Genomic DNA, 103,061 nt, shown 5'->3' on the forward strand with positions numbered 1-103,061 from the left:
ATTCTTTGCGGCTCTAGGGCTGGAGCCTCCTCCGAAGATTCTAGGCATCCATCCTCGCACCTAGATACACACCTGAAGTATGCCCAAATGCCTCTGAGCCCTTTGGTATCAAGGGATTAGAGGCATTTTGTTTGCCTAGTCACTGTCGAACTTGGGAGGAGGCTGACCCAAAAGTCCGCTAAAAAGCGGACTTTTGGAGTCAGCTTTCTTTACTTTTACATATTTTGTTAAATAAAAGGGCGATTCGCCCCCTTTTGTTTCCTTTGTTTATGCCGCTAAGGACCTTTGTTTGTCCTTAGCGGCTTTCTTGAGGAGATTATGGGCAACGCAAATAAGCCCCCATTCTATGGAAATTTTTTGGAGGCCTCGGAGGACAAAGCGACGAAATCCGCGATTTTGCTTGATTTGCCCAAACACACTCTCAATGTCGGTTTGGCGTTGGCGGTATCGTGCTTGTCCTTCTTCACTCTCTAGTCGTTCACGAGCCATCTGTTTCTGTTCGTGATAGACGGGATTCCACTGCATGGTACGTCCATACTTGGAAGTTGTGCAGGCCGAACGGAACGGACACTCTTCGCATTCGTGGCATTGGTAGTGCTGGATGACCGAAGTATACCCAGATTCTGTGGTCTGCTTCGAAGTTCCTATACGGACCAGTTTTTTCCCGTTCGCACAAATCCAAACGTCCTCTTCTTTCTTGTATGTCCAGTTCTGTGGATGGTGCGGGTTCTTCTTGACCTTGCGTGTGTTCTCTTTCTCATACGTGTTGTACTTGATAAACGCGGAAATGTTTTTTTCTTCGAGTTTCACGTAATTTTCCTCGGAACCATAGACAGCGTCAGCGGTCACGCATTTTGGTACCCCCCGTACTTCTCTCGAACCGTCTCTAGGTGTGGCAGAAGACAACGAGTATCGCTGGGTCTCTGGTGAAGCGAATACCCCAGAACGAACTGACCGGAAGAACCCACTTGTACGTTATAAGCCGGCTTCAGTTGGCCGTTGCGCATGTGGTCTTCCTTCAAACGCATGAACGTCGCATCTGCATCCGTCTTGGAGTAGCTGTTGCGGTCCCCGCATACTTGAAGTTAGTGTTCATACTTTTCACTGCGAGGCAAGTAGGCCTCCTTCCTCTTCTTGACAGCCTTCTTCAACGGTTGGTTGTCCGGCTCGGCCTCCAAACGTTTTTCCCACTCCTCGGTTTTCTTTCGGATTTCTTTTGAAGTAAAAGCAGGCGAAGCGTCGATTTCTTCCGCATTTTCTTCTTCGACTATCACATCGATCTGGGCAATGAACTGATCCACGTTGGCTTGTAATTTCTCTTGGTACTTCTCGGCGGATTTCCGCCAAACGAACGTGTATCGGTTGGCATTCGCTTCAATTTTCGTCCCATCGACGAAATAGTCTTCCATGTTGACATAGCCATCCGCGACAAGCAGGGTGATCATTTCTCGGAACAAGTCGTCAATCAGTCCTTTCATCCGTTCCAAACGAAATCGGTTGATGGAACGGAAGTCCGGCTTTTGAAACCCACTCAGCCACATGAGCGGAAGATGTACTTCTAATTGTCGAGCAATTTCTCGGCCATGATACATTTTTTGGGTGTACGCGTAGAGGATAATTTTCGTCATCATTTTTGGATGATAAGAAGAGGTACCGCCGCCTTTATAGTAAGGAAGAAACGTCTCCATCGGGATGCGCTCGACCATCTCGTGAACCACGTGAGCCATATTATCCGGTGGAATGAGATCGCTGTCGCTATTCATATCGCTCTTCCATTCATCGTTGTGATATAATGGATAAAAAACAAGTGGAGTGAAGTGAAATGAAAACTCCAGAGTTTCAGCGGAAAAACTATACGTATAAAGATTATGCAGAGTGGGATGGACAATGGGAGTTGATTGATGGCGTTCCTTACAGCATGGCTCCTTCGCCTTCTTTTACTCATCAGATCATCGTCGGGGAATTGTATGCGGCTTTACGGCCGTTTTTTCAAAATCAAGGCTGCGCGGTCGTTCTCGCTCCGTTTGATGTAAGGCTGCACGAAGGCTTTCATTACGAAAACGCTAAATATGTCGTGCAGCCAGATCTTTTCGTTGTTTGCGACAAACAGAAAATTACCGAAAAATGTTGCGATGGCCCGCCTGATTTAACTGTTGAAGTGCTATCTCCTAACACGGCGTTAAAAGACAGAAATGAAAAATATAACCTGTATCAACAGTTTCAAGTAAAAGAATATTGGGTTGTTGATCCTGTCCACCGAACGGTCGAAGTATATGGCTGGGAAGACGGTTTATACAAAAACAGGGAAGTATTCGGAGAACAAGATATGCTCGTTTCGTTCTTATATCCGGAACTGAAACTAAATCTTTCCGAAGTTTTTAGGCAGTTATGGTAGCGCATGCGTTGATTATCTATTTTTTACTCGACAATACAGAATTGTATGGCAGAAAAGCTAAGAATAGAGCCATTTTAACTAGTTTTTATTGGTTCATCAACACGCTACCATAACTTTTTTTTGTAACAAAACTACCAATCTAAACCTCATATTTCGCAACCTTTGCATAAATATGGGGTGTTTTTGAATATCACTGAATAGAGTCGACTGATAATCCAATAAGCTCCGTATTCATTTTGCGGAACGGTTCTTTCCACTGCTCGAATGCGATAAACTCGGTCGTGCATACAGGTGTGAAATCCCCCGGATGGCTAAATAGAATAAACCAACGACCACTATAATCCGTCGGGAGCGTTTTGGCGCCGAGCGTCGTAGGACCGTCACTTCCGGAAAGCGGTCACCGATTTTAAAAGGATTGCTGTTTTCCATTGTGTTGCACTCCTCGTCAAGAGTATATTCAGAGGCATAGTTTGTTTGCCTATCATAAATTCGCCGGACCGCTTTTTCTTGCGTTCCATCGCGTGTATACTGTAATTGTTAGAGCGTTTTTTTTTTTGATCGATATGATTAGGAGAGAATGATCGATGAATCGAATCAATGAAATCGCCGATGTTTGTTTGTTGGCAGGGAAAATTATGCTGCAAAGCGGAGCGGAAACATATCGTGTGGAAGACACGATGATACGGATCGCCGCTTCGTTCGGCATGCCATATTCTCATAGTTATGTGACGCCGACGGGAATTATTTTTGCGATTGACGGGGCCGGACCAACGAAACTCATTCGCATCGTCGAACGATCGACCGATTTGCAAAAGGTAACGATTGTCAACAGCATTTCCCGGCAAATCAGCAGCGGAGAGCTGTCGCTTGCAGAAGCGCATGAACGGTTGAAACAACTGGAAGGAAAGAATCTCGCTTATCCGTTTTGGATGCAGATTGCCGCATCAGCAATTGCAAGCGGTTGTTTTGTCATTATGTTTCAAGGAAAGTGGAGCGACTTTTTACCTGCATTTGTGTCTGGAGGAATCGGCTTTTACGGATTAGATTACGTCCATCGTTTAGTAAAACTCAAATTTTTCGCTGAATTTTTTGCGTCATTTCTCGCAGGAATTGTAGCGGTGTTGCTCGTTGCTATCGGTGTTGGCAACGATATTGATAAAATTATTATCGGATCGGTGATGCCGTTAGTGCCGGGAATGTTAATCACAAATGCCGTGCGCGATTTGATGGCGGGGCATTTAGTGGCAGGGTTATCAAAAGGAGCGGAAGCGTTTTTAACGGCGTTTGCGATCGGAACGGGTATGGCCGTTATTTTTGCGATGTATTAGGAGAGGAAAATATGCTGATTGAACAGCTTGTAACGAGTTTCATTGCCTCGGCCGCCTTTGGCCTCATTTTTAATGTTCCGAAAAAATTGCTCGCACATTGTGGATTTGTTGGGATGAGCGGCTGGTTCATCTATATTTTGTTTGTCCAATATGATATGGATTCTATCTTCGCTACGTTTGTAGCCGCTTTTTTTGTGGCGGTTGTGAGCCAAGCGTTGGCAAGAATGTACAAAACGCCGATGACGATTTTTAGCGTTTCCGGCATCATTCCGCTCGTTCCGGGGGGACTGGCGTATGAAGCGATGCGCCATGTTGTTGTGAACGACTACAATATGGCGATCCAGCTGGCGGCAAAAGCGTTTATGATCTCTGGAGCGATTGCGATGGGGCTCATTTTTTCAGAAGTCATAAACCAAATGATGAAAACTTGGGCTTCACGGTAGAAGTTTGAGTTTTGGACAGTAACGGTAGACACGTTTCATTAATAAAGCGCTCCGACATTCGTGACTTGAGCCATGAGAAGAGAGAATTTGCTTTCAGCTTGAAACAAAATATGACAGGTGACACAGGCACCTGTCGTTTTTTAAAAGAATAAGAAAGTATAAATTTTGGGCTCCCGCGGTTAGGATGCGAGCTGTCTAGCTCCAAGCGCCATCGGTGTGATGCGCTCCGCCCCACACTGCGGCCGCAGCCTCCTCGGTGGGGCTTGTGCGATCTTCGCCGATAGGAGGGCGCTTTGCGCTTTTCTTATAGGTTTTACCGTTTGTCGTTTTTTTGGTATAGTAGTATCGGAAATTTCACGTGATGAGAGGAGGACGAAAACAGTAATTTTAAAAATATACAAAAGTGTTTAAATGTGATGAAATATAGACATGAAACAATATAAACCAAAAGAGTTTGCAGAGATGCTCAACGTGTCCGTGAAGACACTACAAAGATGGGATAACGAAGGCGTATTGAAAGCTTACCGAAACCCAAAAGGAAGGAGATATTATACAGAAGAACAGTACAGAGAGTATATGGGGATTCCAAAGGAAAATCAAGTAGGTAAGACGGTGATATACGCCAGAGTATCCGACCGAAGTCAAAAAGACGATTTGGAAAATCAAGTGGAGTTTTTAAGAACGTTTGCTAATGCAAGAGGAATAATTATTGACGAAATTCTTACCGATGTTGGTAGTGGATTAAACTACAAAAGAAAACAGTGGAATAGGTTGATGGAACAATGTGTCGAGGGTAACATTTCAACCATTTTGATTGCTCATCAAGACCGATTTGTTCGATTTGGATATGAGTGGTTTGAACAATTTCTTGCAAAACATGGCGTAAAAATCATGGTAATCAATAACGAGAAGCTATCTCCACAGGAAGAATTCGTCCAAGACTTGATTTCCATTATTGAGGAGTTTAGTTGTCGAGTGTATGGTTTGAGAAAATACAGAGACAAAATGAAGGAAGATCGGCTATGAAAAAGGCTTATTTGGTTGAAATCAAACCGACAGCTGAACAAGCGATCAAAATAAACAAAACGATTGGTATATGTCGTTACGTGTATAACTTTTACATTTCAAAAAACAAGGAAATATACGAACAAGAAAAGCGATTCATGAGTGGGTACGAGTTTGATAAATGGCTCAATAACGTACACACGAAACAACAAGACCAATGGATGAAAGACGTATCGACAAAGGCTGTCAAGCAGTCGATGATGAACGCAGAAAAAGCGTTTAAAAACTTCTTTCAAGGAAAGTCTGCATTCCCTCGATACAAGCGAAAAAAAGACGAAGACGTCAAATGTTATTTTCCGAAAAACAACAAAACGGATTGGACGGTCGAACGACACGAATCAAAATTCCGACACTTGGCTGGGTTCGATTAAAAGAATACGGATATATTCCAAAAAACGCCATCGTCCGAAGCGGAACCGTATCGAAAAAAGCAGGACGATATTTTGTATCTGTTCTTTGTGAAGTCGAAGATGTCAAACCGACCGTTCCGCTTCAATCAACAGGGATCGGCATTGATTTAGGAATGAAAGCATTTGCCGTTTTAAGCGATGGCAGAGTGTTTCAAAACATCAACCACACACCAAAAATCAAAAAGCTGAAAAAGAAATTCAAGCGAGAACAACGCTCCTTATCTCGCAAATACGAATATCTAAAAAAGAGAGGTGAAGAACCTGCTGCTAAAAGAGGAGCGAATATAGACAAAAATATTTTTAGAGTGCAAAAGCTCCATGCTCGATTGGCGAATATTCGCTTGGAGTACGTGAAGTTCGTAGCGAATGAAGTGGCGAAAACCAAGCCACGATACGTCGTCATCGAGGACTTGAACGTCAAAGGGATGATGAAAAATCGCCATTTGGCTAGATCCATTGCAGAACAATGTTTTTATACGTTTCAAACATGGCTCATTCATAAATGCAAAAAATATGGCATTGAAGTAAGACAAGTCAGTCGATTTTATCCATCGTCTAAAATGTGTTCACGTTGTGGGCATATGAAAAAAGACCTCCAGTTATCGGATCGGATATATGTTTGCGATGGTTGTGGTCATACGATGGATCGAGACGTGAATGCGGCAATATCCCTTTTGCATGCGAAAGACTATATCGTTCTCACGTAACGAGGACGGTATGATACCGATTGCTAGTCGGGAATTAACGCCTGTGGAGAGCCATGCAAACGACAGTAGCCTTTTGGCGAGGTCGGGCTCGTTGAAACAGGAACACTCTAAAAATATAGGTTTGTCTATATTTTTAGTAGCAGAAATGGACAGTGGCTGGACATTCCAAATGGAAAAATATTCAGCGTCGGAAAAATGCACAAGATGCGAAACGCGGCAAACTGTTTATGAAATTAGCGAAAGAAATTTACGTTGCAGCAAAAATGGGCGGCGGTGATCCGAGCACTAATGCCAGCTTACGTCTCGTCATTGAAAAAGCGAAAGCGGCCAATATGCCGAATGAAAACATCGAACGTGCGATTAAAAAAGCGACGGGGAATCAAGAGCATACAAATTACGAAGAAATTCGTTATGAAGGATACGGTCCGGGCGGTGTGGCGGTAATGGTCGTCTGTTTAACGGATAATAAAAACCGCACCGCATCAAACATTCGGGTGGCGTTTTCGAAAAATGGCGGGAACCTTGGCGAAACAGGTTGCGTCTCTTATTTGTTTGAACGGAAAGGATTGCTTGTCATTGCTCGGGAAGATTTAGATATAGAAGAAGACGACATGCTTCTTCAAGCGATTGAAGCGGGAGCGGAAGAAATGGAAACAACGGATGATTCGTTTGAAATTTACACGACTCCAGAAAATTTTGAAGAGGTTAAAAACCAGCTTGCCGCTAACGGTTTTACGTTTGTAAACGCCGAAATCACCATGATCCCGCAAACGTACACGACATTAACAGGCGACGACTTGACAAAAATGTTAAAGCTCATTGACATGTTAGAAGATGATGATGATGTCCAAGAAGTGTATCACAACTTAGACGAGTCAGGTCTTGAATAAAGATCGGTGATCTATCAATGTTTTCTAAAATCTAACAACTAAAAATGAAATGGTTACGGTATACATTTTTTAAGGTCACTCTAATGTATAGAAAATCATTCTTACAGAGAGTGACTTTTCTTTATTTGTAGAAATGGATAAATTGATTTTTGATGGAAAAAATAGAAATAGACATCTTGTTTTGAAAGAAGGGGAAAGTAATGCGGATTTTCATTGCTTTGATGATGTTTATTTCGCTATTCGGTTCTTCAAGCGTATTTGCACAATCATCTGCCGTTCAAATGACGATTCTTTTAGAACGCATGTATGTAGATGGGGAAGTCAGCGAAGAAATTAGAAAAGAAACGGTGACTTCTATGAAAGACATATGGGAAAAATATAAAGGATGGCAGTTGGTCGATCTAGACGATAGCCAAATCGTCTTTCAAAAAAAGGTAAATGATATTTCGCCGTTATTAAAGGCAAACGGCTATTTCGGCTTAACGAAAGATGGAACGTTGTCGATTTTTGAAGGAAAACCGAACGAATCGTCGCGCGTCATTCAATCGTTTTTTCAAATTGATATCAAAAAACTAGAAAGCCGTCAACAAAAGCGATTGCAAAAAGGCATTCGCGTCGTTTCGAAATCGCGATATCAAGATATTATTGAAACATATCGCCCGTTTGCACTCACTCCTTAAAAGGCTTATCGGCTGGATAAGTCTTTTTGTTTTGAATCTCAAGAAGAATATACATTCGCTTTTTTTAGAGGATATGGTACAATGAAAAACAGTGAGAATAAGGAAAGGGCGAGCAGTTTTGATTGAGTTTGTACGAGGATATGTCGATTACGTTTGTCCGGAATACATTGTTGTTGAAGCGAATGGAGTCGGTTATCAAATTTTTACGCCGAATCCGTTTTCGTTTCAACCAAGTCGTGATACAATCGTGACCGTCTACACATATCAATATGTACGTGAAGATGTCATTGCTTTATACGGGTTTCGAACGCGAGAAGAACGGATGCTGTTTGCGAAGCTTCTTCAAGTTTCTGGAATCGGGCCAAAAGGAGGGCTTGCCATTTTGGCAGCGGGAGAGCCGCAGCAATTAGTGCAAGCGATTGAAGAAGAAAATGAAGCATTTTTATGCAAATTTCCAAGCGTCGGGAAAAAAACGGCAAGGCAAATGATTCTCGATTTAAAAGGAAAATTGCAAAATGTCATCCCGAATACGCTCCCCGATTTATTTATGGAATGGGCCGATTCAGATTGTTCAACTGCGCTTGATGAAGCGATTGAGGCGCTGCAGGCGCTTGGATATGCCGAACGAGAAATTCGCAAAATCGTGCCGATGCTAAAAAAAGAAACGCTGTCTACCGATCAGTATATTAAGCGTGCCCTGCAATTATTATTAAAGTAGGGAGGGGAAAACGATGGAAGAACGCCTTGTTGCAAGCGATGCTTCCAGCGAAGATGTGTCGCTTGAATATAGCCTCCGCCCGAAGTTTTTGCAAGAATATATTGGACAAGATCAAGTTAAAGAAAATTTAAAAGTGTTTATCGAAGCGGCGAGAATGCGCCAAGAAACGCTTGACCACGTGCTTTTGTATGGGCCTCCCGGGCTTGGCAAAACGACGTTAGCGGCGATCATCGCCAATGAAATGGGCGTTCATGTGCGCACGACATCAGGTCCGGCGATCGAGCGTCCCGGCGATTTGGCCGCCATTTTAACATCTCTTGAACCGGGAGATGTATTGTTTATCGACGAAATTCATCGCCTTCATCGTTCTGTGGAAGAAGTATTATATCCAGCTATGGAAGATTTTTGCTTAGATATCGTCATCGGAAAAGGTCAAACGGCGCGTTCGATTCGCATTGATCTGCCGCCGTTTACGCTTGTCGGGGCCACGACGAGAGCGGGAGCGTTGTCGGCACCGCTTCGTGACCGGTTTGGCGTGTTGAGCCGGCTCGAGTATTATCAGCCGGAGCAGCTTTCGCAAATTGTCAAGCGCACAGCTGATATTCTTGAAGTGTCCATCGAGGAAGAGGCAGCGTTTGAAATCGCCCGCCGCTCGCGGGGCACGCCGCGCATTGCCAACCGCCTGTTGCGCCGCGTCCGGGATTTTGCCCAAGTGAAAGGCGACGGAACGATCACAAGTATATTAGCTAGAGAAGCGCTTGAATTACTGCAAGTCGACCGGTTAGGGCTGGACCATATCGACCATAAATTACTAAAAGCGATGATCGAAAAGTTTCGCGGCGGCCCTGTCGGATTGGACACAATCGCCGCAACAATCGGCGAAGAAGCACAAACGATTGAAGACGTATACGAACCGTATTTATTGCAGATCGGTTTTTTACAGCGAACGCCGCGTGGCCGTATCGTCACGCATTACGCATATGAACATTTTGGGATGGAGGTGCCGAAATGATGAGCAGCTTTCCAAAAATCATTATGATGATCGGGGCTATCTTGATTATTGTCGGATTTCTTATGCAGTTTATTAAACTTGGCAGACTCCCTGGAGATATTGTCATTCAAAAAGGAAACACAACCTTTTATTTTCCAGTTGTCACATCGATTATATTAAGTGTAGTGCTTTCGCTCATTTTTTACGTCATCGGCCGATTTCGCTAAAAAACAATATAGGAGATTAGGCGTGTTGATTAACCAATAAAAGCAAGTTGACATCGCTCTATTCCTAGCTTTTCTACCGTTGTCGGCAAACGAACCGTTTGCCGACTGGGCATGCGCACAGCATGCCCTCCTCGAACAATGAACGCTTTGCGGGCAAATGACATTTGCCCGCCGGCGTTCTTGTTCGAGGAAAAAGCAGAAAAGCTTATGTTCAGCCATATGATTCTATGTTTTTTAGTAAAATAATGGATAATCAACACTAGTGATAGGAGATAGGTGAAGATTGATGAAAGTAGACTTGTTTGATTTTCATTTGCCGGAAGAATTAATTGCCCAAACGCCGCTTCCAAACCGGGAAGCATCAAGGCTGATGGTACTGGATAAGCGGACGGGGGCAATTAAGCATGAAACTTTTCGCTCTATTTTATCGTATTTACGTGAAGGTGATTGTCTTGTTTTAAATGATACTCGCGTATTACCGGCACGCCTTTATGGCGAAAAAGAAGATACGGGCGCCAAAATGGAAGTGCTTTTGTTAAAGCAAATCGAAGGAGACGAGTGGGAAACGTTAGTCAAACCAGCGAAGCGTGTAAAAGAAGGAACGACGATTGTATTCGGTGACGGTCGATTGAAAGCAACGTGCAAAGGTGAGTTAGAGCATGGAGGAAGAGTCCTAAAATTCACATACGCAGGGGTTTTTTATGAAGTGTTGGAATCGCTTGGCGAAATGCCGCTTCCTCCTTACATTAAAGAGCAATTGGAAGACCGCGAACGCTATCAAACGGTATATGCCCGGGAACGCGGATCTGCTGCTGCACCGACGGCAGGGCTTCATTTTACCGAACAGCTGCTTGATGATATTCGCGAAAAAGGGGTTCATATTGCCTTTATTACGCTTCATGTCGGTCTCGGCACATTCCGCCCTGTCAATGTGGAAAATGTGGAAGAACACGATATGCACGCCGAGTTTTATCAAATGACAGAAGGAACGGCACACTTTTTAAACGAAGTGAAACAGCGCGGCGGGCGGATCATTGCCGTCGGAACGACATCGACGCGTACGCTTGAGACGATTGCCTCCCGCCATAACGGCACGTTTGTTGCCGAAAGCGGCTGGACGGATATTTTTATTTATCCTGGTTATGAGTTTCAGGCGATTGACGGCATGGTCACGAATTTCCATTTGCCGAAATCGACGTTGATTATGCTTGTCAGCGCATTAGCGGGGAGGGAAAACGTCCTGCGCGCCTACGAAGAAGCAGTCAAAGAACGGTATCGTTTCTTTAGCTTCGGTGATGCGATGTTGATTATTTAGGAAAGGAGCTGTTCATTTGGCTATTCGATATGAACTGATTAAAACGTGCAAACAGACAGGAGCAAGACTTGGAATCATTCACACACCGCACGGCTCGTTCGAAACGCCGATGTTTATGCCGGTCGGGACGCTGGCGACCGTTAAAACGTTGTCGCCGGAAGAATTAAAACAGATGGGTGCAGGGATCATTTTAAGCAACACGTACCATTTATGGCTGCGTCCGGGTCATGAGATCGTGAAAGAAGCGGGCGGCTTGCATTCATTTATGAATTGGGACCGCGGCATTTTGACAGACTCCGGCGGTTTTCAAGTATTTAGCTTAAGCGAATTTCGCAAAATTGAAGAAGAAGGCGTCTCTTTCCGCAACCATTTAAACGGGGACAAGCTGTTTCTTTCGCCAGAAAAAGCGATGGAAATTCAAAACGCGCTCGGGTCCGATATTATGATGGCATTTGACGAATGTCCGCCGTATCCGGCGACGTATGAATATATGAAAAAATCGGTTGAACGGACGAGCCGCTGGGCGGAACGATGTTTAAAAGCACATAAGCGCCCGAATGAACAAGGATTGTTTGGCATCGTACAAGGCGGTGAATTTGAAGACCTTCGCAAACAAAGCGTGCAAGACCTTGTGTCGCTTGATTTTCCGGGTTATGCGGTAGGCGGCTTGTCAGTCGGAGAGCCAAAAGAAGTGATGAACCGCGTGCTTGAATTTACGACCCCGCTTTTGCCGGCGAATAAGCCGCGTTATTTAATGGGGGTCGGCTCACCGGATTCACTCATTGACGGGGCGATTCGCGGCATTGACATGTTTGACTGCGTCTTGCCGACGCGCATCGGCCGAAACGGAACGGTCATGACGAGCGAAGGGCGTGTCGTCATAAAAAATGCGCAATATGCCCGCGATTTTACGCCGCTTGATCCAAACTGCGACTGTTATACGTGCCGCAACTATACGCGCGCTTATATTCGCCACTTAATTAAATGCGATGAAACGTTCGGTATTCGCTTAACTTCTTATCATAACGTCTATTTTCTGATAAAATTAATGGAGCAAGTTCGTCAAGCGATTCGCGAAGATCGCCTTGGCGACTTTCGCGACGAATTTTTCGAACGATATGGATTTAATAAACCGAATGCGAAAAACTTTTAGAAAGGGGGGAAAACAATGGCTACACTTGTCAATCTTTTACCGTTTGTTTTAATGTTTGTTATTTTCTATTTCTTGCTGATTCGCCCGCAGCAAAAACGCCAGCGCGCTGTACAGCAAATGCAGGCGAACTTAAAGAAAGGCGATAAAATCGTGACGATCGGCGGCTTGCACGGCATTATCGACTCGGTGGATGAAGATAAAGTCGTTATCCGCGCAGGAGATGGCACTCGTCTTACATACGATCGCTCAGCTGTTCGCGAAGTCGTAACTGAAAGCAAGTAACGGACGAAAAGGCTACCTTTTTGATATGGAAGGTAGCCTTTTTGAAACGGTTTTCGCAAGTGAACGGAGAATCAATCCGCATGCCTGCGCGCAGACGACATATTGACGCCCATCATTCCGCCGAGCATCGCTACAACGAAAAATCCGAGATGATACATCCATTGTTTCGTAGAAAATGATTGTTCTAATCCTAAAAATTGAAATAAAAAGACGATGAATGTAAATAATGCGCTCGTAGTTCCGCCCATAAGCCAACCTTTTTCTTTTCCTTTTCCGCCTGCGACAAATCCGCCAATAAACACCGATAAAAGAGAGCCGGCAAAAATGACCCATGTCAATGAAGACTCTTGAACGTCCGTCCATTTGAGAAAAAGCGATAATAATAAGCTAATGATAGACGCCAATAGAAAAATGGTCACAACCCCATAGACAATCGCTTTACCGAACCTAACCATTTTTTTCCCTCCGTTTTGACAGCTATTTTTAGGAAGAGTATATTCGCCAAAGGGCATGTTTAGAAGCGGTCTTGTCTAGTTTTTTCTTAGAAAAAGCCGGATGAGCGGAATGCGTGCGAGTTCTTCGTGCTTGATGAGCTTGAAAACAACTAAAAGAATGGTGTACACAACCGTTGTCATAGTCATCGCTGCTATAGTTCGTATATTGATCGGAAGCGAGGTCCACGAATAAAAAAAGGTGATATGTCCAATGATGCCCGATGCCGCCATCGCGATCAACGTATATATATACTCGAACAAATAGATTGAGTAAGAAATGGTTTTAACGATCGTGGCAAAATGAAGGAATGTGACAAGAACGGTACCGATGGCAATAGCTAGCGCAGCCCCCATAATTCCTAATTTTGGCTGCGTCGCTAGTGCAAAAATGCAAACGGTTTTCACGATGGAGCCGATTAGGCTGTTGATCATCGCCGCTTTCGCCAAATCAAGGCCTTGTAAAACAGCCTGCAACGGGCCTTGGCAATAATAAAAAAGGAAAAATGGGGCCATTACTTTAACGAAAACCGCTGCATTGCTTGTACCATACATCAGCTGCATAAGCGGATCGGCGAATACGTAGAGCACAACGACCGATAGTCCTCCCGTGATCAGGGAGAGGCGCATCCCCTGCTGAATACGGTGGTCAATGAGAGAGAACTGTTGCTGGGCGGCTGCCTCACTAATCGCTGGAACGAGAGATGTTGATAACGAATATGTAATAAACGATGGCAACATCAATAACGGAAGCGCGTATCCTGTTAGTTCACCGTATTGTTTCGTAGCTAACGAAGTGGTTACACCGGCAATCGCTAAACTATTGGCGACGACGATTGGCTCAAAAAACCATGCCATGGAACCGATCAGACGACTTCCGGTTGTTGGTAAAGCGATACGCAACAAGCTCATCAATGTGTCTTTTCCGGATTTAACATAACGGAAAAATTGAGAACGGATTTTAATCCGTTTTTTCCGTTTAAACATATATAACAAATAAATAAGCGAAGCTAATTCACCGATGACGGAAGAAAGCATCGCTCCTGCGGCCGCATATTCAATGCCGTACGGCAAAAAAAGGTTCGTGCAAAAGGCGATTAAACTAATGCGGACGATTTGTTCAAGCAGTTGCGAATATGCATACGGCTTCATTTGTTGCTTCCCTTGAAAATAGCCGCGCAAGACAGAAGAAATGGCGACGATCGGAACGACCGGTGAAATGGCCAACAACGGATAATAGGTGCGTGAATCGGTAAATAGCGTCGTTGCTAAAATCGGTGCTAGCAACATCATCATCGGAAAAAAGATGAGACTTAAAACGCCGGTAATCATCAAAGAAACGACGAGAATTTTTTTGACTTTTTGTTGGTCGCCCACCGCTTCCGCTTCTGCCACTAGTTTCGAAATCGCAACGGGCACCCCCATTTGCGTAATTGTAATCGCTAGTACTAACGTCGGAACGGCCATCATATATAAGCCGACCCCTTCTTCTCCGATAACGCGGGCGACAACGATGCGGTTAATAAATCCGAGCACCCTTGTAATGAGGCCGGCGGCGATTAAAATAAGTGTTCCTTGCAAAAATTTGGACATATCCAATTCCCCTCCCTTCTCAAACAAGACGATCTTTTATACAATTAACTATATGCAAGAGATATGAACAAGCATGACAAGTATTGCGAGGCAAAACAAGGAGCGGTGACAATGGAAAAAGAGCGGATGGATGTGTTGCGGGAGCAATTAATGCCAGCACTACAATGCAAATATGAGGAGTTTCGCTTGCTTGGCTATGATCACGTGACGGTTGAACAAATTTGGCAATGTTTGCTTAATAAAAAATGGAAAAATATGAACGAGGAAAAGAAACTATATGAATGGGTGAATGACATATTATCGCTTTCGATTGGAGAGTATATGTCGTTTTTGACGATGGAATCGTACCGTAAGCAGCGTTCTTATGGAGATGACGATTTAGAAGCGATATTAAAAGAGTTGTTATAGTAGAAAATTGACAGCTTGCACAAACTGCTTCATAATAGGAATGTTAAGGAATTTTGGCGGTTGCGGCGAGGTTTGTTGATGGCATAAGGAGGATTTTTATTATGGTAAAAAGAAGTCGCATTATCGCGTTTTTTCTATTGCTGCTTCTTTTAGGCAGCATGATGGGAACGACGATTCAGGGGATTTTACATAACATCAAGCTAGGACTTGATTTGCAAGGCGGATTTGAAGTGCTGTATGAAGTAAAACCGGCGAAGAAAGGCGATAAAATCGACAAAGAGACGCTCGCAAGCACTGTGAGCGCATTAAACAAGCGGATTAACGTGCTCGGGGTGAGCGAGCCGAACATTCAGACGGAAGGAAAAAACCGCATTCGTGTGCAGCTTGCCGGAGTGAAAGACCAAAACCAAGCGCGCGAAATTTTGTCGACGCAAGCGAAATTAACGTTTCGTGATGTGTATGACAACGTCTTAATGGACGGAAGTGACCTTGTCGAAGGTGGGGCGAAGCTTTCGTTCGATGAACAAGGGAAGCCGAGTGTGGCGATTAAGTTAAAAGATGCCAACAAGTTTAAACAAGTGACAGAAAAAGTGTATAAAATGGGCTCACCGAACAATTTATTAGTCATTTGGCTTGATTTTAAAGAAGGTGTCGATTCATACGCCAAAGAGGCGGGAAAAGCGAAACCAAAATATATTTCAGCTGCAGCGGTCAATCAAGTTTTTGACCAAACGGACGTATCGATTGTCGGAAACTTTACTGTAGAGGAAGCAAAGCAGCTCGCCGATTTACTAAATGCTGGTGCGCTTCCAGTGGAGCTGAAAGAAATTTATTCGACGTCCGTCGGGGCACAATTTGGTGAAAATGCCTTGCAAAAAACGATTTTTGCCGGAATCGTAGGCATAGCGGCGATTTTCCTTTTTATGATCGCTTTTTATCGCTTGCCGGGATTTATTGCTGTCATTACGCTATCCGTGTACATTTATTTGATTTTACTTATTTTTGACTGGATGAACGGCGTACTCACATTGCCGGGAATTGCCGCCCTTATTTTAGGGGTCGGGATGGCGGTCGATGCCAATATTATTACATATGAGCGGATCAAAGAGGAAATCAAACTCGGTAAATCGATTATGTCAGCATATCGCACGGGAAATAAAGGATCGTTTACCACGATTTTTGATGCGAACATTACGACCATTATCGCCGGTGTCGTCTTATTTATTTACGGGACAAGCTCGGTTAAAGGGTTTGCGACGATGCTCATCATTAGTATTTTAGTGAGCTTTATCACTGCCGTGTACGGCACGCGCTTATTGCTTGGTCTTCTCGTACATAGCCGCATTTTGCATAACAAGCCAGGGTATTTTGGCGTGAAAAAATCAGAGATTTTAAATATTGCGGAGACCGATGAGCATACAGAAGTGCCGACAAAATTTGCACGCCTTGATTTTGTTAAGCATAGTAAAAAATTCTTTATGCTTTCCGGTGCGCTGACGATAGCAGGGGTCATTGCGCTATTAACGATGAAGCTGAACCTAGGCATCGATTTTGCGAGCGGCACGCGCGTCGAAGTAATGAGCGATTCGAAATTAAATGTGCAGCAATTGGAGGAAGAGTTCAAAAAACTTCATTTGCAGCCAAAAGATATCGTTTTATCAGGAAATAAAGGCGAAATCGGCGTTGCCCGTTTTATCGGTGTATTAAGCAAAAAAGAAATTTCCGAGCTTAAAACTCATTTCAAACAAAAGTACGGATTTGAGCCAAACGTCAGCACTGTATCGCCAACGGTCGGAAAAGAGCTAGCAAGAAATGCGTTAATTGCTGTTCTTATTTCATCGATCGGCATCATTATTTATGTGACGATTCGGTTTGAAATGTATATGGCGCTTGCGGCGATTGTGGCGCTATTGCACGATGCGTTTATCATCATTACGTTTTTCAGCTTAACGCGTCTAGAAGTTGATTTAACGTTTATCGCTGCCGTATTAACGATTATCGGTTATTCGATTAATGATACGATTGTGACGTTTGACCGGATTCGCGATTTAATGAAAAAGCGGAAAGTGAAAACGGTCGACGATTTAAAACAAATTGTCAACCGCGCGTTGCAACAAACGTTTACCCGCTCGATCAACACGGTTTTAACGGTCATTTTCACGGTCGTTGCGCTGCTGATTTTTGGCAGTGAAGCGATTCGCAACTTTAACTTGGCGTTATTAGTCGGGCTTGTGTCGGGTGTTTACTCGTCCTTGTTTATTGCATCTCAATTATGGGTCATTTGGAAAGGAAAACAGTTGAAAAAAGGGAAAATGAAAAAGCAGGCGGAAAAAGATTTAGAGCCGCAAATATAGAAAAATTCACAAGGATGCTCCTAAAAAGGGCATCCTGTTTTTATTGGAAACAGGATGGATACACTAATTTAAACGATGTTCTAAGAAAGGAAGATAATAGTGGAAAAAGAAGAGCGCTTTCGTCAAGCAGAGTTTGCGGCGGTCGTCGGGATTATCGGCAATATTGCGTTGGCGGTCGTAAAAGGAATCGTGGGAGTCGTCGGCCATAGTAAGGCGCTTCTTGCCGATGCCGTTCATTCCGCTTCCGATGTGGCTGGTTCCTTGGCCGTATGGATCGGACTGCGCGCGGCTAAACGTCCGCCTGATGAAGACCATCCGTATGGACACGGCAAAGCGGAATCGATCGCGGCGATTATTGTAGCGGTGTTTTTGCTTGTCGTTGGCGTTGAAATCGGCCGGTCATCGGTACAATCGTTTTTTCAACCACTTCAGCCGCCTGAGATGATCACTGTATATGTCGTCATCGCTTCCATCGTTATTAAAGAAGCGATGTTTCGTTATAAATATCGATTAGGAAAAAAATTAAATAGCGATGCGATTATTGTCAATGCGTACGAACATCGTTCTGATGTCTTTTCATCGATTGCTGCGCTTATCGGAATCGCGGCATCGATGATTGGAAGCGCATTAGACATAAAATGGCTCGTATACGCGGATCCGATCGCCGGATTGTTCGTCTCTCTCCTTGTCGTAAAAATGGCGTCGATGCTAGGCAAAGAATCGATTCATACGACGCTGGACCATGTATTGCATGAGGAAGACACAACGTACCTTCGCGAAGCGGTATTACAATTTCCAGAAGTCAAACAAATTCACGAATTGCATGCGCGAGAACACGGTCATTATGTCATTGTTGATTTAAAAATCGCGGTTGATCCTTTACTCACAGTAGAAGAAGGACATCGCATCGGAAAAAAAGTAAAAGAAAAATTGCTCGCATTGCCGAATGTAGAAAATGTGATGGTACATATTAATCCGCATTATCCGAAAAAAACTGAGTAATGTCATTGCCCGTCTTTTCCTCCTTTTGTATAATAGGGGGAGTTGAGGTGGGGGACATGTTAACAGCGAAAACACGATGGGACGTTAAACGTCCTAATATCGATAAAATCAATGAGTTAGCCCAACAGTTGAACATTGCTCCGCTCGTTGCTTCGTTGCTCATTAATCGCGGAATCGATACGGCTGAAGCTGCAAAGGCATTTTTATACCCAGCGAAGCAGCCGTTTCATGATCCGTTTTTGTTGGATGGAATGGATCGGGCGGTTATGCGAATTCAACAGGCGATACAGACTGGCGAACGCATTCTTGTATTTGGCGACTATGATGCGGATGGAGTCAGCAGCACAACGGTGATGGTCAGTGCATTGGCAGAAATGGGCGCAAATGTCGATTTTTATATTCCAAATCGCTTCACTGAAGGATACGGCCCGAACGAGCGAGCGTTTCGTTTGGCAAAAGAGAACGGCGTTTCACTCATTATTACGGTCGATACAGGAATTGCGGCCGTAAAGGAAGTGGCATTGGCGAATGAACTCGGAATGGATGTGATTATAACGGACCATCACGAACCTGGGCCGGTGCTGCCAGAGGCGCTGGCCATTATTCATCCGAAAAAACCGGGAAGTACGTATCCGTTCCGCGAGTTGGCGGGAGTAGGCGTGGCGTTTAAAGTGGCGCACGCATTGCTTGGAGAGGTGCCGAGCCATTTGCTTGATGTGGTCGCGATTGGCACGATTGCCGATCTTGTGTCACTTACAGGTGAAAACCGTTTGCTCGTTGTAAAAGGACTCGAACAATTGCGAACAACGAGGCGCGTCGGGCTACGCACGTTGTTGAAACAGTGTGGAGTGAACATGCAGCAAATTAATGAAGAAACGGTCGGGTTTGTCATCGCTCCGCGCATTAATGCGGTAGGTCGGTTAAGCGATGCTGATCCAGCCGTGCGGCTACTGATGACAAATGACGAAACAGAAGCGCAAATGTTGACGGCGGAAATGGAAGCGCTCAACCAGGAACGGCAGCAACTTGTTAACGACATAACTGAAGAAGCAATCGCGATGATTCAAGACCGGTTTCCGCCGGATGCGTACCGCGTCCTTGTCGTAGCGAACGAAGGCTGGAACGCTGGCGTTGTGGGCATCGTTGCTTCTAGGCTAGTGGAACAATTTTATCGGCCGACCATCGTATTAAGCATTGACCGGGACAAAGGGATAGCGAAAGGATCGGGTCGAAGCATTCACGGGTTTGATCTATTTTTGCATTTATCGGCGTGTCGCGATATTTTGCCGCATTTCGGCGGCCATCCGATGGCGGCAGGGATGACGCTAGCAATCGAGCATGTTGATGAATTGCGGGAGCGTCTCAATGCGCAGGCTTCCGAAATATTGGCGGAAGAAGATTTCATCCCGATCACATCGATTGATGCAACGTGTTCGGTTCGCGATATTACGATCGAGGCGGTTGAACAAATGGAGCAATTAGCCCCGTTCGGAGTGGATAATCCGAAGCCGCTCATTTTGATTGAGGATGCATCGGTGCAAACGATTCGCCGTATTGGGGCTGATCAGTCACATGTAAAAATGGTGTTTGAACAAGATGGCGCAACGCTTGACAGCGTCGGCTTTGGGTACGGATATTTGCACGACGAAATCGCCCGCGATGCGAAAGTATCCGTTGTCGGATCGTTGTCGATGAACGAATGGAACCATCTTCGGAAACCGCAGCTCATGATTTGCGATGTATTGGTACGAGAATGGCAACTGTTTGATATGCGCGGCATGAAGCATGTGCATTCTATTTTTTCGTCTCTCCCTGCTGAAAAACGGTTATTGATTGCTTTTCGGCAAGATACGGTAGAAGCGTTACGATTGCATGCATATCGCGAAGAAATCTATGTGATCACATCAACGGAAGAAGCGAAACGGCTTTCAGTCGACGGACGTTTCATCGTATTTCTCGATATGCCACCATCGCTTGAAGTCATAAAAGTTTTATTAAGTTATAGTTTACCTGCACGCATTTATGCGTTATTCTATCAAAGGGAGACTCATTTTTTCAGCACGATGCCGACGCGCGATCATTTTAAATGGTTTTACGCGTTTTTGTTGCAGCGCGGTTCGTTTCATTTAGAAAAGTATGGTGATGAGTTAGCACGTTCGCGCGGCTGGACGAAAGAGACGATCCATTTTATGGTACAAGTGTTTTTAGAATTGCAGTTTGTTACGCTGCATAACGGGGTTGTTTCACTTGTCCATCAGCCGGAGAAGCGGGATTTAATGGATTCGCCGACGTATCGGTTGAAACATGCTCAATTTGAGCTAGAAAATATTCTTTTGTATTCATCATATGAACAATTAAAGCGCACCTTTTTTGAAATAACAGGTTCGCAAGTGTATGAGGAGGCAAAGTAATGGATTTAAAACAATATGTAACCATTGTTCCTGATTTCCCTAAACCTGGGATTATGTTTAAAGATATTACGACGATTATGGATAAAGGGGAAGTATATAAGTACGCGACGGATCAAATCGTGCAATATGCGCGCGAAAAGAAAATCGATCTTGTCGTTGGACCAGAAGCGCGCGGATTTATTATCGGCTGCCCGGTTGCGTATGCGCTTGGTGTAGGATTTGCACCGGTGCGCAAAGAAGGAAAACTGCCGCGCGAAGTCGTTCGTGTCGAATACGGCTTAGAATACGGGAAAGACGTCTTGACGATGCATAAAGATGCAATTAAACCAGGACAGCGCGTATTAATTACAGATGATTTGTTAGCGACGGGAGGAACGATTGAAGCGACGATCAAGCTTGTCGAGCAGCTTGGCGGCGTTGTAGCGGGCATTGCGTTTTTAATTGAATTGACATATTTGGAAGGTCGCAAAAAATTAGAAGGGTATGACATTTTAACGTTGATGCAATTTTAAACATCGACATATGTGTGTCATTTCGTTAAAATAGAAAGAAGAGATGTTTTCGCAGAGGGCACTCCGTTGGGTGCTCTTTCTTATTAGTTTCAACACTTTACATGTCGAAAATTTTTCACGATAATAGTATCAAATTCTATCCAAAGGTGATCTCATGGCCAACGAACAGGTGTTAACGGCGGAACAAGTCATCGAATATGCAAGTCGATATTTGCCGGAAAAGGATGTCGAATTCATAAAAAAAGCGTACGAATTTGCAAAAGAAGCTCACCACGAGCAATACCGGAAATCGGGGGAACCGTACATTATTCATCCGATTCAAGTGGCGGGCATTTTAGTCGATTTAAAAATGGATGCGACGACAATTGCTGCAGGATTTTTGCATGATGTCGTCGAAGACACAGCTGCCACGAAAGAAGATTTAGAAAAAGAGTTTGGCGATGAAGTAGCGATGCTTGTTGACGGTGTAACGAAGCTTGGCAAAATTAAATATAAATCGCATGAAGAACAGCAGGCGGAAAATCACCGAAAAATGTTTTTGGCGATGGCTCAAGACATCCGCGTTATTTTAATTAAATTGGCGGACCGCCTTCACAACATGCGGACGCTGAAGCATTTGCCGCTTGAAAAGCAGAGAAGAATCGCGAATGAAACGCTCGAAATTTTTGCGCCGCTGGCACATCGGCTTGGGATTTCGAAAATTAAATGGGAGCTTGAGGATACGGCGCTCCGCTATTTAAATCCACAACAATATTACCGAATTGTCAATTTGATGAAAAAGAAACGTGCTGAGCGTGAGCAATATTTAGAGGAAGTCATTCAAGAAGTGCGTGAACGGTTAAACGAAGTGTCGATTAAAGGCGAAATTTCTGGGAGACCGAAACATATTTACAGCATTTATCGGAAAATGGTGTTGCAAAATAAACAATTTAACGAAATTTATGATTTGTTAGCTGTTCGCATTATCGTCAACAGCATTAAAGACTGCTATGCTGTATTGGGCATCATTCATACATGTTGGAAGCCGATGCCTGGCCGCTTTAAAGATTATATCGCCATGCCGAAGCCGAACATGTACCAATCACTGCATACGACGGTAATCGGTCCGAAAGGTGAGCCGCTCGAAGTGCAAATTCGCACGTTTGAAATGCATCAAATTGCTGAGTTTGGGATTGCGGCCCACTGGGCGTATAAAGAAGGAAAAACGGTCAAGCCGAATTCATTTGAAGAAAAGCTTTCATGGTTCCGCGAAATTTTGGAATGGCAAAACGACGCGAGCAACGCGGAAGAATTTATGGAAACGTTAAAAATGGACTTGTTCTCCGATATGGTGTTCGTGTTTACGCCAAAAGGAGACGTCATCGAACTGCCAGCCGGCTCGGTGCCGATCGATTTTGCTTACCGTATCCATTCGGAAATTGGAAACAAAACGATCGGTGCGAAAGTGAACGGAAAAATGGTGCCGCTTGATTATAAACTAAAAACAGGTGACATTGTCGAAATTTTAACGTCGAAACATTCGTACGGACCGAGCCAAGATTGGTTGAAACTGGCGCAAACATCCCATGCGAAAAATAAAATTCGGCAATTTTTCAAAAAGCAGCGGCGCGAAGAAAATATTGAAAAAGGAAAAGAACTCGTTGAAAAAGAAATTCGCAATCTCGGCTTTGATGTAAAGGATATATTAACAGCGGAGAACGTCAAGCGAGTTGCAGAAAAATTTAACTTTTCCAACGAAGAAGATATGTATGCGGCCGTCGGCTATCACGGTATTACTGCGGCGCAAATCGCTCATCGGTTAACCGATAAATGGCGGAAGCAGAGAGATTTGGAAGAACAACAAAGAAAGTTGGCGGAAGCGGCCCAAGAAATGAAAACGCCGATCGGGAAAAAACGCGATTGCGGCATTCGCGTGCAAGGAATCGATAATTTATTAATCCGGCTGTCGCGCTGCTGCAATCCGGTTCCGGGCGACGAAATTATCGGCTTTATTACAAGAGGGCGCGGAGTCTCCGTTCATCGTGCCGATTGTCCGAACGTTCAGACGGAAGAAGCAGAAGACAGGCTCATTTCGGTGGAATGGGAAAGCGATGCGAAAACAAATCGGGAATATAATGTGGAAATCGAGATTTCCGGCTTTGACCGGCGCGGTTTGCTCAATGAAGTGCTGCAAGCTGTGAACGAAACGAAAACCGATATTTCCGCCGTTTCCGGAAGATCGGATCATCGCAATAAAATTGCAACGATTCATATGACGATTGCGATTCACAATGTGAGCCATTTACAAAAAGTTGTCGAACGAATTAAACAGATTCCCGATATTTATTCTGTGCAGCGAATCATGAATAATTAGAAAGGAATACGATCATGAAAGTAGTCGTTCAACGCGCCAAAAACGCTCAAGTATCAGTAAACGGAGAAGTAATCGGCAGCATTGAATTTGGCCTCGTGCTTCTTGTAGGTGTGACCCATCATGATACGGAAGAAGATGCGGCCTTTGTTGCCGATAAAATTGCGAATTTACGCATTTTTGAGGACGAATCTGGCAAGATGAATGTATCATTGCTTGATGTCGGCGGTGCCGTTTTATCTGTTTCGCAGTTTACGTTGTATGGCGACTGCCGCAAAGGAAGACGCCCGAATTTTATGGAAGCGGCAAAACCTGAGCATGCGCTCAACATCTATGAAGCGTTCAATGACGAATTGAGGAAAAAAGGAATTACGGTCGAAACTGGCCGGTTTGGAGCGATGATGGAAGTGATGCTTACAAATGACGGGCCGGTTACGCTCATTGTCGAAAGCAAAGAAAAAAGCGAGTAACGATCGTTGCTCGCTTTTTGATTGGTTGTCTAACTGTCGGCGACATTGGTCCGAATTGCCTCTCCCCATCTATCGGCGGAGAGAGGCTGTGTCTGTTTGATGTTCGCCGGCTTTGTACTTTTATTGTTAATTGTTAAAATAGCGATTGAGCCCGTTCACAATCGCTGCTGCTGCTTGTTTTTGGTAGGCATCAGAAGCGATGGTGGTTAATTCAGTTGGATTGTTGACGTATCCAAGTTCAAGTAAAATAGACGGCACGTTCGTTTGGCGAATGACGTAAAAATCGCCAAACCGAATGCCGCGATATGGGATGGATAAGCCCTGAGAAAGGAATGGATCAAGCGATAACGCGAGCGGATAGTCGTTTGACTGATCGTAATAATATACCGTTATTCCGCTTGCTAATCCGCTCGGAGAGCTGTCGTAATGGATGCTAATAAAGGCATCCGCTTGATATTGGTGGACGATTTTCACACGCTCGGACAAGGTGAGATACGTATCATCTGTCCGGGTGAGAACGACGTTCGCGCCAGCGGCTTGCAATTGATTTGTCAAGAGCTTTGCCGTTTGCAGCGTCAACGTTTTTTCCATGACGCCGCTTCCGATGGTTCCGCTATCTTTGCCGCCATGACCAGGGTCAATGACAATCGTTTTGTTTTTCATCGTTCCGTTGTTTTCATTATTTCGAACAATGGAGACGACCCAATCCGCGACATATCCGCTTCCTTGCCTTGGAAGTTCGATTTTGTACCAATTCCCTTCTTTGGCGATGACTCGGTATTGTTGCCCGCGTTTGGCTGTCGACTGTACGCTCGATTTGAGTGATGGATTGGTTCGAATGTTCGTCCCGTCATATAACACTTTAATATAAAAAGATGCAGTCATTATGTATGTGCGATATACCCACCCGGTGAGGTTTCCATCAACTGTTATTTGATACCAGTCAGCTGTTTCCCCGATAATCCGCACTTGTTGACCAAACGTCATTTTTTTGAGCACATTCGCTTGTTGGGAAGGTTCGACGCGCACATTGAGCACATCAACCGCGACTGTGCCAATCTGTGCATTTTGCGCTTTGTTTTGCCCATTGCTATTATTGGACGTGAGATAGTCAGCTGACACCCATCCTGTCAGTGCACTCGTTTTGACCTTGATCCATCGGTTATTTTTGTCGATAGCATGAACGGTTTGTCCGCGCTGCAAATAGCCGATCACTTTCGCTTGCATACTTGGAGCGGAGCGAATGCGAAGTTGATTGACCGCTGCTTTCATTTGCATGTTGGCTTCAGCCACGTATTGCCGCGCTACCCATCCACTTTCTTTCCCATTGAGTCGCAGCTGCACCCAACCGTTCGTTTCTTGGACGACGGCATACGTTTCTCCATTGTTAAGCTTCTTTTTCACCTGATAAGCCGTACCTGGCCCTTCCCGCACGTTTAATCGGTCCGTTTTCGTTATTACCATTTTCGCTTCAGCCCAAGCGGAAACATGCAAGAAAAAAAGAAACAGCGTGATTAGAAGCAAATAAGCCGCTTTTCTCACACTGCGGCCTCCTTTCTTATGAAGTGGTGAGATCATAACAATTCTACAAAAAATGAAAAAATCCTTTTATTTTTTTTCAAAACGGGAAAGATAGTAGTAAATGTGGCAAGGAAAGGATGAAAAAAGTGAGAAATAGCGCAAAAGGGGAGTTTGCTCATCGAAGGGGCAGTGAACTATTTCACATTGATTTCCACGAATTTATACGAAAAGAAGCAGATCATACCGCTTATGAACTTGCATCGGAATTTGGCTTAACGTTGCGCGACGTGCAAAAATTAAAAAAACAATTGTTTCGCTCATAAATACTTGCTCTCTTCTTGACAAAACGAGCGTTCATTCGTAAGATAAAAAATAAAAATTGTTACAAAAAAGCCGATGACGGAGAAGAGTAGTTAAGAATACACATGGCCAGAGAGGAAATGCCGCAGGCTGAAAGCATTTCTCCATGATGACTTAACGAACGAACACTCTGTAGGTTTCTCTTTGAACGCAAAAGCCAGTAGAGGAGAACGCATCCCGCGCGTTATCGGGACAAAAGTGGAAGCTTTTTAGCTTCAATTAGGGTGGCACCACGGGAACATCGCTCTCGTCCCTATGTTTCATAGGGAAGGGGGCTTTTTATTTTGGAGAAAAATAGGAGGATGAGGCATGTCGTTTCAAATTCCGAGAGGAACGCAAGATATTTTGCCAAGTGAAGTGGAAAAATGGCAATATATCGAACAAGTGGCACGGGACATCTGTCGCCGTTACAACTATCAAGAAATTCGCACGCCGATTTTTGAACATACCGAATTATTTTTGCGAAGTGTAGGGGATACGACTGACATCGTGCAAAAAGAAATGTATACGTTTGAAGACCGCGGTGGCCGAAGCATCACCCTTCGTCCAGAAGGAACGGCAGCGGTTGTTCGTTCTTTTGTCGAAAACAAAATGTACGGCAGTCCGAACCAGCCAGTCAAATTGTATTATATGGGACCGATGTTTCGCTATGAGCGGCCGCAGTCAGGGAGATTCCGCCAGTTTGTGCAATTTGGCGTCGAAGCGCTCGGAAGCAATGATCCGGCGATTGATGCAGAAGTTATTGCACTCGCGATGGAAGTGTATCAATCACTAGGTTTAAAGAAATTAAAACTAGTCATTAATAGTCTTGGAGATGCAGAGAGCCGAAAAGCGCACCGCCAAGCTCTTATCGATCATTTTAAAGGGCGGATTGATGAGCTTTGTGAAGACTGTCAGTCGCGCCTTGAAAAAAATCCGATGCGTATTTTAGATTGTAAAAAAGACCGCGATCACGAATTGATGGCGACCGCTCCGTCGATTCTTGATTATTTAAACGAGGAATCGCGCGCATATTTTGAGAAAGTGCAAATATATTTATCGAAGCTAGGTGTCGACTTTGAAGTCGATTCCCGCCTTGTCCGCGGCCTTGATTATTACAACCATACCGCTTTTGAAATTATGAGTAATGCGGAAGGATTTGGCGCGATTACGACGCTGTGCGGCGGAGGGCGTTACAACGGGCTTGTACAGGAAATCGGCGGGCCGGAAACGCCGGGAGTCGGCTTTGCGCTAAGCATTGAACGGTTGCTTGCCGCGCTTGAAGCTGAAGGAATTTCGCTGCCTCTAATAGGAGGAATCGATTGCTACGTTGTGGCGCTAGGAGAAAAAGCAAAAGATGAATCGGTTGTCCTTGTGAATGCGCTGCGCAAAGCGGGCATTGTGGCAGAAAAAGATTATCAAGACCGAAAAGTAAAAGCACAATTGAAAGCAGCGGATCGCCTGCAAGCCAAATACGTGGCGATCCTCGGTGACGATGAACTGGAGAAACAAGTCATCAACATTAAAAATATGACAACGGGCGAACAAACGGAAGTGCCGCTCGATTCATTCGTATCATACGTAAAAGAAGCATTGCAATAGGAGGGGCTGACGAATGTTTGGAAGGACGTATTATTGTGGTGAAATCAACGAACAAGCGGTCGGGGAAAAGGTAACGTTAAAAGGATGGGTACAGAAACGACGCGATCTTGGTGGTATCATTTTTATTGAATTGCGAGATCGGACAGGAATCGTACAAATTGTGTTTAGTCCGGATGTATCGGAAGAAGCACTGCGTGTAGCGGAGACGATTCGCAACGAATACGTATTGGACGTGGAAGGAACAGTCATTCGCCGCGAAGAAGGGCAAGTAAATCCAAATTTGGCAACAGGAAAAATTGAAGTACATGTAGAGCGTGTCACCATTTTAAACGAAGCGAAAACACCGCCATTTATCATTGCGGATGAAACAGAAGTGGCCGAAGATATTCGTCTTAAGTACCGCTATTTAGATTTGCGCCGACCGGTCATGTTTCAGACGCTGAAAATGAGACATCAAGTAGCGAAAGCGATTCGCGATTTTTTAGATGAAGAAGGATTTTTAGAAGTCGAAACGCCGATTTTAACAAAGAGCACGCCGGAAGGAGCGCGCGACTATCTAGTACCAAGCCGCGTTCATCCGGGCGAATTTTATGCCTTGCCGCAATCGCCGCAAATTTTTAAACAGTTGTTAATGGTGGGCGGAGTTGAGCGGTATTACCAAATTGCCCGTTGCTTCCGTGATGAGGACTTGCGGGCTGATCGGCAGCCAGAGTTTACGCAAGTCGATATTGAAACATCGTTTATGAGCCAAGAAGACATTATGGCGATGGTCGAGCAAATGATGGCGCGTGTGCTGAAAGTCGCCAAAGGCATTGAGGTCGCTCTTCCGTTTCCGCGCATCTCGTATAATGATGCGATCGCTCGTTACGGTTCGGACAAGCCAGATACTCGTTTTGGCATGGAGCTTGTCGACTTATCCGAGCAAGTGAAAGCATGTAGTTTCAAAGTATTTGCTAGCGCTGTCGAAAATGGTGGCCAAGTGAAAGCGATCAACGTTAAAGGAGCGGCAGACAAATATTCGCGCAAAGACATTGATGGATTGACGGAATTTGTTTCCCGTTATGGTGCGAAAGGGCTGGCATGGCTTAAAGCCGAAGAGGACGGATTAAAAGGACCGATCGCGAAATTCTTCACAGAAGCAGAACAAAAAGGTTTGATGCAAGCGTTAGAGGTAGAAACGGGCGATTTATTGCTATTTGTGGCCGATACAAAAACGGTCGTCGCCGATGCGCTCGGTGCGTTGCGGCTGAAGCTTGGCAAAGAGTTGCAGCTTATCGATGAAACGAAGTTTAACTTTTTATGGGTAACAGACTGGCCGCTGCTTGAGTACGATGAAGAAGAAGGGCGCTATTATGCAGCGCATCATCCATTTACGATGCCGGTGCGCGACGATTTGTCGCGCTTGGAAACAGATCCGGCGAGCGTGCGCGCCCAAGCGTATGACCTTGTATTAAACGGCTATGAGTTAGGGGGCGGGTCGCTGCGCATTTTTGAACGCGATGTGCAAGAAAAAATGTTTAAAGTGCTTGGGTTTACGGAAGAAGAAGCGCGCGAGCAGTTCGGCTTCTTATTAGAAGCATTTGAATACGGAACGCCGCCGCATGGAGGTATTGCCTTAGGGCTTGACCGGCTTGTCATGCTGCTTGCGGGACGCACGAACCTTCGCGATACGATTGCGTTTCCAAAAACGGCAAGCGCAAGCTGCTTGTTAACAGAAGCGCCAAGCGCGGTCAGCGACAAACAGCTAGAAGAACTGCACTTAGCTGTGAAGGTGGAAAACGTAAGTCATTCGTGAACATTTGCAACCGAAATGACATTAAAAAGTACAACTGTCTGTTTGGAAGATGATTGAAAAGGGTTTAGAAATGTGTTATCATACATTCAAAACCGCCAGTCCTGATGTGTTCGTCGTATAACCTTATTGTTTTGACCGAACAATAAGTTATACGGGAGCTCGGAGTTTTCAAGCGGCGTACATGCCTCGAGGAGTTCGAGGACGTGCAAACCTTGAAACAGGGCACCCACCTGCTCGGAGCGGGTTCAAAACGAAGGCATCGACGGCACGATTGGGACTTGAGAAACCGGAATGAATCCCCTTATGTGAAGCACATGCTTTACATAAGGGTTTTTCTTTCTCAAAAAATCCGATTGAAATACTCGTTTTTATTGTGTAGGATAATAGCGGTACAAAAATGATGAAAGGTTATGGAGGGTATACATGCTGCATCAGTTTTCACGCAATGAATTGGCAATTGGAAAAGAAGGATTAGAAAAATTAAAAAAGGCGACAGTTGCCGTATTGGGAATCGGCGGGGTCGGTTCATTTGCGGTAGAAGCGTTAGCGCGCTCGGGAGTCGGGCGGCTTGTTTTAGTCGATAAAGACGATGTTGACATCACGAACATTAACCGTCAAATTCATGCACTTCTTTCGACTGTGGGACGGCCGAAAGTTGATTTAATGAAAGAACGCATTGCCGACATTAATCCGGAGTGTGAAGTCATTGCGTTAAAAATGTTTTATACGGAAGAAACGTACGAACAATTTTTCAGCTACGGATTGGACTTTGTCATTGACGCTTCCGATACGATTACGTACAAAATTCATTTAATGAAGGAGTGTTTAAAGAGAAACATTCCGATCATTTCAAGCATGGGGGCAGCGAACAAAATGGATCCTACCCGCTTCCGTATCGCGGATATTTCGAAAACCCATACGGATCCGATCGCGAAAGTCATTCGCACGAAATTGCGAAAAGAAGGGATTCATAAAGGAATTCCGGTTGTCTTTTCCGATGAAAAGCCGATCATTATTCGCGAAGATGTTCGCAAAGAAGTCGGAAACGATCAAGCGACGATTCGAAAAGCGAAAATGCCGCCTTCATCGAATGCCTTTGTGCCATCGGTAGCGGGGCTCATCATGGCCTCATACGTCGTACGGGAATTGCTAAAAGATGTGAAAATTTATCGCGTCGGAGAAGAATAGCGAAACAGGGGTCACTGAATACGAAGGTGTCCCTGTTTTTATCATTCAGTTGAGTTGGCCGTGACTTGATGTTTCGTCTTTCATCGACCAGATCGTTTTTCGACCGTGTTTAGCTTGGTAATATTATCTATGATAAATTGCCGAACGATTCACCGCTATTTCGACACGTAAAAGTTCTCTGCTGTGTGCGCAGGGAGCTTTCTATTTTCACTTCGCTGAAGGAGAGAAGAACATGCTTTTTTCTCAAGAGCCGTTATCTGTCCGCATGAGACCGCGAACAATTGATGAAATCGTCGGACAAACACATATCATCGGTCCGCATACTGCGCTGTACAAAATGATTCAAAATGGATATGTTCCGTCGATGCTTTTATACGGAGAGCCGGGAGTTGGCAAAACATCGCTTGCTTATGCGATCGCTGGTACAGTGAAGCGCGAATTTTTTGCTTTGAACGCGACGACATCAGGAAAAAAAGAAATGGAAGAAATCGTCGCAACCGCTCAAATGGTTGGAAACGTTATTTTATTTATTGACGAAATTCACCGTTTTAATAAAGCGCAACAAGATTACTTGCTGCCGAACATCGAAAACGGGCTCATTACGCTGATCGGGGCGACGACAGAAAATCCGTTCCATGAAGTCAATCCTGCGATTCGCAGCCGATGTGGACAAATTAAGCAGCTTAAGCGGTTAACGCCGGAGGAAGTTATCGTGTTGCTGAAAAGGGCGCTGCACGATAAGACGCGCGGGTTCGGAGCGATGTCGATCGCCATCGATGACCGTCTGCTGCAGTTGATTGCTGACGGAACGAATGGCGATGCGCGCTCCGCTTTGAACGCCTTAGAATCTGTCGTTTATGCATCGAAAGAAAAAGAAGGGCGCATTGTCATCGACGAACAAACAGTGCTTGATTGTGTAGAAAAGAAAGGATTTACCCATGATAAAAAAGGCGATACATATTATTCGCTTTTATCCGCCTTTCAAAAAAGCATTCGCGGCAGCGATGTCGATGCGGCGCTTCATTATTTGGCGAGGCTGTTAGAAGGCGGTGATTTGGCAGCCATTTGCCGTCGGCTTCTTGTCATCGCCTATGAAGATATCGGCTTAGCCAATCCGCTTATGGGTGTCAAAGTGAATGCTGCCATTCAAGCGGTGGAACGATTGGGGCTTCCAGAAGCGAGAATCCCTCTGTCGGTCGTGACGGTTGAACTATGTCTCTCAGCGAAATCCAATTCGGCGTATAAGGCGCTCGATCAAGCGATCGACGATGTGCGAAGAGGAAAGCTCGGCGAGATCCCTAATCACTTGAAAGATGCTCATTATAAGGGAGCGAGCGCACTAGGTCACGGAAAAGGATATCAATATCCTCATGACTATCCGAATAGTTGGGTGGCACAACAATATTTGCCAAACGAACTAATCGGCACACAATATTACGTTCCGAAAGAAAACGGCGAGGAAAAATATTACGCCAAAGTATATGCCAGATTATGCGACTTAAAACGTCAGGAAATGAAGTAAGAAAAAAAGTATGGTATAATAACAAAGGTTTCCGAGTTTACTGGTTAAATGGGGCGTGTTTATGAACGGTTCATTGTTTCGCTGGGGCATTTATTTTGCCGGATTACTCATTATGTCATTTGGCATTGTGTTAACGATTAAAGCAGAGATGGGAAGCGCTCCGTGGGATGTGCTTCATATCGGATTATATCGACAATTTGGATTAACCATTGGCACATGGTCCATTATTGTAGGCGCCGTTGTTTTAACGGTTTCTTCGCTTCTTACGAAAGAATGGCCCAAAATCGGGGCGTTTCTTAATATGTTGCTCGTAGGAGTTTTTATTGATTTGTATATGCTGATTCCATATCTCCAAACTCCGCGTGCATTTTTCGGAAAACTTTTCATGTTATTGATGGGCATTGTTGTTACTGCATATGGAATGGGCTTTTACATTTCAGCGAATATGGGCGCCGGCCCGCGCGATAGCTTAATGCTCGTGCTTACGGAGAAGACAGGTTGGAAAGTCGCGCATATCCGTATTACAATGGAATTGTTTGTTCTTTTGCTCGGTTGGATGTTAGGTGGACCTGTGTCGCTTGGGACGCTCATTTTTAGCGTGACGATCGGTTCACTAGTTGGCATGGCGCTTCCGCATTGCAGGCAAATGACGGAACGAATGATGATGATTAAAGCGGAAACGAATGCTAAGTCGTTAGGGGGGATAAGATGAAAATTTCAACAAAAGGCCGATATGGATTAACGATTATGATTGAGCTTGCGAAAAAATATGGGGATCGCCCAATTTCATTAAAATCGATCGCCAAAGCGCACGATTTATCGGAACATTATTTAGAGCAATTAATTTCACCGCTTCGCAACGCCGGTCTTGTCAAAAGCATTCGCGGCGCATACGGCGGCTATGTATTAGCCGATCATCCAGCGAAAATTACGGCCGCAGACGTCATTCGTGTTCTTGAAGGACCGATTAGCCCAGTTGAAGGGTTAGACGAAGAAGAACCGGCCAAACGGGAATTATGGATTCGCGTTCGCGACGCAGTACAAGAAGTGCTAGATAGCACAACGCTTGAAGATTTGGCAAAGTATAGCGACGGTGACGAAGAGTCATATATGTTCTATATTTGACGGCTAGAAACTAGAAAGGAGAATGGGCGTTGGAACGCATTTATGTAGATCACGCGGCGACATCGCCGGCGCACCCGGCTGTCGTCGAGCGGATGCTCCCGTTTATGACGGAATGGTTCGGCAATCCGTCGAGCATTCATTTTTTTGGCAGACAAAGCCGCCATGCGATCGACGAAGCGCGCGAAACGGTGGCGAAAAGCATCGGGGCGAAGCCGTCAGAAATTATTTTTACGAGCGGTGGAACGGAAGCGGATAACTTGGCGTTAATCGGAACGGCGATGGCGAACGCGCAGCGAGGCCGGCATATTATTACGACGGCGATTGAGCATCATGCCGTATTGCACACATGTCATTACCTTGAAAAACAAGGATTTGAAGTCACCTATCTTCCGGTCAACGAACAAGGAAAAATTGCGCTTGAAGATTTACAAAACGCGCTTCGCGATGAGACGATTCTTGTTTCGATCATGTTTGGAAACAATGAAGTCGGCGTATTGCAACCTATTCAAGAAATTGGACAGATGTTGAAAGCACATCCGGCCTATTTTCATACCGATGCAGTGCAAGCATACGGGCTTGTTCCGATTGATGTCAATGAGCTAGGCATTGATCTTCTTTCTGTTTCCGCGCATAAAATTAACGGGCCAAAAGGAATCGGCTTTTTATATGCGCGCGAGCACGTGAAGCTTGCGCCGCGGTTATACGGCGGCGAGCAGGAACGGAAGCGCCGGGCCGGAACGGAAAACGTCGCTGGCATTGTCGGCTTGGCGAAAGCGGTGGAAATCGCGCTGGAAACGATGGCCACAAAACAAAGTGAGTACCGGGCGTTAAAAGAGAAGATGGTCGCTATTTTCGAACAAAGCGGCATTCGTTATGCAATCAACGGCGACCAAGACGCATGCCTCCCTCATATTTTAAACGTGGCGTTTCCGGGAACAAATGTGGAGTCAATGCTCGTCAATTTAGACTTAGCAGGGATTGCTGCATCGAGCGGTTCTGCGTGTACAGCGGGGTCGATCGACCCATCGCACGTTCTTGTCGCGATGTTCGGTCAAAACTCGGACCGCATTCGTTCTTCGGTTCGGTTCAGCTTCGGGCTTGGAAATACAGAAGAACAAATCGAAAAAGCGGCTTATGAAACGGTGAACATTGTTAAAAGACTAACAAGCGAATAACGGAGGTTTTAACTGTTAGTTATACATTTACAAATATTTATAAACATCTCATAATTATTTATTAATATTTGTAAAAAGACAAGAAGATAGCGAAGGAGTTGGGAGAAGATGATCAAAACGTACAAAGTCATGCTTCTGCCCAACAATAAGCAAAAGACGAAGCTTTTTCAATGTGCACGTGTTGCCAGGTGGGCGTACAATTTTGCATTAGCACAAGAACAAGAAAACGACAAACAGGGTGGCAAATTTTTAGGCGATGATCACATCCGAAAGCGGCTGACACAACTCAAAAAAACGAAGGAATATGCGTGGCTCAATCAATATTCCAACAACATCACGAAACAAGCGATCAAAGACGCCTCAACCGCCTACGAAAACTTTTTGAAGGGAGAACCGAGTTTCCAAAGTTTAAAACGAAAAAGCGAAGTCGACCGAGTTTTTATCAAGATACGGCAAAAATTAAAATCACTGACACACATGTGAAGTTAGAAAAACTCACCACTTCGAGAAAGAAAAACAAACAAAAGCTGAATTGGATTCGGCTAGCGGAAAGAGGCAGGATTCCGCATGGAAAGCATGTAAAATATACGAATCCACGAATCATTTTTGACGGACTCCACTGGTATCTCACCATTGGAGTAGAAGAAGTAGAAGGGAAGCAAGACGCCTCCACCGAAGGCATCGGTGTTGATTTAGGCGTCAAATCTCTAGCTACCGTAAGCAATGGAATGACATTTCATAACATTAACAAAACGCCCAAAGTGAAAAAGCTTGAAAAAAGTATCAAACGACTACAAAGAAAGCTATCACGAAAATACGAAATGAACAAAGTCCAAATCAAAGGAGGTGAAGTCCGTTACAGAAAAACAAAAAACATCAAGAAGCTTGAATTCCTTGTTCTGAAAAAGCGAAGAAGGCTGAAAAACATCTGTTTCAATCATACCCACCACATCACAGCAACGTTGGTGAAAGCCAAACCGAAGTATGTTGTGATAGAACATTTAAATACAAGTGGAATGTTAAAAAACAAAAAGTTGTCCAAAGCGATACAAGAACAAACATTCCACGAGTTTAAGCGACAAATGACGTACAAATGTGCATGGCATGGAATTCAGTTGATCATTGCGGATCGTTTCTATCCTTCAAGCAAAAGGTGTAGCCGTTGCGGTCATGTGAAAGAGAAGTTTTCTTTATCCGAACGGATGTACCATTGTGAAGCATGTGGGATGGAAATGGATCGAGACTTGAACGCAAGCATCAACTTGAAAAACTATGCCCAATCCATGGGTTAGCACCACACGCGATCATGGATATGTACCCATACGTTAGTGGGGAGTTTAAGCCTTCGGAGCGCCACATCAAACGAGAGTAGCTTTGGCGAAATCGGGTGCGATGAACAAGGAAAGAAACATAGGTCTTTATAAGATTTTTTAACTATCTTATAAAGCCTTATAAGTTTTCTGTAACGGTGAGAGCGGTGAACAAAGCACCAAAAGATACGCGCGTCGTCGTCGGCATGTCCGGCGGGGTTGACTCATCGGTCGCCGCACTTCTTTTAAAGCAACAAGGCTATGATGTGATCGGCATTTTTATGAAAAACTGGGACGATACCGATGAAAACGGTGTATGTACGGCAACGGAAGATTACGAAGATGTAATGCGCGTCTGCAACCAAATCGGTATTCCGTATTATGCGGTAAATTTTGAAAAGCAATATTGGGATAAAGTGTTTACGTATTTCCTCGATGAATATAAAGCAGGCCGCACGCCGAATCCGGATGTTATGTGCAACAAGGAAATCAAGTTTAAAGCGTTTTTAGAGCATGCGATGTCTCTCGGAGCGGATTATTTAGCGATGGGGCATTATGCACGCGTCGAATATCGCGATGGCGAATATAAAATGTTGCGCGGCGTTGACCAAAACAAAGACCAAACGTATTTCTTAAATCAACTAGGACAAAAACAGCTTTCAAAAATCATGTTTCCAATCGGGAATATTGAAAAAGCGAAAGTGCGGGAGATCGCAAAAGAGGCAGGACTTGCTACGGCAACGAAAAAAGACAGCACCGGTATTTGTTTTATCGGCGAGCGCAACTTCAAAGAGTTTTTAAGCAACTATTTGCCGGCTCAACCAGGAACTATGCAGACGTTAGACGGCGAAATGAAAGGAAAACATGACGGATTAATGTATTATACGATCGGACAACGCCACGGCCTTGGCATTGGCGGAAGCGGAGAACCATGGTTTGTTGTCGGCAAAAATCTGAAAGAAAATATTTTATATGTCGCTCAAGGATTTGATAATGAGCTGCTATATTCAGACTCGATTATTGCGACAAACGTTAACTGGGTATCCGGTAAAATTCCAACAGAGCCGATGAAATGTACTGCCAAATTTCGTTACCGTCAACCGGATACAGGGGTAACGGTTCATGTTATTGATGAGAATACGGTAAGAGTCGTTTTTGACCAACCTGTTCGCGCGGTGACGCCCGGCCAAGCGGCTGTCTTTTACAACGGCGAAGAATGTCTAGGCGGCGGAACGATTGACCAAATTTTCCGCAACGGCGAAAAACTTTCGTATGTTGGGTAAAAATGGATCATAAAACCTCAACTCTTGGCGGAGTTGGGGTTTTATGTATGGTATAATGAAAAGGAGATGAACATATGGAAAATAAAAATGCGCTAGGCATTCAATATATGCAGGAAGGAAAGTACGAAGAAGCGGTAAAATGTTTTCATGAGGCGATTGAAGAAAATCCTAACGACCCCGTCGGCTACATTAATTTCGGGAACGTGTTAGCGGCCGCTGGCGAGGAAGAAAAAGCGATTCGCTTTTTTGAAAAGGCGCTTGCGCTTGATGAGCGAGCAGCGACGGCGTATTACGGGCTCGGCTCGATTTATTACAACCGAAAGCAATTTGCTAAAGCGAAAGATATGTTTGAACAGGCGGTGCAAAAAGGGCTGAACGACAGCGACGTCTTTTTTATGCTCGGCATGTCGCTTATGTTTTTAGAACAGCCGCGGCTTGCTTTGCCGTATTTGCAGCGCGCGGTTGAACTGAACGCGCGCGATGTCGAAGCGCTTTTCCAATTAGGTCTCTGTTTGGCACAACTCCAGTTTGTCGACGAAGCGATGCGCTATTTTGAACGGACGATCGCGTTAGATGAACATCATGCGGACGCCTGCTATAACTTAGGGGTGGCGTATGCGTATAAAGACGAGGCGCAAACGGCGCTTGAATGGTTTACAAAAGCGCTTTCGATTCAGCCGGATCATTTGTTAGCTGGACACGGAAAAAAACTGATGGAAAAAGCGCTCGGACAACGATAAAAGGTAGGGATTCCCATTGCAACAACAAGGATCGTTTGCCTTAGACGAAAAATCATTTATAAAAGGAACACATATCGTCACGATTTTTCATAACGAAAGCAATTTGTATTCTGTCGTGCGCATTCGTGTCGAAGAAACGAACGAGGCGTGCAACGACGAAGAAGTCGTTGTTACTGGCTATTTTCCGCGTATGCACGAGCAAGAGACGTATGTGTTTTACGGTTCGTTTAAGGAACATCCACGCTTTGGACGGCAATATGTCGCTGATTATTTCCGCAAAGACGTTCCGCATACGAAAGAAGGCGTCATCCATTATTTGTCGAGCGATTTATTTAAAGGAATTGGCAAAAAAACAGCGGAAGCGATCGTGGAGGCGCTTGGAGAACAGGCGATTTCCGTTATTTTAGCCGACCCTGAAGCGCTTGCGAAAGTGCCGAAACTGTCGAAAGCGAAAGCGCAAGAGCTGTACGAAACGTTAAAAGCGCACCAAGGACTTGAACAAATCATGATTGCGCTGTCGCGGCTCGGCTTCGGTCCGCAGCTATCGATGAAAATTTATCAAGTGTATCAAGACATGACGCTCGAAATCATTCAAAAAAACCCGTACCAGCTTGTCGAAGATGTCGAAGGAATCGGATTTGTTCGCGCAGATGAATTAGGCCACCAGCTTGGCATCTCTGGCCGCCATCCGGATCGCATTCGTGCGGCTTGTTTGTACGTGCTAGAAAGCGATTGTTTGCAGGAAGGGCACGTCTATTTAACAAAGGAGCAGTTATTAACCAAAGTAAAAGAGCTATTAGAGGCGAAGCGCGACGAAGCCGTGCCGGAAGAAAATATCGCCCATGTGTTGTTGATGTTGACAGAAGAAGGAAAGCTGATTAGCGAAGACGATAAATATTATATCCCTTCCCTCTATTTTGCGGAAAAAGGAATTGTAACGAACGTAAAGCGGCTTTTGCAACAGACGGTGACGGCATTTCCAGAGTCGGAATTTTTATTAGCGCTCGGGCAACTCGAGGAACGCCTCTCCGTCCAATATGCTCCGCTCCAAAAAGAAGCAATTCAGCAGGCGCTTTCTTCGCCGCTCTTTATTTTAACGGGAGGGCCAGGGACAGGAAAAACGACGGTCATTAAAGGAATCGTCGAAATTTTTGCCGAACTGCATGGCCTTTCGCTTGACCCTAAACATTACAATAAAGAAAATCCGTTTCCGATTTTATTGGCTGCCCCAACCGGAAGGGCGGCGAAGCGAATGGGAGAAGCGACCGGCTTGCCGGCGGTGACGATTCATCGCTTGCTCGGCTACAATGCGACAGAAGGGTTTACGCACGATGAAGAGGCGCCGATTCAAGGGAAGTTGCTCATCGTCGATGAAATGTCGATGGTCGATACGTGGCTGTTAAACCAACTGTTAAAATCGCTTCCTGATGGCATGCAAGTCATTTTCGTCGGTGATGAAGATCAATTGCCGTCGGTTGGACCGGGACAAGTATTAAAAGATTTGCTGCGAACAAACCTTATCCCGACTGTCCACTTGACTGAAGTGTACCGGCAGGCGGAAGGTTCCTCGATTATTGAACTCGCCCATCACATGAAAAACGGGGAACTTCCGCCTGATTGGGCTGCCCCGAAAGCGGATCGTTCGTTTATTCGTTGCCACGCAGGACAAGTCGTCGATGTTGTAAGGCAAATTGCCGATAACGCGTGGAAAAAAGGGTATGCGGTGAAAGATATTCAAGTATTGGCGCCGATGTACCGCGGACCTGCCGGCATCGACCGGCTAAATGAGGCGCTACAAGAGCTGTTCAATCCAAAAGCAGACAAAAAGCGTGAACTGGCAGTGGGGGATACGGTGTACCGCGTTGGCGATAAAGTGTTGCAGCTCGTCAATCAGCCGGAGCAAAACGTGTTTAACGGCGATATCGGCGAAGTTGTCGCCATCTTTTATGCGAAAGAAAATACGGAGGAGCAAGACTTAGTCGTCGTGTCGTTTGACGGGAACGAAGTGACATACACAAGGCAAGATTTAACGCAAATTACGCATGCGTATTGCTGCTCCGTTCATAAGTCGCAAGGAAGTGAATTTCCAATCGTCATTTTGCCTGTCGTAAAAAGCTACTATCGAATGTTAAGACGCAATTTATTATATACCGCGGTGACGCGCAGCAAAAAATTTCTAGTCTTATGCGGTGAGGAAGAGGCGTTTCAGATGGGAGTTGCCCGCTACGATGACAGTGTGCGGCAAACGACGCTCGCGGAAAAGCTCAAACAAGTATTTCAGCCAGTGCAAGAAGAAGAACTGCCGCTTGATGATGCCAACATCGGGATGGAAAACGTTTCACCGTATGACTTTATGAACGAGGGAACAAGATAAAGATGTAAGCCGCACATCATAGGCCGCTTCCTCTTCCAATGTATAAGCTTTGAAAAAATTGACAAAAATAAAGGTAAAATGGAAAGAGGAGCGTGCCTTTTTGTGTTGAAATGCCCTAACTGCCAAAGTAAAAATTTAGGAAAAATTGGTGTGAACCAATATTATTGCTGGAATTGTTTTATCGAACTTTCTGTTCATAAAGGAATGATTTACACGCATCAAGTCGAAGAAGACGGAACGCTCAGTTCGCTTGATGATTTGTTCAGCGAGCAAGAACGAACGCTTTCGTCATAACATGAGGGGGACTGACGATGAACCGGACGATGACATCGCTTATGGCGATCGGTTTAGGCGTTGCCGCCTACCAAATGGCCCGGCGCAACGGCGGCATGAACATGCGCAACGTACGAAAAATGGGCCGGCAGCTCATGCGCTCATTCACGTAAAAAACAGCACCTAGAGGGGTGCTGTTTTTTGCATAATTATCCGCTAATCCTCCACACTAACGTGTAGGAGGGATGCACGTGCAAAATGAGCAATTGCGCTTTTTTATTCGCGTGACGAAAGCGTTGCTTGTCGTTGTGTTGCTTTATTTCATCATGAGGATGAAAGGGTTTTGGCTGCCGATTTTAAATGTGATCTTGACGGTGCTGACGCCGTTTTTGATCGCTGCTTTTATTGCGTACTTGCTGCATCCGATTGTCGAGTACATTCACAAAAAGGGATGGCCGCGGGCGCTGGCGATTTTACTCATTTATGCCTTTTTTTTCGGTGGGGTCGGATATGGGGCGTACAAAGGCATCCCGATTTTTCTCAAACAGCTGCAAGACATGACAGAAAGCCTGCCAATGCTTGTCCATACATATAAATGGTGGACGAACAAAATCCACGACGGAACCGCCACTTGGCCGAAACAGATTCATCAACGCGTCGAGACAACGATTCTCGAAGTCGAGGCATTGCTAGGGCTATGGCTAACGAAAACGGTCACAAACGTAAAACATCTGCTCAACTCAGCGTTCGTTTTTTTACTCGTACCGTTTATCGCCTTTTATATGTTAAAAGATATCGAACTTATCAAAAAAGCGGTTTGGAAACTGACGCCAAAAAAATGGCGGAAAGAAGGGCTCGCATTTTTAAAAGATATCGATGAATCGCTCGGCAACTATATTCGCGGCCAACTGCTCGTCTGCTTTTTAATCGGAAGCGTTGCGGCGCTCGCCTTTTGGATTGCCGGAATGAATTATCCGCTTTTGTTAGGGTTTATCATCGGGGTGACAAATGTGATCCCGTATTTCGGGCCGATTATCGGGGCAGTTCCAGCCGTTCTTTTAGCGGCCACGGTTTCGCTAAAAATGGTGGTCATTGTCATTAGCATCATTTTTGTCTTGCAGTTTTTAGAAGGCAACATTTTATCGCCTCTCATCGTCGGGAAAAGTTTGCATATGCATCCGCTCGTCATCATGTTTTCGCTCTTTCTTGGCGGTGAAATCGCGGGAGTCATCGGAATGATTATCGCTGTCCCGTTCGTCGCCATTTTAAAAGTGTCACTTTTACATGCAAAGGAGCGTTTTCACACACATTGACAATCAAAGGAAGCTTGTCTATAATCTGTGTGAAAAGGTTTATACATAAACGCGATGACGGATCGAGTATGTTACAGTCCATCTTAACGCGCATTACGCGCACAGAGAGGAATTTCCGCGGCTGAAAGAAATTCCAGATGAAGGGTAACAGAACGCTAATCCGGAGCGCAGGTAAAACCTGACGGCGAAGCCACGTTACGGCTTTTAGAGGTGATGGACGTTTGTCCATAAACAGGGTGGTACCGCGAGCATAACTCTCGTCCCTGAATGGGATGGAGAGTTTTTTTATTGATATAAAAAGATAAAGGAGGCAAGTTGTTATGAAGAAATTAACATCTGCACAAGTTCGCCAAATGTTTTTAGACTTTTTCCAAGAAAAAGGCCATGCTGTAGAACCGAGCGCCTCGCTCATTCCGATTGACGATCCTTCTTTGTTATGGATCAACAGCGGCGTTGCGACGTTAAAAAAATATTTTGACGGGCGTGTCATTCCAGACAATCCGCGCATTTGCAACGCGCAAAAATCGATTCGCACAAACGATATTGAAAACGTCGGAAAAACGGCGCGCCATCATACGTTTTTTGAAATGCTCGGAAACTTCTCGATCGGTGACTATTTCAAACGGGAAGCGATTCATTGGGCATGGGAGTTTTTAACGAGCGAAAAATGGATCGGCTTTGATCCGAACCGCTTATCGGTCACCATTCATCCAGAAGATGACGAAGCGTTTGACATTTGGCATAAAGAAATCGGCCTTCCGGAAGAACGCATTATTCGGTTAGAAGGGAATTTCTGGGATATCGGTGAAGGGCCGAGCGGACCGAATACGGAAATTTTCTATGACCGCGGGGAACAATTCGGCAACGACCTAAATGACCCGGAATTATATCCAGGCGGCGAAAATGAACGCTATTTAGAAGTATGGAACCTCGTATTCTCGCAATTTAACCATAATCCAGACGGTACATATACACCGCTGCCGAAGAAAAACATCGATACCGGCATGGGATTAGAGCGGATGTGCTCGATTTTGCAAGATGTACCAACGAACTTTGATACGGACCTTTTCATGCCGATTATTAAAGCAACGGAACAAATTTCCGGTGAGAAATATCGCGTCGATGAAGAAAAAGATGTGGCCTTTAAAGTGATTGCCGACCACATTCGCACAGTCACGTTTGCAATTGGAGATGGCGCCCTTCCGTCGAATGAAGGACGCGGCTACGTCTTGCGCCGCTTGTTGCGTCGTGCCGTCCGCTATGCGAAAAAGCTCAATATTAACCGTCCATTTATGTACGAATTAGTGCCGGTCGTCGGCGAAATTATGGTCGACTACTATCCGGAAGTGAAAGAAAAAACAGAATTTATCCAAAAAGTCATTAAAAACGAAGAAGAACGGTTCCATGAAACGCTTCATGAAGGCTTGGCGATTTTAGCAAGCGTCATTCAAAAAGAAAAAGCGCGCGGCAGCAACATGATTTCCGGCGAAGACGTCTTCCGGCTGTACGATACGTACGGCTTTCCGGTTGAATTGACGGAAGAATATGCGCAAGAAGAAGGAATGAACGTCGACCACGACGGGTTTGAACGGGAAATGGAACGGCAGAGGGAACGTGCGCGCGCGGCACGCCAAGAAGTCGATTCGATGCAAGTGCAAGGCGGTGTACTCGGCAATATTAAAGTCGAAAGCCAATTTGTCGGCTACGATCAACTTCGTACGCAATCGATTGTGACGGTCATCGTGAAAAACGGGGAGCTGGCCGAAGAAGTCAGCGAAGGCGAAGAAGCACAAATTATGTTAGACGTGACACCGTTTTATGCGGAAAGCGGCGGCCAAATTGCCGATCAAGGCTTTATCGAAAATGAAACGACAACAGTGTATGTGAAAGACGTGCAAAAAGCGCCAAACGGACAACATTTACATCACGTCATCGTCGAAAAAGGAACGCTTAAAAAAGGCGAGACGTATACAGCCTACCTTTTCGAAGACAAGCGCGCCAATATTGTAAAAAACCATACGGCGACGCATTTGTTGCACCAAGCGTTGAAAGATGTGCTTGGCGTCCATGTCAACCAAGCAGGTTCTTTAGTCGCACCAGACCGCTTGCGCTTTGACTTCTCGCATTTTGGTCAAGTGAAACCGGAAGAATTAGAGCGAATCGAAGCGATTGTGAACGAAAAAATTTGGCAAAGCCTCCCTGTGCAAATTGACTACAAACCGCTCGATGAAGCGAAAGCGATGGGCGCGATGGCGCTCTTTGGCGAAAAATACGGCGAAATCGTCCGCGTCGTGCAAGTGGGCGAATACAGCTTAGAGCTTTGCGGCGGCTGCCATGTCACAAACACGGCGGAAATTGGTCTCTTCAAAATTGTATCCGAATCAGGAATTGGCGCAGGCACGCGCCGCATCGAAGCGGTGACAGGCGAAGCGGCCTACCGCTTTATGAACGATCAGCTTGCATTATTGCAAGAAGTTGCGCAAAAATTAAAAACGAATCCGAAAGATATCATCGGGCGGATTGACGCATTAATGAGCGAAATTCGCGAACTGCAGCGCGAAAACGAATCGCTTGCGGCACGCCTAAGCAATATGGAAGCAGCCAATCTTGTCAATAAAGCGACAGAAGTAAACGGCATCAACGTTCTCGCAAGCAAAGTGAACGCACCAGATATGAACAGTTTACGTACGATGATGGACGAATTAAAGCAAAAGCTCGGTTCAGGCATAATCGTGCTTGCTTCCGTTCAAGGCGAAAAAGTGAATTTGATTGCCGGCGTTACGAACGATTTAATCGACAAAGGATTCCATGCTGGTAAATTGATTAAAGAAGTCGCCACCCGTTGTGGCGGCAGCGGCGGCGGCCGTGCAGATATGGCGCAAGCCGGAGGAAAAGACGCGAACAAAGTGGGCGAAGCGCTACAATTTGTCGAAGAATGGGTAAAATCCGTTTTATAATTGTTTCATAATGGTGTACAATGGATGTAAGAGGTGGAGATGCCAGATTTCTCTGAATCGAGAGCGAGGTGCATGACGGTGAGCTCATTTGATCAAACGATGCGATTTAATTTTCCTGAAGAGCCTGCAGAAACGAACGTCCGTGAAGTACTATTAACCGTATATGAGGCTCTTCAAGAAAAAGGGTACAATCCGATCAATCAAATTGTTGGCTATTTATTATCTGGCGACCCCGCTTACATCCCGCGCCATAAAGACGCGCGAACCCTCATTCGCAAAATTGAACGGGATGAATTAATCGAGGAATTGGTGAAATTCTATTTAACGACAGCACGCCGCTAACACAATTAACAACGGACATGCGAACAGATGAGCGTAGTAGCTAAAAAGCGGACGTTGTCACGGAGCTGCATGGAAGGAAACAAATACTGAAAGGATTGACGTATGCGCGCATTAGGGCTTGATTTAGGAACGAAAACGCTCGGGGTAGCGGTAAGCGATGAGCTAGGCTGGACGGCTCAAGGAATTGAAACGATTCCGATCGATGAGGAAAAAAAGCAGTTCGGCTTAAAGCGGTTGCGCGAGATTATTAAAGAGTATAACGTGGGAACGATCGTGCTCGGCTTTCCGAAAAACATGAACGGAACGGTAGGGCCGCGCGGCGAAGCGAGTGAACGTTTTGCCGAGTTGCTAAAAAAAGAATTTTCTTTGCCGGTCGTTTTATGGGACGAGCGTCTTTCGACCATGGCGGCCGAACGCATGCTGATCGCTGCCGATGTCAGCCGCAAAAAGCGGAAAAAAGTAATTGATAAGATGGCAGCAGTGATGATTTTGCAATCTTACCTCGACAGTAAACAATAATGGAGGAAATGAATATGGAACACGGTGAAAAACATATTACCGTCGTAGACGAAAACGGAAATGAGCAATTATGCGAAGTATTATTTACATTTGAATCGGAAGACTTCGGAAAGTCATACGTCTTTTACTATCCGATTGGCGCAGAATATGATGACGAGGAAGAAACAGAAATTCACGTATCCGCCTTTATCCCTGGCGAAGGTGAGCAAGAAGGAGAACTTCAGCCGATCGAAACAGAAGAAGAATGGGACATGATCGAAGAAGTGTGGAACACGTTTTGCGCTGAGCAAGAAGAAGACGAAGAATAAGGATGGCTGAACGAGCCATCTTTTTTTTTGCAGAAAAAGAAAAGTCATAGCGAAAAATGCAAAAATTTGTAGTATAATATGTCGAGAATGGAGGGAGGATTTGATGGAGCAGAACGGACTTGTTCCAAAAGATATGCAAATAGTGCGAAAAGCCGTATTGATCATCAGCGCAGCGATTGTTTTGATCGTGGCGGCGATCGTTGTAGGAAGTTATATATATATTAAGTCCGCATTGCAGCCGGTCAATCCGAACGACAAAAGTGTTGTTCATATATCGATTCCGATCGGTTCTTCTGTGAGCGATATTGCGGCGAAACTGGAGAAAAACGGGGTCATTAAAAGCGCCGCCGTGTTTCGCTATTATGTCAAATTTAAAAATCATGCCGATTTCCAAGCGGGGGATTACAAACTGACTAGGGCGATGACGTTAGAGGAGATTATCGCTGCTTTAAAAACGGGAAAAGTCGTGGAAGAAATGAAATTGAAAATCACGATTCCGGAAGGAAAACAATTGACACAAATCGCTACCATTATTGCCCAAAAAACAGGATATAAACAAGAAGATGTGATGAAAAAGCTGAATGACCGCTCATACATTCAAGAACTGATTCAAAAATATCCAATGGTTTTATCAACGGAAGTACTAAATAAAAATATTCGGTATCCGCTCGAAGGATATTTATTCCCGGCCACGTACTCTTTTCCGGAAGAAAAACCACCGCTTCCAACGATCATTGAAGCGATGATTGCCAAAACGGCGGATGTGCTGGCGAAATACGAAGTTGAAATGGGGGATATGGACTTTACTCCGCATCGGCTGTTGACGATGGCGTCGTTAATTGAAGCGGAAGCAACAGAAAAAGCCGATCGACAAAAAATTGCGAGCGTGTTTTATAACCGCTTGCGCATCGGCATGCCGTTGCAAACAGATCCGACCGTTCTTTATGCGCTCGGAAAGCATAAGGAGCGCGTCTATTATGAAGACTTAAAAGTGAACTCTCCTTACAATACGTACATTCATCAAGGGCTGCCGCCGGGCCCGATTGCCAGTCCAGGAGAAATGTCGATTCAAGCAGCGCTCGAACCAGCGGAAACAACTTACCTTTATTTTTTGGCTACTCCAGCAGGAGATGTCATCTTTACGAACACTTTGGCGGAACATAACCGCGAAAAAGCAAAATATATTAGAAAAGAATAAAAATCTTCGCATTTCGTTTCGTTTTATGATAGTATATATAAAGTTATGGGTATATCTCATTATATATTCCCTTCATAAGAGTCTGTTTCGGACTCTTATTTTTACGAGGAGGAATTGTATTGTTATCAGAGGAACTGGTGCGGTATGTAGAAACGCTCATCCCCAACCGTGAGCCCATCGTTCAGGAGATGGAAGCGTATGCCAAAGAACATCGCGTGCCGATTATGGACATCATCGGGATCGAAGCGATGCTGTATATATTACAGATTATTCAGCCAAAGAGCATTTTTGAAATTGGTACCGCGATTGGTTATTCGGCGATTCGTATGGCGATGAAGCTGCCGGATGCGCGCATCGTGACAGTTGAACGGGATCAAGAGCGATATGAACGGGCGCTTTTTTATATGGAACGAACTAAAACGTGCGATCAAATTGATGTGTTGTTTGGTGATGCGCTTGAATTATACAATGAAGTGGAAAAGCACGCGCCGTTTGATGTCATGTTTATCGACGCGGCAAAAGGGCAATATGAGCGTTTTTTTCGCATGTATGAACCGCTTTTAGCTGACGGCGGCGTTGTGATTACGGATAACGTGCTATTTAAAGGGCTTGTCGCAGCTGATGCACCGATTGAAAATAAACGAATGCGCCAATTAGCGAAAAAAATTCGCGAATATAACGAATGGCTGATGCGCCGCCTAGACTATGACACCGTCATTTTACCAATCGGCGACGGCATTGCTATATCGAAAAAACGAGGTGAAATGAAGTGAAAAAACCGGAATTGTTAGTCACCCCAACGAGCGTTGCTCATATTCATGGCCTTGCGAAAGCAGGGGCGGATGCGGTATTAATTGGCGAGCAGCGCTACGGGTTGCGGCTTGCTGGCGAGTTTACCCGAAAAGACGTTCGAGAAGCGGTAGATGTGGCGCGCGGGTATGGCATTCGCGTATATGTGGCGATGAATGCCCTTTTTCATAACGACAAAGTCGATGAACTCGGCGATTACGTTCGCTTTTTGGCAGATACAGGTGTCGATGCGATCGTATTTGGCGACCCTGCTGTGTTAATGACCGTGAGGGAAACCGCGCCGCATATGAAACTGCATTGGAATACAGAAACGACGGCAACGAACTGGTATGCGTGTAACTATTGGGGGCGAAAAGGAGCGAAGCGTGCTGTGTTGGCCCGCGAGTTGAACATGGACGCAATCATCGAAATTAAACAACATGCCGAAGTCGAAATTGAAGTGCAAGTGCATGGCATGGCGTGCATGTTCCAGTCGAAGCGTTCATTGATTGGCAACTATTTCGAATATCAAGGAAAAGTAATGGAAATCGAGAAAAAGAAATATGAAAAAGGCATGTTTTTATACGATAAAGAACGCGATAACAAATACCCGATTTTCGAAGACGAAAACGGCACGCACATTATGAGCCCGAACGACATTTGCATTATTGACGAGCTCGAAGACATGGTCGATGCGGGCATTGACAGCTTTAAAATTGATGGCGTGCTTCATGAACAGGACTACATTACAAAAGTGACGCAGTTGTATCGCCGCGCGATTGATTTATGCGCCGAACATCGAGAGCGATACGAAGCGGAAAAAGGACAGCTACTTGCGCAAATCGAAGCGATTCAGCCGAAACATCGCCCGTTAGATACAGGATTTTTCTTTAAAGAAACGGTGTACTAAATGAACGAGAAGGGGGGATGAATGATGTTGAAAAATGATAAAATTTCCAAAATCATTGACGGGAAGCGCGTCATCGTGAAAAAGCCCGAACTATTGGCGCCGGCCGGAAACCTCGAAAAGCTCAAAGTGGCCGTTCATTACGGAGCAGACGCCGTCTTTATCGGCGGGCAAGAATACGGGCTTCGTTCGAATGCCGATAATTTTACGCTCGAAGAAATGGCGGAAGGCGTCCGTTTTGCGAGCCAATATGGTGCGAAAATTTATGTGACGACGAACATTTATGCCCATAACGAAAATATGCCGGGATTGGAAGAGTATTTACAAGGCCTTCAAGAAGCCGGCGTGCACGGCATTATCGTCGCTGACCCACTCATTATTGAAGCGGCTCGCCGCGTCGCACCGAAACTCGAAGTGCATTTAAGTACGCAACAGTCGCTTACAAACTGGAAAGCGGTGCAGTTTTGGAAAGAAGAAGGGCTCGAGCGTGTCGTGCTCGCCCGCGAAACGAGCGCCGAAGAAATTCGTGAAATTAAAGAGAAAGTGGATATCGAAATTGAAGCGTTTATCCACGGGGCGATGTGTATTGCCTATTCTGGTCGGTGTGTATTAAGCAACCATATGACTGCCCGCGACTCAAACCGCGGCGGCTGCTGTCAATCGTGCCGCTGGGACTATGACTTGTACAAGCTCGATGGCGATCGCGAAATCGCTTTATTTGATGAAAACGATGATCCGTTTGCGATGAGCCCGAAAGACCTCAATCTCATTCAATCGATTCCGAAAATGATTGAATTAGGCATCGATAGCTTGAAAATTGAAGGACGGATGAAATCCATTCACTATGTTGCGACCGTCGTCAGCGTATACCGCAAAGTCATCGATGCGTATTGTGCCGACCCGGACAACTTTGTCATTCGCCAAGAATGGCTCGATGAGCTCGACAAATGCGCCAATCGCGATACAGCGCCGGCCTTTTTTGAAGGAGTGCCGGGCTATAAAGAGCAAATGTTTGGCATCCACAGCAAAAAAACGACGTACGACTTCGCCGGCTTTGTATTGGATTACGACCGCGAAACGAAAATCGTGACATTGCAACAGCGCAACTTCTTTAAGCCGGGCGATACGGTCGAATTTTTCGGACCAGAAATTGAAAACTTTACGCAAACGGTCGGAACGATTTGGGACGAAGATGGAAACGAGCTCGATGCAGCGCGCCACCCGCTGCAAATCGTGAAATTTAAAGTGGAGAAAGAAGTCTTCCCATACAACATGATGAGAAAGGAGCAATAAGATGGGGAAGAAACCGGTTGTCATCGGAGTCGCGGGTGGCTCCGGTTCGGGGAAAACGAGCGTTGCGAAAGCGATTTATGAACATTTTCAAGGGCATTCGATTTTAATGCTCGAGCAAGACTATTATTACAAGGATCAAAGCCATCTTCCATTTGAAGAGCGGCTGAAAACGAACTACGATCATCCGCTTGCTTTTGATAACGACTTATTAATCGAGCATCTTCATAAACTGCTGAATTACGAACCGATTGAAAAACCGGTGTATGATTATACGCTCCATACTCGAGCGAACGAAGTCATTTATGTCGAACCGAAAGATGTCATTATTTTAGAAGGCATTCTCGTATTGGAAGACGAACGATTGCGCAATTTAATGGATATTAAAGTATATGTTGACACCGATGCCGACATTCGCATCATTCGCCGCTTATTGCGCGACATTAATGAACGCGGGCGGACGTTAGAATCAGTTATTGACCAATACGTTAACGTCGTTCGTCCGATGCACAATCAGTTTATTGAGCCGACAAAGCGGTATGCCGACATTATTATCCCGGAAGGCGGACATAATCATGTGGCCATCGATTTAATGGTTACAAAAATTCGAACAATTCTTGAACAAAAGTCTTTTTTGTAATAACATAACATAGATACCATTATATACTTTATCGTTTTTGGCTAAAGTTGGCGTACCGCAGTTATCGATCTCGTTTGTACGAACGCATTCAGCCGTTCGTACCTTTTCTATACATAAAAATAACAAGGAGGTAAGGATATGGCGAATGAGAAACAATATCCGATGACAAAAGAAGGGAAAGAGAAGCTGGAACAAGAATTGGAATATTTAAAAACGGTGAAGCGAAAAGAAGTCGTTGAGCGCATTAAAATTGCCCGCGGATTTGGCGATCTTTCTGAGAACTCTGAGTACGATGCGGCAAAAGACGAGCAAGCGTTCGTGGAAGCGCGCATTCAAACGCTCGAAAACATGATTCGCAATGCGCAAATTATTGAAGAAGATACAACGAATCCGGATGTCGTATCGCTTGGAAAATCGGTGACGTTCATCGAGCTGCCGGATGGCGAAGAAGAAACGTATACGATCGTCGGCAGCGCCGAAGCCGATCCATTTGAAGGAAAAATTTCCAACGATTCTCCGATTGCGAAATCGCTTATTGGCAAAAAAGTCGGCGATGAAGTGAGCGTGCAAACACCAGGCGGAGAAATGCTCGTGAAAATCGTGGCGGTGAAATAGGTTTTAAACTGGCACACCTCGTCAACAATGAAGACGAGGTGTTTTTTATGCGGAAAAACAGAACGATTGCAATTTTGTTGCTTATTCAGCTCGGCATCTTTCTCTTAATTGGCCGGCTTGTTCAGCTTCAATTAGTGAGCACCGAATCGTTTTCAAAAAAACATGTGAACTTAATCGAAGCTAGCGTCGCCCAGCGGACGCAAGAAATGGTTGTGAGCGACGGGCGCGGAACGTTTGTCGACCGCAATGGTAAACCGCTCGTCGAACAGGAAATCCCTGTCCTTGTTTTATTTCCGTTTTTAAAAACGATGGACTGGCCGGTCGAAACGGTAGCCAACATTCTTCATGTTTCTGATAGCACAATTGTTGCGCAAATTCAACAAGCGAAGGAACCGTTTGTCTTTTCGAGCGGGGCGGAACCGTTTTCGTTGACGGATGCGCAAATGGACAAAATCAATAAACTTCATCTTCCCGGGGTGCTTGCGGTGAAAAAACAATATCCGCTCGTTCGTCTGTACGCAGCCCAACTGATCGGCTTTACGCGCGAAGATCCGCAGCTGTTGCGAGCTCGTTACGGTGATCGTTCTCTCTCGCCGCAAACAAAAATCGGCATTCACGGCTTGCAAAAAGCGTTCGATGAATTTTTGCTTCCGGAAGGTGAAACGCGGCTTTTATACCACGTCGATGCGGAAGGAGGGCCGCTCTTTGGCATCGATGTCAAGTACAGCGACCCCGGAAACCCGTTTTATCCGATTTCCGTGCAAACGACGATTGATCGCGATTTGCAACAAATGGCTGAAGATGTACTAGAGGAACATCAGCTGAAAAAAGGCGGCGTGGTACTGCTGGATGTGGCAACCAATAGCATATTAGCGATGGCAAGCCGTCCGGCGATGAACCCGCGCGATCCGTATAAAAACAATGGCGCAGAAAATCAGATGCTATTGCCGCAAATTCCGGGATCGGTGTTTAAAACCGTTATTGCCGCTGCGGCGATCGAAACAGGAATCGCAACAAAAAGACGAACATTTAACTGCAGCAGAAAAATTGACGGAACGACTCCAGATACTGAGCATGCATACGGGATGCTGTCTTTTGAAAAAAGTTTTGCGGTTAGCTGCAACAACGCCTTCGCTACGTTAGGAAAACAGCTGGTCGAACAAAACAAAGACATCATTGAACAATATGCGCAAAAACTCGGGCTGTATCCGCTCGCCGGCTGGCAAGGCGATGTGTACCACATCGCCGATTTTCGCCAGCTTCCGGAAGAAAAGAGCGGCACGATTTGGTACGACAAAAGCGACAAATACGTTCCGCTTGCCGTCGCACAAACGTCGATCGGCCAAAAAAACGTCCGCGTTTCCCCGCTGGCTGTCGCGAATATGATGGCAACAATCGCTAGAGATGGAGAAGCAAAGCAAGTGCGGACTGTCAGTAAAATGGTGTATAAAAACGGGACAACGTTTTTTACTTTTCCGGAACAGCCGTTTACTTCTGAAGAACCGATTTCGCTTTCGACGGCAATGAAGTTAAAAGAACTGTTACGCAGCGTCGTTACCGACGAGCGCGGCACCGGACGGCGGTTTCAGACGCTTCCTTATGCGGTGGCGGGAAAGTCAGGAACGGCGCAAACCGGAAAAACGACACCACAAGGCGAAGCGCTCATTAATAAATGGTTTGCCGGCTATTTTCCGGCGCAATCGCCGAAATATGCGCTCGTCGTCGTCGATTTGGAAAGCCCAAGTTCACAAGCTGTGACAAATGATGTATTTGATGACCTTGTCAAGAGAATATATGAGTGGGAAGCGAAGCAAAACGCACAGGACGTAAATCCGAAATGACAAGGCGGCCTATTGTATACTAAAATAAATACGACCGCAAGAACAAAGGGAGGGATGGCGCTTGGCTAATATGCATTCCCGTTTCGAACAGCGCGCCAAACGGCGGAAAATCAACCGACTATTAAACGTCGCACTCGCGTTCGTGCTTCTGTTGATCGTCTTTTTCAGCTGGCAGCTGTTTTTTGCAAACGACAGCGAACCGAACCAAGCATCTGAGCGAAAAACGAATGTAGCGGAAGCGAAAAAACCGAAGGACGATCAAGTCGAAGTCGAAATTGGCGGCGCGCTGCAAAACAACAACGAAACAGATCAGCCATCATCGGAACAAACCAAGTCCTCGCAACAAGTAATTGAAACGGCAGGCGATCCGGCTTCAGGAGTCGAAAAAGAAATTGTCGATCCGTCATGGCAGCCGATCGGCACAACGCAGTCCGAGCCGCATGTCACGATGTTTGACGAAAACTCTGTCGATTGGAAAGAAATGCTCGATGCGGTGAGCTATGCGACCGGCCTAGCGCGCGACAATATGATCGTCTGGTTTATCGGCAACAACGGTCCGAATAAAGCCGTAGCTACCGTATCGCCAAAAGATAAAAGCGTGAAATATAAAGTGTATATTGCTTGGGTGGAACATCAAGGCTGGAAGCCGGAAAAAATCGAGCAGTTGAAACAATAGCGGATTCCCCGATGGCGGGACATCCGCTCATTTTTTTGCTTTGAAGTGAACAACGGCACTGTAAAAACGCTGCCCGTTTTCTGTGACATGCATTTGGTGCGACACGTGATGTACTTCTAACATAAGCGCTTTATTTTGTTCAATTTGTTCGTTTATTTTTTTCTCTAACGTCTTTAAATCCGCTGCTTCAAAAAATTCTACCTTATCTTGAATGAGATCAAACGTAAGCATCGTTCTCCTCCTTTCCATCTGTAGTTTAGCATATTTCCATTGAAGAAACGAAAAAAGTGTGGTAGAAAACAGAACGTTATTTAACATAATTTCCTAAGAAGTTTCCTATCTCTAAACGGAGGATAGGTGGGAGAGGTTCATATACAGTCGTTGCCAAAAGCGGAAACGTAGTGCTAGAGTTTGGGGTTGGCACAGGCAACTTAATGAAAAAACTGCTTGTTGAAGCAGGAAAAACGGTATACGGCATTGAGCCGTCGGCGCCAATGCGGGAATTAGCGCTGGAGAAGTTAGCAGGTGCGTCGATACAGGACAGCGACTTTTTACATTTCCCGTTGCTGAATGATCGTTAGTACATACGCCTTTCACCATTTAACTGAAAGCGATTAGTAAGTGTGGCAAGCTGTTGAATAAAGGTGGTAAAATAGTGTTTACGGATACAGCCTTTGTCAATCATCAAACTCACGACCAAATGATTGCCGGCGCAAAAGCGAAAGGCTTTCACGATTTAGCCGAAGATTTAGAGCGTGAAATTATACACATTGCCGGCGCTAGATCATATGTTTGTGAACAACGGTTTTTCGGTTTCATTTGGTTGATCGAGGCTGTGAAACAATAAGTGAAAGAGGTAGAAAGAATGAAAGTAGCAATCATTGGCGCAATGGAAGAAGAAGTTGCGATTTTACGGGAGAAAATCGATAGCCGCGAGGACACGGTCGTCGCGAATTGTGAATTTTACACAGGAACGTTAAACGGCGTCGATGTCATTTTATTAAAATCCGGCATCGGCAAAGTCAATGCGGCAATGTCAACGACGATTTTGTTAGAACGTTTTCAACCGGATGTTGTCATTAACACCGGTTCAGCCGGCGGCTTTTTGTCTTCATTAAATGTGGGCGATATCGTTATTTCAACGGAAGTCGTCCATCATGATGTCGATGTGACCGCTTTTGGCTACGCATACGGTCAAGTGCCGGGCATGCCGGCTCGTTATACGGCGGATACGAAGCTAATTGAAGCGGCGGAAAAAAGCGCGGCGCACATTCGCGACATTCAAGTCGTGAAAGGTTTAATCGCCACAGGAGATTCGTTTATGAACGATCCCGCGCGTGTTGAATTCGTCCGCACGCAATTTTCGAACCTTTATGCGGTGGAAATGGAAGCGGCGGCGATTGCGCAAGTGTGCTTCCAGTTTGGCGTTCCGTTCGTCGTCATTCGCGCGCTTTCGGACATTGCCGGCAAAGAATCAAACGTATCGTTCGAACAGTTTTTGCATAAAGCAGCACTTCATTCATCTGAACTTGTGCAGGCGATGTTGGACGAATTAAAACGTTCATAAGGAGAGTCCCCCTCTCCTTATTTTCATCTTTAAGAGGTGGCACCTGAAAGTAGCGAAAAATATTCACGAGCTTGTCGGCCATACGCCGCTTATGGAAATTACGCACTTTCCGCTTCCGGAAGGAGTACGTATTTTTGCCAAGCTCGAATATTTCAACCCCGGAGGAAGCATTAAAGACCGTTTAGGACAAGAATTGTTGCGCGATGCTCTGGAAATAGGAAAGCTAAAAGAAGGCGGGACGATTATTGAAACGACGGCCGGCAATACCGGAATCGGGCTAGCACTAGCGGCCATCAGCAAAAACGTCAACGTTATTTTTTGCGTTCCGGCGCGTGAAAGAGCTGGCGCAAAAAGAAGGACTGCTTGCCGGAAGATTGTCCGGCACAGTGTTTCATGCGGCGCTTTTGGAAGCCGAACAGGCAAAACCGGGCACGAATATCGTCGTCATTTTTCCAGATAGCAGCGAGCGGTATTTAAGCAAAAATATTTATGAAGGCGGGATGTAACGTGAGAAGAAAAACGAAATTCATTCATGGTGGCATTGTCGGTGACCCGCATACCGGGGCGGTGTCGGTGCCGATTTATCAAGTGAGCACGTATAAGCAAGAAGGAGTCGGCGGACATAAAGGGTACGAATATTCACGAACGGGCAACCCGACGCGCCATGCATTAGAGGAGTTAATAAAAGATGTAGAAGAAGGATACGCTGGCTTTGCGTTTGGCTCAGGGATGGCGGCGATTACAGCAGTGATGATGCTCTTTAACAGCGGCGACCATGTCATTTTAACCGACGATGTGTACGGCGGTACATATCGCGTCATGACGAAAGTATTAAACCGTCTCGGCATTGAATCGGCGTTTGTCGATACGAGCGATTTAGCGAATATTGAACAGCATCTTCAACCAAACACGAAAGCAATTTACATTGAAACACCGACAAACCCGCTATTGAAAATTACTGATCTTGAAGGAGCGGCTAGATTGGCGAAGAAATACGGGCTGCTTACGATCGTCGATAATACGTTTAGCACGCCGTATTGGCAAACGCCCCTTGCGCTCGGTACCGATATTGTCGTGCATAGTGCGACGAAATATTTAGGCGGTCATAGCGACGTTGTGGCTGGACTTGTCGTCGTCAACTCGGAAAAACTTGCAACCGACTTACATTTTATTCAAAACGCAACGGGCGGCATTCTCGGCCCACAAGATTCATGGCTGCTTATGCGCGGCATCAAGACGCTCGGCATTCGGATGGAAGAGCATGAGGCGAATACAAGAAAAATCGTTGACTTTTTAGTGAACCATCCAGCGGTGCAAAAAGTGTACTATCCAGGGCTTGAAACGCATCCGAACTACGAGATCGCGAAAAAACAAATGCGCGGTTTTGGCGGCATGGTATCGTTTGACGTTGGTAGCGCTGAAAAAGCGGAGCAAGTATTAACCCGCGTCCGCTACTTTACATTAGCCGAAAGTTTAGGTGCGGTGGAAAGCTTAATTTCCCTCCCGGCGAAAATGACGCATGCGTCGATTCCGAAAGAGCGCCGCGACGAGCTTGGCATTACTGACGGACTGATCCGCATTTCGGTCGGGTTAGAAGATGCGGACGATTTAATCGAAGACTTGGCGCAAGCATTGGCATAAATTACATCGCCCCCTTTCGCGTTTCCTATGGTACATTGAAGAAAGGAAAGGGGGACGGTTGTTGTGGATGAACAAAAGCGAAATTGGTTAGGAAAAGCGCGTGACTATAAAGCATACAGTCTCGTCTTATTTGCGCTTAGCGCATTTTTATATATCGGCACACTCATCCCGAATGCCATCGACGGAACGAAGCGACTACTCGTACTTGGAGCAGTGTTCGTTCTCATGCTCGCTTCTATTTTTTTCTCGCATCGGTCAAACGTATACGTACGGAAACTAGAAGATGACGAACACGCGCTATAAATTCGAACGGAACAAAAACAACAGAAAAGTACGTGAACGGGTCATCCCAGTAACCATCGGCTTATTATATACAACAGTCTCTGAACAGGGGGGTGTTTTTTATTTTGGAAACTAAAACGCCAGCATCTAGCACGCTGGCGTTTTTCGTATGGCTTAACCTTTCAAGAGTTCATGTACGTCTTTTTCTGTCATATCGAGGATATTCGCAATTTCCGCGACGCTCATACCTTTTTCATTCATTTTTCTAATCGCTTCCTGCATCCCCTCTTGACGTCCTTCTTCTCGGCTGCTACGAATGTTCGATAGCTGATCAAGGAGCCACTTCAGCCGCATTTCGTATGCATAACGGTTTTCGGGGGTAACACTTAAATTTTGCCATTCCTCTAACGCTTCTAAAATTTCTTGTTCTGTCATCGCGATTCCCTCCAATTCGCGAACCATCTCTTCGTCGATTTTTTTCGTTCGGCTGTCCACCGCCGACAACATCGTCAACCAAGGCCATTCAGGCGATTGTTTCACTTCCCGACGGTATTTCTTCCATTTTACCATAAATTGTGACAAATCAAGCACATGAAATTCAAGGTGATGGCTCCAAAGGAACTGTTCTCCATCTTCGCGAATGTGAAAGACGGTATGGAAGCGATCTGTTTCGTGTGGAAAGAGAGGATAGTTGAGGATGGCGATCATAATAAGGGAAATGCAAATGTGGGAAATTGAATTTTGCAGCACATTTTTGACGAAAATAGGCGTAATAAAGAAGGAAATGGAGAATTTTGTAGATGAAAATTGAATTTTCGATAGAATATTTCTCACCAGTCCGCCACATATTTGACATCTATTAAGATGGGGGCGATGCGAAATCAAATCCACCTACTTTTCCCTCCCTTTTCACGCAATTTTCACCATCGGCTAGTAAACTGTAAACAGTACGAGCGATGTTCGCTAAAAGTAGAAAAGGTTAGGAGGAAATGAAGTGAGGAAAAATTATGTAAAGATCGTGCTTGATTTATTGCTCGCGATTACGTTTGTGTTATTATTAATGAACCCGAGGGTGTTCAACGGCTTGCCGTTTCACGAAATTGCTGGGACTGTGATTGGCATCGCGATTCTTGTCCATATCGGATTAAACTATCGTTGGGTAATTAACACGACGAAAAAAATTTTTTCTTCCGAACTTCCGAAGAAAACGAGAATAGGCTTTTTCTTAAATGTGTTGTTGTTGCTGTCGATGGCAACGGTTATTGTATCGGGAATTTTGATTTCGCGCGTCGTGTTTCCAAACCTTGCGCTAGAAGGGAATCACTTCGTTCGCGGAATTCACAACCTTTCCGCCAACACGACGCTTGCACTAGTCGGTCTTCATCTCGGCTTACATTGGCAGTGGATAATGGGCGTTAGTAAAAAAGTGTTCAAAACAAAGGATGGAACGTGGCGAAAAGGAATGATTGCTTCTAGCGTGCTGACGTTTGCCCTTTTGGCGGGCGGAATGTATTGGATTTCCCAAAACGTAAAACCGAGTGAAGGGGACTTCAAACCGAGATTCGCGGAACAAAACGCGTTCACTTTTGCTGGACAAGGAGCGCCAACCCCACCTGATGGAGAATTTCGCGACGGCAAATTCCGCAAAGAACGCGGCAGCAGCAACCCACTGCTTGTCTTACTCAACTACTTTGCCATTTGGGCGGTGATTATCGTCCCTACTTACAAAATTTTAGCGAGAAAGCCCCTGCCTAAAGGCTAGGGATGAATCGCTGATTTTTTTGAATCAATTTATTAGATATGTTCCATTTATCTAATATTTATGGTATATTTCATATAGAGGTGATTGATTTTGGAAAACAAAAAATACACCCATAAAAAAGGAATTGTCTATCTCAATCAATATCATATTGTATTCTGTCCAAAATACCGAAGAAAAGTATTGGTCGGAGATATTGAGCGAGATTTAAAAGAAATTTTTTATCAAGTTGCCAAAGAACACGATGTAGAAATGAAAGCGTTAGAAGTCATGCCAGATCATGTGCACTTGTTTATTTCTTTTGATCCTAGACAACATTTGCATAAAATCATTCAAGCGTTTAAAGGAACAAGTAGCCGAATATTAAGAGAAAAATATCCTTCATTAAAAAGCAGATTACCGTCGTTATGGACGAGAAGTTATTTTTGTTGCACAGTTGGATATATTTCAGAAGATGCCATAAAGCAATATATTGAAAATCAAAAAAACGTGTAAAGGGAGGTGTATCGCATTGGCAAAATCAAAAACAAAAAGTTATGTGTTGACGTTAAAACTAAAAACAGAAAGATGGCAAGAACATGTGCTTGAAAAGCGATTCGAAATCGCAAGAAAGTTATATAATGCTTGCTTGCGTGAATGTCTAAAGCGATATAAAAAATTACAACACGATCGCGAATATAAACAAGTCATTCAACAACCAACATCAAAAGAAAAAAACAAAATACTAAATGAATTGTATCGTTTTTATGGTGTAACTGAATACGCCTTGCACGATTTTATCAAGCCAATGCGATATCCTTTTAAAAAACACATAGATTCTCATACGGCGCAAAAGATCGCTACACGAGCGTGGTTGGCTTTTGAAAAATTGGCATTTGGAAACGCCAATCAAGTGTATTTTAAAAAACAAAACGAAATGGATTCCGTAGAAAGCAAAACAAACGAAACAGGGATTCGTTTTAAAGATGGTCGCCTTTTATGGCATGAGCTATCTATTCCTGTTATTGTTCGTAAAAACGATATATACGCACATATCGCTTTGCAAGACCGAGTAAAATATTGCCGTATTGTTCGCAAACGAATCAGAGGAAAAATAAAATATGATATTCAGCTTATTCTTGAGGGCATCCCCCCTAAAAAAATGAATAAAGAAACAGGAAACATGAAGTATCCGCTTGGTCAAGGTGATGTTGGCATCGACATTGGAACGCAAACAATTGCTGTCTGTTCAACAAACGATGTCAAGTTGTTTATGCTTGCGCCAAGCGTAGAAAACCTCGAAAAGCAGAAACGAGTGCTTCTTCGCAAACTAGACCGCCAAAGACGAGCAAATAACCCCCATAAATACAATGAAGATGGCACCATAAAAAAAGAAGACAACAAAGAAAAATGGATTTGGAGCAAAAACTATATAAAAACAAAAAATCAACTAGCTGAACTACAACGAAAGATGGCAGACAAAAGAAAACAAGACCACCATCGACTAGCGAATTGGATGATTACGCTTGGTGATTGTTTCAAAGTAGAAACAATGAACTTTAAAGCACTTCAAAAAAGAGCCAAAGAAACAAAAGTCGATGCCAACGGAAAATACAAAAAGAAAAAACGATTTGGAAAAAGCATTGCGAATCGTGCGCCAAGTTTGTTTTTGAACATATTGAATCAAAAACTACAATACGAAAATAAACCGCTTCATTTTGTTGATACATTCAGCGTAAAAGCAAGTCAATACGACCATCAAAACAACGAGTACAAAAAGAAAACACTTTCTCAACGATGGCATGAAACAAATGGGTGTAAAATACAACGTGATTTATATAGCGCATTTTTAATCATGAACGTTAAAGATAACCGAAAAGAAATAGACCAACAAAAATGTTTAGACAGATGGGATAGCTTTATCCATCTACACAATAAAGAAATGGAACGACTTCGTCTTCATCCATGTGTTGTAAGTAGCATGGGAGTTTAAATCGTGTTCAGCGTCTTGAATCGGGCGCACAGGGCGCAAAGCACTCGTGAAGTGTTTGCCCATGAAAGTCTTGCGGAACAAGGGTGAGTTCTGCACGCAGGTGTACGAGAAACCCTTTTGTACGCAAGAACCCCGTGACTTTAGTCGTTGGGAGATTCAGTATCTAGAAAAACGGATGTTGAAAAATAAACGGGCAAAGGAAGCAAGTGTGTAAACTTGCTATTGCTAGGCTAGCAAAGGTTATTTGTGGTAAACTAATGAGGGGGAGCACGGGGAGTTGCTCTCCTTGTTTATTATGGGCATATAGAGAAGGAGGAATAAACCGATGAATAAAAAGTTTCCAGAAGGATTTTTATGGGGAGGGGCGACGGCTGCCAATCAAATTGAAGGTGGATGGAATGAAGGAAATAAAGGTTTGAGTATTGCCGATGTTCTTCCCGGTGGGAAAGAACGGGTAAAACTATTGAAAGAACCTGGTTTTACCTTTGAAATCGACAACGAAACATATACTTATCCAAACCATGAAGCGATTGACTTTTATCATCGGTATAAAGAGGATATTGCCCTGTTTGCGGAAATGGGGTTTAAAGCGTTTCGCATGTCGATTGCGTGGACGCGCATCTTCCCGAACGGCACGGAATCGGAACCGAATGAAGAAGGGCTTGCCTTCTATGACCGGGTGTTCGATGAGTTACATAAATACGGGATTGAGCCTGTTGTGACGATTTCCCACTACGAAATGCCGCTAACGCTCGTAAAAGAATATGGCGGTTGGCGAAGCCGGGAACTTGTGACGTTTTTTGAACGTTATGCCAAAGCTATTTTTCACCGGTACAAAGATAAAGTGAAATATTGGATGACGTTTAACGAAATTAACGGTGCCCTCCATTTTCCGATGATGAGCATGGGATTTGTGCCGAAAAAGGAAGAAAAGCACCAAGAGCTGTTTCAAGCGTTTCACCATCAATTTGTGGCCAGCAGTCTTGCCGTCAAAGCGTGCCGTGAGATCATTCCCGATGCAAAAATTGGCTGCATGATTCTCGCTGCACCGGTGTATCCGTATGACTGCCATCCGGAAAACGTCATGTATGCGTTGCAGGAAGAGCGATTGTTCAATTATTTTTGCGCAGATGTCCAAGTGCGCGGGGAATATCCGTCGTTCATTCAGCGCTTTTTTGACGAACATCACGTCACCGTTGATATTCGCGAAGGGGATTTACAATTAATCAAAGAGCATACCGTTGATTACATTGGCCTTAGTTACTACATGTCCATTACGCAGAAAAAAGACAAAACAGAGCAGGAGAAGGTTCCTGGGAACATTCTTGAAGGAGTGAAAAACCCGTTCCTAAAAGCGAGTGACTGGGGCTGGGAAATTGATCCGACCGGTTTGCGCATTATCTTGAATCGGCTTTATGATCGCTACCAAGTACCGCTGTTCGTTGTCGAAAACGGCTTGGGAGCCTATGATAAAATGGAGGAAGACGGCTCGATTAACGACGACTATCGTATAGAATATTTACGGAGCCACATTGAAGCGATGCGTGAAGCGCTAAAAGACGGAGTGGAGCTCATGGGCTACACGACATGGGGATGCATCGACTTAGTCAGTGCCTCTACCGGCGAATTTTCCAAACGATACGGTTTTATTTACGTCGATAAACATGACGACGGCAGCGGAACATTGGAACGCAAGAAGAAAAAGTCGTTTTTCTGGTACAAAAACGTCATCGCCACAAATGGGGAACAGTTATAATTGTAAAGGGCATCTTTGCCAATGGAAGCGGTCAATGAACGAAAAAGGCGAGCAGCGATAGGTGTTGTTTTCTAGAAACATAAAAACAACAAACAGCCTCTAGATGGGGCTGTTTTTTATTATTGTAACCGAGAAGCCCCCACTTCCGCTGCAGGCAAGTGGGAGAGGAGGTCTAAAAATAATAATAGAAATTTTATTTATTGTCGGCATATAATAATAAATGCATGCGCTAAGAAAAAAGAGGAATATTTCGAACAATTGAGAATAAGTATATTAAACGTTTGCAATTAATAATAAATGCCGACCTTTAGGTAAAAAAAGTGGTGATACAATGAGTAGAGAAGTGAACAAGCTCATAAAAGATATTTTTGCGCGGAAAAAAGGAATTGCTAGGACAGAAGACTTAACGAGAGAAGGAGTAAGCAAATATTATATTCGAAAGTACGAGCAAAGTGGAGAAATCATTAGGATAAAACGAGGGATTTATCGTTATGCTGAGTTTGAAAATGATCAACATGCCGAAATGATTGAAGTAGCGAAAGTGATCCCGAATGGTGTTCTTTGTCTTTTGTCGGCATTGTCTTTTTATGAGTTAACCACCTATAATCCGTGGGAATATCAAATCGCTATTGAAAGAAAATCAAGGAAACCGAGATTACCAGATTATCCACCAATTAAAGTTTTTTACTTTTCAAAAAAACAGTTTGAATATGGAATGGAAGAAGTGGAGGTAGGCGGCCATAAAATAAGTATCTATAATCGTGAAAAAACAATTTGCGATATTATTCGATACAGAGAAAAAATAGGGATCGATTTAATGAAAGAAGGCTTGCGAAATTATTTGCAAAGTCCGGAAAAAAATATCAATAAATTGATGGAATGTGCGGAAGTAATGCGCGTCAAGACGGTTTTACTCAAATACTTAGAGGTGCTTTTGTAATGGGAGATGTGAAAAATATACCTGCATCAGTTAGCGAACGATTAAAAAATATTGCTAAACAAAGCGGGAAAACCTTTGATTCCATTTTACTGCTATATTTTCAAGAAAGGTTGCTATATCGGCTTTCTATTTCCCGCTATCGGGAACAATTTGTTTTAAAGGGCGGTCTCTTTTTGTTTTCTCTAACACAATTCAAATCTAGACCAACGAAAGATATCGATTTTTTAGCCAGACAAATTTCGAATGATATTCAATATATCAAGTCTGCGTTTGAGTCTGTTTGTGCGTTACCTGTGGAAGAGGATGGAGTCGAATTTGATGTAAATGGCATTACTGCTGAACGAATCAAAGAGGGTGCTAATTATGAAGGGGTACGTATTAAAATCCTAGCATCACTTGGTAGAATGAAGAAGCAATTACAGCTAGATATTGGGTTTGGTGATGTGGTTATTCCAAAATCACAAGATATACAATATCCTACTTTGCTAAATATGCAACCTCCAGAAATTCGAGTCTATTCAACTTATTCAGTGATAGCTGAAAAATTCGAGGCAATGATTTCATTATCAGTTGTGAATAGCAGAATGAAGGATTTTTATGATATTTTCACGCTTTTATCAACCGAGAATTTTGATGGACGTGTTTTGTGGGAGGCAATCTTTGAAACGTTTCAAAGACGTGGGACGAATTTAGAAAAAGAGCACCCTATATTTTCTCCTTCTTTTGTAGAAGATGAAGGAAGAATAAAGCAGTGGAAGGCATTTTTACGAAGGATAGGTGTGCAAGAAAATTTAGCGTTCTCCTTAGTAATGGGAAGAATTAGGGATTTTCTTTTTCCGATATATGACTCCATTTTACATGAAACGGAGTTTTTTAAAACGTGGAATCGCCAAACTTTTCAATGGGAGTAATTTTACATTTCCATTCGCTTTTCCTTATTCGCTTAAACGATTCGCTTTCACTTTCGCTTCGGAAAGGGCAGGGCTTCCTGTTCTTTTTTGTTTTTTAAAATCATAGATAACGAATTTTGTCGAATTTGTTCACACGAAAGTTATCTAGTAGTAAAATAAAGGAAAGATAGAAGCTGCAGGAGGGTAACATCATGGATTCCATTCAATTTCAAGATAAAGTGTCGTTTATATGGGCGAATGCAGATTTATTGCGCGGAGATTATAAACAATCGGAATACGGAAAAGTCATTCTGCCTTTGACCGTGATTCGGCGTATTGATGCGGTGCTAGAGCCGACAAAAGAAGCGGTTCTTTCGCAATTGGAAGAATTAAAAGCGATGGGAATGACGATTGAAGACGGGGATTTTTTACTTCAACAAGCAGCGGAACAGCCTTTTTACAATACGTCGAATTTTACGCTTAAAAAGTTACTGGAAAACTTTATTCGCTCCAAAACCCCGCAGGCATTAAAAAGCTTCCTAGCAACAAAAAACTCCAACGAACAGCTATTTAAGCGGCTATTTACGGACAAAGACTTTCAAGAAACGGTGCTGCATGCGTTCTTAAATGAGGTGTATGAGGCGGCGCGAAGCATCGAAATAGAGGAATAAATTTGATAAAGTCCTAGCTTTGGAAATGCTAGGGCTATTCATTATGAAACGGAGGAAAGGCATGGACGAGCTACTGCGTTGTATTGAAGAATATCTTACCGGCAAATTATCGGCAGAACAATTTTCTTACGATTTCCCTTCTATATACTTTCAGTTTCTTGAAGAAATCATAGATGAACAGTACATCGACGCATTTGATGATATTTCAGAAGCATGTGGCTGGTACGAACCAGATCCGATTCATAGAATAGATTGCGATGAATACATCGGGGCAGAAGAGTTGAGAAAAACAGTAGAAGAAAAATACAGTTTCATTAAAAATTTTTTAGATGTTGAATAGTTAGACGTCGTTCCTATACACGTCCCTAAGATGTACCTAATTGGTTTACATAGCGAAAAAAGCATAATCAATAATTCATTTACAAAAATAAATTTATCATGTTAATATTATTGTGTAATGTATTTTATTAACGTAATACGTTAATAAAATGTTGTAGGGGTCGGAAATGGATATTTCGTTCAAAAACAAAAAAATGGAAAAAGTGCTTAATTCCAATTCAGCAATGCAAAAAGAATATGGTCAGCTGACAAGAAAAATTCAACAAAGGCTAGCCGAATTAAGAGCAGCTCCTTGCTTAAATGATATTAGTCATTTACCACCTCCTCGCCTTCATCAACTAGAAGGTGAAAGAGATGAGCAATTTGCTGTTGATGTAAAACACCCTTTTCGAATAGTCTTTGTTCCTAATCATGATCCTATTCCTAGAAAACCCGACGGAGGAATAGATCGTTCAATGGTTACGGCGATCAAAATTATTGAAGTTGGAGTGGATTACCATGGTAAATAAATTTAATCCTGATTATATCATTCCTCCTGGAGAAACTTTAGCTGAGCTACTGGACTATTATGGAATGACACAAGCTGAATTAGCCAATAGAATTGGTAAAACAACAAAAACTGTAAATGAAATTATTAAAGGTAAAGCACCTATTACTCCGGAAACAGCTTTGCAGTTGGAAAAAGTTTTCAACGTGAGTGCAGCTTTTTGGAACAATCTTGAAAGCAATTATCGTCAATTATTGGCGAAAAAAGCGGAAAATGAACATCTCCAAAGGCAAATAGACCAGTTAGAAAAATTTCCGATCACATTTATGACTAAAAATAGGTGGATAGAAAAACATACTGATGAAATAAAGCAACTTGAAGAATTGTTTAAGTTTTTTGGTGTGGCCTCGTTTGAAGCTTTCGAAAAAGTATGTCAAATAAGATTGTCTAATCCAGATACGGCATTTAGACAAACGGGTGCTTTTGAGATAAACCGAGAATCTGTTGCTGTTTGGTTAAGAAGGGGGGAGATATTAGCGCGTGAGATCGAGTGTGAACCTTATAATGAAAAAAAATTTAAAGAAGCATTATTGGAAATTAGAAAATTTACGTCGGAAACCCCAGATATTTTTGTCCCTAAGTTGGTTAGATTATGTTCGCAATGTGGTGTAGCTGTTGTTTTTGTTCCCGAAACTCCAAAAAGCCGTGTTAGCGGAGCTACTAAATGGTTAAATCCACAGAAAGCGCTAATCCAACTTAGCTTTCGGTACAGAAGAAATGATTCTCTATGGTTTACATTTTTTCATGAGGCTGGACACATTTTGCTTCACAGTAAAAAAGAAACATTTGTTGATCTCGAAGACAATAACGAGAAGGGGGATTTAGAAGAAGAAGCTAATCAGTTTGCGGCCAACTTTTTAATTTCTCCATCAAAATATAAAAAATTTATTGAAGCGAATGATTTTTCAACACAATCTATCTGTTCATTTGCAGACGAATTACAAATTGCCCCTGGAATTGTGGTAGGTAGACTCCAGCATGATGGTATAATTCCTTTTCGATCTATACTGAATAAATTAAAAATTTCTTATCGATGGGATAATGAATAGAGAAAGCTCTGCCTCAAGAGAGAGGGAGCTTTTATTTTTTAGAGCTTTTTTGATAGATATTCACTTTCTCTCCGCAGCTACCCGCCTTTTAGCTACTTCACGCTCTTTCCAAGGAATAATTTTTCCCTCAACGTATGTAATATCAGACGTTTTCATCCGATAAACATCTGCTTGTTGCAGCGCATCATTCGTAAACGTGCCTGATGTAATAAACCAAGTGGCAACACAGCGATGGTTTTTTTAGCGCTGTCAAGCTCTCTCATTTCTTTCACAGTTATTTGATTTTTAGATTTATAACGATGTTTTACTTGAACAGCAATCTTTACCCCATCAGATTTATTCGTTAAAACCATATCGACACCACCGTCTTTTGCTTCCGGTGTTTTCACTGGTTTGTAACCGATTGCTTTAAAATAAAGAAATACAAGTTGTTCAAATTCAAGATCGGATAACTGATTCAGCGGTTGTATTTGCTAATTGAATTTTGAGCCACTCCGATTACATCCTTGTGAGCCACTTAAAAATTGACAAATGGTAAATCTGGGGCGTCTTGACATGTAGCCTCTAGAGGCATGATTTCACTCGAAAGGCGACACATCAAGGTGTTTCGATAGGCAACAAGCCTATCATGCCTCTCACTCCATATCAAGACGGTGTTTTCGCTGGAAATGGAGTGGCTCACGTTTTTACGAGCGAAGTGGCTCAATTTTATGTTAGCAAAAACAGGTAACTGCAAAATCATATCATCCGAACGAATGTTGTATTTTCGTGCTCGATCACTTGAAGAAGAGGGAGTTGCTTCGGCTGTTCGCTGCCTAGATGAAGGCAGTTTGTCAGTTTTTTTCATACTCTTTTTTTGCGGAAGTCCTGTATACGGATTTTTATTTTTGTTTTCTTTTTTGCGCATGTCAGGCACATAAGATGCGGCTTTTGCTCCTAAAGCTACAGACATAAAAATAACAGCTATTAAGAAATAAAAACTGAGATGAAACTGCCACCATATGCTAAATCCGCATAAAAAGACAAGACCGCTCACCGCTCCAAAAACAGTATCTTTTCTTTGTTTTTTTGTTTGCTTTGGCAATTTCATTTCTCCTTTTCAAAAGATTTATACATAAATTTTACCATGTTGTTTTCTGTCATGTCTCTATCTTTTAATGATGGATTGAAACGAAGAAGATGAATTTTTGTAGAGAGTAACGACAACCCCTGTTTGCTAGAAACATAAAAACAACAAACAGCCTCTGGATGGGGCTGTTTTTTTATGAAAAATGTTTATATTTGACAAAAAACGACAACATTTTCCGTTTCTTTTCGATAAAATGAAGTAGAAGGAGGTGTAGTATGAGAATCATTTGTTCATTTCAAGTGAAAAAAATACCGCTTCATTATCGGATGGCGATTGTTTCAATCCTTAAAGAAAGTATACGAGCATCCAGTGAGGAGTATTACGAGCGGCTATACGCTCAAGCAAATGCAACAAAACCTTTCGTTTTCTCGCCTTTTTTGAAAAACTTTCACTTCAAAGGCAATGAAATTGAGTTAGAGGAACTACGCGTTACTATTAGCTCGCCTGATTATGAGTTTTTACTTCATGTGTATAACGGTTTGCAAAGTAAAAAAAGGTTTGAATATAAAGGATACGAATTTATTCGGAGAAAAACAGTAATGGGAGATGAAAAAAAGATTACATCATCTACTGTTGTCTTTCGAACGCTCTCGCCTTTGTTAGTAGAAGATGAAAACAAATCGCCAATTGCACCAGATGACAAGAATTATGAAAAACATATCAATTATTTAGCCGATACGATTTTATATGAATACCGTGGCAAAGGATTATGCAGACCGTTAACGATACGACCTATTCGATTTAAAAAGACGGTTATCAAAGAATCTAATCATCAATTTGCTGAAAAGTATGGGGAAGAACAACATTTATTTTTTACCACCTATCACGGTTTGTTTAAGGTAAGTGGGGATCCTGCTGATTTACAATTACTTTATCAGCTTGGTTTGTCCAAACGGCGCAATCAAGGATTTGGAATGCTTGAAGTAGAGGAGGTGAGGGAATGAAGGTCGATTTGCACATGGGCGAATGGATGGTCAACATGGGGCTTGTTGGATTATATCGTGTGTTTGAATATGGACGAAAAAACGGAATAATTAGCGATGAATACAAAGATAGCGTGACAGCTAAGCCGTGGGGAATTGAACTTGATACCGATGTACTTCCGCAATTGCCAAAGGCATATTTTTTGTATTTGTTGGAGGAGTATGGTAATAAATATAGTTCGATAAGGAAAGCTAGAGAGAAAATCAATATATATATCGAAGAAATTCAAACACAGTCTGAGTTCAAAAAAAAGGTAAAAGAACTAAAAAAACTTATCGAAGAAAACAGCAAAAATATACTAGAGTATTTCCCTAACGAGGAACTAGAGAATATGCTAAAAAAGTTAAGGGAAATAAATAGGTATGAACATATAGAGCAATTGTATGATTGTGTGCAAATATTTCAAAATATCTCTGTTAACCCAAAGGTTGATCAAAAGCTTACTTTTCAAAACATAAAAGACCAAATGTTAAGAAACTTTTTAGGGCAAACTTCGTTTTTGAATAATAGCAGTAGGAAAAAAGATTTTGAAGAAGTAATTTTAAAAGACTATATTACTCCTGTTTTACAAGATTTACAGTTTGAGTATGTATTAGAGAATGCGCAGTCTTCAGATAAGATTATTTCGTTTCTTTCTAACTATAGAAATCGCAGCGAATTTAAAAAATTAGAAAAAATATGGAGAAAATTAGATTTAGAACAAATACATTCTAGCTCTAAATCATATTTAAATAAGTGTTCCGTTTTTTCAGATCATATTGCTTTCTATAACTTTACTGAAAGTATTTTCTATCCATTGGGTATTTCTGGAGAAAACATTAACTTTAGCTGGAATTTTAAAGACGATAGTCTAGTTCCCGTTTCTTCTTTGGCGAAACTTGTATTGTTATTTGCACCAGCAGGAACTGTTACTTACTCCAAAAAAGAAAGAATCAACGATGAGATTCTATATAAAGACTATAGTGCATTTGTTCAGCTCGATAGTTCATTTCAAGAGATTATACAAAAAAATAATCACTTTAAACAGCTAAAACAAAACCAAGAACCGTTTGACAGCATTGTTAGCAAATTACTACGTCCGCTAAGAAAAGAAGCTGAATACGTAGTTGAACATTTATTTTTTATTGAGTTTTCATCAAAATACAAGGATCGTAAAAAAACACATTTACACTACTATCATTTGCCGATGTACTTAGCCCATTATTTCAAGCAACATGCAGATACGCTCGATTATATCAAACCATATGATTATCGCGAACAGTTCGTACAATATGTGTTGCGTGGTGCGGATCCAATTCATGTCATCTATAACTATTTGCGCGATTGTATTAAAAATGAAAGAAGTACGATTGGCCCGTACATTGCCGTGCGGGAGCGGAATCGAATTTTGCAGTTCAAAAAGGGAGTGAGAGATATGGCCACGACAGATAAAACAGATAAAAGAGTGAGCGCGTTGTTTATGCAAGGACGGGAAATCCGTGATGCGATTATGCGTTCAAGCGGTTCGGAGAAAAAAGTAACAAGCATTGCGTATCGCTTATTAAACGCTGCAAAAGCAGGAAATAGAAAAAGTTTTATGGACACGCTTTTGCGTATTTACATGTCGGCAGATCGCCCTATTTCGCCTATTTTCTTAAATGCTTTACATGAACGGGACTTAGACTTTGCGACAGTTGCGAATGCGTTTATTGCTGGGTTATTAGCAAATCAGTATAAAGAAGAACAGGAGGAAGTTCAAGCATGAAAAAAGCGTTAACGATGACCGTCATTTTTCAAGCAAACTCATTAAACTATGGAGAAGGAATTGCTAATATTTCAGAGTTAAAGAAATTTCATCGTGGCGATGGCGAAGTATATACGTACGCATCACGCCAGAGCATTCGCTACGATATCGTTCGCCTTGGGAATGAGCTGTTTGGATGGAATTTAGATACTGTTACAAAGGCGAGCGATGGAGGAAAAAGTGTCGTTCAATTCAAAAAAGATATTTCAATCAGAGATTCAGTGGAAATGGATCTATTTGGATATTTAAAAACAAAAAAAGGTGAAGAAGGAGAAAAACGTCCAGCCGTTGTTCGTCTGAGCCATGCGATCTCCCTTGAACCGTATAAAAGTGATTTGGAATTTTTAAATAGCATGGGGCTTGCAAGTCGAATTAGACAAAATGCTGATTTGGTAAGTATAGAACAACACCATAGTTTTTATACATACACGCTTACCATTGACTTAAACCGTGTTGGTGTGGATGGAGAGATTGAACTTCCAAACGAAGAAAAAGCGAATCGTGTACTCCAGCTGCTTGAAGTTTTAAAAGTGCTAAACCGTAACATTCGCGGACGACAAGAAAATTTATCTCCTCTTTTTGTCATCGGTGGAATGTATAATGTCGCCAATCCGTTTTTCCTCGGGCGCGTGCAACTAAGTGTAACAGGGAACGGATGGGTCATTCAAACGAAACCAATTAAAGAAACGATGGAACAAACATTTGCTGGGGAAGCGATCGGCAAAGATACACGCATCGGTATATTGAGCGGTGTTTTTGCAAATGAAGGAGAGTTGTACGATTTATTCAACGAGCAAGTGATGCCTGTCGAACCGTTTTTCCAATATGTTTCAAAACAAATTCAAGCGTATTACGGTGTTTAAATATGAAAGCGTTACGATTAAAACTATTTCAAGAAACAGCGTGCTACAAAAAGCCGTTTGCTTCCAAAGTGGCGGAAACATATCCCCTTCCTCCATATTCAACCGTAAAAGGAATGATTCATGCTTTGCTTGATGCCAATCAATTCATTCCGATGCGATTGAGTGTGCAAGGAACGTATGAAGCAAAGTTGCTTGATTATCAGCGATACTACTTTTTCAAAAAGAAAGAACTATCAAGCTTCCCTCTTGTACTAGATGGATTGGCGCGAATGGAATTTTCTTACGATAAAAACGAAATTACGACGATGCCAATGTACACGCATTTATTGCACAACGTTCATTTATTAATCCATATCGAAGCGGAGCAACACATATTAGAGCAAATCATTCATGCTATCGAACATAGTACGACTCATTACAGCCTTGGACGTTGGGAAGATTTAGTTCGGATTGATGAGTATAAACTTGTGGAAGTTCAAGAGCTTGAGGAAGAGAAAACTTTACAGCGAGATGCTTATATTCCAATCCATCTTCTTGACCGAGAAACAAAAAGTATTCCTTATCAGCTTAACTGGAAGTATGAAATTGTCAATGGGATTCGGCAGTGGGAAAAAATCAATGTTGGGTATGTGCAAAAAGGGATTGAGGTGCCAGAAGGAGTATGGAATGATGAAGATGGGGAATTAGTCTTTTATCATCTATAGGAGGGGCAACGATGACTTTTTATGCAAAATCGGAGGGAAAAGAGACGATTCGTGAACATACGGATCGTCTCCTTCATAATTTAAATTTGTTAAAAAACGCTTACGGTTACAAATTCATGTTAATGGACGAACAAATGTGGAAGCTGTTAGAAATCGCCGTACAATATCATGATGTTGGCAAAGCAAATACGGTATTTCAAAACAAAATTCGTCAGGCGATTCGTGAATCCATGTTAGAAACCGATATTGAAACAAATGTACCTCACAATTATTTATCAGTAGGATGTATCCCTCTAAAACAGCTAGATCTCACAAAAGAAGAAGAGCGGCTACTTATTCACGCGGTTGGTTATCATCATGAGCGAGAGCAACTTCCAGAGAAAGAAATGATTCGTAATGTTTTAGAAAACGATATAAAAAAGCAGTTACCGCAACTAAGTGAACACATGCGTTTACCAATGACAGAAAAATTTTCATATCGATTCATTGACCGATTATTAAATCGATATACGTATCATGATGGAGAAGAGTTTTGGAAATATGTCATGATTAAAGGGTTGTTACATCGTTTAGACCATGCGGCGTCTGCTCATATTGATGTTGAAAGAGATGTGGAAAAGTCGATTTACATAAACGTAAATGAATATATGAAAAAACAAGGATTTCATAAAAACGATTTGCAACAATTTGCTGAACGGCATAGCGATAAGCATGTGATCGCGATTGCCCAAACGGGAATGGGGAAAACAGAAGCGGCACTTTTATGGATTCAAGATGATAAAGCATTTTTTACGTTACCACTTCGGGTAAGTATAAATGCGATTTATGATCGAATAAAAGAAAAAATGGGCTATGATGCCGTTGGATTGCTACATTCAACAAGTGTGCATTATTTAGTAGACAAAGAGGAAAATTGGGAAGAATTAAAGCAACAGTCTGAACATTTTGCGAAGAAGCTATTGCTTACAACAATTGATCAAATTTTAAAGTTTCCTTTTTACTATAAAGGGTTTGAAAAAGAACTAGCCGCAATGGCGAATGCGAAAGTGGTTATTGATGAAATACAAGCATATGAGCCACGGATTGCAGCGATGTTGATTAAATCGCTCGAGATGATTCATCATGTAGGCGGAAAATTTATGATTATGACTGCCACACTTCCGACTTTATATTTAGAAGAGCTAAAACAGCGAAATGTGATTAACGACGATGAAATTGCTATCGGGGAGTTCATTGATACAAGCGTCCACCGTCATCGTATTTGCCTTCGCTCCGAGTGTATTGAGGAAACGATGGGGGAAGTGTTGGACTTGGGAGAAACATCGCAAGTGCTTGTCATTGTCAATACAGTTCGTAAGGCAATGAGTCTTTACGATAAATTTTTAGATTGTGATACACAAGCTCCCGTCTACTTACTTCATTCACAATTCACACAAGAGGATCGTCAGCTATTAGAAAAACGTATTAAACAATTTAATGAAAATAATGAACGAGGAATTTGGATTACGACTCAACTTGTCGAGGCGAGTATTGACATTGATTTTGATTATTTGTTTACAGAAATGTCAACGTTAGATAGCTTATTTCAACGTTTTGGACGTTGTTACCGTAAAAGAGCGCTAGACCATGACAGTTGCAACATTCATATTTTCACTGAAAATATCTCCGGTATTCCGAGAATATATAACGAACATCTTGTAAACGAGAGCATTCGGCTGTTAGAGCAATACAATTACCAAATTGTTGACGAACGTACTAAGGTAGAAATGGTAAAGCAACTATATGATCGAGAAAGATTAAAGGGAACATCATTTTTGAAAGAATTTGAAGATGCCTTATACATGTTTGACAATCTTGATCCATACGGAATGGATAAACGAGAAGCGCAACAAAAACTACGTGATATTCAAAACATTCAAGTCATTACTCGGAAGATATATGATCAAATCGAGCATCTATTCGAGCAATATAAGAAAGAGAAAGAATGGAAAAAGCGATTGAAATTACGGATGGAAATTGAAAAGAAAACGGTTAGCGTTCAGCGATATGTAGCAGAAAAATATGTGTCGGAGCGCTTGCCAAAGCCATTTGATCATATATATATTGCCGAAGTTGAATACGACTTTAATCGAGAACAGTTGAAAGGAAAGGGAATTTTGCTGGATAAACCTTCTTCTAATTTTTCCTAAGAGGAGAGGCTTATGTCGATGATTAGCGGTGTGCAAATGCAGTATTACAAAGTGTGCAAGCGAAAGTTATGGTTGTTTTCAAAAGGAATTGCGATGGAAAATGAACATGAGCGAGTGGTAGAAGGAAAGATTCTACACGAACGTGCATATCCACGTTTGGAAGAAAGAGAAATTTTAGTAGACGATTCGTTTAAGTTAGATGCTTTGGATGGAGAGTACATTCGCGAAATTAAACTTTCAAGCAAAATGTCAGATGCTGATCGTTTTCAAATGTTGTATTACTTATATGAGCTAAAGAAGCGAGGTGTTAAGAAGAAGGGGCTAATTAGCTATACGAAAGAGCGGAAAACAGAAGAGGTAGAACTAACGGAAAAAGATGAAAAAGCGATTGAGAGGGCGATAAAGGAAATTTATGCAATCGTGCATTCATCTTCCCCGCCGCGGTTAAAAAAACTTCCTTATTGTACAAAGTGCGCGTATTATGAATTTTGTTTTGCGTTAGAGGGTGATGATTAAATGTTAAGGGACCACTATATTTTTTCTAACGGGAGGCTGAAACGAAAAGACAATACGTTATACTTCTTCGATGAAGAAGAAAATAAAAAAAGCCTTCCCGTCCATCAAACGGACAATTTATATGTATTTGGAGAAGTAGATTTAAACTCGTCGTTATTAAATTTATTGAGCCAGCACGATGTTCATCTTCATGTATTTAATTACTATGGCTTTTATGCGGGAACGTTTTGTCCACGAAATAAAAAAGTTTCAGGATTTACTGTGGTACAACAAAGTGCTCATTATCTAGATCCGGAAAAACGGTTATATATGGCAAAGTCGTTTTTGCAAAGCGCAGTGCATCATATGTTGAGGAATATTCGACGATATAAAGAAAAGACGGAACAATATGTACAAAATATTGAAGAGGAAGCGAAAAAAATGGAGTGTGCTACGACAGTTCAAGAACTAATGGGGATAGAAGGGCGCATTCGTCAACATTATTATCAGTCATTTAATGCGATTTTAAAACAAGATTTTATCTTTGAAAAACGAACGAAGCAACCGCCACAAGACCCGCTAAATGCGCTTATTTCGTTTGGAAATTCGCTTTGTTATACGACTGTTTTGTCAGAAATTTATAAAACGCAATTAGATCCGACGATTAGCTTTCTACATGAGCCATCAACGAAGCGATTCTCTTTATGTCTAGATTTAGCGGAGATTTTCAAGCCATTGATTGTCGACGTAGTGATTATTTCTTGCATTAATAACCGCATTATTACTCAGAAGCATTTTGACTTTTTAGATGGGATGGTCTTGCTAAATGAAGAAGGCAAAAAGCGTTTTATTAAAGAGTGGGATGAGAAACTATCAACAACCGTACAACATCGAAAACTGAAGCGAAAAGTAAGTTATCGATATTTTATTCGTTTAGAATGTTATAAGCTGATTAAGCATTTCATTGGCGATGAACCTTATAGACCATTGAAGGCATGGTGGTAATATGTTTGTAATTATTACGTACGATGTTGGAGAAAAACGTGTAAATAAAGTGTGCAAAAAATTAAGGGAATACTTAACATGGACGCAAAACTCCGTGTTCGAGGGGGAAATCACGAAAAGTTTGTTAATGAAATGTTTAAACGAAATTGATCAAATCATTGATGAAGATGAGGATTCCATTTATATTTACGAAGTGGCTAATCCAAAGAACATTAAGAAACAGGTATTTGGACAAGAAAAAAACTTTGACGAACTGTTTCTTTAACATTTGCAGTGAACCTATAATTTTAAAAAATGGGTCAAAATGCTTGATATATCAACGAAAAATGCGGTATTTTTGAAGAAGAAGAAAAACACAACTGGCACTTTACTGCAAAACGTAGAAAATTGTCATATCAACCATTCTCCAAAATCATTGATATGACAGTACTTTGTGCTTTTGGATTTTAGGGTTTTATTTGAACGTAGTGGGATGTAAAGGTTATAGATCGGTTACTTGCTAAACATCGCTTGAAAGGTTTTATTTGAACGTAGTGGGATGTAAAGATGCGGAAGAAGTCGAGCCAGTTATAGATCGGTTACTTGTTTTATTTGAACGTAGTGGGATGTAAAGTTCTTTTTGTTCTTGTTTTTTCTCCCATTCCTGAAACTGTTTTATTTGAACGTAGTGGGATGTAAAGAGAAATGTATTTATTGTAAGCACTGCAATCAGTATCAATGTTTTATTTGAACGTAGTGGGATGTAAAGGAGTGTGAAAGGTTGCTTTTATTATTTTGACTAAAGTTTTATTTGAACGTAGTGGGATGTAAAGGATGTACATTTTGACATTGTTTTAGGAAATCCACCGGTTTTATTTGAACGTAGTGGGATGTAAAGTTAAAAATATCAAAATTCCTATCATTACTCTTAAGAGTGTTTTATTTGAACGTAGTGGGATGTAAAGATCGATTTTATCACAATTACAACACGACAAAGAAAGTGTTTTATTTGAACGTAGTGGGATGTAAAGCATAAATTAAAAGAATATAACGGATTTCAAGAGCCGTTTTATTTGAACGTAGTGGGATGTAAAGGATGAATACGAAGCATACAAGCAACAATACGGTGACGTTTTATTTGAACGTAGTGGGATGTAAAGCAAGGTAAAAAAGTGTTTATTTATCGTACTGACAGCGTTTTATTTGAACGTAGTGGGATGTAAAGTGCTTTAAAGTCTGAATATGTAACTGAATCGGAACAGTTTTATTTGAACGTAGTGGGATGTAAAGTACATTGATATTGATGATATTGAAACTTATGTCATGTTTTATTTGAACGTAGTGGGATGTAAAGTTTGTTGAAGGTGAAATGTTTGTATGGTTTTGGTGGTTTTATTTGAACGTAGTGGGATGTAAAGAAAATGGAAAACAAATATCTGATATGGAGCGATTAGAGTTTTATTTGAACGTAGTGGGATGTAAAGCGTAAAAGATGGCTTATAGCATTAAGGCAAAATAGTTTTATTTGAACGTAGTGGGATGTAAAGAATAAATACTATATGAAGCCGTTTCCGATGAACAAACGTTTTATTTGAACGTAGTGGGATGTAAAGCAATCAACACGAAAATTATAATCAATTGCCAACAAATCGTTTTATTTGAACGTAGTGGGATGTAAAGTCAGTAATAACACTGGTGTTGTCGCTACAGCGATTCAAGTTTTATTTGAACGTAGTGGGATGTAAAGATGACGGACTGGCGTGATTTCTTTGAAGTTCGGAAGTTTTATTTGAACGTAGTGGGATGTAAAGGTGTCAGTATCCAGCACCTGTTGCTGATCGTCATTTTAGTTTTATTTGAACGTAGTGGGATGTAAAGCTATTTTTGTTTCTTTGAGTATGTTTGGAAAGTTGGTTTTATTTGAACGTAGTGGGATGTAAAGATGTGGAAAGCGAAAAAGATTTTTAAGCTCGGTCTATGTTTTATTTGAACGTAGTGGGATGTAAAGTTAGAACATTATACCGACTGGTACAAGGTAGCTGAGTTTTATTTGAACGTAGTGGGATGTAAAGCAGCACTATAAAGAAAAAGATCCGCGTACATTGTTGTATCGTTTTATTTGAACGTAGTGGGATGTAAAGTACAAGATTAAGACGCTAGCCGAGCGTGTGCCGTTTGGTTTTATTTGAACGTAGTGGGATGTAAAGCGCGAAGTTTATTTTCAACTTAGAAACGTGAAGCGCGGTTTTATTTGAACGTAGTGGGATGTAAAGTAATAAAGTTTTGCAGAGCGTCTTTACTTTCACGATAGTTTTATTTGAACGTAGTGGGATGTAAAGCGCTAATTAAGGTAGTCAGTAATGCGTCGTCATCCGTGTTTTATTTGAACGTAGTGGGATGTAAAGCATGAAACTATCGATAGTAAAGAAGGGAGAAACCTTTTCGTTTTATTTGAACGTAGTGGGATGTAAAGCAGAGCGAAATAAAGCGTCTAGCGAGGTGATAGGATGGTTTTATTTGAACGTAGTGGGATGTAAAGTAGGATGACGTTGACATTAAATTTAAAAAAGTAGCCGTTTTATTTGAACGTAGTGGGATGTAAAGACGTATTGACAATGGCTTCTGTGCTGTCATTTAACAGTGTTTTATTTGAACGTAGTGGGATGTAAAGTTAGAAGAATTAGAAGGACTTGAGTTTGAACAGCTCGTGTTTTATTTGAACGTAGTGGGATGTAAAGCTTCCACCGCGCGGAACGTACACTAAACTGGCAAGTGGTTTTATTTGAACGTAGTGGGATGTAAAGTTCTGTGCCGATTCTTCTGTCGATACTCTCGCGTAGTTTTATTTGAACGTAGTGGGATGTAAAGTCCAGTACGTTCCGTTTGTTTCAAACATCGGCGTATAGTTTTATTTGAACGTAGTGGGATGTAAAGTGTCATTGAGTCTGTTAACCAAACATACGACAAAAGTTTTATTTGAACGTAGTGGGATGTAAAGAAAACTCTTCTGTCAGTTTCAATTTCTGGTGTATTTGGTTTTATTTGAACGTAGTGGGATGTAAAGAAATGACACATGAACATATCTGTATTTGGCCACCCGTTTTATTTGAACGTAGTGGGATGTAAAGTTGCTGGTATTTTGTATCCCGTTTCTTCAAACGTTCCGAGTTTTATTTGAACGTAGTGGGATGTAAAGACATTGACCAACACAGCATCTTTTTCATCACCTTGTGTTTTATTTGAACGTAGTGGGATGTAAAGTAATTTTATCAATCGTTTCTTTCTCAAGCCCTAAACTTGTTTTATTTGAACGTAGTGGGATGTAAAGATCAATTTTAACGTGTCACTTCGAGTATTCATGAATATCGTTTTATTTGAACGTAGTGGGATGTAAAGTACTCCACGCTCCCTTGGCCTTTCTTGGCGCCTTTAAGTTTTATTTGAACGTAGTGGGATGTAAAGGATGCCTCCCAGCTTTCAAAGTCGCTTCCAATAAGGTTTTATTTGAACGTAGTGGGATGTAAAGCACTTTTTGAAATGTCGGCGTGAACACTTCTGACAAGTTTTATTTGAACGTAGTGGGATGTAAAGTCGGTTGATAGAATGTCCTCTACATCACCGACACCGTTTTATTTGAACGTAGTGGGATGTAAAGTATAAATTCCCCCTAATCTTAATATTTTTCTGGGAAAATGTTTTATTTGAACGTAGTGGGATGTAAAGTCGGTTGATAGAATGTCCTCTACATCACCGACACCGTTTTATTTGAACGTAGTGGGATGTAAAGCGATACACTTCAATCCGCAATGCAAAAGCAAGCTTGTGTTTTATTTGAACGTAGTGGGATGTAAAGATACTTGAATACTTCCGGTAACTCGTTTGCTAATTCTCCAGTTTTATTTGAACGTAGTGGGATGTAAAGAATAAAAAAGCACCCCGAAGGATGCTAAATCCCTTTTCGTTTTATTTGAACGTAGTGGGATGTAAAGCGTTGTGTTGCTTTTGATCGTTGAAATGTCCTCTTTGTTTTATTTGAACGTAGTGGGATGTAAAGTTGCAATATTAGTTAGTACCGCACACCAGTCGCCTGCGTTTTATTTGAACGTAGTGGGATGTAAAGTGTAATCATGTAATGGATTGATCGCTGTCTCGAATGGTTTTATTTGAACGTAGTGGGATGTAAAGATAACTCTTCTTCAAACGCAAGCAATATATCTTCATGTTTTATTTGAACGTAGTGGGATGTAAAGACTTGATACGTAAAACGTGATTTTACCTTGTATGAGCGTTTTATTTGAACGTAGTGGGATGTAAAGTGAATTACTATCTTCTCTAAGTTATGGTCATTATCGTTTTATTTGAACGTAGTGGGATGTAAAGTTGGAATTAAAAAAAGCCATCAAAGAACACAAATATGTTTTATTTGAACGTAGTGGGATGTAAAGCAGTGAGTGGCAGATCTGTTGTAAAAGACAACAGCGTTTTATTTGAACGTAGTGGGATGTAAAGGTATTAAAGCAAATTCTACAATTAATTTAATAAAAAGTTTTATTTGAACGTAGTGGGATGTAAAGGTGTGAACGTGACTTTGCTCATCACTCTTCCTCCCGTTTTATTTGAACGTAGTGGGATGTAAAGAATGATAAACGATAAACAAAACGCAAATCATTCATCGTTTTATTTGAACGTAGTGGGATGTAAAGCGAATTGTTCATAAGTTTTTCTAATTCGCTTGTTTGTTTTATTTGAACGTAGTGGGATGTAAAGAAACGAACGGGAGAGTATGCCAAAACGTTCACGATTACGTTTTATTTGAACGTAGTGGGATGTAAAGACGAAAATGTGTAATAGGAGGAGATTTAAAATGTCATAGTTTTATTTGAACGTAGTGGGATGTAAAGAAGGGCCGGAACGGAGTGAAGGACTCGCGCAGCGAGGTTTTATTTGAACGTAGTGGGATGTAAAGACATTTTCTTTAACATGCTCAATAAATTTATCTACTGTTTTATTTGAACGTAGTGGGATGTAAAGGCAACAGATCGCCGTATTTTGTTTTATGGTAAAAAGTTTTATTTGAACGTAGTGGGATGTAAAGTTATTCCCTACCTTTATTATAATGTATACATGTATGTTTTATTTGAACGTAGTGGGATGTAAAGGAACGAATACAAGAATTCCAACCGGTCGCTGACGTTGAGTTTTATTTGAACGTAGTGGGATGTAAAGCGGAAAACTCATATGATCGCATATCAGAACTTTCAGTTTTATTTGAACGTAGTGGGATGTAAAGTTAGAGGATGATTTGACGGCAGGGAATTTAAAACTGTTTTATTTGAACGTAGTGGGATGTAAAGAGCGATTTTCGCAGCCGGAATTGATACGGGCACATGGTTTTATTTGAACGTAGTGGGATGTAAAGCAAGCAAAATTCGACTTGCAATGGCGAAAACAAGGCGTTTTATTTGAACGTAGTGGGATGTAAAGTTTCCTCGTAGTCCGTCACCCACGGTCCCGCGTTCGCGTTTTATTTGAACGTAGTGGGATGTAAAGATGTAGAAGGGCTTCCTTCTACAGCCAAAGGCCCAAGTTTTATTTGAACGTAGTGGGATGTAAAGATTGATATTGTGGAAGAACTGAATTTGTTAGTGTCTGTTTTATTTGAACGTAGTGGGATGTAAAGCGAAATACGGCTTTTGCAATTTTGATACTTTGTGGGTTTTATTTGAACGTAGTGGGATGTAAAGATGCGCAACGTTCGGGGAAACATACGAACCTACCGGGTTTTATTTGAACGTAGTGGGATGTAAAGCCTTGTATTTCAATGACATCATTTGTTCCGGTTTCGTTTTATTTGAACGTAGTGGGATGTAAAGACCGAATATGTCTGAGCGATTCATTGAACAGCAGTTTGTTTTATTTGAACGTAGTGGGATGTAAAGGCGGAAAAGACGCCTCTTTCGGTGATGAAGCTTGTCCGTTTTATCTGAACGTAGTGGGAGAGATTTTTTGGCGAGGTATATAGAAACCTTTAGTTATTCACGTTTTGAAATTCACAAATTGTTCAAAACCTTGCGCCGGAGCTGCCCGTTTTTCCGTGTAAAATAAAAATAAAGAACCGGCGAGAGGGAGGAAATAGGGATGTTCGCAATGGTGATGGGGATTGTCATTACAGTATCAATTGCATTAATTATTAGCGCAGAAGTAAGCGTAGAAGCATAATAAGAGCGGCCTCTAAAAAGGGGCCGCTTTGTCGTTTGTGCACAGTGATTAGATGGCTTCCATGTGTGGAATGGTACAAGGGCGAATGGGCACATTATTTCTGTTAAGTGTTGTCGTTCTCTGCCTGAATAAGAATGCTTGTTGCAGTAGAGTGTTAGTTCATTCCGATGGTCGTCTTGACCGGATATCGATTGACATGGCTATTGCTTGCAGTAGATTTGTTGCTATGGCAATCTTGTTTTTAAAATGGCTAATGGTACTCGAAGTAATAGCAATGGACAAAATAGATAGCAATCCTTGCCAAAACCCTATGGAATAAAACCCTTATATAAAAAAGAAATAACCGTCCCCCTAGGCCAAAGGTGTGACGGTTATTTCAATCGCACTTAAAGGCTGGCCGCTCTTCTTGCGGCATGTAGTTGCGCTGACCGGGTGTTTGTAACACCCGGTCTTTTTTGTTTTATGCTTTTCTTAGCACCATTATACACAAAGCAAGGTGCATATTCAACGGAATTTGTGGACATAACTACCGCTTCTTCTCTTTTTCATTCCGGTAAAACTCATGAAAAATTTTCATCAATGCCCGCTTTTCGATGCGGGAGACGTAGCTTCTCGAGATGCCGAGTTCTTTGGCGATTTCGCGCTGCGTTTTTTCCTTTTGCAAATCAAGCCCAAACCGGCTAATAATCACTTCTTTTTCCCGCTCATCGAGCACTTCGATATACTTTCGCACTTGCTCGATTTCCATATTTAAATGAATTTCATCCGCCACATCTTCACCTTCTGATTTGAGCACGTCAATCAGACTGATTTCGTTTCCGTCGCGGTCTTGCCCGATCGGTTCATGCAAAGACACATCTTTTTTCGTTTTTTTTAGTGAGCGAAGATGCATCAAAATTTCAATTCTAATGTCAATAGTAAGCGGTAATAAATAACAGTTACAAACAAGCAGCCTCTAGTTTTGTACTGAGCACTTTATTTTCGATATAATCCAGCCGCCTTTCACAAATTTCAGCTGGTACGCGGAACGTTTCTTGCATTTCATAAATGATAAAGTCGCGTTTTTTTGAAAAATCGATATATGTAAGCATATGATAAGGGATCGCTGCAAATAACGTAAAGCGTTTTGCTTGTGATTCTTGAAAAGACCGAAATGAGTCAGTCATTTGCGATTGGTCGCCAACGTGTAAAAACAAATGCCCGACTTCATGAAAAAATACTTCACGGCGTTTGAGCGAATCTAAATCACGATGAAGCGCTACAATTTTCAAGTCGTCGCAGTATTCCGCAAACGATCCGAATTTTGACTCGACAAGTAAAATATCGAATTTCCTTGCGATATACTCTTCATCGAGCTGGGAAGGATAGATGATCCTGTTTTGCTTATATGCTTCCGAGATACGCTTTTCTAAGTCGCAAGGCTTATATAAATACATTCCACCTCATCCCCCAAAAGTTTTTTTCTTTTATTATACAAACATATGTTCTTATTTACAAGAAAAAGAAAAATCCCTAAGTTTGACCAAAAGGGATTTTATTTTTTCGCAGCTGCCGTCTGGCGTTTTGCTGCTTCTCGCTCTTTCCATGCTACAATTTTATTTTCAACAAACTCAATTGCAAAACAGTCTATATGATGTGTATCAGCTTCTGCAAGTGCTGCATTCGTATAAGTTGTAGTAGCAATAAACCATCCTTTTATGCACCGATGATTACGCTTTGCGCCAACTAATTCGCGAATTTCTTTAACCGTAATTTGTCTTCCCGAATTTATATAGTGTTTGCATTGCACGGCAATTTTAAATTTTTCTTTCTTGTCTGTAAGAATTAAATCAACTCCCTTGTCTTGTGAGGGAGGGGTGATTTCTGGATTGTAGCCCATTGCTTTGAAATATAAATAACAAAGCCGTTCAAATTCATAACCGTTTAAATCACGCAATGGTAGAGAAATGATTTCATCATCCGATCGGATACCATATTTGTTCTCGTTTAATGAGTTCTTAGCTGTTGATTTCTTTGAAGCATTTTTCTGAGGAGTTTTTTTCTTTGGAGAGCTTTTAGCCGGAAGCATTCTTTCAACTAAGGCGGGGATAACAATTATTCCAAACAACAACGTTCCCCAAAAAGCATATACGTTAGTGAACTTAGAATAGTTCAGCAGGATTACAGCGAGAAACGCGAATCCCACTAAACCAGCAATAAGTTGCCTATCTTTTTTACTCACGTTTAATTTCCCCTTTCCTGTTTTGCTTTCCACTTTATAAATTCAATATGCTTTTTTATTTCCTCGATTTCTTGTTCTGTCAGTCCTTCCATGTCAAAAAAGAAAAGGTTTTTTTCATTGTCTGTTTTATCTTGACCAGTTAGTAAATAATCAATTGAAACCCCAAAAAAGTTAGCAATTTTTAAAAGTGTTTCATAATCAGGCTCTCTCTTTCCTTGTTCATACATTGCATATGTAGTTCTTCCAACTCCTATTTTTTTTGCCACATCTTCTTGTCGCAACTTCATTCCGTTTCTTAGTTCTTGCAAGCGATCACCGAAGCTAATCATAAAGAGATTCCTCCTTTTTAAGATTAATTATAACGTCACATTCAGTGACAAAAAATATTTTACACAAAATGTGTAATTACATATTGACATTACACTATATGTGACATATACTTGAATTATCAATACGCAAAACGTGACATTGTAAGGGGGTGATAAAATGAGAGAGTGGCTCAAAAATAAACGATTGAACACAGGATTAACGCAAAAAGAAATTGCTAAATTAGTTGGAATTTCTCGGAGCACATACGCAATGATTGAAAATGGCGAGAGAAATCCAAGTGTTCCAGTAGCAAAGAGAATTGCCGATGCTCTTAAATTTGATTGGACAATTTTTTTTGATGATGAATGTCACGTTTTGCGTATTAAAAATTGCTCAGCTTAATAACGATAGGAGGTGTTTTTTTTACAAAAAGTTAAACGATTATGGCACAGCCCAACAAGAACTTGCATTTGTTTGTAATCATTGTAAATCAAACTAAATATCGAAAGAAGGTGTCGAAATGCTCAAAAAAACGCTTGTTGAAGAGATTGAGCATAAAAACAAAGCGATTATGTGCATTGACTATATGCTCGACGCGATTTTTCAAAAAGATTATGAAACGGCTGCGCTTGAGGCGAAAGAGTTTTTGTTCATCGTTGAAAAGTTGCAAGGAATCGAGGTCAAAAAAGCACGCCGCGCGGAGCTGGAACAAATAATCAAAGAGATGCAGCAGCGCGGAATTAAAATCGACTTTGCAGCGAAATTGTCGTCTTAACGGGGAGGGGATCGGGGTGAAAATCACCGTTGTAAAAGGTCCATTGTTCAACCAACTTGAAAAAGAAGTGTATGCCTATTTAGCAAAAGTCCTTCCAGATCAATATCAAAAAGTGAAGGAAAGCGACAATGAAAAAGCTTCATAAAAAAAGCAGCAAGTGCGGCAACACTTACTGCAAGGCACAGAAAAAATATTCTTACTGAAAATATAGCACGTTTCGCGGCATTTTTCCATATTCGGCTCTCCAAAAGAGAGCCTCGCAATTCAAAAAAAGGCGGTGTTTTCAATGAAAAAAGCAAAGACAAATGAAAATCCGATGGAAAAATACGTTCCTGCGGTCATGCGTTGGATTGAAAATACGTTTGATATGAGCGCGATTCAAGTCGAAGATTTTTCTGTTTTCCCAGCTGGAAAGCTCGTTCGAGACGAAAACGGGCACACGATGGTCGTTTTCTATGACATTTGGACAGAGCAAGTCAAATACACATTCCCGACAGGAAAGTGAGGAACGAAAATGCAAGCAGCGATTGACCTACAATCAGGACTTGAACGGCTTTTTCCTTCCGCGAAAAAGCCGTTAAAAGTAATTCGTTTAATCGGCTATTCGCGTATGAACACGGAAAACGATCCGAACAAAGCGTATAGCGTCGCAAAACGACCGTGTATGAAAGGCTGGCAAGATCTAAATCGTCCAGGCATGACAGAAGGAGAGATTCGTTCCTGGCTGCGGCAAAAAGGATGGACAGGGCTTGTCATTCCAGACGGTTATGACGTGATTGACATCGACGAACAGACAGAAGGGGAACTGATTTTCAAGGCGCTTTTGCGGGAAGGATATAAATTTCATGCGATTCGAACAATACGAGGCTTTCAATTTTTCTTTCGCTCGACATTAAAAATCAAAGGACAAGACGCGACAGTGCTCATGGCTGGCGGCTTTGTCGGCGACTATCGTCTTTCCGGGCGCGGTCAAGTGGTTCTTCCAAGCGAAAATACAGGCGGACGCGAATGGGTACATATTGCAGACGGGGAACTTTCGCCGATGCCGATTTATTTCGAACGATTAAAAAAAATCGACAAAACGCAGCGCCCGTTTCCGATCCCGATGCACGAGGGAGGACGAAACAACGCGCTGTACGCGCATTGCTGCCGGCTTGTTGAATTTGGCTACACACAAGAGCAAGTGCACGAAATAGCTAGTTTCCTAAATCGCTATTTTTTCCTTCCCCCTTTAGACCAGCGCGAATTTGCAAACACGCTGAATAGTGCGTTAAAACACGAGCCAAGCGGAACGAACTATTCCTCTCCGCCGCCGATGACTTCTCAAGCGCGGAAAGAAGGAGAACCGAAAAAGTTCAACCTAACGGAAATGGGCAACGCCGAACGACTTGTCGCTCGGAACGGTCAAAACTTGCGCTATTGTGTCGAATTTGAAGAATGGCTCATATGGGACGGAAAAACGTGGGTAGAAGACAAGAGGAAGCAAATTGAACGCATTGCGATTCGCACGTTCCGCGAAATGTACGCCGAGGCGGCGCACGAAGAAAACAACGACGCGCGAAACGAGTTGCTGAAATGGGCGAAGGCGAGTGAAAAAAGTTCGGTGTTTCTCAACTCAATTGCAAGGGCAGAAGCGATGTTGCCAATAAGTCAGGAGGAACTAAATATGGATAAATTTTTGTTGAATTGCGCAAATGGTGTGGTCGATTTACGGACAGGTGAGCTGCTTACTCATGATCGCAAATATATGATGACGAAAAACACACATATTCCATACGATCCAAATGCAAAATGCCCGACGTGGATTGCCTTTCTTGAGTCCATCTTTCGCGATGGCGAGGAAGTGAAACACGACATTATCAATTTCCTTCAAAAAGCGATTGGTTACGCACTGACAGGTGATATAAGCGAGCAGGTTGTTTTCTTCCTTTGGGGAACAGGGAGAAACGGAAAATCGACGTTTATAAACACCGTGAAGGCTTTGCTGGGCGACTATGCAAAGCAGACCAATTCCAATACGTTCACGGCTAAAATGAACGATTCCGGTATTAATAACGACATTGCCCGTTTACACGGCTCACGCTTTGTATCAGCTGTCGAAAGTGAAGATGGCCAAAGATTGAGCGAATCCTTAATCAAACAACTTACAGGCGGTGAGCCGATCACGGCGCGTTTTTTACGGAAAGAATTTTTCGAGTTTGTGCCAGAGTTTAAAATTTTCTTTACGACTAATCACAAGCCGATTATTAAAGGCGACGACGAAGGAATTTGGCGACGCATTCGCCTTGTGCCGTTCACGTACACCATTCCAAAAGAACAAGTGGACAAGCATCTTCCAGAAAAATTGATGAATGAGCTTCCTGGAATCTTACGCTGGGCGGTCGAAGGATGCTTGAAATGGCAAAAAGAAGGCTTAGGAGAGCCGGAGGAAATCAAAAACGCAACGAGCGAGTATAAAGACGAAATGGATCTTCTCAGCAATTTCTTGAATGATTGCTGCGTGATTCATCCAGGCGCGAAAGTCCAATTGAACGAGCTGTACAAAGAATATATCGACTGGTGCGAAGAAAACAGCGAGATTGCGATGAAAAAGCAAAAGTTTTCGGCGCGTTTAGTGCTGCGAGGATTCGAAAAACGGAAATCCACCGGAAACAAAACGTTCTTTTTCGGCATCGGTCTTTCAACCGAAAGTTACAAAGTTACCACTAGTTACTCAAATTCGGGTAAATCGCTTATAGGCGATACATTTACGGAAATACAGGAAAATAAGTCACTCAAGGTAACTAGTAACTTTGTTGAGGAAGAAATTTAGTTACTTAGTTACCATGAGTTACTCATTTCTAGGTAAATCTTATATATAGCGATATATAGGAAAATACCCTATTTTAAGTAACTTGAAGTAACTAGGTAACTTATAAGGAGGCTTTATATGTTATATAACATTTTTTATGAAATAGATAATCTAAATATTCAAATAAAAATAAAAAACAAAAAACTAAGTTTGATATATGAAGAAGGCACATTGCCATTGGAATTAAAAAAAGCCATCAAAGAACACAAATATGAAATCATCAAACGCCTAGAAGAAAACGAGAGGGCGCGTGCAAAAGGTTTTTTAGTGCATCGATACGGCGAGTTTTACGAGTTTCGCTACGGCGCTGGTGCATATCTTTTCATCGAGCGTGAAGGAGAACTTGCTCATGCCTGGCGAGCAAACTACATGCCAGAGGAACAAAAGCCATACAAAATTAAGACGCTAGCCGATCGTGTACCGTTTGAAAAAGCATTTGAAGAGGCAGCCGGCTTCATCGAGTGGCTGCAACGGCAACGAAAGTGGGGTGATTCAAATGTCAAAGCCGTTTAAATCGTATTTACGCGAAGCGATCGAGCGCGCAAAAGACAGACGGATCGAACAGCTCATTGAACTAGGACGAGTGAAAATGGAGGACGGGCGACAGCTTTACGAGTTGACACTCGATCATGAGTATCGGTGCATGAAAGAAATGAGGAGGCGCTCTAGATGTTCTTAAACGAAAAAGAAATTGTTTTCGTTGACCAGTATTTGCAACATGCACTTGCCATTCTTTATCAAGGGGGATTCGTATCGCACGAAGCACATATCTTATATTCTCGAATGATTTCTGCTGTTAGCGAAGGTTATCAAGCTTATTTAGATTACGTGAAGGGGCGGTAAGTGATGTATCGTTTTTTTTGTGATGATTGCGGTTTCGAAGTTTGGAGCATAAAAGTCATTCCGAAATTGAAATGTCATTGCGGTTTGTACGTTTTACACGAAGAAAAGGAGGGACAAGCGTGAGATTCGACGTGTACACATGCAGTGAATGCGGCAAAGGTTTTGCAACTGACGAAAACGAGCAGCCAACGTGCTGCCCGTTTTGTCAATCAGATGTTTTTGAATACTCACATACAACGCTGAACGTGCAAGTGACAGAAGACGATGTGATCGAAATAGCAAGTCATATAGCGTGGTTAGGAATCCCGGATGATGTAATAAGTGTTCAGACAAAAACATTTTTTGAACAGCTGATAATCGAAGCTAGAAAAATCGAAGAAAAACGCTGGCGTGAGAATCCTGACAACTGGGGAGCATGCTGTAAATGGCCGTATGAAGATGATTTACCGTTTTGAGGAGGGAGAATAATGAAACCTACTGTCGATGACTTAAAAGAGTGGGAGGAACTGTGTACATTCATTTCTGGTCTAAAAAAGAAATCAACGTATATTTCAAAATATTATAAAAGCAATGTTCCAAACACTCACTTGCTGAGCCAAGAGAAAATATATCGGGAAATGCGTAAATGGATGAAAGACAACGGCTATGAACTTGTGTTTTGGGGGTGTGGCTGGGGATGGCGGTTACGAAAAGATTGGAAAGAAAAACTAGAACGATTAAAAGCGAACATTGAGGTAGGCGATATCTAAATGGAACAGATGGAATTTGATTTAGGTATTCAAGTTGATGAAAGTAAGCTCGATCCTAACCCGATGGTCAATCTGTATGGGTACGGTCCGGAAAACAAAAAATGCAAACAGTGTACGCACCTATTTTATAAACAGTTTTCTAAAAAATATTGGAAGTGTGCTCTCCGTCCGAACACGAACGGACCTGCAACAGATCATCGCGTCAACTGGAAAGCATGCGGGCGTTTTTTAGACTGTGTTTCACAGTAGACACATAATGCGAAGGAGGGTAACAGGATATGAATAAGCAAGAAAAGGCTCAGGTGATCGAAGAGTTTTTGAGACGTTTAGATATGATGTCAGGCACAGGGAATGGCATCGGAAAAGCAACAGTAAAGAAAATCCGTGAGTTTGCGGAAAAGGAAGGATTTATACAGCGAAAATAAAGCAAAGGGGTTAGGAAGTTGATTTTTAACGAAGAAGATCTTGAAATAATCAGGGAATTGCTATCGATTGTAGCTTGCGGGTACGATCGAGAAACATATTATTTTCATTGCTGCGATGCAAATGACATTATCCAAAAGATTGACGAATGGAGGAAGAACAATGCAAATCGGGTATTTTAACGGTGCGATGTATGTCAAGCCAAACGATGATGCTTTTGTGATGTACATTTTCCTTTATTATCTATCCAGTTAGGAGGCGAAAAAATGAATTGGCTTGCGTTCATTCTCACGTTAATCATTGCGTTTCTTTCTCATCACGACGAAAATCCTTACCCGTACTACATACAGCATGAAACCGACATGAAAGTAACAAGTCTTTCGAAAATACGCAAAGAAATGATCCAGGAATGGAGGGAAACATATGGCGTACCTCTCTCAAGTGAAGTCGAACGGTAAACAGTACATTTACCTTTGTATGTATGTAGGAGCGCAAGAATACTCGACGAGAAAAGAACAGCGTGTATATGCGTTTGGAGAAGCGAGGAGAGCACTTGTGCAGATGAAGCGCTGGAAAAGAAGATTCACAGAGTTTCCCCAAGAACTTATTGACCTTGGCTGCGGTATGAAAGACTTGGAACAATGGATTCAAACATTAGAAACAGGGATCACTCCGAAGGGAAGAAAATTTCCGGTAATGATTCAAAAACGTGCAGTATTTTAAAGATATAATAATATCTATAAAAATCCACGCCGCGCCATTTTGTATTGTTGATTGTAACCATATAACCATAAATATTTTATTTAATAAAATCTATTCAATCGGGCGAAAGATTTTCTTTTTCGCTCGATTTTTTTTGCTATATGACCAAAATTTTTTGGTGATATGAAAAAGAAAAAATTCTCTGTATATTTGAATCGTGGGGTGATACACATGAATGAACAAAATCAATCAACGATGGAACAAACAACAAATCAATCGACGACGGATCAGTCAACGACAAATCAATCAACGACAGATCAGTCAACAATATCAAATATCAATTTTGTTGATATGCGAGAACATACGTTGATTGAAACGAAAGAAGGAAATATCGCGGTCATTCATGAGATCACTCTTGGCGATGTCATCATTTCCGTTCTTCTTGCTGCCATGATGATTTTCATGGTGCTGGAACGATTTATGAGGAGGTAGACATGTATAGCCTTCTATTTTCGGCAAGTCCAAAAGAGATACTGGCGACCTACCTCGTGCTGATGGCTTCCTGCCTCGTCGCTTTTCCAGTCACGATGTTTCTTGTTGAAACAGTGAAAGGGGTAAAACGGCGATGGTAAGCACAGGAACACTTGTAGCGTATGCGTTTAAAATTGTATTCGGAAATGGCGACATTCTCACCGCGCTTAGCGCATGGGCGATTTTTCTAACACTTCTTTTCATCTCGATAGCAATCTATAAATCTGCGCGATAAGGAGGGAGTAACAGTGTCAAGTATTGGAAATGTTTTTGACTGGGCGTTCTTTTGGGGCGTTTTTGGGTTTCTTTTAAAAACGGTTGCTCCCTTCATCATGTTAGTTGTCGCGATTGTTGCTGTCGGCATGCTACTTCACGGCGTGATCGTGGCGATCAGATCGAGGTCGTGATGATATGCCGGAATTTCAGACATTTTTCACTCCAGCGCGGTTAGATGAATTTTGGTATTACGTCAAATGGCTGCTTTTCTATGTTGCTCCGATGATTATGATTTTTGCGGCAGCTGGGGCGATTTCCATGCTAGTTGCAATCATGAAAAAATCTTTTGCAAACACCAATCAAGTCGGGAAGCAAGAAAAAGACGATGACTATGAAATTCGCCATTACTAAGTTTTCAACTAGCGTCTGCTAGTGAAATATAAAAATTAAATTAAGGGAGGAATTTACAATGCCTGCTTTAGGTGCAGCTATTGATCTTTCAGGATTGAGTTTACCATTTACAGTTTCAGATTTAATCGGGAGCGTAAACAGCTTAGTAGCATGGGTGGGTCCATTCATCCTTTTGGCACTTGCGCTTGGGTTTGCGCCAAAAATCATTGCATTTATTCGATCCATTCTTGGTCGCGCAACAGCGAAGTAACACTAAAAAAGGGAGGAGCAATCCTCCTTTTTTAGTATGGAAGGCGTGTGATGTATTAAATGATTAAAAAAATAATCAACTGGGGACTTCTTTTCGCGTTGTTTATCGCGCCGCTAGCGCCGATTAAGGCGGAGGCTGCGGACGCAGTTTGTTCAAACGGTGAATGTGTCTATGGCTACTTTGGCTCAAAAACGAGTTCAAATGAAATCCTATGGGCAGATGTCATATATCATGACGATAATTTTACACGCGTCAAGATTCAAGGTTCAGGTCAAGGCGCGTTGCAATGGTTTGATGCAAACGGAAACCTGTTGGGATCTTCTGCTTTAGCGGGATTTTCTGATTACAATTTCCCTGATGGTGCGAAAGGGTTCAAGATCGTTGCTTCGGTCGGAGAATTTCATGCATTAGAGGCATGGACTGACAATCCAAATTCGTTTCATATTGTCTTTATGGGCGCGGATTCTGCGGATTCAGGATGCACCGGCTGCGAACTGTTTAATTGCCCAGGATGGAGTCAATACATGGGGAAGTTAGATGAAATAAAAAGTGCAATTCCTCCAGCGCCGAATTGGGATCAAGTCGCCGCGACGTTTCGCGACACGATTGTGCCACGACTTGTGACGGACATGCAGACGATGTTGGGGACAGCGCCGTCGCCACCGGCAGAGCCTGCGGACTTGTCGGGAGTCGATACAGGCGGAATTGAAAATCAAGTGCCAAGCATGCCCGATTCGGGGCTTGATACGTCAGGATTCACGAAACAAAATATCGAAAATCAAGCGCCGGAAATTCCGTTTCGAAACGATGACTCAGGCGGCTTTGACATCGTGAATCCAATCGACACCTTGCCGTCATTGCCCGACAAAATGCCAGAGCCGGGGAACACCGACGCAGGAGGATGGGACGCGGGACACCCGCAACAGCCGGATGACCAGCCAATGCCGATTCCAAAAGACCAAGACAGCACACCGGACACCGGCAACGCGCCAATACCAAGCCAAAACAACGACACACCGCCAAGCCCAGGCGACAATGGCGGCAACGCGCCAATACCAAACCAAGACGACAGCATACAAGGATCAAAATACTACAAAAAACACCCTGATGATCCGGATGGGAGTGAGGGAGGATAATGAGAAGAGCTTTTATTATTATAATTGGATTTCTTTCTATATTTTTTTCTAGTGGGAAGTCATATGCATATCAGCAAGGGCTCTTAGAAGGAAAAACGCCTACTACTACTTTTGCTAGATTAGTTGATGCCAGTAAAATGACTGATAATAATCTATCTACCTATGGATATATTCCGCAAACATATATAGGGTTGGATACGTTTTTTACACTTGATAAAGAATATACAATAACTTCAATATATTTAAACATGGATTTAAGAGGAATGAGCTATTATGTAGATCTTGTTGATAAAAATGACAAAATTTTGGCGTCATATCAGGTTTTGGATAAAGGAGATGGGATAACTTCTATTTCGAGTAAAAATAAGACATATATAAGTCCAATTCATTACGTAAAAAAAGTAAGATTCCATTCAAGCGGAGTGCAAACGGTTGACACGAAAATATATGAGATAGACGTATATTCTGGCGATATACCTGATACTGTGCCACCTAGCGAAGTATCAAAATTACAAACATCTGTTAGATATTCTACAATTGATTTAACGTTCACGAATCCTACTGACGCTGATTTAAATGGAACAAAAATATACTTAAATGGTGTTTTGAATGCAACTTTGGAAAAAACAAAAACATCTTATTCTTTTACTGATTTAGCGCCAAATACAACATATGCAATCAAAGTTACTACATTTGATACTAGTGGAAATGAATCAAATGGTGTAACAACAACAGTTAAAACTCTACCGCCGCCGGATGTTACAAACTTAGAACTATTCCCTTCAACTCATTCGATTTTAGCGCAGTGGATAAATCCTGTTGATTCGGGATTTATAGGAAATGACCTTTATTTAGATGGAAACTTTATCACTTCATTAGATAAAGATGCAACGTCATATAACTTTACTAATCTAAGCCTAAACACTTCATACACTGTAAAAGTTGTTTCTAAATTCAGTGGTGGTTACTCATCGACAGGACAGACAGCAACAGCAAAGACAACAATTCCAGTAGAAGATATCACCGACCTCCAAGCCGATGCAAAATACGACCGTGTGAAATTATCATGGACACCGCCGGATAGTGAGTTTTTCCATCACGTGAAAATCTATCGCAAAAAGGTCGAACAACAGTCGTTTTGGGATCAATTGTTTAGCGCGACAGCCGTTTCCGCCGCGACGACATCGGATGGCTATACGCCGATGTTTGAAACAAACGGAACGTACTGGACAGACTTGACCGTCACACCGGACACGACATATTCGTATAAGGTGACATCGGTCAATACAGAAGGAAATGAGTCGCAAGGGGTAACGATTGAAACGACAACACCGTCTGAGCCTGTTCCAGTCTTAGCTGGCGTGGCGACAACGCAAAATGGAAACGGCGACTATGTCGTCACATGGACAAGCCCGACAAAAGGGACAGTGAAAGTGCTGATTGATGGTCAAGAATATACAGTAGTCGATGCTGCGACGCAACAAGTCATCATACCGAAAAAAGATATGAAGCTGAACTTTTTCGGTGGCTATGACACAAAATTAGTTCCGATCGGGGAATTTGGTACAGAAGGCGAGGCGGTACAAGTGCCGACCGTGGGGGAAACGAAAATCGACTTTCCGTTTTCGTTCAATGATTTTATACAGACGGTGATTAATATCCTTGCATGGGCAGCGCCGTTGATTTTACTGTCATTTGTCTTAGTCTTTTGGCGACCGCTCGTCGAATTTATCAAAAAAATGCTTGCGAATGCTAAAGGAGGGCGTGTGAAACAATGAATTTTGATATTTTGCAAGCCGTGCTAGAAATCGTTTTTCAGCGATACATGGTTTATCTCACGCCCGTTCTGTTTCTTTTTGTTGTCATTATGTTTGGCGAACGACTTATCAGCTTTTTATATAACGTAATCCGCAGGTGATAGAGATGTTTCCTTTTGTGTTAGGCGGAATTTTAGGCGACGCGTTCGGCAAGCTATTCGACGTGATATGGTCGGGAATTAAATGGATCGGACGATTGTTGAAAAAGCTATTTCAAGGGCTTGTTGACTTGTTCATCGGCTTTTTCGAGGTCATTTATGCGCTGATTGATGGCTTGTTGTATTTTCTCTACAAAATTGGCGTGCTGGCGGTGAAGCTGTTTTTGCTCTTTTTTGAGCTGGCAAAAATGATTGTTTCCTTATTTGTCGGTTTTGCAAAAACGCTTGCCAGCCTTGTATATGTCCCGCGCGGCGGAAGTGGAAACGGCTATTCAGAAATGCTTGGAAAAATTTTTACCGCAATGCAGCCGTTAAAATTAGAGCCGATTGCGTATATATTGCTATTTATCTTATGGATGTTTACCGCCGTTGCGGCGATTAAATTGCTATCGTCTATCCGGGTAGGAGGAGAGTAACAATGAATATTAAAGATTCGATTCATAGTTTCATTGATAAAATCTTTAATCCTCCTATCACGTTTTTAGATATGGCGATAGAAAAATTGCGCGCGGTAAGGCAAATAACGGCGCAAGGGCTGAATGTCGGAAAATATTTATCGATTTTCGGCGATATGCCGACCGCATGGCAGTTGGTCATTTCATCAGCGCTTATGTCGGTCGTCATACTCGGCTCGTTGCTTATTTTCCGTTCTGTGATGAGGCTCTATTATTCTTTGAAAGAAGGTGTGAAATGGTGGTAGATGCGTTTTTCTATATGTTTACGCTAGGCGCTGGAGCAGCTTCCGGAGTTGGCGTTGTCGCATTTTTCGGTTGGAAGGTTGTTCAGTTTTCAAATAGAAAGAAAAAACAACAAAGAAAGGCGGTCATATAATGGCATTTTTCAAACGAAAAGAAAAAGATGAGTTTTTTCCGGAAACAAACGACATTCTCATAGTGTTCGACGACGAACAAAAAACAAGCGACATTCAACGCATCGATGAAATTCGTGACAATGCGATATATGTCACCGGAAAGTATTGCGTGCCGATTCACGATTGCGAGGTAACGACAGGAATAGAAGGACGACATTTTTTCTATCGCGCGCCGTCGCGTTCTGTCCAGGAAACAAAACGACTTGCGGAGCTTGAAAAAAGCATTGTATTGCGGCAAATAACATCGTATCGTACGCCAGAGCCGCAAAGTCAATTCGACTTAACGAAAATACTTCTATTCGGGCTTGTGTTCTTTGCATTCATCATCCTTGGTATTTCAAGCTGCGCTGGAGGGAAGTAATCATGTCGAATCAAGTTGCATTTCTTATTTTTGAATTGAAAGGAATGATAGACACAATCGAAGAAATGGCGAGCATAGATGAGCAATGGAATTATCCTTGCATCGAGCGTCTTCAAAAGAAGGTCAATGAGCTTGTCGAACTTGTAAAGGGGTGATCGCATATGCAAGGAACAAGCAATGCTGAAAAACTACAAAGCGTCATTTCCGATGACTTGTTTCCGCAAGTGCAACACATATCGGACGTAAAACAAGTGCTCGAAGAGATGACAACAAAAGCGCAGGAACTGCAAGAGTGGCAAATTAAAGCGATTTTGTTGCTCGAAAGCCTATCGAAAAATGAATATTTACATGGGAAAAGCGATCCGTATCGCGAAATTATCAATTTCATTATGCAAGGCAAGGTGCTTGTCGCTGATCCGCAATACTATATCGACACGATCGAAGCGCTTATTCCGAAACCGCCGAAGCCGGTCATTGTCGCGCCGAATGGTGTTGAGAAGGGAGGGAAACGGTAGTGGCACATCATTTCTTCATACAAGGTCCGTTAGGCGCTGGGAAAACGTTGATGATGTCGCTTTTGGCGCATCATTGGAGAGAAAAAGTGCGTGCGCGTGGCGGTGATATTCAGTTGTTCAGCAATTATGGTTTGAAAGATTCTATCCCCTTAGAGCATTACACAGACTGGTATAAGGTAGCAGAAGCGCAAGGCAGCATTTGTTGCTGGGACGAAGCGCAAATGGCGTTTTCAAACCGCAAATGGTCGAAATATGGCGCGACGATCGCAACAGAAGTCATGATGTTTACACGCAAAATGAAAAGCGTGCAAATATACTGTTCGCCGTCAATTAACAACGTGGACAGCCGCATTCGGCAAATTGTCGAAGTGCTTATCAACGTTCGAAAAATCGGCGAACGCGGTTTTGCGATTCACTTCACCGACTATCAGACGGGCGAATTTATGCACAAACAGTTCCTTCCGATGTGGAAGGCAAAGAAAATATTCAAACTCGGTTTGTACGATACGGACACAATGGTGCTAGGCTTCCCTCTTCCATCGACAGAACGAGAGGGAAACGAATTTTTCCGTACGCTTGAGGAAATACACGATCAAGCTCGTGGAACAGTTAGGAGGGCTGCCCATGAACTACTCACTGGTGCCGCAGCACTATAAAGATAAAGATCCACGTACGTTGTTGTATCATTTTCCGTCCATTCCAGTCGTGAAATTCGCGAAAATCACGCAGAAATTCTATTTTTTCAAACAACTTGAAATAGCGCAGGACATTGTCAACCGAATGGGGTATATTTTGCTTCCGTCTGTATGTATGCACTGGGAACGAGTGAAACAGTTTGCTGACCGACGAATTAGAATAGGAAGAAACTCATTTTTCATGATGAAGCCGGACGAACTGACGGAAACGGAAAATCGGAAGCTACAAGAATACTTAGATGAAATACGAAAAAACGACAGGGGGAAATGAAATGTTTCTCACAAATGAAGAATTTGCTATGTTGCTTTTGCATATGAATATCATGCGAAAAGAGATTAAAAAAGCGCTCAAGCGAAATTACGGGCTTTTTGAAGGGAAAAAGAAAGTTGCTTGCTATGATTCGATTACGGCTACGCTTAGCGAGCAATTAGAGCAAAAAGGGGAATGTGACTCGTACAACATCGAATTAAACGATGAACAAGCTACTATGCTGCACTCTTTTCTTTCCTTCTATACAGCAGAACTGAAACGACAAGCCGAACAAGAAAACATTGACTACAAAGAAAACGAAACGTTGCAGCTGCTTGAATCGGTGCTAAGAAAAGTCGAGGAATGGTGTGCAGCATGAAGAAAAAAGACTTGTTGTTGAGCTTGTTTTATACGATCCTTTCAATCCCAGCTGTTTTTATCATTGTCATAGCAGTCAATCCAACTGGAATGATTGCAGTTTTCACGAATCGAGAGCTGACGGCTGTATGCGGAATGTTTGTAGCAATCGGCTTTTTCATCGGTAAATTTGCCCGTGAAGTGACGTACTATCTCGAAGAAGCGCTGAAGGAGGCGCGCGAACTTGGACAAGTACAACGTTCATCCTGACGAACTATACGCGCTTGTGAAGGAATACAATCGGAAGTGTTTTTTGCTTAGACAAGGATACAAAAAAAATAGCACGATTCTAATTGAACACTATAAACGAGAAGTCAGGCGAATCAAGAATCTTTGCTATAAGAAATACGGAATCGTTTTAGATTAAACAGATAGACAGATAGCATGTTTGCACATGTTATCTGTTTTTTTTCATTCGTACAACCAGCGCGTGCATATCTTCAACCAAGGAGGTATGCGCGATGAATGTACGAATGATAAAAGGAAAGCATACTGACAAGAATATTCAAGATTGCTATCATTATTTAGTGAAGATATATAGAAGGGAGATAGCAAAGAGAAATGAAAGCTATCTACGCAAGAGTATCGACGGAAGAATCGGCACAGAAAGGATATTCAATCGCTCATCAGATCGAAGAAGCGAAGAAAAAGGCGAAAACGGACGATGTAATGATATACACCGATGAAGGCTTTTCCGGCGAATTTCTTGAGCGTCCAGGGCTGGAACGCTTGCGAAACGATATACGAAACGGAATGATCGATACCGTCATTGTGTACGATCCCGACCGGCTGGCGCGTAATCTCATGCACCAGCTGCTGCTAGATGATGAGTTTAGAAAGCATAATGTCGAATTGCTTTTTGTGAACGGCGAGTATGCAAATACGCCGGAAGGGAAGCTGTTTTTTTCGATGCGCGGAGCTATTTCAGAGTTTGAAAAAGCAAAAATCCGTGAAAGAACGATGGCAGGGCGGAAACGAAAAGCGAAACAAGGAAAAGTCGTGAAGAACGATCGAATATATGGTTACGACTATGACAAACAAACCGGACAGCTCAAAATAAATGAAAGTGAAGCCGAAATTGTTCGCTTCATATTTGACAGTTTCGTTCAAGAGCGTTTCAAAGGCGTAAACGGCATTGCATTGCATTTGACTGAGAGAAAAATACCGACAAAAACGGGAAAAACGGTGTGGCATCGGCAAGTGGTACGGCAAATATTGATGAATGAAACGTACATGGGAAAAAAGCCGCAAAACAAGTGGAATACAGAAGGCATGCTGGCGAATAAGTATCGCAATGAAAAAGTGCCGATGCGCTTGCGGAGCAAAGATGAATGGATCTATGTGGATGTTCCGGCAATTGTTTCAGAAGAGCAATTTCAGCAAGCGCAAATGCTGCTAGAACAAGCGAGAAGGCGCTATGCAAAAACAGCAAAGCGTGACTATTTGCTGTCCGGTCTTTTGCGCTGTGCACAATGCGGGAACACAATGACCGGGCGATATATGAAAAACTGGGGGAAATATCATCGCGAATACACGGACAGAAAACACACAGCTGGGGCAAAACACCGAGGCTGTGGAATGGTCGTTCGCGCGGACGAAATTGAACACGAGGTGTGGACATATCTACTTGATCTATTCAACCATACAGAACGAATACAAGAGTTCCAACCAGTCGCTGACGTTGAAAATAGCTATGAAAAGAAAGAACTAGAAAGGCTAGAAAAAGAGATTGACCGAGCAAGAAAGGGGCGTAAACGCCTGCTTTCGCTTGTCACAATGTCCGATGACGACGAACTCGACCTGGAAGAAGTGAAAGAGGAAATACGCAACTTGCAGCAACGCGAAAAAGAGCTGACTGAACAATACAACCAGCTGGAACAACAACTCAAAGAAATGAAAGAAAGCAAGCCGAACGAACACATTTTGCAAGAAGCAATTGACTTCTTTCTGAATCACAAAGAAGAATTTGACTTTGAAATTAAACAGACGCTGATCCGCAAAGTTGTTAAAGAGATTCGTGTTATCGATAAAGAAAATATCGAGATTCACTTATTTTGAAGACGTCAAAATTTGGCCCAAGTCCCATCATTGCAGAAAGTGTATGGCGATGAGAAAAAGGATACGGTATGATGAAGGATGGGAGTTGTTTTCTCCCGTCCTTTTTTCATTTTTCAGGTTTACAGGGGGAGGAAAGTAAAATGGTCGATATTCGTCCGTTTTTAAAAAAGAAACTGCACGTTACCGTGTGGTTCAGGGGAAAATGTAAATATTGCGGTTTTATCAATGAGAAAAAGGTCTATGACTATGGTGTATTGACTTTCGAAGAGTTCGATAAACAATTGGATAACACCGGACATAAGGTGGAACCGATCGTATGCAGGAAATGTGGAACGGAATCCATGCCGGAGTGTGTGGTATATCGTGATGAAATGAAGAATCTCGTCGTTAGCGAAGCTGTAATCAATTATGGCCAAGATGTTGGTGGGGAAGAAATGCAAGAAGCCCACCAGAAGCGATACGAAATTTTTAATGAACAGAAGGAAGCATTTTGGGAAAAATACACGGACTATGCGATTGCGAATTGGCGGGATATGGTCAATGAGCTTGTTGATTTTGAATTCCAGGAAGCATATCAGAAGTTAGGAATCGAAACCAGCGCCCGTACGATTGCCCAATATCGGAAAGATGCGCTGAATCGGTTCAAGACAGTAGAAGAGAAGCAGCGTTTTTGGAGAGCAGCGAATGAATATTTCATCTATCACCATCTGCTAGATATCGGACCGCTTGGTTGGGCACTCGAAAAAGATGTGAAATATTATGGACAAAAACGAATGCGGTTTGTCGTTCTACACTTTCCACTCGGTGAAGCACTTGAGGAGTTGCGAACCGAATGGATTGGACAACTCATCAAGAAAGAAAAAGGAGACAACGACTTTCTTTTCCGGCGCATCGCTATGTTGACGGATGAATTGAATCGAACACGTCAGAAAATCACGAAATATGTTCATCAAATCGAGGAATTGAGGGCAGAGCAATCCAAGCTTCAGGAAAAGTTATCAGAAGCATATGAGCAGCTACGAAAAGAAAAAGAAAACAAAAATATTGTCACGCGCGACCCGGCAGACATTGAAAAAATACGTGAGTTGAAATCGTTTGTTTCCGAATTGATCGACGAGCTGAAAGAAAAAGACAAACTGATTCGAGAATTGCAGCCGACGCAAGAGGAAGTTAGTGTGTCGGAGTTGGAAGAAGCGCAAGTCGATGCAGAACAAAAGATACTAGATACCCTTGTCGGGAAAACAGTGGCTATCATCGGCGGCCGTCGCCAAGAGCAATCGAAAAAAGAGTATCCTTGCATGGTTCTTGTGCATTCAGGAGAAGTGTTAGACCCGGACTTTTATCATATATTGAAACAAGCCGACATTATTATCATATTGACGCAATTCATTTCCCATTTAGCCATGTGGGAAGCAAAAGCATATGCGTTACAGAATGATGTTCCGATCTATTTTATGAAGGGATTGAATATCCCGCGTTTGCTGGAGGACGTAGCGAGGAAATTATGAAAAAGACACCTACACAGGTGCCTTTTTATTTTTTTTAAAAAATCAAAAAAATTTTTATTAAATGTCTTGAATTTTAGACAGAATGAGTTATAATATAATCAGAAAGGTTGAATACAAGACAGGAGGAGAAGGAAATGAACAAAAAAGAGATCATGAAAAAAGCGGTTGCTTTAGCAAAAACAATGGTTGGTGATTGGGTGGCTCGCATGGCATTAGCATTAAAAACTGTATGGGCTGAGGTGAAGAAAATGGGAGAAAAAGTGTTGCCAGCTTTAAAAGGGACAGAGAAGCAAGTTGCATGGGCTAATGATATTCGCAATAAGTTAATTCCGATCGTAGAGAAGAACGTTGATATGTTCATCGCCAAATTAGAAAATGCGGAATTTTTCGAGAA

115 protein-coding genes, 1 other RNA gene, 5 pseudogenes, 1 CRISPR repeat array and 2 other annotated features are annotated in these 103,061 nt (G+C 42.6%); of the genes and pseudogenes, 107 read left to right on the plus strand and 14 right to left on the minus strand.

Features of this window, described 5'->3' with window-relative positions; translation table 11 throughout:
• Window positions 1-267: 267 nt before the first annotated feature.
• A complete protein-coding gene (locus tag HNQ34_RS17475) occupies window positions 268-810 on the minus strand; it encodes a transposase (RefSeq protein WP_312856114.1) in 543 nt (180 codons plus the stop codon).
• A 275-nt stretch (window positions 811-1,085) separates the two neighbouring features.
• Window positions 1,086-1,763, minus strand: a complete 678-nt coding sequence (locus tag HNQ34_RS17480; protein WP_246364017.1) for a transposase — start codon at window positions 1,761-1,763, stop codon at window positions 1,086-1,088.
• A gap of 59 nt (window positions 1,764-1,822) precedes the next feature.
• On the opposite strand from HNQ34_RS17480, the gene HNQ34_RS09255 reads away from it, so the two are divergent.
• Window positions 1,823-2,395, plus strand: a complete 573-nt coding sequence (locus tag HNQ34_RS09255) for a Uma2 family endonuclease (RefSeq protein ID WP_183253852.1) — start codon at window positions 1,823-1,825, stop codon at window positions 2,393-2,395.
• A 190-nt stretch (window positions 2,396-2,585) separates the two neighbouring features.
• On the opposite strand, the gene HNQ34_RS17485 is transcribed toward HNQ34_RS09255, so the two are convergent.
• A complete protein-coding gene (locus HNQ34_RS17485; protein WP_409978366.1) occupies window positions 2,586-2,717 on the minus strand; it encodes a redoxin domain-containing protein in 132 nt (43 codons plus the stop codon).
• Between the two features lie 262 nt (window positions 2,718-2,979).
• Between HNQ34_RS17485 and HNQ34_RS09265 the strand changes: the two genes are divergently transcribed.
• From HNQ34_RS09265 to yajC, 13 genes are all read left to right on the plus strand, one after another.
• Window positions 2,980-3,723 (plus strand): threonine/serine exporter family protein, encoded by a 744-nt coding sequence (locus HNQ34_RS09265; RefSeq protein ID WP_183253854.1) that lies wholly within the window; start codon window positions 2,980-2,982, stop codon window positions 3,721-3,723.
• A gap of 11 nt (window positions 3,724-3,734) precedes the next feature.
• On the plus strand, window positions 3,735-4,166 hold the full coding sequence (locus HNQ34_RS09270) for a threonine/serine exporter family protein (RefSeq protein WP_183253856.1): 432 nt from the start codon (window positions 3,735-3,737) through the stop codon (window positions 4,164-4,166).
• 429 nt (window positions 4,167-4,595) lie between these two features.
• On the plus strand, window positions 4,596-5,192 hold the full coding sequence (locus HNQ34_RS09275; RefSeq protein WP_183253858.1) for an IS607 family transposase: 597 nt from the start codon (window positions 4,596-4,598) through the stop codon (window positions 5,190-5,192).
• Entirely contained in the window at window positions 5,189-5,602 is a 414-nt protein-coding gene (locus HNQ34_RS17490) for a helix-turn-helix domain-containing protein (protein ID WP_246364020.1), read from the plus strand. Before HNQ34_RS09275 ends, HNQ34_RS17490 begins: the two co-directional genes overlap by 4 nt.
• Window positions 5,518-6,348 (plus strand): RNA-guided endonuclease InsQ/TnpB family protein, encoded by an 831-nt coding sequence (locus HNQ34_RS09280; protein WP_246364023.1) that lies wholly within the window; start codon window positions 5,518-5,520, stop codon window positions 6,346-6,348. The genes HNQ34_RS17490 and HNQ34_RS09280 overlap by 85 nt, the downstream gene beginning before the upstream one ends.
• A 152-nt stretch (window positions 6,349-6,500) precedes the next feature.
• A complete protein-coding gene (locus HNQ34_RS09285; protein ID WP_183253860.1) occupies window positions 6,501-7,238 on the plus strand; it encodes a YebC/PmpR family DNA-binding transcriptional regulator in 738 nt (245 codons plus the stop codon).
• Between the two features lie 200 nt (window positions 7,239-7,438).
• Window positions 7,439-7,918, plus strand: a complete 480-nt coding sequence (locus HNQ34_RS09290) for an intercompartmental signaling factor BofC (RefSeq protein ID WP_183253862.1) — start codon at window positions 7,439-7,441, stop codon at window positions 7,916-7,918.
• 118 nt (window positions 7,919-8,036) lie between these two features.
• Window positions 8,037-8,636, plus strand: coding sequence for a Holliday junction branch migration protein RuvA (gene ruvA / locus HNQ34_RS09295; protein WP_183253864.1), 600 nt, complete (start codon window positions 8,037-8,039; stop codon window positions 8,634-8,636).
• A 13-nt stretch (window positions 8,637-8,649) separates the two neighbouring features.
• On the plus strand, window positions 8,650-9,648 hold the full coding sequence (ruvB, locus tag HNQ34_RS09300; RefSeq protein ID WP_183253865.1) for a Holliday junction branch migration DNA helicase RuvB: 999 nt from the start codon (window positions 8,650-8,652) through the stop codon (window positions 9,646-9,648).
• Complete coding sequence (locus tag HNQ34_RS09305; protein WP_183254033.1) at window positions 9,648-9,854, plus strand: DUF2905 domain-containing protein; 207 nt, start codon at window positions 9,648-9,650, stop codon at window positions 9,852-9,854. Before ruvB ends, HNQ34_RS09305 begins: the two co-directional genes overlap by 1 nt.
• A gap of 286 nt (window positions 9,855-10,140) precedes the next feature.
• Window positions 10,141-11,169 (plus strand): tRNA preQ1(34) S-adenosylmethionine ribosyltransferase-isomerase QueA, encoded by a 1,029-nt coding sequence (gene queA / locus HNQ34_RS09310; protein ID WP_183254035.1) that lies wholly within the window; start codon window positions 10,141-10,143, stop codon window positions 11,167-11,169.
• Window positions 11,170-11,185: 16 nt separating this feature from the next.
• The gene (gene tgt, locus HNQ34_RS09315) at window positions 11,186-12,322 is read left to right on the plus strand and encodes a tRNA guanosine(34) transglycosylase Tgt (RefSeq protein ID WP_183253867.1); all 1,137 of its coding nucleotides are present in this window, start codon (window positions 11,186-11,188) and stop codon (window positions 12,320-12,322) included.
• Between the two features lie 15 nt (window positions 12,323-12,337).
• Window positions 12,338-12,604, plus strand: a complete 267-nt coding sequence (gene yajC, locus HNQ34_RS09320; protein WP_183253868.1) for a preprotein translocase subunit YajC — start codon at window positions 12,338-12,340, stop codon at window positions 12,602-12,604.
• A gap of 71 nt (window positions 12,605-12,675) precedes the next feature.
• Here the strand turns inward: yajC and HNQ34_RS09325 are convergent, their stop codons facing one another.
• Together HNQ34_RS09325 and spoVB are read right to left on the minus strand one after the other, a co-directional pair.
• Window positions 12,676-13,059: a TIGR04086 family membrane protein gene (locus tag HNQ34_RS09325; RefSeq protein WP_183253871.1), complete on the minus strand. Its 384-nt coding sequence runs from the start codon at window positions 13,057-13,059 to the stop codon at window positions 12,676-12,678.
• Window positions 13,060-13,134: 75 nt separating this feature from the next.
• Window positions 13,135-14,688, minus strand: coding sequence for a stage V sporulation protein B (gene spoVB, locus HNQ34_RS09330; RefSeq protein ID WP_183253873.1), 1,554 nt, complete (start codon window positions 14,686-14,688; stop codon window positions 13,135-13,137).
• 111 nt (window positions 14,689-14,799) lie between these two features.
• Between spoVB and HNQ34_RS09335 the strand changes: the two genes are divergently transcribed.
• From HNQ34_RS09335 to dtd, 7 genes are all read left to right on the plus strand, one after another.
• The gene (locus HNQ34_RS09335; protein WP_183254037.1) at window positions 14,800-15,096 is read left to right on the plus strand and encodes a post-transcriptional regulator; all 297 of its coding nucleotides are present in this window, start codon (window positions 14,800-14,802) and stop codon (window positions 15,094-15,096) included.
• A 101-nt stretch (window positions 15,097-15,197) separates the two neighbouring features.
• Window positions 15,198-17,450 (plus strand): protein translocase subunit SecDF, encoded by a 2,253-nt coding sequence (gene secDF, locus HNQ34_RS09340; RefSeq protein ID WP_183253875.1) that lies wholly within the window; start codon window positions 15,198-15,200, stop codon window positions 17,448-17,450.
• A 99-nt stretch (window positions 17,451-17,549) separates the two neighbouring features.
• A complete protein-coding gene (locus HNQ34_RS09345; RefSeq protein ID WP_183253877.1) occupies window positions 17,550-18,452 on the plus strand; it encodes a cation diffusion facilitator family transporter in 903 nt (300 codons plus the stop codon).
• A gap of 56 nt (window positions 18,453-18,508) precedes the next feature.
• Window positions 18,509-20,863: a single-stranded-DNA-specific exonuclease RecJ gene (recJ, locus tag HNQ34_RS09350; protein WP_183254039.1), complete on the plus strand. Its 2,355-nt coding sequence runs from the start codon at window positions 18,509-18,511 to the stop codon at window positions 20,861-20,863.
• Window positions 20,863-21,375 (plus strand): adenine phosphoribosyltransferase, encoded by a 513-nt coding sequence (locus HNQ34_RS09355; protein ID WP_183253879.1) that lies wholly within the window; start codon window positions 20,863-20,865, stop codon window positions 21,373-21,375. Before recJ ends, HNQ34_RS09355 begins: the two co-directional genes overlap by 1 nt.
• A 154-nt stretch (window positions 21,376-21,529) precedes the next feature.
• A complete protein-coding gene (locus tag HNQ34_RS09360) occupies window positions 21,530-23,728 on the plus strand; it encodes a RelA/SpoT family protein (protein ID WP_183253881.1) in 2,199 nt (732 codons plus the stop codon).
• A gap of 14 nt (window positions 23,729-23,742) precedes the next feature.
• On the plus strand, window positions 23,743-24,195 hold the full coding sequence (gene dtd, locus HNQ34_RS09365; RefSeq protein WP_183253883.1) for a D-aminoacyl-tRNA deacylase: 453 nt from the start codon (window positions 23,743-23,745) through the stop codon (window positions 24,193-24,195).
• A gap of 126 nt (window positions 24,196-24,321) precedes the next feature.
• Here dtd and HNQ34_RS09370 read toward each other — a convergent pair whose 3' ends face one another.
• Window positions 24,322-25,737: an SH3 domain-containing protein gene (locus HNQ34_RS09370; protein WP_312856115.1), complete on the minus strand. Its 1,416-nt coding sequence runs from the start codon at window positions 25,735-25,737 to the stop codon at window positions 24,322-24,324.
• A gap of 116 nt (window positions 25,738-25,853) precedes the next feature.
• Here HNQ34_RS09370 and HNQ34_RS09375 point away from each other — a divergent pair, with 116 nt between their 5' ends.
• The 28 genes and pseudogenes from HNQ34_RS09375 (at window position 25,854) to HNQ34_RS09510 (ending at window position 53,837) form a co-directional block, all read left to right on the plus strand.
• Complete coding sequence (locus HNQ34_RS09375; protein ID WP_183254049.1) at window positions 25,854-26,039, plus strand: hypothetical protein; 186 nt, start codon at window positions 25,854-25,856, stop codon at window positions 26,037-26,039.
• A gap of 64 nt (window positions 26,040-26,103) precedes the next feature.
• Window positions 26,104-26,334, plus strand: a binding site (T-box leader).
• A 51-nt stretch (window positions 26,335-26,385) separates the two neighbouring features.
• Window positions 26,386-27,657: a histidine--tRNA ligase gene (gene hisS / locus HNQ34_RS09380; protein ID WP_183253887.1), complete on the plus strand. Its 1,272-nt coding sequence runs from the start codon at window positions 26,386-26,388 to the stop codon at window positions 27,655-27,657.
• Window positions 27,658-27,670: 13 nt separating this feature from the next.
• Window positions 27,671-29,452: an aspartate--tRNA ligase gene (aspS, locus tag HNQ34_RS09385; RefSeq protein WP_183253888.1), complete on the plus strand. Its 1,782-nt coding sequence runs from the start codon at window positions 27,671-27,673 to the stop codon at window positions 29,450-29,452.
• 95 nt (window positions 29,453-29,547) lie between these two features.
• Window positions 29,548-29,734: non-coding RNA, 6S RNA (gene ssrS, locus HNQ34_RS09390), on the plus strand.
• A gap of 141 nt (window positions 29,735-29,875) precedes the next feature.
• On the plus strand, window positions 29,876-30,640 hold the full coding sequence (locus HNQ34_RS09395; protein WP_183253890.1) for a tRNA threonylcarbamoyladenosine dehydratase: 765 nt from the start codon (window positions 29,876-29,878) through the stop codon (window positions 30,638-30,640).
• A gap of 232 nt (window positions 30,641-30,872) precedes the next feature.
• Window positions 30,873-32,162 carry a replication-associated recombination protein A gene (locus tag HNQ34_RS09400; protein WP_183253892.1) on the plus strand — a complete coding sequence of 430 codons (1,290 nt, stop codon included), beginning with the start codon at window positions 30,873-30,875 and terminating at the stop codon, window positions 32,160-32,162.
• A gap of 61 nt (window positions 32,163-32,223) precedes the next feature.
• The gene (locus HNQ34_RS09405; protein WP_183253894.1) at window positions 32,224-32,874 is read left to right on the plus strand and encodes a YczE/YyaS/YitT family protein; all 651 of its coding nucleotides are present in this window, start codon (window positions 32,224-32,226) and stop codon (window positions 32,872-32,874) included.
• On the plus strand, window positions 32,871-33,287 hold the full coding sequence (cymR, locus tag HNQ34_RS09410) for a cysteine metabolism transcriptional regulator CymR (protein ID WP_183253896.1): 417 nt from the start codon (window positions 32,871-32,873) through the stop codon (window positions 33,285-33,287). The genes HNQ34_RS09405 and cymR overlap by 4 nt, the downstream gene beginning before the upstream one ends.
• 29 nt (window positions 33,288-33,316) lie before the next feature.
• On the plus strand, window positions 33,317-34,462 hold the full coding sequence (locus HNQ34_RS09415; protein WP_183253898.1) for a cysteine desulfurase family protein: 1,146 nt from the start codon (window positions 33,317-33,319) through the stop codon (window positions 34,460-34,462).
• A gap of 108 nt (window positions 34,463-34,570) precedes the next feature.
• Window positions 34,571-35,754 (plus strand): annotated as a pseudogene (locus HNQ34_RS09420) (RNA-guided endonuclease InsQ/TnpB family protein).
• A 185-nt stretch (window positions 35,755-35,939) separates the two neighbouring features.
• Window positions 35,940-37,055: a tRNA 2-thiouridine(34) synthase MnmA gene (gene mnmA / locus HNQ34_RS09425; RefSeq protein ID WP_183253900.1), complete on the plus strand. Its 1,116-nt coding sequence runs from the start codon at window positions 35,940-35,942 to the stop codon at window positions 37,053-37,055.
• A 74-nt stretch (window positions 37,056-37,129) separates the two neighbouring features.
• A complete protein-coding gene (locus tag HNQ34_RS09430) occupies window positions 37,130-37,795 on the plus strand; it encodes a tetratricopeptide repeat protein (RefSeq protein WP_183253902.1) in 666 nt (221 codons plus the stop codon).
• Between the two features lie 16 nt (window positions 37,796-37,811).
• Complete coding sequence (gene recD2 / locus HNQ34_RS09435) at window positions 37,812-40,169, plus strand: SF1B family DNA helicase RecD2 (RefSeq protein WP_183253903.1); 2,358 nt, start codon at window positions 37,812-37,814, stop codon at window positions 40,167-40,169.
• 102 nt (window positions 40,170-40,271) lie between these two features.
• A complete protein-coding gene (locus HNQ34_RS09440) occupies window positions 40,272-40,463 on the plus strand; it encodes a hypothetical protein (protein ID WP_183253906.1) in 192 nt (63 codons plus the stop codon).
• 17 nt (window positions 40,464-40,480) lie between these two features.
• Complete coding sequence (locus tag HNQ34_RS09445; RefSeq protein ID WP_183253908.1) at window positions 40,481-40,615, plus strand: YrzQ family protein; 135 nt, start codon at window positions 40,481-40,483, stop codon at window positions 40,613-40,615.
• A gap of 78 nt (window positions 40,616-40,693) precedes the next feature.
• Window positions 40,694-41,755, plus strand: a complete 1,062-nt coding sequence (locus HNQ34_RS09450) for an AI-2E family transporter (protein WP_409978365.1) — start codon at window positions 40,694-40,696, stop codon at window positions 41,753-41,755.
• Window positions 41,756-41,800: 45 nt separating this feature from the next.
• Window positions 41,801-42,023: a binding site (T-box leader), on the plus strand.
• A 52-nt stretch (window positions 42,024-42,075) separates the two neighbouring features.
• Window positions 42,076-44,712 (plus strand): alanine--tRNA ligase, encoded by a 2,637-nt coding sequence (gene alaS / locus HNQ34_RS09455; protein WP_183253912.1) that lies wholly within the window; start codon window positions 42,076-42,078, stop codon window positions 44,710-44,712.
• A gap of 78 nt (window positions 44,713-44,790) precedes the next feature.
• A complete protein-coding gene (locus HNQ34_RS09460; protein ID WP_183253914.1) occupies window positions 44,791-45,054 on the plus strand; it encodes an IreB family regulatory phosphoprotein in 264 nt (87 codons plus the stop codon).
• Between the two features lie 102 nt (window positions 45,055-45,156).
• On the plus strand, window positions 45,157-45,573 hold the full coding sequence (ruvX, locus tag HNQ34_RS09465; protein WP_183253916.1) for a Holliday junction resolvase RuvX: 417 nt from the start codon (window positions 45,157-45,159) through the stop codon (window positions 45,571-45,573).
• 14 nt (window positions 45,574-45,587) lie between these two features.
• Window positions 45,588-45,881 carry a DUF1292 domain-containing protein gene (locus tag HNQ34_RS09470; RefSeq protein ID WP_183253918.1) on the plus strand — a complete coding sequence of 98 codons (294 nt, stop codon included), beginning with the start codon at window positions 45,588-45,590 and terminating at the stop codon, window positions 45,879-45,881.
• Window positions 45,882-45,984: 103 nt separating this feature from the next.
• Entirely contained in the window at window positions 45,985-47,079 is a 1,095-nt protein-coding gene (gene mltG, locus HNQ34_RS09475; protein ID WP_183253920.1) for an endolytic transglycosylase MltG, read from the plus strand.
• A 119-nt stretch (window positions 47,080-47,198) separates the two neighbouring features.
• Window positions 47,199-47,852: an O-methyltransferase gene (locus tag HNQ34_RS09480; RefSeq protein WP_183253922.1), complete on the plus strand. Its 654-nt coding sequence runs from the start codon at window positions 47,199-47,201 to the stop codon at window positions 47,850-47,852.
• The gene (locus tag HNQ34_RS09485) at window positions 47,849-48,778 is read left to right on the plus strand and encodes a peptidase U32 family protein (protein ID WP_183253924.1); all 930 of its coding nucleotides are present in this window, start codon (window positions 47,849-47,851) and stop codon (window positions 48,776-48,778) included. Before HNQ34_RS09480 ends, HNQ34_RS09485 begins: the two co-directional genes overlap by 4 nt.
• 21 nt (window positions 48,779-48,799) lie before the next feature.
• On the plus strand, window positions 48,800-50,068 hold the full coding sequence (locus HNQ34_RS09490; RefSeq protein WP_183253926.1) for a peptidase U32 family protein: 1,269 nt from the start codon (window positions 48,800-48,802) through the stop codon (window positions 50,066-50,068).
• 1 nt (window position 50,069) lies between these two features.
• Window positions 50,070-50,705: a uridine kinase gene (gene udk / locus HNQ34_RS09495; RefSeq protein ID WP_183253928.1), complete on the plus strand. Its 636-nt coding sequence runs from the start codon at window positions 50,070-50,072 to the stop codon at window positions 50,703-50,705.
• A 138-nt stretch (window positions 50,706-50,843) separates the two neighbouring features.
• Window positions 50,844-51,320, plus strand: coding sequence for a transcription elongation factor GreA (greA, locus tag HNQ34_RS09500; RefSeq protein ID WP_183253930.1), 477 nt, complete (start codon window positions 50,844-50,846; stop codon window positions 51,318-51,320).
• Between the two features lie 47 nt (window positions 51,321-51,367).
• Window positions 51,368-53,161, plus strand: coding sequence for a peptidoglycan D,D-transpeptidase FtsI family protein (locus HNQ34_RS09505; RefSeq protein WP_183253931.1), 1,794 nt, complete (start codon window positions 51,368-51,370; stop codon window positions 53,159-53,161).
• A 70-nt stretch (window positions 53,162-53,231) separates the two neighbouring features.
• Complete coding sequence (locus HNQ34_RS09510) at window positions 53,232-53,837, plus strand: YrrS family protein (protein WP_183254041.1); 606 nt, start codon at window positions 53,232-53,234, stop codon at window positions 53,835-53,837.
• A gap of 27 nt (window positions 53,838-53,864) precedes the next feature.
• Here the strand turns inward: HNQ34_RS09510 and HNQ34_RS09515 are convergent, their stop codons facing one another.
• Window positions 53,865-54,068 carry a YrzA family protein gene (locus HNQ34_RS09515; RefSeq protein ID WP_183253933.1) on the minus strand — a complete coding sequence of 68 codons (204 nt, stop codon included), beginning with the start codon at window positions 54,066-54,068 and terminating at the stop codon, window positions 53,865-53,867.
• Window positions 54,069-54,211: 143 nt separating this feature from the next.
• On the opposite strand from HNQ34_RS09515, the pseudogene HNQ34_RS09520 reads away from it, so the two are divergent.
• The 5 genes and pseudogenes from HNQ34_RS09520 to HNQ34_RS17495 form a co-directional block, all read left to right on the plus strand.
• Window positions 54,212-54,664 (plus strand): annotated as a pseudogene (locus tag HNQ34_RS09520) (class I SAM-dependent methyltransferase); the annotation flags it as partial.
• 38 nt (window positions 54,665-54,702) lie between these two features.
• A complete protein-coding gene (gene mtnN, locus HNQ34_RS09525) occupies window positions 54,703-55,404 on the plus strand; it encodes a 5'-methylthioadenosine/S-adenosylhomocysteine nucleosidase (RefSeq protein WP_183253935.1) in 702 nt (233 codons plus the stop codon).
• 43 nt (window positions 55,405-55,447) lie between these two features.
• Window positions 55,448-55,910: pseudogene (locus HNQ34_RS09530) on the plus strand (pyridoxal-phosphate dependent enzyme).
• A gap of 1 nt (window position 55,911) precedes the next feature.
• Window positions 55,912-57,045, plus strand: coding sequence for a bifunctional cystathionine gamma-lyase/homocysteine desulfhydrase (locus HNQ34_RS09535; RefSeq protein ID WP_183253938.1), 1,134 nt, complete (start codon window positions 55,912-55,914; stop codon window positions 57,043-57,045).
• A 63-nt stretch (window positions 57,046-57,108) separates the two neighbouring features.
• Window positions 57,109-57,348 carry a YrhC family protein gene (locus HNQ34_RS17495; RefSeq protein ID WP_183253940.1) on the plus strand — a complete coding sequence of 80 codons (240 nt, stop codon included), beginning with the start codon at window positions 57,109-57,111 and terminating at the stop codon, window positions 57,346-57,348.
• Between the two features lie 153 nt (window positions 57,349-57,501).
• On the opposite strand, the gene HNQ34_RS09545 is transcribed toward HNQ34_RS17495, so the two are convergent.
• On the minus strand, window positions 57,502-58,161 hold the full coding sequence (locus HNQ34_RS09545; RefSeq protein ID WP_312856116.1) for an Rpn family recombination-promoting nuclease/putative transposase: 660 nt from the start codon (window positions 58,159-58,161) through the stop codon (window positions 57,502-57,504).
• 160 nt (window positions 58,162-58,321) lie between these two features.
• Here HNQ34_RS09545 and HNQ34_RS09550 point away from each other — a divergent pair, with 160 nt between their 5' ends.
• The 10 genes from HNQ34_RS09550 to HNQ34_RS09595 all read left to right on the plus strand — a co-directional run bounded on the left by HNQ34_RS09550 (window position 58,322) and on the right by HNQ34_RS09595 (window position 67,250).
• Complete coding sequence (locus HNQ34_RS09550) at window positions 58,322-59,089, plus strand: DUF4405 domain-containing protein (protein ID WP_183253942.1); 768 nt, start codon at window positions 58,322-58,324, stop codon at window positions 59,087-59,089.
• A gap of 90 nt (window positions 59,090-59,179) precedes the next feature.
• Window positions 59,180-59,581 carry an IS200/IS605 family transposase gene (tnpA, locus tag HNQ34_RS09555; protein ID WP_183253943.1) on the plus strand — a complete coding sequence of 134 codons (402 nt, stop codon included), beginning with the start codon at window positions 59,180-59,182 and terminating at the stop codon, window positions 59,579-59,581.
• A gap of 16 nt (window positions 59,582-59,597) precedes the next feature.
• Complete coding sequence (locus HNQ34_RS09560) at window positions 59,598-61,058, plus strand: transposase (protein WP_183253946.1); 1,461 nt, start codon at window positions 59,598-59,600, stop codon at window positions 61,056-61,058.
• A 325-nt stretch (window positions 61,059-61,383) separates the two neighbouring features.
• Complete coding sequence (locus HNQ34_RS09565) at window positions 61,384-62,814, plus strand: glycoside hydrolase family 1 protein (RefSeq protein ID WP_183253948.1); 1,431 nt, start codon at window positions 61,384-61,386, stop codon at window positions 62,812-62,814.
• 331 nt (window positions 62,815-63,145) lie between these two features.
• Complete coding sequence (locus tag HNQ34_RS09570) at window positions 63,146-63,754, plus strand: type IV toxin-antitoxin system AbiEi family antitoxin domain-containing protein (protein WP_183253950.1); 609 nt, start codon at window positions 63,146-63,148, stop codon at window positions 63,752-63,754.
• Window positions 63,754-64,665 (plus strand): nucleotidyl transferase AbiEii/AbiGii toxin family protein, encoded by a 912-nt coding sequence (locus HNQ34_RS09575; RefSeq protein ID WP_183253952.1) that lies wholly within the window; start codon window positions 63,754-63,756, stop codon window positions 64,663-64,665. The genes HNQ34_RS09570 and HNQ34_RS09575 overlap by 1 nt, the downstream gene beginning before the upstream one ends.
• Window positions 64,666-64,856: 191 nt before the next feature.
• Window positions 64,857-65,315 (plus strand): type I restriction-modification system subunit M N-terminal domain-containing protein, encoded by a 459-nt coding sequence (locus tag HNQ34_RS17500; protein WP_246364026.1) that lies wholly within the window; start codon window positions 64,857-64,859, stop codon window positions 65,313-65,315.
• 61 nt (window positions 65,316-65,376) lie between these two features.
• Window positions 65,377-65,655, plus strand: coding sequence for a hypothetical protein (locus tag HNQ34_RS09585; protein ID WP_183253954.1), 279 nt, complete (start codon window positions 65,377-65,379; stop codon window positions 65,653-65,655).
• Between the two features lie 166 nt (window positions 65,656-65,821).
• Window positions 65,822-66,163, plus strand: coding sequence for a type II toxin-antitoxin system RelE/ParE family toxin (locus HNQ34_RS09590; protein ID WP_183253956.1), 342 nt, complete (start codon window positions 65,822-65,824; stop codon window positions 66,161-66,163).
• Window positions 66,153-67,250 (plus strand): HigA family addiction module antitoxin, encoded by a 1,098-nt coding sequence (locus HNQ34_RS09595; protein WP_183253958.1) that lies wholly within the window; start codon window positions 66,153-66,155, stop codon window positions 67,248-67,250. The genes HNQ34_RS09590 and HNQ34_RS09595 overlap by 11 nt, the downstream gene beginning before the upstream one ends.
• A 152-nt stretch (window positions 67,251-67,402) precedes the next feature.
• Here the strand turns inward: HNQ34_RS09595 and HNQ34_RS09600 are convergent, their stop codons facing one another.
• Both HNQ34_RS09600 and HNQ34_RS09605 read right to left on the minus strand, forming a co-directional pair.
• A complete protein-coding gene (locus tag HNQ34_RS09600; RefSeq protein ID WP_312856118.1) occupies window positions 67,403-67,720 on the minus strand; it encodes a restriction endonuclease in 318 nt (105 codons plus the stop codon).
• A gap of 47 nt (window positions 67,721-67,767) precedes the next feature.
• Window positions 67,768-68,334: a hypothetical protein gene (locus tag HNQ34_RS09605; RefSeq protein ID WP_183253960.1), complete on the minus strand. Its 567-nt coding sequence runs from the start codon at window positions 68,332-68,334 to the stop codon at window positions 67,768-67,770.
• 260 nt (window positions 68,335-68,594) lie between these two features.
• On the opposite strand from HNQ34_RS09605, the gene cas6 reads away from it, so the two are divergent.
• From cas6 to cas2, 8 genes are read left to right on the plus strand one after another with little or no spacing between them, the layout of a single operon-like run.
• A complete protein-coding gene (gene cas6 / locus HNQ34_RS09610) occupies window positions 68,595-69,323 on the plus strand; it encodes a CRISPR-associated endoribonuclease Cas6 (protein WP_183253962.1) in 729 nt (242 codons plus the stop codon).
• Window positions 69,320-71,107 carry a type I-B CRISPR-associated protein Cas8b1/Cst1 gene (gene cas8a1, locus HNQ34_RS09615; RefSeq protein ID WP_183253964.1) on the plus strand — a complete coding sequence of 596 codons (1,788 nt, stop codon included), beginning with the start codon at window positions 69,320-69,322 and terminating at the stop codon, window positions 71,105-71,107. The genes cas6 and cas8a1 overlap by 4 nt, the downstream gene beginning before the upstream one ends.
• On the plus strand, window positions 71,104-72,009 hold the full coding sequence (gene cas7i, locus HNQ34_RS09620) for a type I-B CRISPR-associated protein Cas7/Cst2/DevR (protein ID WP_183253965.1): 906 nt from the start codon (window positions 71,104-71,106) through the stop codon (window positions 72,007-72,009). The genes cas8a1 and cas7i overlap by 4 nt, the downstream gene beginning before the upstream one ends.
• Window positions 72,010-72,011: 2 nt before the next feature.
• A complete protein-coding gene (gene cas5b, locus HNQ34_RS09625; RefSeq protein WP_183253967.1) occupies window positions 72,012-72,713 on the plus strand; it encodes a type I-B CRISPR-associated protein Cas5b in 702 nt (233 codons plus the stop codon).
• Between the two features lie 11 nt (window positions 72,714-72,724).
• Entirely contained in the window at window positions 72,725-74,902 is a 2,178-nt protein-coding gene (gene cas3, locus HNQ34_RS09630; protein WP_183253969.1) for a CRISPR-associated helicase Cas3', read from the plus strand.
• A gap of 18 nt (window positions 74,903-74,920) precedes the next feature.
• Window positions 74,921-75,418 (plus strand): CRISPR-associated protein Cas4, encoded by a 498-nt coding sequence (gene cas4 / locus HNQ34_RS09635; protein WP_183254045.1) that lies wholly within the window; start codon window positions 74,921-74,923, stop codon window positions 75,416-75,418.
• Window positions 75,419-76,402, plus strand: a complete 984-nt coding sequence (cas1b, locus tag HNQ34_RS09640; RefSeq protein WP_183253971.1) for a type I-B CRISPR-associated endonuclease Cas1b — start codon at window positions 75,419-75,421, stop codon at window positions 76,400-76,402. It abuts the gene before it with no gap.
• 1 nt (window position 76,403) lies between these two features.
• Window positions 76,404-76,667 (plus strand): CRISPR-associated endonuclease Cas2, encoded by a 264-nt coding sequence (gene cas2, locus HNQ34_RS09645; protein ID WP_012574449.1) that lies wholly within the window; start codon window positions 76,404-76,406, stop codon window positions 76,665-76,667.
• Between the two features lie 186 nt (window positions 76,668-76,853).
• Window positions 76,854-82,320: a CRISPR direct-repeat array (repeat unit 29 nt; unit sequence GTTTTATTTGAACGTAGTGGGATGTAAAG).
• An 806-nt stretch (window positions 82,321-83,126) separates the two neighbouring features.
• Here the strand turns inward: cas2 and HNQ34_RS09650 are convergent.
• From HNQ34_RS09650 to HNQ34_RS09665, 4 genes and pseudogenes are all read right to left on the minus strand, one after another.
• Window positions 83,127-83,510 (minus strand): annotated as a pseudogene (locus HNQ34_RS09650) (sigma-70 family RNA polymerase sigma factor); the annotation flags it as partial.
• 28 nt (window positions 83,511-83,538) lie between these two features.
• Window positions 83,539-84,036 (minus strand): ImmA/IrrE family metallo-endopeptidase, encoded by a 498-nt coding sequence (locus HNQ34_RS09655; RefSeq protein WP_183253975.1) that lies wholly within the window; start codon window positions 84,034-84,036, stop codon window positions 83,539-83,541.
• A 98-nt stretch (window positions 84,037-84,134) separates the two neighbouring features.
• Window positions 84,135-84,821, minus strand: a complete 687-nt coding sequence (locus HNQ34_RS17715; protein ID WP_312856117.1) for a restriction endonuclease — start codon at window positions 84,819-84,821, stop codon at window positions 84,135-84,137.
• Between the two features lie 2 nt (window positions 84,822-84,823).
• Entirely contained in the window at window positions 84,824-85,150 is a 327-nt protein-coding gene (locus HNQ34_RS09665) for a helix-turn-helix domain-containing protein (RefSeq protein WP_183253976.1), read from the minus strand.
• A 157-nt stretch (window positions 85,151-85,307) separates the two neighbouring features.
• Here HNQ34_RS09665 and HNQ34_RS09670 point away from each other — a divergent pair, with 157 nt between their 5' ends.
• The 35 genes and pseudogenes from HNQ34_RS09670 to HNQ34_RS09835 form a co-directional block, all read left to right on the plus strand.
• Window positions 85,308-85,532 (plus strand): helix-turn-helix transcriptional regulator, encoded by a 225-nt coding sequence (locus HNQ34_RS09670; protein ID WP_183253978.1) that lies wholly within the window; start codon window positions 85,308-85,310, stop codon window positions 85,530-85,532.
• Window positions 85,533-85,650: 118 nt separating this feature from the next.
• Window positions 85,651-85,905: a hypothetical protein gene (locus tag HNQ34_RS09675; RefSeq protein WP_183183994.1), complete on the plus strand. Its 255-nt coding sequence runs from the start codon at window positions 85,651-85,653 to the stop codon at window positions 85,903-85,905.
• A 16-nt stretch (window positions 85,906-85,921) separates the two neighbouring features.
• The gene (locus HNQ34_RS17720) at window positions 85,922-86,050 is read left to right on the plus strand and encodes a hypothetical protein (RefSeq protein WP_281375967.1); all 129 of its coding nucleotides are present in this window, start codon (window positions 85,922-85,924) and stop codon (window positions 86,048-86,050) included.
• Window positions 86,051-86,191: 141 nt separating this feature from the next.
• The gene (locus HNQ34_RS09680) at window positions 86,192-86,410 is read left to right on the plus strand and encodes a hypothetical protein (protein WP_221277369.1); all 219 of its coding nucleotides are present in this window, start codon (window positions 86,192-86,194) and stop codon (window positions 86,408-86,410) included.
• Between the two features lie 9 nt (window positions 86,411-86,419).
• Window positions 86,420-88,717: a phage/plasmid primase, P4 family gene (locus HNQ34_RS09685; RefSeq protein ID WP_183253982.1), complete on the plus strand. Its 2,298-nt coding sequence runs from the start codon at window positions 86,420-86,422 to the stop codon at window positions 88,715-88,717.
• A gap of 117 nt (window positions 88,718-88,834) precedes the next feature.
• Window positions 88,835-89,269 carry a hypothetical protein gene (locus HNQ34_RS09690; protein ID WP_183253985.1) on the plus strand — a complete coding sequence of 145 codons (435 nt, stop codon included), beginning with the start codon at window positions 88,835-88,837 and terminating at the stop codon, window positions 89,267-89,269.
• Window positions 89,253-89,435 carry a Fur-regulated basic protein FbpA gene (fbpA, locus tag HNQ34_RS09695; protein WP_183253987.1) on the plus strand — a complete coding sequence of 61 codons (183 nt, stop codon included), beginning with the start codon at window positions 89,253-89,255 and terminating at the stop codon, window positions 89,433-89,435. The genes HNQ34_RS09690 and fbpA overlap by 17 nt, the downstream gene beginning before the upstream one ends.
• A complete protein-coding gene (locus HNQ34_RS09700; RefSeq protein WP_183253989.1) occupies window positions 89,426-89,599 on the plus strand; it encodes a hypothetical protein in 174 nt (57 codons plus the stop codon). Before fbpA ends, HNQ34_RS09700 begins: the two co-directional genes overlap by 10 nt.
• A gap of 119 nt (window positions 89,600-89,718) precedes the next feature.
• A complete protein-coding gene (locus HNQ34_RS09705; RefSeq protein ID WP_183253990.1) occupies window positions 89,719-90,054 on the plus strand; it encodes a hypothetical protein in 336 nt (111 codons plus the stop codon).
• 12 nt (window positions 90,055-90,066) lie between these two features.
• Window positions 90,067-90,348 carry a polysaccharide deacetylase family protein gene (locus HNQ34_RS09710; protein WP_183253992.1) on the plus strand — a complete coding sequence of 94 codons (282 nt, stop codon included), beginning with the start codon at window positions 90,067-90,069 and terminating at the stop codon, window positions 90,346-90,348.
• Entirely contained in the window at window positions 90,349-90,597 is a 249-nt protein-coding gene (locus HNQ34_RS09715) for a hypothetical protein (RefSeq protein WP_183253994.1), read from the plus strand.
• 29 nt (window positions 90,598-90,626) lie between these two features.
• Window positions 90,627-90,773 carry a hypothetical protein gene (locus tag HNQ34_RS09720; protein ID WP_183253996.1) on the plus strand — a complete coding sequence of 49 codons (147 nt, stop codon included), beginning with the start codon at window positions 90,627-90,629 and terminating at the stop codon, window positions 90,771-90,773.
• 264 nt (window positions 90,774-91,037) lie between these two features.
• The gene (locus HNQ34_RS09725; RefSeq protein WP_183253998.1) at window positions 91,038-91,229 is read left to right on the plus strand and encodes a hypothetical protein; all 192 of its coding nucleotides are present in this window, start codon (window positions 91,038-91,040) and stop codon (window positions 91,227-91,229) included.
• Window positions 91,195-91,494, plus strand: a complete 300-nt coding sequence (locus HNQ34_RS09730; protein WP_183254000.1) for a hypothetical protein — start codon at window positions 91,195-91,197, stop codon at window positions 91,492-91,494. Before HNQ34_RS09725 ends, HNQ34_RS09730 begins: the two co-directional genes overlap by 35 nt.
• A 210-nt stretch (window positions 91,495-91,704) precedes the next feature.
• Entirely contained in the window at window positions 91,705-91,965 is a 261-nt protein-coding gene (locus HNQ34_RS09735; RefSeq protein WP_246364029.1) for a hypothetical protein, read from the plus strand.
• 2 nt (window positions 91,966-91,967) lie between these two features.
• Window positions 91,968-92,105 carry a hypothetical protein gene (locus tag HNQ34_RS09740; protein WP_183254002.1) on the plus strand — a complete coding sequence of 46 codons (138 nt, stop codon included), beginning with the start codon at window positions 91,968-91,970 and terminating at the stop codon, window positions 92,103-92,105.
• Window positions 92,099-92,239, plus strand: a complete 141-nt coding sequence (locus tag HNQ34_RS09745; protein WP_183254005.1) for a hypothetical protein — start codon at window positions 92,099-92,101, stop codon at window positions 92,237-92,239. The genes HNQ34_RS09740 and HNQ34_RS09745 overlap by 7 nt, the downstream gene beginning before the upstream one ends.
• 13 nt (window positions 92,240-92,252) lie before the next feature.
• The gene (locus HNQ34_RS09750; RefSeq protein ID WP_013876578.1) at window positions 92,253-92,411 is read left to right on the plus strand and encodes a hypothetical protein; all 159 of its coding nucleotides are present in this window, start codon (window positions 92,253-92,255) and stop codon (window positions 92,409-92,411) included.
• A gap of 4 nt (window positions 92,412-92,415) precedes the next feature.
• Window positions 92,416-92,631: a hypothetical protein gene (locus tag HNQ34_RS09755; protein WP_183254007.1), complete on the plus strand. Its 216-nt coding sequence runs from the start codon at window positions 92,416-92,418 to the stop codon at window positions 92,629-92,631.
• Between the two features lie 58 nt (window positions 92,632-92,689).
• A complete protein-coding gene (locus HNQ34_RS09760) occupies window positions 92,690-92,881 on the plus strand; it encodes a hypothetical protein (RefSeq protein ID WP_183254009.1) in 192 nt (63 codons plus the stop codon).
• Window positions 92,882-92,940: 59 nt separating this feature from the next.
• Window positions 92,941-94,017: a hypothetical protein gene (locus HNQ34_RS17510; RefSeq protein WP_246364031.1), complete on the plus strand. Its 1,077-nt coding sequence runs from the start codon at window positions 92,941-92,943 to the stop codon at window positions 94,015-94,017.
• Between the two features lie 263 nt (window positions 94,018-94,280).
• On the plus strand, window positions 94,281-95,795 hold the full coding sequence (locus HNQ34_RS09770; RefSeq protein WP_183254011.1) for a fibronectin type III domain-containing protein: 1,515 nt from the start codon (window positions 94,281-94,283) through the stop codon (window positions 95,793-95,795).
• 145 nt (window positions 95,796-95,940) lie between these two features.
• Window positions 95,941-96,408: a hypothetical protein gene (locus HNQ34_RS09775; RefSeq protein ID WP_183254012.1), complete on the plus strand. Its 468-nt coding sequence runs from the start codon at window positions 95,941-95,943 to the stop codon at window positions 96,406-96,408.
• Window positions 96,409-96,410: 2 nt separating this feature from the next.
• Window positions 96,411-96,692, plus strand: a complete 282-nt coding sequence (locus HNQ34_RS09780) for a hypothetical protein (RefSeq protein ID WP_183254014.1) — start codon at window positions 96,411-96,413, stop codon at window positions 96,690-96,692.
• A complete protein-coding gene (locus tag HNQ34_RS09785; RefSeq protein WP_183254016.1) occupies window positions 96,683-96,823 on the plus strand; it encodes a hypothetical protein in 141 nt (46 codons plus the stop codon). Before HNQ34_RS09780 ends, HNQ34_RS09785 begins: the two co-directional genes overlap by 10 nt.
• Window positions 96,823-97,224, plus strand: a complete 402-nt coding sequence (locus tag HNQ34_RS09790) for a hypothetical protein (RefSeq protein WP_183254019.1) — start codon at window positions 96,823-96,825, stop codon at window positions 97,222-97,224. The genes HNQ34_RS09785 and HNQ34_RS09790 overlap by 1 nt, the downstream gene beginning before the upstream one ends.
• Window positions 97,225-97,226: 2 nt before the next feature.
• The gene (locus tag HNQ34_RS09795) at window positions 97,227-97,379 is read left to right on the plus strand and encodes a hypothetical protein (protein ID WP_183183977.1); all 153 of its coding nucleotides are present in this window, start codon (window positions 97,227-97,229) and stop codon (window positions 97,377-97,379) included.
• A 6-nt stretch (window positions 97,380-97,385) separates the two neighbouring features.
• The gene (locus HNQ34_RS09800) at window positions 97,386-97,739 is read left to right on the plus strand and encodes a hypothetical protein (protein ID WP_019416864.1); all 354 of its coding nucleotides are present in this window, start codon (window positions 97,386-97,388) and stop codon (window positions 97,737-97,739) included.
• The gene (locus tag HNQ34_RS09805; RefSeq protein ID WP_183254021.1) at window positions 97,739-98,395 is read left to right on the plus strand and encodes an ATPase; all 657 of its coding nucleotides are present in this window, start codon (window positions 97,739-97,741) and stop codon (window positions 98,393-98,395) included. The genes HNQ34_RS09800 and HNQ34_RS09805 overlap by 1 nt, the downstream gene beginning before the upstream one ends.
• Window positions 98,364-98,705 (plus strand): hypothetical protein, encoded by a 342-nt coding sequence (locus HNQ34_RS09810; protein ID WP_183254023.1) that lies wholly within the window; start codon window positions 98,364-98,366, stop codon window positions 98,703-98,705. The genes HNQ34_RS09805 and HNQ34_RS09810 overlap by 32 nt, the downstream gene beginning before the upstream one ends.
• A gap of 1 nt (window position 98,706) precedes the next feature.
• Window positions 98,707-99,063 carry a hypothetical protein gene (locus tag HNQ34_RS09815; RefSeq protein WP_183254025.1) on the plus strand — a complete coding sequence of 119 codons (357 nt, stop codon included), beginning with the start codon at window positions 98,707-98,709 and terminating at the stop codon, window positions 99,061-99,063.
• Window positions 99,060-99,311 (plus strand): hypothetical protein, encoded by a 252-nt coding sequence (locus tag HNQ34_RS09820; RefSeq protein WP_183254027.1) that lies wholly within the window; start codon window positions 99,060-99,062, stop codon window positions 99,309-99,311. The genes HNQ34_RS09815 and HNQ34_RS09820 overlap by 4 nt, the downstream gene beginning before the upstream one ends.
• 351 nt (window positions 99,312-99,662) lie before the next feature.
• Window positions 99,663-101,159 (plus strand): recombinase family protein, encoded by a 1,497-nt coding sequence (locus HNQ34_RS09825; protein ID WP_183254029.1) that lies wholly within the window; start codon window positions 99,663-99,665, stop codon window positions 101,157-101,159.
• A 140-nt stretch (window positions 101,160-101,299) separates the two neighbouring features.
• Window positions 101,300-102,667 carry a DUF2325 domain-containing protein gene (locus HNQ34_RS09830; protein WP_183254031.1) on the plus strand — a complete coding sequence of 456 codons (1,368 nt, stop codon included), beginning with the start codon at window positions 101,300-101,302 and terminating at the stop codon, window positions 102,665-102,667.
• A gap of 134 nt (window positions 102,668-102,801) precedes the next feature.
• Window positions 102,802-103,061 (plus strand): annotated as a pseudogene (locus HNQ34_RS09835) (hypothetical protein); the annotation flags it as partial.

Origin of the sequence: Anoxybacteroides tepidamans (assembly GCF_014201465.1) — a bacterium.
Classification (GTDB): domain Bacteria; phylum Bacillota; class Bacilli; order Bacillales; family Anoxybacillaceae; genus Anoxybacteroides; species Anoxybacteroides tepidamans.

Coding starts and splice junctions, on each gene's coding strand:
- HNQ34_RS09575 (WP_183253952.1), top strand. CDS start 63,754: ATGGGAGATGTGAAAAATATACCTGCATCAGTTAGCGAACGATTAAAA.
- queA (WP_183254035.1), top strand. CDS start 10,141: ATGAAAGTAGACTTGTTTGATTTTCATTTGCCGGAAGAATTAATTGCC.
- HNQ34_RS09830 (WP_183254031.1), top strand. CDS start 101,300: ATGGTCGATATTCGTCCGTTTTTAAAAAAGAAACTGCACGTTACCGTG.
- HNQ34_RS09590 (WP_183253956.1), top strand. CDS start 65,822: ATGGATATTTCGTTCAAAAACAAAAAAATGGAAAAAGTGCTTAATTCC.
- greA (WP_183253930.1), top strand. CDS start 50,844: ATGGCGAATGAGAAACAATATCCGATGACAAAAGAAGGGAAAGAGAAG.
- HNQ34_RS09405 (WP_183253894.1), top strand. CDS start 32,224: ATGAACGGTTCATTGTTTCGCTGGGGCATTTATTTTGCCGGATTACTC.
- udk (WP_183253928.1), top strand. CDS start 50,070: ATGGGGAAGAAACCGGTTGTCATCGGAGTCGCGGGTGGCTCCGGTTCG.
- HNQ34_RS09775 (WP_183254012.1), top strand. CDS start 95,941: ATGTTTCCTTTTGTGTTAGGCGGAATTTTAGGCGACGCGTTCGGCAAG.
- HNQ34_RS09795 (WP_183183977.1), top strand. CDS start 97,227: ATGTCGAATCAAGTTGCATTTCTTATTTTTGAATTGAAAGGAATGATA.
- secDF (WP_183253875.1), top strand. CDS start 15,198: ATGGTAAAAAGAAGTCGCATTATCGCGTTTTTTCTATTGCTGCTTCTT.
- cas5b (WP_183253967.1), top strand. CDS start 72,012: ATGAAAGCGTTACGATTAAAACTATTTCAAGAAACAGCGTGCTACAAA.
- HNQ34_RS09675 (WP_183183994.1), top strand. CDS start 85,651: ATGCTCAAAAAAACGCTTGTTGAAGAGATTGAGCATAAAAACAAAGCG.
- cas6 (WP_183253962.1), top strand. CDS start 68,595: ATGAGAATCATTTGTTCATTTCAAGTGAAAAAAATACCGCTTCATTAT.
- alaS (WP_183253912.1), top strand. CDS start 42,076: ATGAAGAAATTAACATCTGCACAAGTTCGCCAAATGTTTTTAGACTTT.
- cas8a1 (WP_183253964.1), top strand. CDS start 69,320: ATGAAGGTCGATTTGCACATGGGCGAATGGATGGTCAACATGGGGCTT.
- HNQ34_RS09760 (WP_183254009.1), top strand. CDS start 92,690: ATGCCTGCTTTAGGTGCAGCTATTGATCTTTCAGGATTGAGTTTACCA.
- HNQ34_RS09305 (WP_183254033.1), top strand. CDS start 9,648: ATGAGCAGCTTTCCAAAAATCATTATGATGATCGGGGCTATCTTGATT.
- HNQ34_RS09490 (WP_183253926.1), top strand. CDS start 48,800: ATGATGTTGAAAAATGATAAAATTTCCAAAATCATTGACGGGAAGCGC.
- HNQ34_RS09730 (WP_183254000.1), top strand. CDS start 91,195: ATGGCGTACCTCTCTCAAGTGAAGTCGAACGGTAAACAGTACATTTAC.
- cymR (WP_183253896.1), top strand. CDS start 32,871: ATGAAAATTTCAACAAAAGGCCGATATGGATTAACGATTATGATTGAG.
- cas2 (WP_012574449.1), top strand. CDS start 76,404: ATGTTTGTAATTATTACGTACGATGTTGGAGAAAAACGTGTAAATAAA.
- HNQ34_RS09790 (WP_183254019.1), top strand. CDS start 96,823: ATGGCATTTTTCAAACGAAAAGAAAAAGATGAGTTTTTTCCGGAAACA.
- hisS (WP_183253887.1), top strand. CDS start 26,386: ATGTCGTTTCAAATTCCGAGAGGAACGCAAGATATTTTGCCAAGTGAA.
- HNQ34_RS09770 (WP_183254011.1), top strand. CDS start 94,281: ATGAGCTATTATGTAGATCTTGTTGATAAAAATGACAAAATTTTGGCG.
- HNQ34_RS09505 (WP_183253931.1), top strand. CDS start 51,368: ATGCGGAAAAACAGAACGATTGCAATTTTGTTGCTTATTCAGCTCGGC.
- HNQ34_RS09565 (WP_183253948.1), top strand. CDS start 61,384: ATGAATAAAAAGTTTCCAGAAGGATTTTTATGGGGAGGGGCGACGGCT.
- HNQ34_RS09375 (WP_183254049.1), top strand. CDS start 25,854: ATGAAAAAAGTGAGAAATAGCGCAAAAGGGGAGTTTGCTCATCGAAGG.
- HNQ34_RS09825 (WP_183254029.1), top strand. CDS start 99,663: ATGAAAGCTATCTACGCAAGAGTATCGACGGAAGAATCGGCACAGAAA.
- HNQ34_RS09700 (WP_183253989.1), top strand. CDS start 89,426: ATGTTCTTAAACGAAAAAGAAATTGTTTTCGTTGACCAGTATTTGCAA.
- cas4 (WP_183254045.1), top strand. CDS start 74,921: ATGATTAGCGGTGTGCAAATGCAGTATTACAAAGTGTGCAAGCGAAAG.
- HNQ34_RS09445 (WP_183253908.1), top strand. CDS start 40,481: ATGAACCGGACGATGACATCGCTTATGGCGATCGGTTTAGGCGTTGCC.
- HNQ34_RS09785 (WP_183254016.1), top strand. CDS start 96,683: ATGGTGGTAGATGCGTTTTTCTATATGTTTACGCTAGGCGCTGGAGCA.
- HNQ34_RS09665 (WP_183253976.1), bottom strand. CDS start 85,150: ATGATTAGCTTCGGTGATCGCTTGCAAGAACTAAGAAACGGAATGAAG.
- HNQ34_RS09740 (WP_183254002.1), top strand. CDS start 91,968: ATGTATAGCCTTCTATTTTCGGCAAGTCCAAAAGAGATACTGGCGACC.
- HNQ34_RS09430 (WP_183253902.1), top strand. CDS start 37,130: ATGGAAAATAAAAATGCGCTAGGCATTCAATATATGCAGGAAGGAAAG.
- HNQ34_RS09265 (WP_183253854.1), top strand. CDS start 2,980: ATGAATCGAATCAATGAAATCGCCGATGTTTGTTTGTTGGCAGGGAAA.
- mltG (WP_183253920.1), top strand. CDS start 45,985: ATGGAGCAGAACGGACTTGTTCCAAAAGATATGCAAATAGTGCGAAAA.
- aspS (WP_183253888.1), top strand. CDS start 27,671: ATGTTTGGAAGGACGTATTATTGTGGTGAAATCAACGAACAAGCGGTC.
- HNQ34_RS09255 (WP_183253852.1), top strand. CDS start 1,823: ATGAAAACTCCAGAGTTTCAGCGGAAAAACTATACGTATAAAGATTAT.
- HNQ34_RS09800 (WP_019416864.1), top strand. CDS start 97,386: ATGCAAGGAACAAGCAATGCTGAAAAACTACAAAGCGTCATTTCCGAT.
- HNQ34_RS09780 (WP_183254014.1), top strand. CDS start 96,411: ATGAATATTAAAGATTCGATTCATAGTTTCATTGATAAAATCTTTAAT.
- HNQ34_RS09670 (WP_183253978.1), top strand. CDS start 85,308: ATGAGAGAGTGGCTCAAAAATAAACGATTGAACACAGGATTAACGCAA.
- HNQ34_RS09280 (WP_246364023.1), top strand. CDS start 5,518: ATGTTATTTTCCGAAAAACAACAAAACGGATTGGACGGTCGAACGACA.
- mtnN (WP_183253935.1), top strand. CDS start 54,703: ATGAAAGTAGCAATCATTGGCGCAATGGAAGAAGAAGTTGCGATTTTA.
- yajC (WP_183253868.1), top strand. CDS start 12,338: ATGGCTACACTTGTCAATCTTTTACCGTTTGTTTTAATGTTTGTTATT.
- HNQ34_RS09685 (WP_183253982.1), top strand. CDS start 86,420: ATGCAAGCAGCGATTGACCTACAATCAGGACTTGAACGGCTTTTTCCT.
- HNQ34_RS09570 (WP_183253950.1), top strand. CDS start 63,146: ATGAGTAGAGAAGTGAACAAGCTCATAAAAGATATTTTTGCGCGGAAA.
- HNQ34_RS09720 (WP_183253996.1), top strand. CDS start 90,627: ATGAATAAGCAAGAAAAGGCTCAGGTGATCGAAGAGTTTTTGAGACGT.
- HNQ34_RS09270 (WP_183253856.1), top strand. CDS start 3,735: ATGCTGATTGAACAGCTTGTAACGAGTTTCATTGCCTCGGCCGCCTTT.
- HNQ34_RS09275 (WP_183253858.1), top strand. CDS start 4,596: ATGAAACAATATAAACCAAAAGAGTTTGCAGAGATGCTCAACGTGTCC.
- HNQ34_RS09715 (WP_183253994.1), top strand. CDS start 90,349: ATGGAACAGATGGAATTTGATTTAGGTATTCAAGTTGATGAAAGTAAG.
- ruvB (WP_183253865.1), top strand. CDS start 8,650: ATGGAAGAACGCCTTGTTGCAAGCGATGCTTCCAGCGAAGATGTGTCG.
- HNQ34_RS09585 (WP_183253954.1), top strand. CDS start 65,377: ATGGACGAGCTACTGCGTTGTATTGAAGAATATCTTACCGGCAAATTA.
- HNQ34_RS09595 (WP_183253958.1), top strand. CDS start 66,153: ATGGTAAATAAATTTAATCCTGATTATATCATTCCTCCTGGAGAAACT.
- HNQ34_RS17510 (WP_246364031.1), top strand. CDS start 92,941: ATGATTAAAAAAATAATCAACTGGGGACTTCTTTTCGCGTTGTTTATC.
- HNQ34_RS09515 (WP_183253933.1), bottom strand. CDS start 54,068: ATGCTTACGTTTGATCTCATTCAAGATAAGGTAGAATTTTTTGAAGCA.
- HNQ34_RS09655 (WP_183253975.1), bottom strand. CDS start 84,036: ATGTATTTATATAAGCCTTGCGACTTAGAAAAGCGTATCTCGGAAGCA.
- HNQ34_RS09815 (WP_183254025.1), top strand. CDS start 98,707: ATGTTTCTCACAAATGAAGAATTTGCTATGTTGCTTTTGCATATGAAT.
- HNQ34_RS09725 (WP_183253998.1), top strand. CDS start 91,038: ATGAATTGGCTTGCGTTCATTCTCACGTTAATCATTGCGTTTCTTTCT.
- dtd (WP_183253883.1), top strand. CDS start 23,743: ATGAAAGTAGTCGTTCAACGCGCCAAAAACGCTCAAGTATCAGTAAAC.
- fbpA (WP_183253987.1), top strand. CDS start 89,253: ATGTCAAAGCCGTTTAAATCGTATTTACGCGAAGCGATCGAGCGCGCA.
- HNQ34_RS09360 (WP_183253881.1), top strand. CDS start 21,530: ATGGCCAACGAACAGGTGTTAACGGCGGAACAAGTCATCGAATATGCA.
- spoVB (WP_183253873.1), bottom strand. CDS start 14,688: ATGTCCAAATTTTTGCAAGGAACACTTATTTTAATCGCCGCCGGCCTC.
- HNQ34_RS09290 (WP_183253862.1), top strand. CDS start 7,439: ATGCGGATTTTCATTGCTTTGATGATGTTTATTTCGCTATTCGGTTCT.
- HNQ34_RS17500 (WP_246364026.1), top strand. CDS start 64,857: ATGGATTCCATTCAATTTCAAGATAAAGTGTCGTTTATATGGGCGAAT.
- HNQ34_RS09755 (WP_183254007.1), top strand. CDS start 92,416: ATGCCGGAATTTCAGACATTTTTCACTCCAGCGCGGTTAGATGAATTT.
- HNQ34_RS09400 (WP_183253892.1), top strand. CDS start 30,873: ATGCTTTTTTCTCAAGAGCCGTTATCTGTCCGCATGAGACCGCGAACA.
- HNQ34_RS09735 (WP_246364029.1), top strand. CDS start 91,705: ATGAATGAACAAAATCAATCAACGATGGAACAAACAACAAATCAATCG.
- HNQ34_RS09680 (WP_221277369.1), top strand. CDS start 86,192: ATGAAAAAAGCAAAGACAAATGAAAATCCGATGGAAAAATACGTTCCT.
- HNQ34_RS09710 (WP_183253992.1), top strand. CDS start 90,067: ATGAAACCTACTGTCGATGACTTAAAAGAGTGGGAGGAACTGTGTACA.
- HNQ34_RS09335 (WP_183254037.1), top strand. CDS start 14,800: ATGGAAAAAGAGCGGATGGATGTGTTGCGGGAGCAATTAATGCCAGCA.
- HNQ34_RS17490 (WP_246364020.1), top strand. CDS start 5,189: ATGAAAAAGGCTTATTTGGTTGAAATCAAACCGACAGCTGAACAAGCG.
- HNQ34_RS09820 (WP_183254027.1), top strand. CDS start 99,060: ATGAAGAAAAAAGACTTGTTGTTGAGCTTGTTTTATACGATCCTTTCA.
- HNQ34_RS09690 (WP_183253985.1), top strand. CDS start 88,835: ATGTTATATAACATTTTTTATGAAATAGATAATCTAAATATTCAAATA.
- HNQ34_RS09470 (WP_183253918.1), top strand. CDS start 45,588: ATGGAACACGGTGAAAAACATATTACCGTCGTAGACGAAAACGGAAAT.
- cas3 (WP_183253969.1), top strand. CDS start 72,725: ATGACTTTTTATGCAAAATCGGAGGGAAAAGAGACGATTCGTGAACAT.
- HNQ34_RS09395 (WP_183253890.1), top strand. CDS start 29,876: ATGCTGCATCAGTTTTCACGCAATGAATTGGCAATTGGAAAAGAAGGA.
- HNQ34_RS09810 (WP_183254023.1), top strand. CDS start 98,364: ATGAACTACTCACTGGTGCCGCAGCACTATAAAGATAAAGATCCACGT.
- cas1b (WP_183253971.1), top strand. CDS start 75,419: ATGTTAAGGGACCACTATATTTTTTCTAACGGGAGGCTGAAACGAAAA.
- cas7i (WP_183253965.1), top strand. CDS start 71,104: ATGAAAAAAGCGTTAACGATGACCGTCATTTTTCAAGCAAACTCATTA.
- HNQ34_RS17480 (WP_246364017.1), bottom strand. CDS start 1,763: ATGAATAGCGACAGCGATCTCATTCCACCGGATAATATGGCTCACGTG.
- HNQ34_RS09510 (WP_183254041.1), top strand. CDS start 53,232: ATGCATTCCCGTTTCGAACAGCGCGCCAAACGGCGGAAAATCAACCGA.
- HNQ34_RS09745 (WP_183254005.1), top strand. CDS start 92,099: ATGGTAAGCACAGGAACACTTGTAGCGTATGCGTTTAAAATTGTATTC.
- HNQ34_RS09355 (WP_183253879.1), top strand. CDS start 20,863: ATGGATTTAAAACAATATGTAACCATTGTTCCTGATTTCCCTAAACCT.
- recJ (WP_183254039.1), top strand. CDS start 18,509: ATGTTAACAGCGAAAACACGATGGGACGTTAAACGTCCTAATATCGAT.
- ruvX (WP_183253916.1), top strand. CDS start 45,157: ATGCGCGCATTAGGGCTTGATTTAGGAACGAAAACGCTCGGGGTAGCG.
- HNQ34_RS09325 (WP_183253871.1), bottom strand. CDS start 13,059: ATGGTTAGGTTCGGTAAAGCGATTGTCTATGGGGTTGTGACCATTTTT.